Raw genomic sequence first — 110,785 nt, 5'->3', positions numbered from 1 at the left:
GCCGACCGCGGCGGCTCGCCGGCCAGCGCATCGATCACCCGCTGCCGGGCAGGCGTCAGGCGGACGCCGCGCGCGGCGGGATCGCCCTCGGCCAGGCGCAGGGCGGCGATCGGTCGGGGCGGCGTCAGCGCGGCCGGCACGCTCATCGCCATGCGCAGCACGGCCCCGGTGGGCGACAGGGTGTAGGCGGCGACCCATTCGACGAACCGGCGCAGAACCGCCGGCATCGGCGGCGCGTCGAGCCGGTCGATGACGTCTCGCAGGCGCGCCGCCTCGACCGCGCCTTCGCCCGGGCCCCAGACGACGCCGATGACCTCGCGCCGGCCGAGCGGCACGGTGACGAAGTCGCCGGGCTCCAGCGTCAGGCCATCGCCGGCGCGATAATCATAAGCCTCCGGCAGCGGCAGCGGAAGCAGGACCCGGACGAGGTCACGCCCGGCGGCCTCGGCCCCCACTTCGGGCGCCGTTTCGATTGCGCGGGAATTGGCATGGCGATCGGGCATGCGATACACTATCTTACGCACGCCGGTCAGGCCACGATAGGACGAGCCCCGGGGAAGAACCTAGGGGAGGACTGGGGGCTGTCGACGAGCGCCTCCGGGTGGACAGTGGCTGAGGCCAACGCATCCGCATCAGGCGCCGACCGTCTAACCGAAGAGCTCGGCACTTCCAAGGAAACGAAAGGCACATCGTAAAGCATCATGAAGTTCTTCCTCGATTCCGCCGATATCGGCGAGATCCGCGATCTGGCCGCGACGGGACTTGTCGACGGCGTGACGACCAACCCGTCCCTGATCGCCAAGTCCGGCGGGACATTCATCGACATGGTCAAGGAGATCTGCGCCATCGTCCCCGGGCCAGTCAGCGCCGAGGTCACCGCGCTCGATCACGAGACGATGCTGGCCGAAGGCCGGAAGCTCGCCCGGATCGCCGACAATGTCGCGGTCAAGGTGCCCCTGACGCCGGACGGGCTGAAGACCTGCAAGGCGCTGTCGAGCGAAGGCGTCCCGGTCAATGTGACGTTGTGCTTCTCGCCGGCCCAGGCGATTCTCGCCGCCAAGGCGGGCGCGAGCTATATCTCGCCCTTCGTCGGCCGCCTCGACGACATCGGCGCCGACGGGATGGCGCTGATCGCCGACATCGTGCAGATCTACAGCGCCTATGAGACGATCACGACGGAAGTGCTCGTCGCATCGATCCGACATCCCATGCATGTCGTCGAAGCGGCGAAGATGGGGGCCGATGTAGTGACCATGCCGCCGGCGATCCTGCGCCAGATGTTCAATCATCCGCTGACCGAAAAGGGACTGGCCGCGTTCCTCGCCGACTGGTCGAAGACCGGCCAGTCGATCCTTTAACGCCCAGTCCACTCGCGCTCAGGCAATTCATAGCGCAACAAAGGCCACGCCATGTCGCAAACGCCCGAGGACGCCGTCGGGATGACGAACCCGGATCATCCACAGGTCTCGGCCGCCCAGGTCATCGATTATCTGCGCCACCACCCTGACTTCCTGCAGCGCCATCCGGAACTGCTCGACGGTCAATTGCCGCCGGGGCGCTGCGACGGCGACCGGCTGATCGACCTTCAGCAGTTCATGGTGATGCGGCTCCGTCATGATCTCGCCCGGCTGCGCGCCGATCAGGACGACCTGCTCGCCAACAGCCGCGACAATCTCTCGACGCAGGATCGCGTGCACAGGGCGGCGCTGGCGCTTCTGTCGGCGCGGAGCTTCGAGCATCTGATCGAGACGGTGACGACGGACCTTGCCATCCTTCTCGATGTCGATGTGGTGACGCTCGGCATCGAGGCGACCGAGCAGTCGCCACATCGCGCCCGGATCGACGGCGTCCAGATCCTCGAGCCGGGCACGGTCGACTCGATCATCGGCCCGGACCGCGCCGTTCTGCTGCGCGACGACGTCCGCGGTGACGAGTTGATCTTCGCCGGCGCGGCCGGGCTGGTCCGCTCGGACGCGCTGCTGCGCCTTTCGGTCAGCCAGCGGACGCCGACCGGCGTCCTCGCCTTCGGCACGAGGCATCCGGGCTATTTCAATCCCGGTCAGGGCACCGAGCTGCTTGGTTTCCTGGCCCGCGTCCTCGAACATTGCATCCGGACGTGGCTCGATCTGCCGGAGTAATAGGGTTCGCCGCGGCGCCGGATCTCGCCGTCGGCGTCGAGCAATGGCAGCGCTGGCTGCGGCATGAGCGGCGCGCCTCGCCGCATACAATCGATGCTTATGTCCGCGATCTCGCCGGCTTCCTCGCCTTCCTGACCGGACATCTCGGCGGGCTGCCGTCACTCGCCGATCTCGCGGCCTTGCGCCGCGCCGATTTCCGCGCTTGGCTCAGCGCCCGCGCCGGCAACGGGCTCGAAAGCAGCTCGACCGCGCGGGCGCTGAGCGTGCTGCGCGGCTTCTTCACCTTCCTGGCGCGGCGCGGCCTTGTCGAGAACGCCGCGCTGTCCGGCATTCGCGCGCCGCGCCTGCCGCGATCGGTGCCGAAGGCGCTGACCGGCGCGGAGGCGTTCGACGCGCTCGACAGCGCCGCCGAGCTGTCCGACGAGTCCTGGATCGCCAAGCGCGATACCGCCGTCCTGACCCTGCTCTACGGCTGCGGCCTGCGGATCGGCGAAGCGCTGGCGCTCAATCGCGGCGATGCACCGCCCGCGACCGACCGGGTCACCGACCTCGTCATCACCGGCAAGGGCAACAAGCAGCGGACCGTGCCGGTCCTGCCGGTGGTCGCGGCGGCGGTCGCCGACTATCTCGCCGCCTGCCCGTTCGGCGGCGCGCCGGAGGATCCGCTCTTCTTCGGCGCGCGCGGGCGGCGGCTGGGTCCGCGCCAGGTGCAGCTTCAGATGGAGCGATTACGCTATCTGCTCGGCCTGCCCGAAACGGCGACGCCGCATGCGCTGCGCCACAGCTTCGCCACCCATCTTCTCGCCTCGGGGGGCGATCTGCGCGCGATCCAGGAACTGCTCGGCCACGCCTCGCTCTCGACGACGCAGCGCTATACCCATGTCGATACCGCCCGGCTGCTCTCGGTCTATGACGGCGCGCATCCGCGGGCGCGGCGGTGACGATGGATGCGTGCCGCGCCAGAGACGGCAGCCTCAAACGAGCTCATGTTGGAGAACCTGGCTCTTCTCCCGTTCGATCTGGCGCTTCAGATCTTCGGCCCGTGAGGCGTCGATCACCTTCTGGGCGGCGGGGAAGATCTTGTCCTCCTCGTCGCGGACGTGGTGCTGAATCACTCCCTTGAGCTCACCCAGCTTCCGCGCCCATTCCGGGCTGTCCTTGGAGCCCTTGCCGAGTTCTTCGAGTCTCGTCTTCACCTCGTCATGCTCCTTATGCGCATCGGCGAGGTACATTCGCGTTTCGTCGAAGTGCTTGAGCGCCGGATAGAAAACATCTTCCTCGACCTTGGTGTGCAGCATCAGTTCGCGCTTGAGCTGCAGGAACAGCTTGTCGCGGAGATCACCGCTGCTTTCTTGAAGGATCTGTCGGAAGATCTCGTCGACATTGTCGTGATCGTTCTTGATCAGCTGCCACAGGTCCATCGGACACCTTCCACGCCTCTTGCTGGGACAATGCCCTTTAGAACAGCAGGCCGCGGCGGTAGTTCCGAAGATTCTCCGGCCGTGCGCCCTCAGATATGTATCGGCCGGCCGTCGACGGCGAGGGCGGCTTCCTTCACCGCTTCGTTCAGGGTCGGATGGCCGTGGAAGGCGCGGGCGATATCCTCGGCCGAGCCGCCGAACTCCATCGCCATCACGCATTCATGGATCATCGTGCCGGCATCGGGGCCGATGATATGTACGCCCAGAACCCGGTCGGTCTTGGCGTCCGCCAGAATCTTGACGAAGCCGTCCGTGTCGGCGTTGGTGCGGGCGCGGCTGTTGGCCGTGAAAGGGAACTTGCCGGATTTATAGTCGACGCCGTCGACCTTGAGCTGCTCCTCGGTCCGGCCGACGCTCGCCACTTCGGGCCAGGTATAGACGATGCCCGGCACCGTCTCGTAATTCACATGCCCGGCTTGGCCGGCCAGCATCTCGACCAGCGCGACGCCCTCCTCCTCCGCCTTGTGGGCCAGCATCGGACCGGCGATCACGTCGCCGATGGCGTAGATGCCGGGCACGCTGCTTTCGAACCGCCCGTTAGTCTTGACGCGTCCCGCCTCGTCGCGCTCGACGCCGACTTCCTCGAGGCCGAGCCCATCGGTGAAGGGCCTGCGGCCGATCGCCACTAGGACTATGTCGGCGTCCAGCGTTTCCGACTCGCCGCCCTTCGCCGGCTCCAGCGTCAGCGTTACCGCCTTGTTCGTCTTCTTCGCGGCCGTCACCTTCGTGCCGAGCCGGAACTTGACGCCCTGCTTCGACAGGACCCGCTGGAACTGCTTGCCGATCTCGCCGTCCATGCCGGGCACGATGCGGTCGAGGAACTCGATCACCGTGACTTCGGCGCCGAGGCGACGCCAGACGGAACCCATCTCGAGGCCGATATAGCCGCCGCCGATCACGGCGAGATGGCCGGGCACCCGATCGAGCGACAGGGCACCGGTCGAGGAGACGATCCGCTGCTCGTCGATCTCGACGCCGCGCAAGGGCGCCACGTCCGAGCCGGTGGCGATCACGATGCGGTCGGTCGACAGCGTCTGGGTCCCACCATCGGCCAGATCGACCGCGATCTCGGTAGGCGAGGCGATGCGGGCGGCGCCCTTTATGAAGGCGACCTTGTTCTTCTTGAACAGCAGCTCGATGCCCTTGGTCAGCCCGTCGACGACCGTATCCTTGCGGCCCATCATCGTCTTCAGGTCGAGCCCGACCTTGCCGAGCTTGACGCCATGCGCGGCGAGCGTGTGATTCGCCTCCTCATACTTCTCCGAGGATTGCAGCAGCGCCTTGGATGGAATGCAGCCGACATTGAGGCAGGTGCCGCCGAGCCGGTCCCGCTTTTCGACGCAGGCGGTGCGAAAGCCGAGCTGCGCCGCGCGGATTGCGGCGACATAGCCGCCGGGCCCGCCGCCGATGATCACCAGATCGTACCGGTTGTTGTCCGTCATGATCGTGTCCTTGTCGCGAGGATGGGGTCGGATAAAGAAGGCTGAACCTATGGCGCCGGGCGCCGGCGCACCAGAACCGCGGCCCGCTCTCTGGCCTTGCCGTAGCGCGCCATGCCGTCGAAGTCCTTGCGCGGAACGCGCAGATTGGACATGTCGGCCGCGGTCTTGCCGCCCGCCACATCGACCCAAGGATCGTTGAGAGTGACCGCCTCGGCGTCGAGGCCGGTAACGACGACCCAATGCGGCACGTGATCGCCATGAATATAAAAGGTGCTGACCAGGACGATCGGCAGCCAGCCCTCGCGGGCCTTGCGCTCCAAATCGTCGGCGCCGAGACGGCCGTAGGCGACGGGAATGCCGCGCTCGCGCGCCTCGCGCAGATCGGTTTCCTGCACTAGCCGCATCACCTCGCGCTTCACGTCGCTGCGTGCCCGGTCGGCGAGCAGCACGCCTTTGTGATTCACGGTGACCTCGGCGTCGAAACCACGCCGATGGGCGGCGATGGCGAGGCCGAAGGCACCGCTGCCGCCATGGCCCGCCCCCATGAAGATGGTGGTCGCCTCACGCCAGAGCTGCATCTCAAGGGCGCGGCTCATCTCCACCGTCGGATCAAGCGCCTTCATCACCATCATCAGCGCGGACGGGCCGCAGGTGAAATCGAGGGTCTGCGCGTAATGCGGCACCGGCAGGAGGATCGGCGCGCCGACAGCCCCCTGTCCGGCGGCACAAGCGGCGCTCTGCGATGTTCTCTGATCAAGCGTGCTCACGCGGCGTCTCCCCTATCGGGCGGCCGGCGACGGATCGATTACATTTCCAGCAGGATCCGCTGCGGATCCTCCAGGCATTCCTTGACCCGGACCAGGAACGTCACCGCCTCGCGACCGTCGATGACCCGATGATCGTAGGACAGGGCGAGATACATCATCGGCCGGATCTCGACCTTACCGTCGACAGCGACAGGCCGCATCTGCGATTTGTGCATCCCCAGGATGCCGGACTGCGGGGGGTTGAGAATCGGCGTCGACATCAGCGAGCCATAGACGCCGCCGTTCGAAATGGTGAAGGTGCCGCCGGTCAGCTCGTCGATCGTCAGCTTGCCGTCGCGCGCCTTGCGGCCGAGCTCGGTGATCTCCGCCTCGATCTCGGCGAAGCTCATGCGGTCGGCGTCGCGTACCACCGGCACGACGAGCCCCTGCTCCGTCCCGACGGCGACGCCGATGTCGTAATGATTCTTGTAGACGATGTCGTCGCCGTCGATCTCGGCATTAACCGCCGGGATCTCCTTCAACGCGACGATGCAGGCCTTCACGAAGAAGGACATGAAGCCGAGCTTCACGCCATGCTTCTTCTCGAAGCTGTCCTTGAACTGGCTGCGGACCGCCATGATGTTGCTCATATCCACCTCGTTGAAGGTGGTCAGCATGGCGGCGGTGTTCTGCGCCTGCTTCAGCCGTTCGGCGATGCGCTTGCGAAGCCGCGTCATCCGGACGCGCTCTTCGCGCGCGCCGCCAGTGGGCGACGGTGGGGGCGACGGTGGGGGTGACGGCGCCGGCCGCGCTTCGGTCGGTGTTGCCGCCGGTTTGGGTTCGGCCGATCTAGCCTCGTCGGGCCGCCGCCGTTCGAGGAACGAGAGCACGTCGCCCTTAGTCAGCCGACCGTCCTTGCCGCTGGCGGGAATGGCACTCGGCTCCAGGCCGTTCTCCTCGACGAGCTTGCGCACCGCCGGCGCTAGGGACTCGGCAGCCGCAGGCTTCGGGGCCGGTTCCGGCGCTGCTGCCTTTTCTGGGGCCTTTTCCGGCGCCTTTTCCTGGGCGGGCGCCTCTGCCTTGGACGGCGACGGCTTCGCCTGGGCCGCCGCGCCGCCTTCGTTGATCAGGCCGAGCACGGCGCCGACCTCGACGGTCTCGCCCTGCTCGACGCGAATCTCGCCGAGGGTGCCAGCGGCGGAGGCGTAAACCTCCAGCGTCACCTTATCGGTCTCGAGCTCGACCAGCGGATCGTCGACTGCGATCGGATCGCCGACCGACTTCATCCATTGGGCGACGGTCGCTTCCGTCACCGATTCACCCAAGGCGGGCACTACGATTTCCGTCGCCATGACAATTCCGATCCAGCTTCGTTCCAGAGTCGCTAAGGCATCTTCAGATGGTCAACGCCGAGTCCACGAGCTGCGCCTGCTCCCGGTTGTGGCGCCGCAGCAGCCCCGTCGCCGGCGCCGCCGCTGCCGGGCGCCCGCAATAGATCAGCCGCCGCTGCTTCGAGCCGATCTCGGCCATCAGGGTCTCGACCTCCGGCGCGGCGAAGCTCCAGGCGCCCATGTTCTTCGGCTCCTCCTGGCACCAGACGATCTCGGCCTGGGGAAAGCGCCCAAGCTCCTGGGTCAGCGCCTTGCAGGGGAATGGGTAGAGCTGCTCCAGCCGCATCAGATAGATGTTCGACGAGCCGCGCCGTGCCCGCTCCTCGAAGAGGTCATAATAGACCTTGCCCGAGCAAAGCACGACCCGCTTCACGTCCTTATCCGCGTCCGGTTGCGCATCGTCCCACAGGACGCGGTGGAAGCTGGTGCCTTCCGCCATGTCGGCGAGTTTCGACACCGCGAGCTTGTGACGCAGCAGCGATTTGGGCGTCATCATCACCAGCGGCTTCCGGAAATTGCGATGCAACTGCCGGCGCAGGACGTGGAAATAGTTGGCCGGCGTCGTGCAGTTCACGACCTGCATGTTGTCCTCGGCGCAGAGCTGGAGATAGCGTTCCAGCCGGGCCGAGGAATGCTCCGGCCCCTGCCCCTCATAGCCGTGCGGCAGCAGCATGGTCAGGCCGGACATGCGCAGCCACTTGGCCTCGCCGGAGCTGATGAACTGGTCGATGATGACCTGCGCGCCGTTGGCGAAATCGCCGAACTGCGCCTCCCAGATCACCAGGGCCGTCGGGTCGGCCAGGCTGTATCCATACTCGAAACCGAGCACGCCCGCCTCCGAGAGCGGGCTGTCGATGATCTCGAACGGCGCCTGACCGTCGCCGACATGGTTCAGCGGCGTGTAGCGCTCCTCGCTCTCCTGATCGATGAGCGCGGCATGGCGCTGCGAGAAGGTGCCGCGCGAGCAGTCCTGTCCGGACATGCGGATCGGCGAACCCTCGATCAGCAGGGTTCCGAAGGCGAGCGCCTCGGCGGTCGCCCAGTCGACGCCCTCGCCGGTCTCGATCATCTGCCGCCGCGTTCCATAGAGGCGTGCAACCTTGCGGTTGGCGTGGAAGCCTTCCGGGATAGCGGTGATCGCGCGGCCGACATTCTTCAGGGTCTCGATCCCGACGGAGGTTTCGCCGCGCCGATCCTCGCCGGAGGCGATCTCGAGGCCCGACCAGGCGCCCTCGAGCCAGTCCGCCTTGTTCGGCCGGTAGCTGCCGGCGGCCTCGAACTCCGCATCGAGATTTTTGCGGAAGCGCTCGACCACATCGTCGGCTTGGTCGCGCGTCAGCGTGCCTTCGGCGACCAGCCGGTCGGCATAGATCTCGCGCACCGACGGATGGCCGGCGATCCTGCGGTACATCGCCGGCTGCGTGAAGGCCGGGTCGTCGATCTCGCTGTGTCCGAAGCGCCGATAGCAGAACATGTCGACGACGACGTCCTTCTTGAACTGCTGGCGGAACTCCATGGCGATGCGCGCGGCATGCACGACCGACTCCGGATCGTCGCCATTGACGTGGAGAATTGGTGCTTGGCAGATCTTTGCGACGTCCGAGCAATAGGGGCCGGAGCGCGCGTTCACCGGATTGGTGGTGAAGCCGATCTGGTTGTTGATGATGAAGTGGATCGTACCGCCCACGCGATAGCCCTTGAGCTCCGAGAGATCGAGCGTCTCGGCAACCAGGCCCTGCCCGGCGAAGGCGGCATCACCATGCAGCAGGAGCGCCATCGTATGCTCGCGGTTGACGTCGCCCTTCTGCTGCTGCTTGGCGCGGACCTTGCCGAGCACGACGGTGTTGACCGCCTCCAGATGCGAGGGGTTGGCGGTCAGCGACAGATGCACGGTCTTGCCGTCGAACTCGCGGTCGCCGGAGGTGCCGAGATGGTATTTCACGTCGCCCGAGCCCTGCACGTCCTCGGGATGCGCCGGATTGCCCTGGAACTCGGCGAAGATCGCGGCGAACGGCTTGCCCATGAAGTTGGCCAGCACGTTCAACCGGCCGCGATGGGCCATGCCGACGACGACCTCGCTCACCCCGAGCTGGATGCCGCGCTTCAGGATCTGCTCGAGCGCGGGGATGGTCGATTCACCGCCGTCGAGGCCGAACCGCTTGGTCCCGGTATATTTCCGGTCAAGGAACTGCTCGAACATCTCCGCCGCGGTCAGCCGGTCGAGGATCGCCCGCTTGCCCCGGTCGGTGAAGTCGGTCTGGTTGCGGATCCCCTCGATACGCTCCTGGATCCAAGCCTTCTGCTCGGGATCCGCGATATGCATGTACTCGACGCCGATATTGCCGCAATAGGTCTCGCGGAGAACCCGGACGATCTGGCGGACCGTGGCGGTTTCCAGGCCGAGAACATTGCCGATGAAGATCGGCCGGTCCATGTCGGCCTCGGTAAAGCCGTAGGTCCGGGGGTCCAGCTCGGGATGCGGCTCGTGCGGCCGAAGCTTCAGCGGATCGAGGTTGGCCTCGAGATGGCCACGGACCCGATAGGAGCGGATCAGCATCAGCGCGCAGATCGAATCCTTGGCCGCGGCGCGAACCTGATCGAAGCCCGCCGAGGTCGGAGCCAAAGCGCCATTGCCGCGGGCGCTCCGGGGCGTGGTCGGCGCCTCGACCTGCTGACCGTTTCCGGCCGACTCGTCCCCGATTATACCCGGGCGCTGTGGCGCCCAGCTGGCCCCGCGCAACTCCTGCAGGACCGAACGGGCATCATCCTGCAGGTCTGCGAAAAAGCTGCGCCAACTCGGGTCGACCGAGTCCGGGTCTTCTATATAGCGGGCGTAGAGTTCGACGATGAAGCTTGCGTTCGGACCGGAAAGGAAGGAGTTCTCGTAAGGTTGCATCTCTCTCGCTTACCTTCGTGCGACGGCTCCAATACTTGTCCCCAAGAATTGGAGCCCGAATCGCACGAGCCTCTTGAAAGTGCGCGGCCGGTAAGGCCCCGCCGCCTGACAATTCCGGCGACCGCACTTTATGGCGCGGTCAGCCTTTCATGACCCTTAACATAGTGCTCCCCAGGCTGGCAGGCGACTCGGCGACCGCAATGCCTGCACTGCGCATCGCCTCGATCTTGCCCGCTGCTCCTCCCTTGCCGCCGGAGATGATCGCCCCGGCATGTCCCATCCGGCGCCCTGGCGGCGCCGTGACGCCGGCGATGAAGCCGACGACGGGTTTCTTTTTCTTCTGGCTCTTCAGGAACGCCGCCGCGTCCTCCTCGGCCGTTCCGCCGATCTCGCCGATCATGATGATCCCGTCGGTCTCGTCGTCGGCCAGGAACAGGTCGAGGCAGTCGATGAAGTTCGTCCCGTTGACGGGATCGCCGCCAATCCCGATGCAGGTCGACTGGCCGAGCCCGGCCGTGGTGGTCTGTGCCACCGCTTCATAAGTAAGCGTGCCCGAGCGGGAAACAACACCGATCCGGCCACGGGAATGGATGTGACCCGGCATGATGCCGATCTTGCAGGCATCCGGCGTGATGATGCCGGGGCAATTGGGGCCGATCAGGCGGGTCCTGCTGCCGGCAAGCGCCCGCTTCACCCGCACCATGTCGAGCACCGGAATGCCCTCGGTGATGCAGACGACGAGTTCGACCCCGGCATCCTCCGCTTCCAGGATCGCATCGGCGGCGAAGGGCGGCGGCACATAGATGACCGAGGCGTTGGCGCCCGTCTGCCGCACCGCTTCGGCAACCGTGTCGAAGACCGGCAGGTCGAGATGGGTCGTGCCGCCTTTGCCCGGCGTCACGCCGCCGACCATCTTAGTGCCGTAGGCGATCGCCTGCTCGGAGTGGAAGGTGCCCTGCGCGCCGGTGAAGCCCTGGCAAATCACCTTGGTGTCGGAGTTGACGAGAACGGCCATCAGGCAACCTCACGCACAGCGTTGACGATCTTCTCCGCGGCATCGGCAAGATTGTCGGCCGACACGATCGGCAGTCCCGATTCCCGCAGGATCTTCTTTCCCAGCTCGACATTGGTCCCTTCGAGGCGGACCACCAGCGGCACATGCAGGCTGACCTCGCGCGCCGCCGCGACGACGCCCTCGGCTATCACGTCGCAGCGCATGATGCCGCCGAAGATATTGACCAGGATACCCTCGACGTTCGCATCCGAAAGAATGAGCTTGAAGGCCGTCGTCACCCGGTCCTTGGTCGCGCCGCCGCCGACATCGAGGAAGTTCGCAGGCTCGCCGCCATAGAGCTTGATGATGTCCATGGTCGCCATGGCGAGACCGGCGCCGTTGACCATGCAGCCGATATTGCCGTCGAGCTTGATGTAGTTGAGGTCGTGCCGCGCCGCCTCGAGTTCGGCCGGATCTTCCTCGTCCTCGTCGCGCAGCTCGGCAACGTCCTTGTGACGATAGAGCGCGTTGTCGTCGAAGTTCATCTTCGCGTCGAGGGCGATCACCTCGCCCGATCCGGTCACGACCAGCGGATTGATCTCGACGATGCTGGCGTCCAGCTCGGTGAAGGCCTTGTACATCGCGATGATGAACTTCGTGGCGGCGCCGACCTGTGGACCTTCGAGGCCGAGGCCGAAGGCGATCCGCCGCGCATGGTGCGGCATGATCCCGGTCGCCGGGTCGATATCCACCTTGAGGATCTTCTCCGGCGTCTTGGCCGCGACCTCCTCGATCTCGGTGCCGCCTTCGGTCGAGGCCATGCAAGTCACGCGCGAGGTCGCGCGGTCTATCAGCATGCCGAGATAAAGCTCGCGCTTGATGTCGCAGCCTTCCTCGATATAGACGCGCTTGACCTCTTTTCCCGCCGGGCCGGTCTGATGCGTGACCAGGGTCATCCCCAGCATCTTGGTCGCGGCGTCCCGGACGTCGGACATCGATTTCGCGACCTTGACGCCGCCCGCCTTGCCGCGGCCCCCGGCGTGGATCTGGGCCTTGACGACCCAAACCGACCCGCCTAGATCACGCGCTGCGGCTTCCGCTTCCTCGGCTGTATAGGCAACAGCGCCGCGCGGTACGGCGACGCCGAATTTCCTCATCAGGCCCTTGGCCTGGTATTCGTGGATATTCATCGGCCTGCTATCACGTTGCTATATTGGCGGCGGCGCCCAAGGTGCTCTGTTCGAGCGCGGCGCGTACTCTAGCACCTTCGGGGGGTGGTGCAAGCCTGAGCCCCGAAGAAGTTTGCGCTAACCGTCGGTGCGCCGCCGCCGCAGACCGTAAAAACTTGAGAAGCTGGCCTAATACCCCCGGGCTAGCTTGCCTTCTTCGCCTTCGGCCGCGCGGCCTTCTTGGCGGTCGTCTTCTTAGCCGCGGACTTTGCGGTCTTTTTAGCCGCAGTCTTCTTGGTCGCGGTCTTCTTGGTCGCGGTCTTCTTGGTCGCGGCTTTCTTAGCCGTGGATTTGACAGCCGCCTTCGCGGCCGCCTTCTTCTTCGGCGCGGCCTTCTTGGCCGTCGACTTGGCAGCCGCCTTCGCCGTCGCCTTCTTCTTCGGCGCAGCTTTCTTCACAGGCTTCTTCATCAAAGATCTCCTCTCTGAAGCTTCCTCACCACATCGATGAGGCCCCTAACGGCCGTGACCGATTTGTCGAACATCGCCTTCTCGGCCTTGTTCAGATCGATCTCGACCACCCTCTCCACGCCGCCGGCACCGAGCACCACTGGCACGCCGACATAGAGACCCTTCACTCCATACTGGCCGTTGAGGTAGGCAGCACAGGGCAGCACGCGCTTCTTATCCTTGAGATATGACTCGGCCATCGTAATGGCGGCGGCTGCCGGAGCATAGAATGCGGACCCCGTCTTCAAGAGGCCGACGATCTCGGCGCCGCCGTCGCGCGTGCGCTGAACGATCTCACCGAGCCTCTGCTTCGTGGTCCAACCCATCTTCACCAAATCGGGCAGCGGAATGCCCGCCACCGTCGAGTAGCGCACCAGCGGCACCATCGTGTCACCGTGGCCACCAAGGACGAATGCGGTCACGTCCTCGACCGAAACCTTGAACTCCTGCGCGAGGAAATAGCGGAAGCGCGCGCTGTCGAGAACGCCCGCCATGCCAACAACCTTGTTGTGCGGTAGGCCGCTCGCCTCGCGCATCACCCAGACCATGACGTCGAGCGGATTGGTGATGACGATCACGAACGCTTTCGGACAATGCCGCTTGATCGCGGCGCCGACCTTGTTCATGACCTTCGCGTTCACCTCGATCAGATCGTCGCGGCTCATGCCTGGCTTTCGCGGAATGCCGGCGGTGACGATCACCACGTCGGCGCCTTTGATCTGGCGAAAATCGGTCGAGCCGCGAAGGTCGGCGTCGAAGCCTTCGATCGATGAGGATTGTGCGAGGTCGAGTGACTTTCCCTGCGGGATGCCGTCGGCGACGTCGATGAGAACGACATCGCCCAACTCCTTGAGGCCGACTAACAGGGCCAATGTTCCGCCGATATTGCCCGCGCCGACCAGGGCGATTTTCTTGCGCGACATTTATTCTCCTAGCGAAGTCCGAGGTCGGCCTTTCAAGATCAGGACGACAGTTTCAACGGACGCGCATACATCACTAGTTATTGTGTTGCTACTCTCTTTCAACCCCAAGAGCAAGTAGAAGTGGTATGCGGTCATCATTTTTATGGTAGGTGCGCGCACGCCAAGTAATCGGCCGATTGCATTTCCATCAGACGAGAGGACGTCCGACGGAACTCGAGCGCACCTTCACCGGTTGCATAAAGCTGTTCCGGTGCATCGGCCGCGGCGCAGATGAAATTGACTTTGTGTTCGTAGAGCGCATCGACAAGCGTCACGAATCGACGCGCTTCATTCCTGTTCACCGCCGCCATCTTCGGCACGCCGGACAGAATCAAGGTGTGGAAATGGGTGGCGATCGCGAGATAGTCGGCGGCGCCGAGCGGCTGCTCGCAAAGGTCCGCGAACGCAAACCACGCGACGCCTTTCGCCGCCTTCGGCACCATGACGCGGCGTCCATGCACCGTCAGCGACGTGGACTCGCCTGACGCCTTATCCGTCAGCTGCGCGAAGGCATCCTTCAGGGCCTGCTCCGCGGCATCGCCGAGCGGCCAGTGATAGACGGTCATTCCCTTGACCCGCGCGCGCCGATAGTCCCGCTCACCGTCGAGTTCGAGAATGTCGAGGCGCTGCTTCAGCAGGTCGATGAAGGGCAAGAAGCGCTCGCGCTGCAAGCCGCCTTCATAGAGCGCATCCGGCGCGACGTTCGACGTCGCCACCATCACGACGCCGCGATCGAAGAGCGCGCCGAACAAGCGCCCGAGCAGCATCGCGTCGGCGATGTTGCCAACGTGGAATTCATCGAAGCACAACAGCCACGCCTCTTCGGCGATGTCGTCGGCCAGCGGCGGAATCGGATCGCCGTCGGCGGCCGTTCGATGCCGGGCTCGATGCAGGCGATCATGAACGTCGAGCATGAATTCGTGGAAGTGGACGCGACGCTTCGCGGCGACCGGCGCGGTCTCGTAGAACAGATCCATCAACATCGACTTGCCGCGCCCGACGCCCCCGAACATATACAGCCCCTGCGGCGGTTCTTCGCGCCGCCGCGTGAGCCCCAATCGCTCGCGCCACCGTCCCTTTCCCATTGCCGGCTGATAACGCTTCAGCGCGTTATGCAGGCTCTGCAACTTCTCCGCGGCAAGAACCTGCGCGGGATCCGGCTGCAGCTTGCCCGCATGTCGTCGGGCACGATAGGCAGTCAACGGTCCGTCGGTCGTCATCGAATAGGCCGGCGTCGCATCATTCATGACAACCAACAACAAGCGGGAAAATGACAGACGGAAAATGATTAAGGAAGCCTTGATGCGACATCGCCGCCATCTGAATTACTTCGGGCAAGGAACAATATAGGCATTGAAACGTCGGAAGCAGGGTGCGGGTTTGAAACCCGCCCCTCCGCATCGGGCGAACGGCGTGCTAAGCATCGCCCCACTGGCGTACCGCAGGTGTCGCCTTTATCCTCCCTCGATCGAATCGAAGGAGGATCAGATGAACGTCGATGTCTTCAATATGGATCTGCGCAAGTTTCTCAAGCGCGTGGGCGTTACGTCGCAACGCGAGATCGAGGCCGCGGTCAATGCCGCGATTGAATCGGGGAAGCTGACGGGAACAGAAAAGATCAAAGCGCGGATGACGCTGACGATCGAGACACTCGATGTCGATCACAAGATCGACGGCGAGATTTCACTGTCCTGAAATCGCGTCAGTTGGCCGGAGACGACAGCTGCGGCAGCAGAAAGCGGAAGTCCCGTCCGTTCACCAGCAACTCCCCGGCCGGCGACAGCGAGATCGCATAGCGATAGACCACCACGCCGTCGGCCGCGCTTGCCGGCGTGCCGAAGGCGCGCAGAATCTGCAGCGGCGCCGCCGCATCGATCCCGCCGGCCACGGGCGGCGCGGCAACGGCGAGAGCGATGAGCGCGTCCAGCCCGGCGATTTCGATATCCATGGCGGCGACGGCGTCGCGCGCCGCGGCCGGATCGGCCTGCACCGATCCGTCCAGCGAAAGGCGCACGGTCCCCGTGTCGATCACCGTATCGGAGAGGCGAAGCTTGCTGCCGGCCTCCACCAGCAGCCGCCGCGCGGCTGCGGCAGCCTCGTCCGCGTCTCCCGATGCGATGAACGCCTGGAAGGCACCGGCCAGTTCGCGTCCGGGCAGGTCCTCCAGCCCGGCTTGAAGCGTCATGTCGCGCGGCACGAGATGCGGCGCGAGCGGATGATCGCCGATCATCGCGGGTCGAAGGGCGAGGCCGCCATGCTGCAGCGATAAGTTCGCGCGCGCGGAGTCGCCGTCGAAGTCGGACGTCGTGAGATCGACCACGGCCTGCGCGAGCCGGAGCAGTTCGGTACCGGCTGCATCCAGCACGCGGAGATTGCCGACGGCGGCGTTTCCCGCGAGGAGCATCTGCAGCCGGTGTGACCATGAGCCGGTGAAGCTGAAGGATGGCAGCTCGATGATAGCTTCGGTCGCGCCGTCGACACCTCGATAGGGAAGCTCGGCCGGAAACCGGACGTCACTGATCGTGGAGAGGTCGGCATCCGCCGGGTCCGGCGTCAATCGGAAGCGGAGCGTGCCGACGTCGAGATAGCTCGATGTGTCCGGCATCAGGCGCAGGCCGTGGACCGCGACGTTGAAGGCGGGCCCGGCCGCATGCGCCTCGACATCGTTATAGGCCAGCATCGCATTCGCGCCGCCCGCGAGGGCTTCGAGCGCCGCGACGACGTCGCGCTCGACCTGCTGCGCGTCGACGGCCCCAGCCTCAATGGGAATCAACAAGCCAAGAAGCAAGATGAGGCGCAGCGCGATCGACCGCATCGGCCCTCCTGACGGCTTTGCAGCTTCGGTGCGATGAGCGATCTCGATCAGCGACGGACCACCATCAGCTTCTTGATTTCGGCAATCGCCTTTGCCGGGTTCAGGCCCTTCGGGCAGGTCCGGGTGCAGTTCAGGATGGTGTGGCAGCGATAGAGGCGGAACGGATCCTCGAGCGCGTCGAGGCGCTCGCCGGTATATTCGTCGCGACTGTCGGCGATCCAGCGATAGGCCTGCAGCAGAACCGCGGGGCCGAGATAGCGGTCGCCGTTCCACCAGTAGCTCGGGCAGGAGGTGGTGCAGCAGAAGCAGAGGATGCACTCCCACATCCCGTCGAGCCGCGCCCGCTCCTCCGGCGATTGCGGCCGCTCGCGCTCGGGCGGCGGGGATTGCGTCTTCAGCCACGGCTCGATCAAGGCATATTGCGCGAAGACGCCGCCGAGATCGGGCACGAGATCCTTGACCACCTTCATATGCGGCAGCGGATAGACCCGGGTGTCGCCCTTCACGTCGTCGATGAACTTGGTGCAGGCGAGCGTGTTGGCGCCGTCGATATTCATCGCGCAGCTGCCGCAGACGCCCTCGCGGCAGGAGCGGCGGAAGGCCAGGGTCGAATCGATCTCGTTCTTGATCTTGATGAGCGCGTCGAGAACCATCGGACCGCAGGCGTCGAGATCGATCTCAAACGCATCGACCTGCGGCGTCTGCCCGTCCTCCGGGTTCCAGCGATAAACCTTGAAGGTCTTCACCCGCTTGGCGCCCGGCGGCGCTTTGACCGTCTTGCCGGCCCGGATCTTGGAGTTGGCCGGGAGCGTGAGTTGAACCATCCGTCACATTCCTCGAATCACGCGTGAAATCCCGTCGGAGGTACCGGCATCCGTTAGTAGACGCGTGCCTTCGGCGGAAAGGACTGCACCTCGTTGGTCAACGGCTGCAGATGCACCGGACGGTAGTCTATCGTCGCCTGCCCGCGCTCGTCGCACCAGACCAGCGTATGCTTCAGCCAGTCGGTGTCGTCGCGGTCAGGATAATCCTCGCGCGCATGGGCGCCGCGGCTCTCCGTCCGGTTTGCCGCGGAGGCCATTGAGACGACCGCCTGATAGAGCAGATTGTCGAGCTCGAGCGTCTCGACCAGATCGCTGTTCCAGATCATCGAGCGGTCGGTGACCCGGATGTCGCCGCGCCGCGCCCAGGCCTCGCTCAGCTTCGCCACGCCCTCGGCGAGGACCTCGCCGGTGCGGAACACCGCACAGTTCTGCTGCATGATCTTCTGCATCTCGAGCCGCAGCGCTGCGGTCGGGGTGCTGCCGTTCGCATGGCGCGCCCTGTCGAGCCGGACCAGCGCCATCTCCCCGGCATCGGTCGGCAAGGGCCTGTGCGACTCGCCCGGCGTGATGATCTCGGCGCAGCGGTTCGCCGCCGCTCTGCCGAACACCACCAGGTCGAGCAGCGAGTTCGAGCCGAGACGGTTGGCGCCGTGCACCGAGACGCAAGCCGCCTCGCCGATGGCCATCAGGCCCGGCACGACGCCCTCGGCACCGCCGTTCCTAAGTGTCATCACCTCGCCATGATAGTTCGTCGGCACGCCGCCCATATTGTAGTGGCAGGTCGGAAGGACGGGGATCGGCTCGCGCGTCACGTCGACGCCGGCGAAGATCCGCGCGGTGTCGGAAATGCCGGGCAGCCGCTCGTGGAGCAACTGCGGATCGAGATGCTCGAGATGCAGGTGGATATGGTCCTTCTCCGGCCCGACGCCGCGGCCCTCGCGGATCTCGATCGTCATCGAGCGGCTGACGACGTCGCGCGATGCCAAGTCCTTCGCGGAGGGCGCATAGCGCTCCATGAACCGCTCGCCTTCGGAGTTCGTCAGATAGCCGCCTTCACCGCGCGCGCCCTCGGTGATCAGGCAGCCGGCGCCATAGATGCCGGTCGGGTGGAACTGGATGAACTCCATATCCTGCAACGGCAGGCCGGCCCGCAGCGCCATGGCGTTGCCGTCGCCGGTCGAGGTGTGGGCCGAAGTGCAGGAGAAGTAGGTCCGGCCATAACCGCCCGTCGCCAGCACGACCATATGGGCGCGGAAGCGATGCAGCGTGCCGTCGTCGAGGTTCCAAGCCATGATCCCGCGGCAGGACCCATCGTCGTCCATGATCAGGTCGATCACGAAATACTCGACGAAGAACTCGGCCGAAAACTTCAGCGCCTGCTGATAGAGCGCATGCAGGATCGCGTGACCGGTGCGATCCGCGGCGGCGCAGGTCCGTTGCGCGATGCCTTCGCCGAAGCGCGTGGTCATGCCGCCGAACGGACGCTGGTAGATCTTGCCGTCGAGAGTGCGGCTGAAGGGCACGCCGAAATGCTCCAGCTCGATCACGGCGGGAATCGCCTCGCGCACCATATATTCGATGGCGTCCTGATCGCCGAGCCAGTCCGATCCCTTGACCGTGTCGTACATGTGCCAGCGCCAGTCGTCCTCGCCCATATTGCCGAGGGCAGCGCTGATTCCGCCCTGCGCGGCGACAGTGTGGCTGCGGGTCGGGAACACCTTGCTGACGCAGGCCGTCTTCAGCCCCTTGGCGGCCATGCCGAGCGTGGCGCGCAGGCCGGCGCCGCCGCCGCCGACCACGACCACGTCATAGTCATGCTCAACGATCTCATACGCCTTCTTATGGACCATGGTGCCGCTGGGGAGCCTTGAATTGCCCCGCTTTACCCCCTGGTTCGCCCCCGGGCCGGCAACCTCTTGCGTTCCGTCAGTCATGGACAAGCTAATCTCCGAAGGCAATCACGAGGACGGCGATGATCGCCGCCAACGCGAGGACGATGCTGGCGAACGTCACCAGCACGATCGCGCCGATCTTCAGCCATTCGACATGGACATAGTCCTCGATCACGACCTTCAAGCCCGATTGGGTGTGATGGAACGTGACGACGATGAACAGGATCATGATGCCGGCGGCGACCGGCGAACCAAGCCAGGCGACCACGGCAGCATGGTCGGCGCCGACCAGGCCGACGATCGAGACGACGAACCATACGGTCAGCGGCACGAGCGCCGCCGAGGTCAGGCGCGTCATCCACCACTCCCGGGCTCCTTCCTTGGCGGAGCCGAGGCCGCGCACGCGGGCGAGGTCGGACCGATAGGAGCGGGTCGCGCGGTGCATCAGGCGCCCCCCCTGAACCAATATCCGGCGATCCAGGTGACGATCGTGAGTAGTGCGGTCGCGATCAATACGCCCCGGCCGGAGGCATAGACGGAGGGCAGGTCGAGCCACAGCCCGGTGTCCCAGACCAGATGCCGGATGCCGTTGGCGAGATGATAGAACAGCGCGATCGTCCAGCCGAACAGAAGCAGCCGGCCGATCCAGGACCCGACGAGCGCCTGCGCCGTCGCGAAGGCCTCGGGCCCCTGCGCGGCGGCGATCAGCCAATAGACGAGCAGCAATGTTCCGACGGCCAACGCGATCCCGGTGAGACGATGACTGATCGACATCGTCCACGTCAGTTGCGGCTGATAAATCTGCAGGTGTGGCGACAGCGGCCTGTCTTGCGTTGGCATGAGTCAATCCTTCAGCATCGTCCTGAACTGTGCTTGCATGAACTCGCGGAAATCAAGGCGGCGCGCGCCGATGATGCGATGTCGGACGATACATGCTGCCAGGCACTCTTAGGCCCCCGCGCCAACCAAGTCAACGTTCCGCGCTGCGCTGCAACCTTGGACGAAGCGCGCCGCGCCGGCTGCCGATCGCTGGTTTCCTGTGCGTTTTCGACGCGAGCGAGCGGCAGCAGCTCGAGATTATCCCAGCAATATCTGCAGCGCAAAATATCGGTTTCCGACGATCGGACAGGCCAATCACTGGCTGCTCCACCGCCCTTTCCCGGGGAAGTGTGGACAGAAATGTGGGTATCCTGTTGGGCCTTTGTGAGTCATCTGCGAATCCACTCACAGCTTTTTTCAAATTTTCTTAACTTCCGGATTGCGCCCTTTCGGAGCCTCCTTAACACTGTGCTTCATACGCGAAAGCGTGACACCGTCGGCTCCAGCGCGCTCTTGCACGAAGCCTGTCGGATCAGGACTTCGGGGCGACAGAGAGAACCGCGAAGGGGCGACGGGTCGTGGCGGCGCCGGGTCTTTGGGGCAGGTGCCGCCACGTGCCGGCCGCCGGGCCGGTGCAAGGCGACTTGCACGGCGTGACGGCCGGGGTGAAGGGTCAGGCGTCCCTCGCAAGGACCTGCCTTCCCGGTTCCGACCGGCCTCGTTTAGGGGAGAGACGGCGGATCAGAGGCGGCACTAGGCAGCCACCCGCGGTGTCGCCGCAAGCCTGCGCCGAGGTTCGTCTTCGGACCAATCCGAGACCCTCGAGCGCCGCCGGGAGGTAGTCGAGAGACGCTAGCCCATCGCCGGGCGGGCCGTCCTTCGGGGCGGCGAAAGGCCGTCAGAACGCTTCGGTCGGATCTGCACCATCCGACGGAGTCGTCCGGAGGGACGGCAAGAAGCCTCACCGCTTTCCCGTATGGGAGCCGAAAGGCTTCGGAGGCGTCAGGATGCGCCCGCCTCCAGGGCACGATGCGAGGACTCTCGGTCTGTCCGCGCCTGACGCCTCCATCTAATCATGCACCCCGCTGGAGATCAACGGGACTTCAGTGGCGCGGCATCAGCACCGTGTAATCGAGGTCCAGCACGACGGCGGAATCGGCCTGCCCGGCCTCCAGCCCCGGAAAGTCCCCACAAGGGCGATCCTTCGTCGCGACGGTCCGCAGGCGCAAGGCGCCCAGATCTGCGCGGCCGGGCAGATCGATCGTCTGCGTTACCATGGTCCAGGCATAGATCGTATCGCCGGCGAAGACCGGGGCGGCGTGCCGCCCGCCATTGATCGCGGCGATGCGGAAGCCGTTGGCAAGGCCGTTGAAGCTGAGCGCCCGCGCAAGGCTGATGACATGCCCGCCATAGACCAGCCGGCGACCGAACCGCCCATCCTTCTCGGCATGCTGGTTGAAATGCACGCGGGCGGTGTTCTGGTAGAGGCGAGTCGCCGTCATGTGGCAAGCCTCTTCCACCGTCATTCCGTCGATATGGTCGATGCGCTCGCCCGCCGCATAGTCCTCCCAGCGATGGGGCGACCCGGCGAGCACCGTGTCGTAGCGGGATAGATCGAGCCCGGCTGGAACGACCAGGTCCGCCGCCGGTACCGCCTCGGGCAGATCCGGTACCACCGGCGCAGGCGCCGCGGCAGCCGCGTCGCGTTTGCGGACCATCACCCAGCGGATGTAATCCAGCACCGTCTCATCCCACTGATTGACGCCCCGCGAGCGGACATAGACCACGCCGGTCTGCCGGTTGGAGTTCTCCTTCAGGCCGATCACCGTAGAGGTCGCAGAGAGGGTGTCGCCGGGATAGGCCGGCGCCCCGAACCGGCAGGCGGCATAGCCCAGATTGGCGACCGCGTTCAGCGAGATGTCCGGAACCGTCTTGCCGAAGACGACGTGAAAGAGCAGCAGGTCGTCGATCGGCGCGCGCGGGAGCCCGAGAGAGCGGGCGAATTCATCGGACGACGGCACCGCGAAGCGCGAGCCGGTCAGTCCGACATAGAGCGCCGCATCGCCCGCTGTGACGGTCCGCGGCGTAGCGTGGCGGATCTCCTGGCCGAAATGGAAATCCTCGAAGAAATTGCCCGGATTGGCTTTCATCATTCTGTGGGCATCATTCTCCGGCGACTGCGGGCGAAGCGCTCATGACGCCGCTGCGGCCCGTTCGAGCTCCGCGATGGACTCGGCCAAGTCGACGATGCGGCGCGCGTTCAGCACATGGAGGTTCTCGACCAGCTTGCCGTCAACTACGACGATGCCGCGGCCCTCGGCCATCGCGTCGGCATGGGCCTTGATGATTCGCCGCGACCAATCGACTTCCTCAGCCGAGGGGGCGAAGATCTGGTTGGCGACGGCAATCGTCTTCGGATGGATCAGCGTCTTGCCGTCGAAGCCGAGCTCGAGCCCCTGCTGACAGGACCGGGCGAAACCGTCCCTGTCATCGAGGTCGAGATGCACGCCGTCGAGGATCGCCAGCCCATAGGCCCGCGCCGCCAGCACGCACAGGCTGAGGCTCGTCAGCATCGGCAGGCGGTCCGGCGTATGCCGCGCCCGCAGATCGTTGGTCAGGTCGGACGTTCCCATGACCAGGCAAGTGACGCGCGGGCTGGCGCTGGCGATCGCCTCGGCATTGAGGATCGCCCGCGGCGTCTCGATCATGCACCAGAGATCGAGGTCCTGCGGCGCCCCGTTGGCGGCCATTACCGCCTCGGCCTGCCGCACCGATTCGACGTTCTCGGTCTTCGGCAGGAGGATGGCGTCGGCGCCCGAGCCGCTCGCCGCGACCAGATCGGCATAGCCCCAGGGCGTATTCAGGCCATTGACCCGGATGACGACCTCGCGCAGGCCGAAGCCGCCGGCCTGGACCTGCTTGCAGACCTGGGCTCGCGCATCTCGTTTCGCCTCCGGCGCGACGGCGTCCTCCAGATCGAGGATCAGCGCATCGGCCGCCAGAGTCCTCCCCTTCTCGAGCGCCCGGGCGTTCGACCCCGGCATGTACAAGACGCTACGGCGCGGCCGCGAACTGCGATCCATGTGGTCCGGCCCCCCATTTTACAGGTCAATCCCCGATTGATTTCCACGACTATAAAGAAAGGCCGGCCTGTGGCAAGCTTGCGGCCCGCAGACTCCTCCCCCAACAAACTCCTCCAAGGGCACGGAAACCTTGAACATCCTCTCGATCCAGTCCCGCGTCGCCTATGGCCATGTCGGCAATGCCGCCGCGGTGTTTCCCCTGCAGCGCCTGGGCTTTGATGTCTGGCCGATCGACACGGTCGGCTTCTCGAACCATCTCGGCTATGACACCTGGAGCGGGCGAGTGCACGAGCCGGCCGAACTCGCCGAGATCTTGGACGGGCTCGCCCGGCTGGGGGTGTTGGAGCGCTGCGACGCGGTGCTCAGCGGCTATCTCGGCGCGGCCGGGACCGGCGCGGTCGTGCTGGACGCCGTCGCCCGGGTTCGCGCCGCCAATCCGCGGGCGCTCTATTGCTGCGATCCGGTGATGGGTGACCGCGAGGGCGGACTGTTCGTCGGGCCGGACATCCCGCCGGTCTTCGACGGGCTGACGGCGGCGGCCGATATCGCGCTTCCCAATGCCTTCGAGCTGGAACAGCTGACCGGCGGCAGCACCGCGACGCTGGCGGCGGCGCTCGAGGCGGTCGATCGGCTGCGCCGATCCGGCCCCGATCTCGTGATCGTGACCAGCCTGCGGCGGCAGGACGGCCCGGCCGGTCGGATCGAGGTCCTCGGCGTTGATCAAGACGGCGCCTGGCTGGCGACGACGCCGTCGCTGAACTGTCCGACCTTTGGCGCCGGCGATACCTTCGCCGCGCTCTTCCTGGGCCACTATCTGCGCGACCGGAGCTTGGAAACGGCCCTCGCCCGCGCCGTGTCGGCGATCTACGCCGTCGTCGAGGCGAGTTCCGAAGCCGGCACCGAGGAGCTTCGGATCATCGCCGCGCAGGACGCGCTCGTCGCGGCCGAACCGCGATTCACGCCGGTGAAGGTCCGGTGAAGGGAATCGGGCGGCCGCCTCGATCCCAGCGGAGGCACCGCCATCGGCCATCCCTCCCGGGAACGGACGCTGTGACCAGCCACGAAAGGAAGCGCACGGCCCGCTCTACCACGCCTTCGGTAAACGGCTGCAAAAGACGATTAATCACAGTCCAGTGTGCGATTGAGTGCGGCGCAACGGTTGGAGCGCCCCTGTAATTTATCATTTTTTAGACCAGCAATTCGTCATCATCTAACGTTCTGCAACGGCAAGCTGGTTCCTGGGCACAGACGAGGTCGGCTCCATCGAAATGAGCGTGTACCCATGACGGATAGGCCCGACGAGGAAGCATGGACGGGTGCGGTCTTGAATAACAGCGCTCCCGCCGCGGGGAGCACATTGCGCCCGGACGATTTCCCCAATATCAGCCGAGCCTGGGCGTACTGGGACAGCCTCCGCACGGGCAGGCCGATGCCGGCGCGAGCCGATATCGACCCGGCCGCGATCAAGCCGCTACTGCCCTATCTTCTCCTGATCGACGTACTCCGCGATCCGCTGGACTTTCGCTTCCGCCTGGTCGGCACGGAAATTGATCGGATCGTGGCGGGGAACTACACCGGCATATGTTTCTCGGACCTGTCCCACATGCGGCGCGGGAACAAGGTTTGGGCTGAGTACGAGCGGGTCGTCGCAAGCGGTGCGCCCTTGTGCGCCGGAATCGACTATGTGGGTGCGGCCGATTACGTTCGGCGACTGGCCCATGCGCTGTTTCCGCTGGCGGACGACGGCCGGACGGTCAACGTGATCTGCACCGCCGTCGATCTGGAGCGGCGCTGGTGACGCAGTGACACAGCCCCGGGCAATTAGCACGCCGCGTGATTGCCATATGCTTGCCAGAAACCACACGGCAACCACGCGGCGACGCTAATAGACTGATTTGGTTTATCTAATTCCAGCCTACCGGCCGCCCGGCAGATAGTCCTTGATCAGATGCTCGGCGATCTGCACCGCGTTGAGCGCCGCGCCCTTGCGCAGATTGTCCGAGACGACCCAGAGGGAGAGGCCATCCGGAACGGTCGGGTCCTCGCGGAGGCGGCTGACGAAGACCGCGTCCTCGCCGACGCATTCGGCGGGGGTCACATAGCCCTCGTCGACGCGGTGATCGATGACGGTGACGCCCGGGGCCTCACGGAGCGCGGTGCGCGCCTCGTCGGCCGAGATCGGGCTCTCGAATTCGAGGTTCACCGCCTCGGCATGGCCGATGAAGACCGGGACCCGCACGCAAGTCGCGGAAACCGTGATGCTCGGATCGAGGATCTTCTTCGTCTCGACCACCATCTTCCATTCCTCCTTCGTCGAGCCGTCGTCCAGGAAGACGTCGATATGGGGAATGACGTTGAAGGCGATCTGCTTGGTGAACCGCTCGTTCTTGATCGGGTCGTTGACGTAGATCCCGCGCGTCTGGGTGAACAGTTCATCCATCGCTTCCTTGCCGGCGCCCGACACCGACTGATAGGTCGCGACGACGACCCGCTTGATCCGCGCCAGATCGTGCAGCGGCTTCAGCGCGACAACCATCTGGATGGTCGAGCAGTTCGGGTTGGCGATGATGTTGCGGCGGGTGTAGCCGGCGATGTCCTGAGGGTTCACCTCCGGCACGACCAGCGGAACCTCGGGATCCATGCGGAACTGCGAGGTGTTGTCGATGACGACGCAGCCGGCCGCGGCCGCGCGCGGCGCGTGGACCGCCGAGACCTTGGCGCCGGGCGAAAACAGCGCGATGTCGCACCCCTTGAAGTCGAACCCGTCCAGATCGCGCACCTTCAGAACGTCGTCCTCGCCATAGGAAACCTCGATGCCGGTCGAGCGCGAGGATGCGAGCGGCACCACCTCCGTAGCCGGAAATTCGCGCTCGGCGAGGGTGGACAGGATTTCGCGCCCGACATTTCCCGTCGCTCCGACAACTGCTACCTTGTAGCCCATGGCAAGTACCGTCCTTTGGTTGGGTCTGATGTCTATAACCTAGAAACCTCCGGCGTGCGTGACGTACGCCGCCGGGTATCCTCTTCAAGTCGCCGCCAATGCCGAAACCGATCCGCAGCTATGCCGAGTTCTGGCCTTTCTACCTCGCGGAGCACCGCCACCCGATGACGCGCGCCTTGCACCTGCTCGGAACCGGGATCGCCCTCGCGCTGATTGCGACGGCGATTCTCACGGCCGACTGGCGCTGGCTGATCGCCGCGGTAACCAGCGGCTACGCCTTCGCCTGGGCCGCGCATCTGTTCGTCGAGCACAACCGGCCCGCCACCTTCCGTCATCCCGTCTGGTCCCTCATCAGCGATCTCCGCATGCTGGCCCTGTGGCTGGCGGGCCGCCTCGACCGCGAACTCGTCAAGCACGGCATCGCCGCTCCGCACGCTTGAAAATACCCAATTAGAAAATATCCAACGAAAAAGGGCCGCTCGAAGCGGCCCTTTTGGTGTGCTTGTAGAGGAAACGATCAGCCGCCGGTTTTCGTCTCCGGAATCGGGGTCACCGGGGTTTTCCCGGTTCCGTCCACCGTGGTCACCGTCGTGGTTTCAGCCGTCACGTTATGGCCAGCGCAGGCAGCCGCGGCGATCCCCGGGATCGTCACGGCGGCGGCAAACAGGCCAGCCAAGGACAAAGCAGTTATTCTACCCATCGGCTCTACTCCTCTATTGGAGTTCCGGACCCGGACTGTAACCGGTCCCGACCGCGCTGTCGAGCGATTCCGCCGAATCGTTGGCGGCCGCCGCTTCCACCGTCGATGCCGGTTCAGCAGGCGTCGCCGTTTCGGCCGGCGGCGTTTGCGGCGACGGCTCTATCGCGCTGACTGTACCATGCTTCTTGATCATGGCTTCCTTCGGGCAGGAGCAAGCAGCCACTGCACCGCTCCACCCCGAGGCGGCAATCGCGAAAAGGGCCAGGACAGTCAGGCAGATAACGCGCATTTCCGGCACCTCGGCTCTGTCTAACTGACGAGGTTAGGCCTCGGCCACCCCACCGGTCAAGCTGGCCGGTCAAGCTGGGCCAGTATCACGCCGCCAGCTTGTCCAGCTCGCCGAGGATCGCGTCACCCATGCCGGAGGTCGAGACCTTGGTCGCACCCGGGGTCACGATATCGGCCGTGCGCAGGCCGCCCGCCAGCACCTTCTGCACGGCGCGCTCGATCAGGTCGGCATCGTCGCCGAGATTGAGCGAGTAGCGCAGCAGCATCGCGAAGCTGAGCAGCGTTGCGAGCGGGTTCGCCATGTCCTTGCCGGCGATATCCGGCGCGGTGCCGTGAACCGGTTCGTAGAGCGCGCGCCGACGCCCGGAAGCGTCCGCCGCGCCGAGCGAGGCCGACGGCAGCATGCCGAGCGAGCCGGTCAGCATCGCCGCGCAGTCGGACAGGAGGTCGCCGAACAGATTGTCGGTGACGATCACGTCGAACTGCTTGGGCTGGCGGACGAGCTGCATGGCGCAGTTGTCGGCATACATATGGCTGAGCTGGATATCAGCATAGTCGGCATCGTGCACCGCCTGCACCTCCTCGCGCCAGAGAATGCCGCTCTCCATCACGTTCGCCTTCTCGACCGAGCAGACCTGCTTGCGGCGCAGCCGGGCGAGGTCGAAGGCGACGCGAGCGACGCGTTGGATCTCCGGCGAGGTGTAGACCTGCGTGTTGATGCCGCGCCGGGTGCCGTCGGGCAGGGTTTCGATGCCGCGAGGGCTGCCGAAATAGACGCCGCCGGTCAGCTCGCGCACGATCATCATGTCCAGACCGCGGACGAGATCGGTCTTCAGGGAGGAAGCGTCGGCCAGCGCGTCGAAGACCAGGGCAGGCCGCAGATTCGCGAAGAGGTCCATCTCCTTGCGCAGCCGCAGGAGACCGCGCTCCGGCTTCCGCTCGAAGGGGAGGGCGTCCCATTTCGGGCCGCCGACGGCGCCGAGCAGAACCGCGTCGACCGCCATCGCCTGCGCCATTGTCTCGTCCGTCAGCGGCACGCCCTGCGCATCGATCGCGGCGCCGCCGACCAGCCCCTCGGAGAGATCGAAGGACACGGCGCGCCGCTGATCGAACCAGTCGATCACCCGCCGGACCTGACGCATCACCTCCGGCCCGATACCGTCGCCGGGGAGGATCAAAAGTTTCTTGTTGGATGTCATCTGTCTGTTCCGATTTAACAAATCATCAAAAATCAGCGGCCGCGAGGTGATCCATGCTTCGACAAGCTCAGCATGAGGAATTGCAAGGACCTCGTCCTGAGCCTGTCGAAGGACACACCGCTACGGCTTACGCCCAGAGCCAGGGCTGGCTGGCCCGGTTCCGTGCTTCGAAATCCTCGATCGCCGGCGCCTTCTGCAGCGTCAGGCCGATATCGTCCAGACCGTTCAGCAGGCAGTGCTTGCGGAACGGATCGATATCGAACTGGATGCGCCCGCCGTCGGGGCCGGTGATCTCCTGCTTTTCGAGATTGATGGCCAGGATCGCGTTGGCGCCGCGCTCGGCGTCGTCCATCAGCTTGTCGACCTGTTCCTGCGGCAGCGCGATCGGCAGAATGCCGTTCTTGAAGCAGTTATTGTAGAAGATGTCGGCGAAGCTGGGGGCGATGACGCACCGGATGCCGAAATCGAGCAGCGCCCAGGGCGCGTGCTCGCGGCTCGACCCGCAGCCGAAATTCTCGCCCGCGACCAGGATCACCGCCTTGCGGTAGGCCGGCCGGTTGAGCACGAAGTCTGGCTTCTCGGTCCCGTCCGGCTCATAGCGCATCTCGTCGAACAGATTGCGGCCAAGCCCGGTGCGCTTGATCGTCTTCAGGAACTGCTTGGGGATGATCATGTCGGTATCGACATTGATCATCGGCAGCGGCGCGGCGACGCCGGTGAGGGAGGTGAATTTCTGCATGTCTGGTCCGATGTCTTGAGGCCGCCCGACTTTAGCGGCCGGGCCGGGCCGTGTCACGCGGCGAGATCCTTCTCCATCACCACGCTATCGATCAGGATGCCGCCGCGCGTGGGATGCTTCCGGCGGTCCAGTTCGCGATAGCCGTGCCTTCGATAAAAGGGTTCACCGATCAAGGTTGCAGTCAGTCTCAACCGACGGCGCCCCCGGTCCCGCGCGATACTCTCGAGAGATTGCAGAAGGGCGCTCCCGACGCCGCGGCGAGCCATCTCCGGTGCAACATAGAGGGTGTTGATCTCTTCGCTCTTCAATCCGCCGAAGCCGACGATTCGGCTCTCCGCCTCCGCGACCAACAGGGTCTCGCCGGATGCCATCTCCTCGACATAGCCTTCAGCCCGCAGGCCCGCGGCCCAGCTCTCTACCTCCTCCGGTGCATAACCGGTCGGCCCGAGCTCCCGGATCGATTGCTCATGCACCCGAAGAATGGCGGTAGCGTCATCAGGGTGCACCGCGCGGACCTTGATGTCGAGCGGCGCCGGCATGGTCGAACTAGGCTCTCAGGTCAAATCCCGCACGTCGGTCAGCCGGCCGGTGACGGCGGCGGCAGCGGCCATGGCCGGGCTCATCAGGTGAGTGCGCCCGCCGCGGCCCTGGCGACCTTCGAAATTGCGGTTCGAGGTCGAGGCGCAGCGCTCGCCGGGCTCCAGCTTATCGGCGTTCATCGCCAGGCACATGGAGCAGCCGGGCTCGCGCCACTCGAAGCCGGCCTCGATGAAAACCCGGTCGAGCCCTTCCGATTCCGCCTGTTCCTTGACCAGGCCCGAACCGGGTACGACCATCGCCTGGACGGACGCGGCCACCTTGCGGCCCTGGACCAGTTGCGCGACGGCGCGCAGATCCTCGATCCGGCCGTTGGTGCAGGAGCCGATGAACACCCGGTCGACGGCAACGTCGCTGAGCGGGGTGCCGGGCGTCAGCCCCATGTAATCGAGCGCCCGCTGCATGGCACGGCGCCGGGTCTCGTCCTTGGCGCTTGCCGGGTCCGGTACCGATGCGGTGATCGGCAGCACATCCTCGGGGCTGGTGCCCCAGGTGACCTGCGGCGCGATCTCGGCCACGTCGAGCGTGACCTCCTTGTCATAGCGCGCGCCGGGATCGGACGGCAGGGTCCGCCAATGGGCGACCGCCTGCTCCCATGCCCCGGCCTTCGGGGCCATCGGCCGGCCTTTGAGATAGGCGAAAGTGGTCTCGTCCGGTGCGATGAGGCCGGCCCGCGCGCCGCCCTCGATCGACATGTTGCAGACCGTCATCCGCCCCTCCATCGAGAGGTCGCGGATCGCCTTGCCGGCATATTCGATGACGTGGCCGTTGCCGCCGGCGGTGCCGATCTTGCCGATGATCGCCAGGATCAGGTCCTTGGCGGTGAGGCCGACCGGCAGATCGCCTTCGACCGTGATCCGCATGTTCTTGGCCGGCTGCTGGATCAGCGTCTGAGTGGCGAGCACATGCTCGACCTCCGAGGTGCCGATGCCGAAGGCGAGCGCGCCGAAGGCGCCGTGGGTGGCGGTGTGGCTGTCGCCGCAGACGATGGTCATGCCCGGCTGCGTCAGCCCCTGCTCCGGCCCGATGATATGGACGATGCCCTGCCGGACGTCCTGCATGGAGAAGTAAGGCACGCCGAACTCGGCGCAGTTCTTCTCCAGCGTCTCGACCTGGATGCGTGATTCCGCTTCCTTGATGCCCGCGCTGCGATCCGTGGTCGGGACGTTATGGTCGGCCACCGCCAGCGTCGCTTGCGGCCGGCGGACCTGACGCCCGGCGGCCCGCAGCCCTTCGAAGGCCTGCGGGCTCGTCACCTCATGAACCAGATGGCGGTCGATATAGAGGCGGCAGACGCCGTCTTCCTGACGATCGACGACGTGACCATCCCAGATCTTGTCGAACAGGGTACGCGGATTCGCCATGCTCACTCTTCCCGATACGGCCCCTGGAAGGCGGTCCCGGGGCGCGGAACCTTACGAGGACGCTTCGGTATCGACGACGGTCTTGGCGCTCCGGTCGACATTCGCCTTGCCGGCGGCACCGGTCGTCTTCTCCGCGATCCGGGCCGACTTGCCGCGCCGGCCGCGCAGATAATACAGCTTCGCCCGCCGGACAGCGCCGCGCCGGACCAGTTCGATGCTGGCGATGCGCGGGCTGTAGAGCGGGAAAATACGCTCAACGCCTTCACCGTAGGAGATCTTGCGGATCGTGAAGGAGGATTGCAGCCCGGCGTTCCGGCGCGCGATGCAGACCCCCTCGAAGGCCTGAACGCGCTCACGCGAGCCTTCCACCACCTTGACGTTTACCCGCACGGTATCGCCAGGGGCGAAGTCCGGCGCCGCCCCGTTCGCGCTGAGCTTGGTAATCTGCTCTTGGTCGAGCTGCTGGATCATGTTCATCGCTTGCTTCCTTCTTCCTCGGCCGCCGCTTGGTCCAAATTTTTTAGGCCGGCGACGTAGCGGGTCCATAAATCCGGACGCCGGGCCCTGGTTGTCTCCTCGGCCTGGCGCCGCCGCCAAGCCCGTATCCGTTCATGGTGGCCGGACAGCAGAACTTCCGGCACCGCCCGCCCTTGCCATTCGGCCGGCCGGGTATAATGGGGGTATTCGAGCAACCCCCGCTCGAAACTCTCTTCCTCCAGCGTCGCCGGCGCGCCAAGCACGCCCGGCAACAGCCGCACGACCGCGTCGATCAGCGCGATCGCCGCCGGTTCCCCGCCCGACAGCACGAAATCGCCGAGGCTGATCTCGTCGACCTGCCGCGCTGCCAGCACCCGCTCGTCGACCCCTTCATAACGCCCGCAGAGCAGCGTCACCGACGGCCGCGCCGCAAGCTCTCGCACGATGGACTGCGTCAGCAGCCGTCCGCGCGGGCTGAGATAGATGGCGGGTGCCGCATCGGCGTCGCCCGTATCGGCATCGGCAGTCGCCGCGATCGCCGCATCGACCACGTCGGGCCGCATTACCATGCCCGGACCGCCGCCGAAGGGAGTGTCGTCGACGGAGCGGTGTTTATCGCGCGCAAACGCGCGCATGTCTACTGTTTCCAGCGCCCAGAGCCCCGATTCCAGGGCCTTACCGGCGAGCGACAGGCCGAGCGGACCCGGAAACATCTCCGGGAAGATCGTCAGGACCCGGGCGGTCCAGCAGGGTGCAGCTGCAGTCATTCCGCTTCCTCCGGCCGGCCGGCCGGCTCCAGCAACCCCGACGGCGGATCGAGCAGGATACGCCGCCCCGCAATGTCCACCAGCGGAACCACGGCCCGGGTGAAGGGCGCGACGATCGTCGTGCCGCCGGATGCCGGCTGGATCTCGAGCACGTCACCCGCTCCGTAGTTCTGCACCGCCACCACCCGGCCGAAGCGCGATCCGTCCGCCAGATCGACGGCAAGGCCGATCAGATCGGCATGGTAGAATGCCTCTTCCTCCGGCTCCGGCAATGCCGCGCGCGGGACATAGAGCCGCATCCCCTTCAACGCCTCCGCCGCATTGCGGTCACCGATTCCGTCGATGCGGGCGATCACCCCCCCCTTGGCCGGCCCGATGACCGCCAGCGTGAACCGGCGCGCCCCGCTCTCGTCGGACACCGGGCCATAGGCCGCGACATCCGCCGGCTCGGCCGTGAAGCTCTTGATCCGCACCTGGCCCCGGACCCCGTGCGCCCCGGCGATCGCCCCGACCAGGATTCGCGGTTCGGCGTTTCCGGCCATGGCGAGTCCGCCAAGCGCCTGCGCCTATTCCGCCGGCGCCTCGGCGGCCGCGGCCCGGGCCTCTTCCGCCGCCTTCAGCCGCTCCTGCGCCTTGGCCTTCGGCTGACTCTTCTTCGTCTGCTCCGTGCGCGGCCGCTCCGGCATCAGGCCGGCCTGGCTGAGGAACTTCGCGACGCGGTCCGTCGGCTGGGCGCCGACCTTCAGCCAATGCTCGAGCCGTTCGTTGTTCAACGTGACCCGCTCCGGATGATCCCGCGCGACCATCGGGTTGTAGGTGCCGACCTTCTCGATGAACCGGCCGTCGCGCGGGCTGCGCGAATCGGCGATCACGAGGCGGTAGAAGGGGCGCTTCTTCGCACCGGCGCGGGCGAGACGGATCTTCAACGACATGCTTTGCTTGCTCCTTGTGGACGCCTTATGGACGATTAAATGGGTTTGGTTGGCCTAGCGCGGCATCAGGCCGCCGAGGCCGTGGCGCATCAGGCCCTTCTTGCCGAGCTTGTTCATCTGCTTCATCATTCGGCCCATCTCCTGATGCTGCTTCAGGAGCTTGTTGACCTCCTGCACCGTGGTGCCGGATCCGGCGGCGATGCGCTGCTTGCGCGAGGCCTTGATCAGCTCAGGCTTGCGCCGCTCGATCTTGGTCATCGAGGAGATGATCGCCTGCTGGCGGCCGAGAAGCTTGTCGTCGAGCTTGGCGCCGGCGAGCTGCTTCTGCATCTTGCCGATACCGGGCAGCATGCCCATGACCCCGCCGAGGCCGCCCATCTTCTGAAGCTGCTTGAGCTGCTGGGCGAGGTCGTTCAGGTCGAACTGCCCCTTCTGCATCCTGGCGGCAAGCTTCTCCGCCTCTTCCTGCTCGATGGTCTCGGCCGCCTTCTCGACCAGGCTGACCACGTCGCCCATGCCGAGGATGCGGCCGGCGACCCGGTCCGGATGGAAGTCCTCCAGCGCGTCCAGCTTCTCGCCGACGCCGAGCAGCTTGATCGGGCAGCCGGTGACCGCGCGCATCGAGAGCGCCGCGCCGCCGCGGGCGTCGCCGTCGATGCGGGTCAGCATGATGCCGGTGAGGCCGACGCGCTCGTTAAAGCTCTTCGCCACGTTGACCGCGTCCTGACCGGTCATCGCGTCGGCGACGAGCAGCGATTCCACCGGTTTGACCGCGTCGCGCACCGCCGCGACCTCGCCCATCAGCTCGTCATCGACATGCAGCCGGCCGGCGGTGTCGAGCATCACCACGTCATAGCCTTCGAGCCGCGCCGTCTGCATCGCCCGGCGGGCGATCGCCACCGGCGGCTCGCCGGGCACGATCGGCAGAGTGGGGACATCCGCCTGGATGCCGAGGATGGCGAGCTGCTCCTGCGCGGCGGGCCGCCGCGTGTCGAGCGAGGCCATCAGCACCTTGCGCTTGTCGCGGGTCTTCAGCCGCAGCGCGATCTTGGCCGTGCTGGTCGTCTTGCCCGAGCCCTGCAGGCCCAGCATCAGCACGGGCACCGGCGCCGGGGCATTCAGATTGACGCCCTTGGACTCGGCGCCCAGCGTCTCGACCAAGTGATCATGGACGATCTTGACGACCATCTGGCCGGGGGTGACGCTCTTCACCACCTGCTCGCCGACGGCCTTCTCCTTCACCCCGGCGACGAAGTCCTTCACCACCGGCAGCGCCACGTCGGCCTCGAGCAGGGCCACGCGCACCTCGCGCAGCGCGGCGTCGACATCGGCCTCGGACAGCGCACCGCGCTTCCGCAGCCGGTCGAACACCTCGCCCAGTCGATTGCTTAGGTTTTCAAACATGCTTCGTCCAACCACCGTGAATCTGCGATCGAGAGTCGCCGTACCCCCAACGCAAAAGCGCATTAACGCCCGTGCGCGACACTCGCGGACGGGCGGAGCCCCTCGGGGCCGGAATTCCTTGCTGTAGCAGGCGAACCGGAACGTAGGCGCGCCGTTTGGCGGAGTCAAGGCGATTGCAGCAGCCTTAATCCCCCCCGACCACCTGTTCGCCTCAGCGTCCGGACAGACCGAATCAAGCCGTCAAGGAATTTTACAATTCATACCTCAGCAGGTCGACTGCTTTCGATAAGTAACTATAAGAAAACAACATAATAATTTGGCACAAATTTTGCAATACGTCCGTCGTTCTGAAATTTTTTAATAAGGGGGTGGCTAAAATGGTTAATATTAGGGGGCTTACGCGGTCGGTTATACTGGCAGCCGCGGTTTCCTTGGGTTCCTGGAACACAATCGGATCCACTGCTCATGCGGCCGTGATCACGAATGGTTTTACTTTCTCCGTGGCCAGCCACGGGGATACATCCTTCGGGACTCACTTTCACTCCAGCACCGGAGGAGAGTTCGGGAACCCGGCCGGAAAGGCTGAGGTCGGCCGGTACAACGACGTATCTAACAACGAAGAGGTCCGCGGACTTTCCGAATATAATCTGACGGGCCTTTCGAACACCGCCAGCGCTTTCGTGAGCTTCGAGGTCTTCGACGACGGAGGGTTATTCGAAGGAGAGAACGATTTCCCGTTCGACGGAAGCATCTCGATCTTCGCCTATTCCGGAAACAATACGGAGAACGTCGCCGACTATCACGCGGCGTCCATCGGTACCGTCGGCTCCTTTCTGACGAGCGGGCTTGTGATCGGCAACACGCTCAGCTTCGACATCACGTCGATTTTCAATGACCTTATCGATGCGGGCGCCACCTCCCTGGGTATTCGGCTCGCGGCATCGCCGCTTCCCGACCGTGGCGCCTGGACGTTCGACAATTTCCGCCTGACCACCGAAGATCTGACGACCACACCCGTTCCCGAACCGGCGACGCTCGCTCTCCTGGGCGTCGGCCTCGCCGGACTCGGTCTGATGCGGCGGCGTCGCCGCGCCTAAGGTCTTCCGCGAAGCGCCGGTCCCGCGCGGACCGGCGCATTTCCCTGTGCCTGCCATGGCCCGGCGCGGGTAGGAGCGCGGGAAATCCCATTAGACTCCGGCCCGATCTCGCGCCATATAGCAGGGCATCATGGGCGCGCTGAGTTTTACCAAGATGCATGGGCTGGGCAACGACTTCGTCGTTCTCGACGGGCGGGTGCGGCCGCTCGACCTTACGGCGGCGCAGGCGCGGGCGATCGCCGACCGGAAGACGGGGATCGGCTGCGACCAGTTGATCCTGCTGGAACCGGCGCGAAATGGCGCCGACTTGCGCATGCGCATCCGCAATGCCGATGGCGGCGAGGTTGAGGCCTGCGGCAACGCGACCCGCTGTGTCGCGGCGCTGCTGATGGCCGAGCGGCAGACCGACCGGGTGACGATCGAGACCGAGGCCGGGCTTTTGACGGCGGAGGCCGCCGGGGCAGACCGGATCGCCGTCGATATGGGGCCGGCGCGGCTCGACTGGCAGGAGGTTCCGCTGGCCGCGGCGGCCGACACGCTGCATCTCGACTTGGCCGAGGGGCCGCTGGCCGACCCGGTCGCGGTCAATATCGGCAACCCGCACGCCGTCTTCTTCGTCGAGAATGCCGAGGCGATCGACCTTGCCCGGATCGGGCCGGTGCTGGAGCGCCATCCGATGTTCCCGGCGCGCGCCAATATCGAGGTCGCCACGGTGCTGTCGCCGACCCGCATCCGGATGCGGGTGTGGGAGCGCGGCGCCGGCATCACCCGGGCCTGCGGCACCGGCGCCTGCGCGACCCTGGTGGCGGCGGTGCGACGCGGCCTGGCCGAGCGCAAGGCGGAGCTGCGGCTCGACGGCGGCGCGCTGGAGATCGAATGGCTGGAGAACGGCCATGTCCGGATGACCGGGCCGGCGGCGCGCAGCTTCGCGGGCAGGATCGACGAGTCGCTGCTGGCGGGAGGCGGTCATGAGTGAGCCACAGATCCTGACTTTCGGCTGCCGCCTGAACGCCTTCGAGTCCGAAGTGATGCGCGAGCACGCGAAGAGCGCCGGCCTCGCCGATACGATCATCGTCAACACCTGCGCCGTAACCGCCGAGGCGGAGCGGCAGGCCCGGCAGGCGATCCGCAAGGCACGGCGCGACCATCCGGAAGCGCGGATCATCGTTACCGGCTGCGCCGCACAGATCGACCCGCAGGGCTTCGCCGCGATGCCCGAGGTCGACCGGGTGCTGGGCAATGAAGAGAAGCTGAAGGCCGAGAGCTTCGGCGCAGCGGGTGAACATCGGCGCGTGGCGGTCAACGACATCATGAGCGTGCGCGAGACCGCCAGCCATCTGATTTCCGGTTTCGAGGGCCGGACGCGCGCCTTCGTCCAGGTCCAGCAGGGTTGCGACCATCGCTGCACCTTCTGCATCATCCCCTATGGCCGGGGGCCGAGCCGCAGCGTGCCGCTGGGCGAGATCGTCGCGCAGGTCCGCGCGCTGGTCGAGGCCGGCACCCGCGAGGTGGTGCTGACCGGCGTCGACATCACCGCCTATGGCGCCGACCTGCCCGGCCGGCCGACGCTGGGCCAGATCGCGCGGCGCCTGCTGGCACAGGTGCCGGAGTTGCCCCGGCTGCGGCTTTCCTCGCTCGATCCGGTGGAGGTCGACGCCGACCTGATCCGGCTGATCGAGGGCGAGCCGCGGCTGATGCCGCATCTGCATCTGAGCCTGCAGGCCGGCGACGACATGATCCTGAAGCGGATGAAGCGCCGCCACAGCCGGACGGACGCGATCGCGTTCTGCCGGCGGGCGCGTGATCTTCGGCCGGATATCGTGTTCGGCGCCGATCTCATCGCCGGCTTCCCGACCGAGACCGAGGCGATGTTCGAGAACAGCCTGGGGCTGGTCGAAGAGTGCGACCTCACCTATCTGCATGTCTTCCCCTATTCGGCGCGGCAGGGGACGCCGGCGGCGCGGATGCCGCAGGTCCCAGGTGCGGCGCGCAAGGAGCGGGCGGCGCGCCTGCGGGCGGCCGGCGATGCGGCGCGACATCGGTTTTTCGCAGCGCGCCGGGATCGGGACGCCGCCGTCCTGGTTGAAAAGACCGTGGACGGACGGTCCCACGGCCATAGCGAGCATTTCGCCCCGGTGCGGATCGACGGCGAAGCCGCACCCGGGGCGATCGTGACCGCCCGAATCACCGGCGTGACCGAGCAGGAACTGATTGGGCAGAGAATCGGATGAGCGAGACCGAGACCACACAAGAGGCGGCCGCCAAGCGCGGCTGGTTCGCGCGCATGCGCGAGGGCCTCAGCCGGTCCTCCAGCCGGCTGAGCGAGGGCATCACGGGCATCTTCACCAAGCGTCGGCTCGACGACGCGACGCTGGAGGAGCTGGAGGAGCTGCTGATCGCCGCCGACCTCGGCGTCACGACGGCGGCGGAACTGACGGCGACCCTGCGCCGGAACCGCTTCAACCAGGAGGTCACGCCGGAGGAGGTGCGCGCCGCGCTGGCCGAGGAGATCGCCAAGATCCTCGAACCGGTGGCCGAGCCCTTCGAACTCGATCCCGCGAAGAAGCCGCAGGTGATGCTGGTGGTCGGCGTCAACGGCAGCGGCAAGACCACGACCATCGGCAAGCTGGCCAAGGCGCTGCGCGAGGAAGGCAAGTCGGTGATGCTGGCGGCCGGCGACACTTTCCGCGCCGCCGCCGTCGAGCAGCTCAAGATCTGGGGAGACCGGACCGGTGCGCCAGTAATCGCGCGCGAGACCGGCGCCGACGCCGCGGGCCTCGCCTATGACGCGCTTGTCGAGGCACAGCGGGCGGGCGTGGACCTGCTGCTGATCGACACGGCCGGCCGGCTGCATAACAAGGCCGATCTGATGGCCGGGCTGTCCAAGATCATCCGCGTGCTGCGCAAGGTCGACGAGACGGCGCCGCATGACTGCCTGCTCGTGCTCGACGCAACGACGGGGCAGAACGCGCATCAGCAGGTCGAGGTGTTCCGTGAGATCACCAACGTGACCGGCCTGGTGGTAACGAAGCTGGACGGCACCGCCCGCGGCGGCGTCCTGGTTGCGCTCGCCGAGAAGTTCAAGCTGCCGGTCCATGCGATCGGTGTCGGCGAGGGCGCCGACGATCTGCGTCCCTTCGAGGCCCGCACCTTCGCCCGCTCGCTGATGGGGTTGGACTCTTAAGCCTTCGCGCGCTGAGAGGTCAGAGTGCCGCCTGCCCGGCGGCATAGGGCGACTCTTCCGCACCCGGATAGCGCGGCGGCCGGATATCCGCCGGCGGCTGCGTGTCGGTGTCGTACCAAGCCCGATTCCGCAGACGAATGTATTCCAGCGGGTCATGACTGCAAAAGACCTCCACCGGTTCCGGCTGCGCTCGCGCCAGCCCGCGCAGGCGATGCTGGTTATGCAGGCGCGCGCGTCGGTCGACCTCCATCATCCGTTGATAGGCACGCAAGCCGGGCGGGCAGGACGGGGCCGCCGGATTCATCTCCTCCACGTGAAAGTAGGCATCGCCGGCATGCAGCAGCCAGCGGTCCGGCAGCCGGATTACAACGCCGCTGTGGCCCCAGGTGTGCCCGATCAATGGGACCAGCAGAATTTCCGGCGGCAGGCCGTCGAGGTCGCGTACGCAGTCGAACCCGAACCAGGGCTCGCCGCCCGCCCCATAGTTCCGCCAGCGGACATGCTTGTCCCATTGCAGCGGCCGATAGCGCTGGCGGGCGATGAAGCCGCGGCGCCCTTGGCTTGCCGCCTGCAGTTCTGCACCGAGGAGATGGACCACAGCCTCCGGAAAGTCCTCGATCCCGCCGGCATGGTCGAAGTCCAGATGGGTAAGGACGATGTGGCGAACATCGGTTGCCCGGAAGCCAAGCTGCTCGATCTGGTGCAGCGCGGTCTGCTCATCCTGCAGCCGGATGCCGTTCAGCAACAGGAAGAACCAGCCGAGCCGCGGCCTCGGCTTCCGCACGTCGCGCAAACCGATACCGGTATCGACCAGAACCAGCCCGTGGCGGTCCGTCTCGATCAACAGGCAATGGCAGACGAGCCGGCGCAGGCTGGGATCGCGGCGCCAGCCATACATCAGGGCTCCACCCCAGGGACACATGGTCCCGCAGCTCAAATGATGAATGCGCATGATCTGGCTCCCGCCGATGGCGAATAGAACAGCGGAGCCGGGGTGCAGTTCCCGAAATTACGCGACCAGGGGCTAACCCTGATCGCGGCGGAGGCCGGCAAGCAGCGCGAGCGCGGCGAAGCTGACGGCGAGCGTCAGCGGCAGGCCCTCGGGCCCGAGAAGCCGCATGGCGCCGCCGGCCACCGGCGGGCCGATGATGCCGCCGATGCCCCACATGAAGGCGAAGGCGGCGTTGCCGGCGAGCAGCAGGGCTCCGGTGAACCGATCGCCCAACTCCGCCAAAGCCACGGTGAAGACGCCGAAGGCGACGGCGCCCCACAGGATCAGCAGCGGCCAGAGTACGACCGGCACGGTGATGGAGAAGGGCAAGGCCAGGCTGCCGGCAACGGCGAGCACGGCGCAGCCGATCATGACAGCGCGGCGCGACAGGCGGTCGGAGAGCCAGCCGATCGGGTATTGCAGCAGCACATTGCCAATGGCCAGAACGCCGACGATCGCCGCGGCTGTGGCCTCGCCCAGCCCGTGGCGCAGGGCGTAGATCGGCAACAGCGACAGCACGGCCTGATCGAACAGCGCCAATATGGCGACGGCCGTGAGGAGGACGGGGGCAAGCGGCAGGAAGCGCAGCAGCGTCGGGCCCTGTTCGTTGGCGAAGGCGGGCAGCGATCTGCGGGCGAGGAACAGCAGCGGCAAGGAGGCGAAGGCGGTGCCCGCCCCGATCAGGAACGGCGCCCACCCGTCCGGTCCGGTGAGCGATAGCGTGAAGGGGCCGGCGGCGAAGCCGCCGGAGAGGACGGTCGCGTAAAGCCCCATGACCCGGCCGCGGACCTTGGCGGTCGAGAGCTGGTTGATCCAGGTTTCGCTGACCACATACAGGCCGTTGATTCCGATGCCGAGGAGGAAGCGCAGCAGGAACCATAGGGTGAGCGAGCGGGTGGCGCCGAGCGCCAGCAGTACCAGCCCGGTGAGAGCAATCGAGGCGACAACCACCTGCCACGCGCCGAAGCGCTGCGCCACCTTCGGGATGACCAGCGAGAAGGCCAGCAATCCCAACGGCGTCATGGCGGCGTTGAGGCCGATCAGGGCCGCGTCAACGCCCTGCGCCTCCAGCACCAGCGCGAGCAGTGGGTAAGTGAGACCCATCGTGACCGCGAAAATTCCGAGCGTCACGATGACGGCGGCAATGGCGAGCCAGGGGACCGGGCCGGCCTCCGCGACATCGCGACGGCCGACAGCGGCGGCCCGTTCGGACGATCGGTCGAAGGGCAATACGAACCTCTTCTGCTTTCCGGCGAGCCGGTTCATTCCGGCCAAGCGTGGAATGCCTGCTTGTTACCAACTTTCGTGGAAAGTTGGTACAGCAGTTGATCTTGCCTCAGGTTGAATTTCAGCTTGGGTTGGAGAGCGGGCATCGACCGGCAAGGCGCCTGAACATTTTCTAGTTCCGCATGTCGGATCGGGCGCCCCTCGGTCGTCCTCTGGTTGCCACACTACTGGGGGAGCGGTGATGACGTTCGGAGCGACACAAGGGCGGATCGGCATCGGCCCGCATGAGAGTCCGACCTGCAGCCGCCGGCTGCTGTTGGTCGGAGGCGCACTAATGGCCGCGGGTCTCGGCCGCAGCGATAGGGGGTTCGCGATGGAAAACAAGGAAATGACTGGAAACAGCGGCTATGCGACGGTCGACGGCCTGCGTGTCTATTACGAGCTGCACGGCGGAGCGCCGGACGCCGGAGAAACACCGGTCGTGCTGCTGCATGGCGGGATGATGTCGATCGATACGGCCTTCGCCGACGACCTGCTTCCCCGCCTCGCAGGCACGCGGCCGGTGATCGCCATCGAGCAACAGGGGCACGGGCATACCGCCGACCGCGAGGGTCCGGCGAAGGTCGACCGGATGGTCGACGACACGGCCGGCGTGCTGACGCATCTGGGGATCAGGCAGGCCCACTTCGTCGGCCACAGCCTGGGCGGAATGATCGCACTCGGCATGGCGGTCCGCCATCCGGACCTGGTCCGCAGCATCACCCCGATCAGCGCGACCTACACCCTTGAGGGGATGCTGCCCGAACTGGTTCAGATGCAGCGCAACCCGGCGCACCAGCCCTCGGCCGACCTGATCCCGCTTCTGCCGACCGAAGCCGACTTCATCGCCTGGCAGGCGAGCTACCAGCGCAACGCCCCCGATCCGGCTGTGTTCGACCGCGTGCTGGCCAAGCTGAACAAGATGCTGGCGGAATGGGAAGGCTGGAGCCAGGCCGAACTTCGCGCCGTGCGTGCGCCGGCCCTGCTCGTCATCGGTGACAACGATTTCGTGCGGATCGAGCATGCCGCGGAGATGGCGCGCCTAATTCCCGACGCCCAACTTGCCGTCCTGCCGGGCACGACGCATATGAACATCATCGACCGCGGTGCCTGGCTCATGCCGCTGATCGAGGCGCGGTTGGAGTCGAGCTAGGCGCAACCCAGCGGTTCGGGACCGCCGGACCGCTTCCCCGCCTGCCCGCGACGGCAGGCGGGGAAGCGGTCGAGCCCTAGAAGTTCCCTGCCTCCCCGACAGGATTGCCGCGGGCGTGGAACGCGGCGTGGCCGCGCGCCTCGTCGTAATGCGAGAGCGCCCAGCGCACCGATGGGAAGGCGATGTCGTCCCACGGGATCTCGTCCCAGCGGAACAGCCCGACCTCGGCGCTTTCCGGGCCGGCGGAAATGTCGGGCGAAATCAGGCGGGCGCGATAGATCACCTGGACCTGACTCAGCCGCGGGATGCTGTAGACGCCGAGCACACCCTCGAGCTCGATGCGCGCCCGCGCCTCCTCCCACGCTTCGCGGAGCGCGCCTTCGTCCGTCGTCTCCTGCAGTTCCAGATAGCCGGCCGGCAATGTCCAGAAGCCGGCGCGCGGGTGGATCGACCGTCGGCAGAGCAGGATCTTGTCCTCCCAGCCGCAGACCGAACCGACGACGACCTTCGGGTTCTCGTAATTGACGAAGCCGCAATCGGTGCAGACCAGCCGCGAACGATTGTCCCCTTCGGGAACGCGTCGGACGAAGCTACCCGGAAAAGTCCCGGGCGGTGTTCCAGCAGACTCGGACATGGGGCTAATGTGGCGCGCAGAGCCTGATCAAGCAAGCCGATCCGGGCGGGTCGAAGCCCTACGGCTTGATGATCGATCCATCATCGGTGCCGATGAAGCCGCCATCGACGGTATAGCTCTTGCCGTCGGTCACCGAGAAATTGCCGACCGTCGCGGTTATCGGATCCGGATTCGTGAACCTCACCAAGACGCCGTCGGCCGTGCCGTTGAGCGGTCCGTTCTGATCCATCTCGGTCAACGTGCCACTGAACATGCCGACGAGCCGATGGTGGGTGCCGGACTCGCTGACCGTGCCGCCGAAGGCGCGGCCGTCGAAGTCGGTGATCGACAGATCTCCCGTGCGGCTCGCGAAGTCGGCCGTCAGCGAGAAGTCGCCATCCGCAACGCGGAGCGTGCCGCCATCCTCCACTGTTCCGATGGCGAAGCCCGTGAGCGTTGCCGTTCCTGCCGCCGGAAGCGGCAACGGGTCGAGGTTCGCAAGACCGAACTGAGCGCCGATCGCATCGAAATCGACCGACACGCCGCCGCTACCGCCGCCGATGGCGTCGATATCGGTGAGGTCGAAGGATTGGCTTGCCTCAGTCGCTTGGACGGCATCATCGGTGGCGGCCGGATCGGCGATCTCCGCCGTGGCGGGATCGGCCAGCCGTTCAGTCACCGCAAGGCTGCGCCGCGACGGGTCGTCGATCGTACCGGGCTGGACGCCGGAGCCGATCGTGACGATGGCCGTCCGCGCGACCCGCGCGTCGGTCGGCGTTTCGCCGGCACCGCCGGACTCGCCCTCGGTGCCTTCGAGGCCGTCCAGAATGGCGGCAATCTCCTCCGGCGAAGCCGGCTCGATCGCAGTCAGGGCGCCGTCCGGCCGCACCGTCACCTTATAGCCGGGGCGCTGCAGCCGCGCATCGCCGCCTGCGGCCGAGGCGACCAGAAGCTCTTCTCCATAAATGAAGATCGCAGTGGTGGTTCCGGCTCCGTCGACCCGGAACAGGGCGACGCCGCCGCGGATGCTGAGGACCGCAGTCGGCGTGCGCAACTCGACCGGATTGGTCTTGCTGATCCGTCCTCCGACATAACGGAACACACCCTTCGCCAGGCTGCCGGCGAGCTCCCCCGAGCCGGCTTCGGGATCGAACAGGAAAGCGTCGATGACGAGGTCGGAATTAGGGCCCACGGTCAGCGACGATTCGTCGATGAACAGGATCTGCGCCTGCCCCCGATCGGTCGTGGTGATCCGCTCGCCGAAGACGATGTCATAGCCGATCACCAGGGTCCGCTGGCCGAAGGTCTGGGAGAATCCTTTCGTCGTCGGATTGACCGCGGCGGTCACGCCGACCTCGACCTCCTGCGCCGAGGCATCCTGTGCCAGCGCCGCGCCGGCAAGAAGCAGACCGAGACTACCCAATCGTCGACGCATCGATATCCTTCCTTCTGCTAGAAGCTCCAGGCCGCGCCGACGGTCGCCGACCAGTTGTCATACTCATAATTCGGCAGGTTGCTATCGACGACGAACCGCTGGAGATTGACGATCAGCGACCAATCCTCGGCAAGGCCGATATCCGTCGCCACACCCAGTCGCCACTCCCGATCGGACCGCTTGACGGTCGGATCGACCAGAGGATCGGATGCGTCGTAATCGGTCCAGATGCGCCCCGCGGAAAGGGTCGTCACCCACGGCAGGCCGGTCAGCCCGAACGGCGCCTGGTACTGTTTGGTGTAGCCGACGAACAGGCGATATTCGCGGTTCGAGGCGAAGGCGGCATGCAGCGATTCGTCGCTTAGCCCGACCGTCGCGGAGAAGAGGCTGGTCGGAGTCAGCGCATAGGCACCGCCGAGGTCGAACACCCATTCGTGGCCGTCGCGATCATGCGCATTCGGCCGCTTTCGGGTATCGTTGTAGTCGCGGTCGAGATAGGCGCCGCCGCCGGTCAGGCGCAGCCGGTCCCAAGGCAGGTAGTCCGCCTCGAGGCCGGCGCCCAGCGTCCGGAAATAGGACTCGTCGTCCAGCCATACGTAATTGGCGATGCTATAGGGCCGGATGGTGGCGCCGTCGAGAAAATCGGGAAGCAGCGCGAAGCGCGGGCCGCTTGCCAGCTCGAGGAGCCCGGCATCGAGCTGCTCCTCGTCCTCGTGACGCGAGAAATAGCCGGTCGCCGTCGTCTCGAACCGCTCGTCCGGCCACTGCGTGCCGAGGTCGTAACTGTGGGTCGCGCGCGCCGAGAGGAACATATTGGCGTCGCTCTGCTCAGTGAAGGCATCGTCCAGCCGGCCGGTGCCGCCGAAGACCCTTACCTCGGGCGAGGCGGGGCCGGCATTCGCGTTACTCTGCCAACGGCCACCGAAAAGGACCGCGCCGTCGATGCGGTGGCGGGCCGTGCGCTCGTCGATCTCGTCGAGATAGGTCCGCGCCCGGTGGCGCACCGGCTCCGGCACCGCTTCGCTTTCGAGCGCCCGGACCAAATAGCTGCGCGCGAGATCATAGGAACCGAGGCGGTAATAGAGGGCGCCGAGCTCCAGCCGCACCCGCGGCAGATCGGGGTTGAACAGCAGCAGCCGCTCGAGCGCCGCGATCGCGGCCTCGTAATTCTCGAGCCGGATCGCCAGCTCCGCATAACGGAAGACGAGATCGAGATCGGCCGGGCGGCGGAGCATCTCCTGAAACGCCGACTCATAGGCGCGCTGGAGAACGGCCTGATCTGTGGAGGGCCGAGCGGCTGCCGCGTCAGCCCCCTGATCCGCGGCCATACCGCAGATTGCAACGAGGAGAAGACATGGAAAAAGAATGGCACGCCGAGCGCGCCGACCCGGAAAGCTGCGCATAAGATGACGCCCGATCTTGTTTTTTGTCGGAAGGCGGCCGACCGATATCGCCGCCATCCTTCGTTTTGGTCAGTCAAAAACTATGGGTGAGGAGCCGAAACGGCGCGGGACCGAGCAGCAGCGCCGCTCGCGACGCCGCGTGCTGAATCTCCCGCCTGCCTTAAGTGACGGCGCCCCGTGGCGACGATACTGCATGCAGCAATATTTCCTCGCCAGCGCCATTACATAGCATGGAAGAAAGGGATAAGAAAATTGAATCTCAATTACTTGCGGTTTTCGATGCGTCGGATCACTCCCATCCGGCGGCATCGGCCCGGTCGGTGCCCCGCCGCGAACCTGCCGACGGCGGAGCAGGCGCACCCGAAATATAGGACGGAACGCTCAAGTTTAGCGGTAATGGTTTCTTAAAATGCCTATGTAATGCTGCCTAAATACAAAGGCCCTCATGTGCGTCTTTGACATGTCGGCCGATGCGTGCCGCCGCCGGATCATGCGGCCTTGCAGCCCTTGGCGCTCCACCGTCGGAGCGATCGACGCACGAAGGGCTTCGAGCGAAGCCCGATGGACCGGTTTTCGGCGAAGCCAGGTCCGGGAACCAGGCCGCAGGACGTTACCGGTCGGGCAATGATGGCTGCATGAGGACAACAGTGATCCAATGGCACCGACGATGGCAGACGCAAACCATCTGCTTGGCCTAGCGCGCGACAAGTCCGTCGAGGGGCGCAAACGCCTTGTGGCTATCGTCGCCGACCTGCTCTCGGAGCGGGAGACGGTCGTCACGGCGCAGGAACGCGTCTTAATGACCGATATCCTGAAGAAGCTGATCCACGACGTCGCTTTGCCGGTGCGGCGCGCACTCAGCGAGCGACTGGCGACGGCCGGCAATGTTCCGCACGAGATCGTCGTCACTCTGGCCAATGATGAGATCGACGTCGCCGCGCCGATCCTGCTGAAGAGCGATGCGCTGCTGGACATCGAGCTCATCGAGATCGTCCGCCACCGGTCGCTCGACCACCAGCTGACTGTCGCAATGCGGCGGACGGTGACCGAGCCCGTGTCCGACGCACTGGTCGAGACCAACAATGTCGACGTCATCAAGACGCTTCTCGAAAATCCGAACGCACGGATCTCTGAGGCGACGATGGCCTACCTCGTCGACCGGTCGAAGACCGTCGACAGTTTCCAGGAGCCGATCCTGCGGCGGCGCGACCTCAGCCCGAGCTTGGCGAAGAAGATGTATTTCTGGGTCTCGGCGGCCCTGCGCCAGCATATCGTGGAGAGCTTCGACATCGATGTGACGGCGCTGGACAATGCGATCGAGGCGGTCACGGCAGAGGCGCTGAAGAAGGTCGCGGAGGACGCCGACCCGGCCGACTCCGGCGCGGCCATGGTGCTGGCCCGACGGATCGCCGAAGCGAACGAGATCACGCCGCAACTGCTGATCCAGACGCTGCGGCAAGGCGAAATCCCCCTGTTCGAGGCGCTACTCGCCCAATTGAGCAAGCTTAGGCTGACCTTAATTCGGCGCTTTCTCTTCGAGCCCGGCGGAGAAGGCCTTGCCATCGTCTGCCGAGCAATAGATATTGATAAGTCATTATTTGCCTCGATCTTTCTGCTGAGCCGTAGGGCGCGGCCCAGTGACAGGGTTACGGATCCACGGGAATTGTCGCGGATATTGGCACTGTACGATCGAATCACGCCGGAGGCGGCCAAGACCGTCCTTGCACGCTGGCGTCGCGACCGAAGGCTGCTCTACGCCATCAAGCAGGTTGAGGAGACCCGGAGTGACGACGCGGCGACCTGATGTCACCGAGGTCGCGGCGCCTCAGGTTGCTCCCGGGGCCTCCTCCCAGACGTCTTTACGGGCGGCCGATAATATTCTTTGGGCCGAGTCGCTGGAGGAACAGGCACCCCCGCCGGGTATCCTGCGCGAGATCTTCAAGAAGGAGCTTCTCGACCACGGACCGGCGATCTATGTCGGCGACCTCAACGGAACGATCATCTGGGCGAATCTGGGGTTCCGCCGCCTGGTCGCGGCGGCCATGGGCGAGCCGAAGAACGGTGACACCCTCCTGCCCACGGACAAAATCGCCGCGGAAGTCCTGCTCCTGGAAAGCATGGTCTTCCGGGAAGACACCGTGGCCATCGGGCAAACGGTCCAGCATCTACGCTCGCGACACCTGCCGCTGCATGACGAGGCCGGCCGGATCGTCGCAATCGCCGGCATTGTCCAGACGGCGCCGGAAGATTCACAGCAGATCGAGACCCTGGCGCGAACGCGGGAGCGCCTCGACGACATCACGCGGCTCGTCTCAGATTGGATCTGGGAGACGGACACCAAGCTCACCCTCACCAGCGTCTCGCATCGGGTCATTGAGGTTCTCGGCTTCCATCCGCGTGAGCTGATCGGCCGCAATTTCCTCTCGCTCAGCGGCAGCGGCACGAACCATTCGACGATCGAGCAGCGCTTTGCGCAGCAATCGCCGTTTCGCGACCTGCCCTTCGAGGCCCTTACCAGAAACGGCGAGAGCAAGCTCTTCCTGCTGAACGCGGTGCCGGTCTTCTGCAACAAGAGCGGCGCCCTGATCGGCTTTCGCGGCACGGCGTCGGACATCACCGAACTGCACAAGCGCGAGTTGGGACTGCGAACCGCCAAGGACATGGCGGAGATGGCGAGCCGGGCGAAAACCGAGTTCCTGGCAAATATGAGCCACGAGCTGCGGACGCCGCTCAATGCCATCATCGGCTTCTCCGAGATCATGCAGATGGAGTTGCTCGGTCCGGTCGGCACCCGGCAATATCAAGAATATGTCGGCGACATCCATGACAGCGCCCGACATCTTCTCGAAGTCATCAACGATATCCTGGACGTTTCGAAGATCGAGGCGGGGAAGGCCAATCTGATCGAGCAGGAGGTGGATGTCCTGCGCATCTTCGAGGCCGTGCTCCGGCTGATCCGCGAGCGAGCGACGAGAGCGGAGGTAGCGCTGGTGAGCGCGGTCGCACCCGATGTGCCGTTGCTCCGCGCCGACGACCGCAAGCTCAAGCAGGTGCTGATTAACCTGCTTTCCAACGCCGTCAAGTTCACACCGGCCGGCGGGCGGATCGAGCTTTCGGCAAGGCTCGACGAGAACGGCGACCTGCTGATGGCGGTGGCGGACACGGGTATCGGCATCGGCCCCGGGGATCTGGAACGGGTCATGGAACCGTTCGGCCAGGTCGACAGCCGGCTTAACCGCAAATATGACGGCACCGGGTTGGGCCTGCCGCTGACCCAGGGTCTGGTGAGCCTGCATGGCGGCAGCATCGATCTGAAGAGCGAACTCGGCGCCGGCACAACGGTGACGGTCCGGCTTCCGGCGGAGCGCCTGATTCCGGCCTGACGTTTCTGGCCTGACGTTCGACGGCATTGCGCGGCAACCGCCGCGCCTGCTAATTCCTCCGCCCATGCCTCTCCTCTTCGCGCAGATTTCGGGCCGGGCGCCCTGATGGCGGAATCGGCCTATCGGTCGCCGCGTGCCGCCGCTCTCGGCGGAATGCGGGCCTCGCTCGGCATGCCGGCAGTGATCCTGGGCGCCAGCTATCTCGGCTTCGGCTCGCTCTGTCGAGAGGCCGGCTTTTCGCTGTGGCTCGGGTTCGCCTCGACCGCCACCGGCTGGGCGCTGCCGGGTCAGATCGCACTGGTCGAGCTTTACGCCGTCGGCGCCTCGCTACTCGCCATCGGTTCCGCCGTCGCCCTGACCAATGCCCGGCTGCTGCCGATGACGGTCGCGCTGATGCCGCTGTTGCGGCATCCCGGCACGCCGCGCTGGCGCTATTATTTTTTCGCCCATTTCATCGCGATCACCGGCTGGACGATCGCGATGCAGCGCTGCCCCGACCTGCCCACCGACCAGCGCCTGCCCTATTTCGCGGGCTTTGCGATGACGTTGTGGTCGGTGACCTTGGCCGCGACCGGCTTCGGGTTCGTCCTCGCCAGCCTGGTCCCGGATTACATCACGCTCGGCCTCGTCTTCCTTAATCCGATCTATTTCATGCTGGTCTTCGCCGCGGACTTCCGGCATCGGATCCGGGCGCTCGCCCTCGGCCTGGGTGCCGTGACCGGACCGTTTCTGCATCTGGTCGATCCGGATTGGGGCTTGCTGGCGACCGGGCTGCTTGCGGGCAGCGCGGCATTTCTCGTGGATCGAGCGCTCGACGCTCGCGCAGGTCGCCCCCATGCCTGAGGCTTGGTCTGAAGCTTGGCCCGGTATCTGGCCCTGGATCGTGGTGCTGACCGGCGCCGTGGCGACCTATGTCTGGCGCGGTATGGGCGTGGCGCTCTCCGACCGGATCAATCCGGAGGGGCAGTTGTTCCAATGGATCGGCGCGGTTACCTACGCCTTTCTCGCCGGCCTGATCGCGCGGCTGATCGTGCTGCCGGTCGGCCCGCTCGAAGCGACGGCCTTGACCGATCGGCTCGCCGCATCGGTCGTTGCGCTCGCGATCTTTCTCGCGACCCGGCGCAACCTGCTGCTCGGCGTCGGCGCCGGCGTGAGCGTGCTGGTACTGCTGACTGTCGGCCGCGTGACCTGGCTATGACCCCCTGGCTTGTGTGACCCGACGGGCGCCGTCATCTCGGTCGAGAGGAGACCGGGGCAGATCTCCTCTCGATGCACATAGATTTAGAGGGGATTGACTCGGCCAGTAGCCATGTCGACCTGCAGTTTCGCCTGCTGGTCGCCCTGCTTGGCCTCGACCTCGTAATAGGCGCCGCAGCTGACGACGCTGCTGATATCGCTGTATCCCTCCTGCTCCAACATGGCCACGATTCGCTCTTCGTCGGCGCCTTCAATCTCCGGCGAATCCATTACGGCTTGTGTCTCGCCCGACGAGGTCGTCGCGCCGCCGGCTCCCGCCGTGGTCGCCCCGCTCTCCTCCGGCGTGCCGCCGCTTTGTGCCGTGGCCGCGCCTTCTTTGTCCGTCGTGACTCCGCCTTGATCGGGCTGGATATCGGACTCCGCCGTTGTCGTTCCGCTCTGCCCGGTGGTGGCGTTGGCCGCCGCCCCGGCCGACTCCTGGGTCTTTGCCATGTCCTGGATCATCGAACCGCCGGTCCCGGCCTCGCATTGGGCGTAAGCCGCCGGCGCGGCACCGATCAAGAGAGCCGCGGCAAAAAGGGAAACCGGTAAGCTGCGGGACGTTGGCATGATGGTCATGGTGAGGTCCTCCTCCGTTTCAGCCGCAGATAAAGGCTAGCTGGACCACGCGGGGCAAAACCACGCCACCCCGCGCAAAAATGCCCAAGATGGAAGCGAAACACGCTGGGAGCCCGCGAGTTCCGGAGAATCGGAACTTGCGGCGAACCAATGGCCCGAACAGCGATCTCAGGAGAACCCGGGTGTAAAAGCCTGTGTCAGGCTGCGCCGATGCGGCGATAGACGAAGGCGGGCGGCGCGACGCTCGATTCGGCCTCGGCGACGCGTACCAGTTCTTCGTGATGGGGCGACAAGGCACAGGCCGGGTCGGTCGCCGCGACCTCGCCGGTCAGCGCGAAGGCCTGGCAGCGGCAACCGCCCCAGTCGATCTCGCGCCGATTGCAGGAGCGGCAGGGCTCCGGCATCCAATCGGTACCGCGAAACTTGTTGAAGGCGTCCGAATTCGCCCAGATGTCCTGAAGGCTGCGCTCGCGCACCGTATCGAAGGTCAGGCTGGTGATCGATTCGGCGGCATGGCAGGGCAGCACCCGGCCCGACGGCGAGATGTTGAGGAACTGGCGCGCCCAGCCACCCATGCAGGCCTTCGGCCGCCGCGCGTAATAATCGGGCACCACATAGTCGATGACGAGCACGCCCTTGAGCCGCTCGCGGGCCGCTTCGACCGTGGCAGTCGCGCGTTCGAGCTGTGCCCGGGTCGGCATCAGCGCCCGCCGGTTCTTCAGGGCCCAGCCGTAATACTGCACATGCGCGATCTCGACGCGCTGGGCATCCATCTCCACCGCCATGGCAAGCAGGTCATCGAGATGGTCGAGATTCTGGCGATGCACGACCAGATTGAGCGTGAGGGGCAGGCCGGCCGCCCGCACCAGCCTGGCCACCCCGACCTTCTTCTCATGGCCGCCCTGCAAGCCGCCGATGCGATCGCCGGACTGCGCCTCGCTGTCCTGGAAGCTGAGCTGCACATGCTCGAGCCCGACATCGGCAAGGGCCTTCAGGCGTGCCGCGTCGAGCAGCACGCCGGAGGTGATGAGGTTGCTGTAGAGCCCGGCCTCCGAAGCGCGTTTGACCAGCACCGCAAGGTCGCGCCGAACGGTGGGCTCGCCGCCGGAAAAATGGATCTGCAGCATGCCCATCTCGGCCGCTTCGTCGATGACGCGGCCCCACTCCTCGGTCGTCAGCTCGTTGCTCGCGCGCTCGAGTTCCAGCGGATTCGAGCAGTAGGGGCACTGCAGCGGACAGCGATGCGTGAGTTCCGCGAGCATCGCGAAGGGCGCGGCCAGACCTGTCATTCGGTCATCACCCCCTTGTCGGTCAGATCCTGCAGGAGCGCGATGACATCGCCCAGGATCACCTCGCGCGGCGCATTGAACTTCTCGGCAAGGCCGTCGACAATTGTCGCGACGGTCGCCACCCCATCGCAACGCTGGAGAATTTCGAGTGCGATCGGGTCAGGAACGAACAGGCGCTCGGGGGCCAGCACGATCCATTGATCGCGCTGCTTGTCGAACCGCAGCCGCGCGTGCGGCACGAGCCGCGGCACGGAGGTTTCGGCGATGACGACACGTTCCTTCACTGTCGGTCCTTCGGGACGAATGCACCCGGCGGGATGAAACCCGGCTCGACATAGGCGAAATGCAGCGCATCGAGTTGCGCCCATAACACATCGGTCTTGAAGCGCAGTGCCGCAAGGGCCGCTTCCTGCTGCTCGCGGGTCCGCGCCTCGCGCTGCACATAGGCGAGCCCGAACGCCACATCCTTCGGCGCCTGCGTCAGGCGCGTCCGGAAATAGGCCAGGGTCGCGTCCGTGGCGAAATCGTAGTTCTCGAGCAAGGCGGCGATACGGGTCTTGTGAAGGTCGGGGGCGAACAACTCGGTGAGCGACGAGGCAACGGCCTCGAGCAGGCTTTTTTCGCGCACGAATCGCACATAGGCATCGACGGCAAACCGCGTAGCCGGCAGCACGCTCTGCGTCGACCGCACCAGGTCGCGATCAAGGCCGACGCCTTCCGCCAGAACGAGCCAGCGCTCGATCCCGCCTTCCTCCCCGCCGGAACCGTCATGATCGAGAATCCGGCTGATCCATTCCCGCCGGAGCGCCGGATCCTCGACGCGGGAAATCAGCGCCGCGTCCTTCATCGGAATACGGCTTTGATAATAGAAGCGGTTGAGGACCCAGGCCTGCAGCTGGCCCTGGTTCAGCTTGCCGTCGTGCAGCAGCTTATGGAACGGATGCCGGCTGTGATAGCGCTCCTCGCCGATCCGCCGAAGCTGCCGTTCGAACTCGGCCGGACTGAGGGCTTCGCTCATAGCGTCAGTTCCATTCCATCGAAGGCGATCTCCCAGCCTGCCTTTTCGGCGATCGCGCGTTCGGCGGAATCGGCCAGCAGAATTGGATTGCTGTTGTTCATATGGACGAAGACCTTGCGCTTGACGCCGAGCGGTTCGAAGGCGGCAATGCTGCCGTCGGGCCCGGAAACGCTGATATGTCCCATGCGCTTGCCGGTCTTGCTGCCGACGCCGGCAACGATCATCTCGTCGTCGCGCCACAGCGTGCCGTCGAACAGGACAAGTGCCGCGCCGCGCAGGCGCTCGCCCAGATCCTCCGACATCCGCGCGCAGCCCGGGATATAAAACAGCGACGAGCCGCCGGACGAGATCTTCAGGCCGATCGTGTCTTCGGGCTGCGTGCCGAAATCCGGCCCGGCCGCGACGTCCTCGCGATAGAGGGCGACCTTGCCGGGCACCGCGAAGGCCTCGACGAACAGGCCGGTTCCGTCCCCGTCGCGCGTCGACACCTCGAACTCCGTATCGAGCGGCAGTTTCCGGCGCTCCACGAAATTCGGGTTCAACACGTTGAAGATGCTGTTCTCGCGCAAGACCTGCAGCACCCGGTCGGTCGCATAGAGCGCCAGAGGGTGGCTTTCGCGCAGCGTCAGCAGCCCGGCGACATGGTCGACGTCGCCATTGGTCAGAACGACGCTGGTCAGCGGGCTGTGCCGCTTGCCGTCCTGCGGATGGAGTTGCGGGTTCGCGTTGATCTGCTGTCGGAGGTCGGGCGATGCGTTGAACAGTGTCCAGCGCCGTCCATCCGCGCTGACCGCGATGGAGGATTGGCTGCGCGGCAGGGCGTTCGGATCACCCGAACGGGCACGACGAGATCCTTCGTCGTTGCTGTTCCACTGAGGGAAGCCGCCCCCCGCGGCCGATCCTACGATAAGGAGCCGTAACACCATCCGAGCTTAGTATGAAAACGCCCCGGGTCGGTCCAGTGACCTGACCTCGGGGCGTCGAAAACGGCGCTTAGAGCTCAGCGCAAGCGTAGCAGTTGATTTCGAGACCGACAGAAATCTCGACGATCTTCGGGGAAGTCCAAGCCATGTCGCATTCCTCCCGTTGTTTGGGGACTCAGGCGTAATCCCAACTCGCCCGACTCGCCTCTGATAAGTCGAACGATTCTAAATTTAGTTCCGCCTACGAGGGGACGCAAGGACGAATCCGGGGGACGAATGCCGCCCGGACAGCGGTTCCTTGGGACGGTCGGGGCGAATACCGACGGTTCCGAACTCGGTATCGACAGCCGGCAAAACAAGAAACTAGGATGGTCCGCATGCCGGCCAACGGAGAGGGATTCAAGCATGCTCGACCATCAGGCTGCTCGTCGGGTCCGCAGCGGCGTAGCCGCAGCGCTCCTGCTCGTCGCCGCGCCGGCCTTTGCCGACGGGACGGCAGCCCAAGCGGTTCCCGAGCCCGAAGGCTACAGGCTGGACCTGTACAGGGCACCGACACCGGACACCATTGCCGGCGGGACAGTCGTTTCGACGGAGAAGCTGCAAGCACTCCTCGCGGATGACGGCGTCATCCTCATCGACGTCCTGCCGGAACAGCGGAAACCGGACAATCTGCCAGCTTCGACTCTGTGGTTCCCGAAGCCGCGCAACAACATCCCGGGAAGTGTCTGGCTGCCCGACGTCGGGCGCGGCGAACTGTCGCAAGCGCTCGAGTCCTACTTTCGAAGCAATCTCGAAAGGCTGGCCGGCGGCGACAAGGAGCGCAAGCTCGTCTTCTATTGCCTTTCGGACTGCTGGATGTCGTGGAATGCGGCGAAGCGGGCGATCGACTACGGCTACGCCAGCGTCTACTGGTATCCTGAGGGGACCGATGGCTGGGCGGCGGCAGGGCTGCCGCTCGAGGAGAGCCGGCCCGTACCGTTACCAGATGCCGCCACGCCACCCGCCTGAGGCGGTCGCGCCGACGCTCAATCGAGATATTTCATGATCTCCCGCCCGAGGGCGAACGCGCGCTGCTCCAGAAGAACGGGCTGCTCGCAGACATAGGTCAAAGCGTGTTCGCGCTCTTCGAAGATCCTGATGTCCCAGTTCTGAACTTCCAGCAGATCGTCGCGTTCGCTGGTCACCCCAGGGGGCGTCTCTTCAACGGGGAGTGCGGCGAGTTGGGCCGACTGGCGCTCTATCTTGTCCGCGAGCGCGCGCTGCCGGGTCGCATAGCGTTGGATACCGCTCATGATCGACGCGCGATCGTGATTGATTATGCCGAGAGCCCCGGCGAATAGCATGGTCAGCTTTTTATCCTCGTCCGCGCCGGCCGCTTCGGCGAGCTCCTTGATCGCGGCGTTGGCCTCTTCGATCGGAGTCCTTCGGGAAGCGATTTTCATCGCGAGTGCGGCGATCTCGGGATCGTCCCGCCAGGATGCGGCGGCGGCGTCCAAGGGTGGCCCAGCCCAGACCATGCCGGGCGAAATCTCGGGCACCTTGCGCTGAATGCAAGGCCAATCCGGATCTTCCACGGGTTGCGATTGCGCGGTCTGGCCCGCGGCGGACAGCAGAATCGCCGCGATCAGCCCGGCCCGGGCCGTGGCCGCCCGCGCGCCTTTGCGGGAAATTGGCTTGCGGCAGTTCCAAAACATTGCGGCTCCTCCAATAAATGCCCTCCTCATCGGTCGAAACCGTCATCCGGGCGCGCCGCGGCGGGCGATCAACCCGCGCGCAGGATCATAGCCATATATCGCTAGGCCAAGAAACAGGACCAAGCAGCCCAGGACCCAAAGCGAGGCCGTTGGGTTGACCTGCCCATACAGCGCGAAGCGGATCAACTCGACCGCATGGGTGAAGGGATTCACCGCGCAGATCTGATAGAGCAGCGGACTCGATTCGTTGATGCGCCACAGCGGATAGAGCGCCGAGGATGCGAAGAACATCGGGAAGATCACGAAGTTCATCACCCCGGCGAAGTTCTCGAGCTGCTTGATCGCCGACGACAGCAGCAACCCCAAAGCGCCCAGCATCAGGCCCGACAGGATCAAGGCGGGAAGCACCGCGACATAGCCATAGGCCGGCGCCTCGATACCCCAGAACCAGGCGATCGCGAGAAAGACATAGACCTGGAGAATCGAGACCGCCACACCGGCGAACAGCTTGCAGACGAGCAGATACCAGCGCGGCAGCGGACTGACGAGCAGGGTCTTCATGCTGCCCATCTCGCGATCGTAGACCATGGATAGCGAACTCTGCATACCGTTGAACAGCTGGATCATCGCGACCAGACCAGGGGTTATATAGACCTCGTAGAGCACATAGGTCTCGTAGGGCGGGATGATCGAGACGCCCAGCACCGCGCGGAAGCCCGCGGCGAAGATGAACAGCCAGACCAGCGGCCGCACCAGCGCGGCGATGAACCGGCCCCGCTGATGCAGGAAACGGAGCGCCTCGCGCGCGACGATCCCGTTCAGGCAGCGGAGATAGTGGACAGCGGTCACGATGCACCTGCGCCGGTGAGTTTGGTGAAGGCGTCGCGGATCGTCGCGGCACCGGCCGCGCGCGCCACATCCTCCACCGTTCCATCGGCAACGACGCGTCCCTTGTGCAGCATGACGACGCGGTCGCCGGGAATGACCTCGTCGATGAGATGGGTGGCCCAGAGCAGGCCGATTCCATCTTCACGACACAGGCGGCGCACATGGTCGAGAATGCCTTGGCGGCTGCCGATATCGAGGCCGACCGTCGGCTCGTCGAGCAGCATCAAGCGCGGCCGGTGGAGCAGCGCCGCGGCGATCTCGATCCGCCGGATCTGGCCGCCGCTCAGCTGGCGCACCTTGTCGCCCGCCCGGTCGGATAGCGCCAGCCGGGCAAGCTCCGCCTCGATCCGCCGGCGCGCCTCGCCGCCGCTCATGCCGTGGAGGGCGGCGTGATAGCGAAGGTTCTGCGCGACCGTGAGGTCGAGATCGAGGGTGCGCTGCTGGAATACGACGCCGATTCGCGCAAGCGCCTCGGACGGGCGGCGCGCCACGTCGGAGCCATAGACGCGGATTGTGCCGCTGCGATTGTTGTACAGCCGCGTGACCAGCGAGAAGAGAGTCGTCTTGCCCGCGCCGTTCTGGCCGAGCAGCACCGTGAAGGCGCCTGGCGGGATTGTGAAGGATACCCCGTCGAGCGCCTTGCGCTCGCCGAAACTGTGGCTCAGCCCCTCGACCGCCAGCGCCGGAACCGCCGACGCAGTGTCGCCGGTCAGCAGCTCTTCGGCAGGAACATCAATTTCGCTACGGCTTGACAACGACGCCCCACGGGGCCTGACCGACGGTGATCGACTTGACGACCTCGCGATCGGCGACGTCGATCACCGAGATGTCGTTGCTGTTGCCGTTGGTGGTGTAGAGCCGGCTCTGGTCGGCGTTGAAGCCGAGCTGCCACACTCGCTGCCCGACGAGCAGATATTCGAGCACCTCGAAGGACTGCTGATCGATCACCGCGACCCGGTTCGATGGCCCGAGCGCGACGAAGGCGTATTTTCCATCGTCGGTCAGCGCGACGCCGACCGGCTGGATCGCCTCCGGCTGGACGCCGGGGATCTCGAAGCCGATCTTCGTGATGATCTCCTTCGTCCCGGTATCGATCACGCTGACCGTGCCGCCGATCTCGGCGGAGACCCAGACTTGCTTGCCGTCCCCGCTGAACTCCGCGAAGCGCGGCCGATTGTCGACCAGCACGTTGGCGGTGATCTGGTGCGTCGCGGTGTCGATGAAGTGCGCCATGTTGGTCGTCTCCGAGGTGTTGACCAGCACCGCCCCGTCCGGGCTGATCCCCATCCCCTCGGGCTCGACGCCGACCGGGACCTCGGCCAGCACCGTGCCCTTCTCGACGTCGACCACGGTGACCATGTTGTCGTCCTCGTTGGCGATGTAGAGCGGGTTGCCGTCGGGATGCAGCACGAACAATTCCGGGTCCGGTCCCGACGGCATCGTGCCGACGATCTCAAGTGCTTCAAGGTCGAGCACCTCGACCGTGTCGTCGTCGCTGGCGCAGATATAGAGGAACTTGTGGTCGTGGCTCAGCGTGATGCCGCGCGGCCGCTGGCCGACCGCGACCGTGGCGGTGACTTCGAGGGTTTCGCCGTCGATCACCGTGATGTCGTTGCTCTTCTCGTTCGAGACGTAGATCGTCTCCGCCGCCGCCGGCATGACCAGCGCCAGCAGCGCCGCCCCGGCCAGACTCAGTTGGGTCTTCATGTGCATCTCCTGCCTGACAATGGCGCCGGCCCTCAGTCGAGCCGGCAGGTCGATTCCGGCCGGTCGAAGCCGAGCGTGTCGAGCTCGCTGTGCTGGTGCAGGAAGCCCTCCTGCGGCGAGACCGAGACCAGCGCCCGCGGCGCCGCCAGCAGCACCGGCTGGCGCAGCTGCCCGTTCCAGGCGCGATAGGTCAGCGCCAGGCCCTTGAACCCGGCGAGCGCGAACTCGTCGCCGCGGATGTAGGCCTCGATCGTCGCGGCGTCGGTGCTGTCGGTCCGGGTCGCCGCCTCGCCGATGCTGCGCACCGCCAGCCAGGCGGTGTAGTCGCGCTCGCTCATCCCGCGCCCGGCCGCCGCGTGGAAGCGGTTCTGCATCTGGGTCGCGCCCCATTGCTCGAAGCTGCGGTGCCAGGATGTCGGCACCAGCCCTTGCGTGCCGACCACCGGGCGCGGCAGCCAGGTCCGGTAGGGCAGATACTCGCCGAACAGATCGCTCTCGTCGGCGACCACGACGACGTCGTAGCCCTCGCCCTGGGTCAACACCGGCATCTGCTTCTGGATCTGCGCGTGGCCGGTATCGGTGCGGCGCGCCGTGGAGCCGGCGTCGTAATCGCGCGCGCCGACGATCTCGGCGCCGAACTTGGTGGCGGCGCGGCGGATCGCCTCGGCATAGCGCCGGTCGCCGTCGCCCGCCCCCACGATCAGGAACCAGTCGCGCCACTTCTTCCAGACGAGATACTGGGCCAGCGCGTCGGCCCGCATCGCCCGGCTCGGGATGACGTGCAGGACGTTTGCCCGGCACGCATCGTTGCGCAGGGCGTCGTCCGGCGCCCGGGTGTTGAAGATCAGGACGTCCCGCGCCGCCGGCAAATCGGCGATCGCCAGCAGGTCGTCAGCTTGCAGATCGGCGACGATCAGCCTGTGGCCGGCGGCCAGCAGCGCCTCGAACGCCGCGCCCACGTCGCCGCCCTCCGGCACCACCGCCTCGTCGAGCACGAACTTCTGCCCCAGGAAGCGCCCGGTCGTGTTGTTGTCGGCGATGCCCAGCCGGGCGCCCTGCACCCCCGCATCGGTCAGGATCGGCTCAACGAGGGAGAGCGGCACATGCGCGATCCGTTCGGTGATGTAGGCGATCGGAACGGTGGCGACATCGGCCTGTTTATCCTGGGCAAATGCCCCGGTGAAAGCCGCCAGCATCCCGACAACAACCCCGATGGGAGAGGTTCGTAAAAAGCGCAATACCTTGCCTCCGATCAGCTTCGCACCGTTGAATGCGCCGAACCGTGCTAAGCTGAATTAATTTTTGTTCTCACGATAACGTCAACGCCCACCGCATACAACCGCACGCGGATCTGCCGGCGCTTTGGCGATCAGGGAGAAGGCGATGCCAGGAGACATGACGCGTCGAACGGGAGTCGGGCTGCTTCTTTTCGTGTTGGCGGCGTTCGCCTCCGCTTCGCGAAGTGATGCGGCGCAACAGCCGATCGAGGCCGCGGTCTTTGATTTCGAGCTCATCGACACGAGCCTGCAGGGCGCAATGGAAGACGTCAGGCCCGACGAGCAGAAGCGGCTTGCCCTCATCAGCGAGCAATTGCGCCGGGAGCTTGCCGCTTCGGGTCGATATGCCGTGATCGACTTGGCGCCGGCCCGGGACCGGATTCAGGCGGCGGGCTATCTCCATGGCTGCAACGGATGCGCCGCGCGGATCGGCCGCTCTCTGGGCGCCGAAGTGGCGATTACAGGCACGGTCCAGAAGGTGAGCAACTTGATCCTCAACATCAATCTTCAGCTATGGGACACGGCGACGGGCAAGCCGCTTCGAGCCATGAGCGCCGACCTCCGCGGCAACACCGACGAATCATGGTCGCGCGGCGTGTCCTATCTACTTCGTCACCGGCTTCTGAAGCCATCCGAACCCGAGTGATGGATACGGGACATTCATCGAGCGGCCTGCCGGGTTGCGAAGCGGCGGAACCGCGATCTAGCATGCCGCCTAGAGCCTGATCCGATCACATCGAATCGATGTGATCGGTGAATCAGTCTCTAGTTATTCGAAATAGAGGGCGATTGACCGATCAGGTTGATCCAACCTGATCGGATCGCGCTCTAGCCACCATGTGCCGTGAGCCGACGCTTCGACCGGCAATGAGGGAGGCGAGAAAAGAGCTTCCATGACTCCGCAGCACCGCGCAAGACACCTGTTGATCGCCATCGCTTTGTCCTGCCTCGCCCTGGCCGCCACTCCCGCGGCGGCCGAGACGGTGCGGGTCGGCATTCTGAAGTTCGGCACCGTCTCCTGGGAGCTCGACGTCATCAAGACGCATGGCTTGGACAAGGCGGAAGGCATCGACGTCGAGGTGGTCGAACTCGCGGGAAAGGATGCGACCGCGGTGGCCCTGCAGGCGGGAAAGGTCGATGTGATCGTCACCGACTGGATTTGGGTGTCGCGACAGCGCGCGGCCGGCGCCGACTTCACCTTCGTTCCCTATTCCACCGCCGTCGGGGCGTTGATGGTCCCGGCCGAATCGCCGATCCGGACACTATCCGATCTGAAGGGCAAGCGCCTGGGCATCGCCGGCGGGCCCGCCGACAAGAGCTGGCTGCTGATACGCGCCCTGGCCAGGGAGCGGCATGGCATGGACCTGGCCGGAGAGGTCGACGCGGTGTTTGGCGCGCCGCCGCTGCTCAACGAGCAGATCCGGCTCGGCCGGATCGACGCCATCATCAACTACTGGAATTACCTGGCGCCGCTCGAAGCCAAAGGCTTCCGAACCGTGATCAGCGTAGAGGCGGCGGCGCGCGAGCTCGGCATCGGCTCGGACCTGCCGCTGCTCGGCTATGTGTTCGACGAAAGCTGGGGCGAGGCGCATCGCGACGCCGTCTCCGCCCTGGTCCGCGCAAGCCGCAAGGCAAAACGGATTCTCGAGCAATCTGAAGCCGAGTGGGAGCGCCTCCGCCCGATGATGGGGGCGTCGGACGAGGCGACCTTTCGGGCGCTTCGGGACAGCTTTCGCCAGGGCATCCCGGAAAGCTGGGGCAACGCCGAACGAGCGGACGCGGCACGCGCCTTCGCGCTGATGGCGGAGCTCGGCGGCGAAGAGCTTGTCGGCAAGAGCCGTGAGCTCCAGGCAGGGACCTTTTGGCAACACGTCACCTACTGAACGCACCGACACCCTGGTCCGCCGTCTGGTGGCACGCCGCGTCGGCCGCGGCGCTTCTGCTGATCTGGCATGTAGCATCGGCGCTCACGGATGCCCGCCTGTTGCCGCCACCGGCCGTGGTGTTTTCCGTGCTGGTGGCCGGAATTCGCGATGGCGAGCTGCTCTGGCATGTCGGGATCACGCTGGCCCGTGTGGCCGCCAGCTTCACCTTGGCAATGCTCGTCGGTGTCCCCATCGGTATCGCCATGGGCCGATCGAGGTCGCTCGACCGCTTCTTCGATTCCTGGCTGGTTCTCTTCCTCAACATCCCGGCCCTCGTCACGATCGTGCTTTGCTATGTCTGGTTCGGGCTGATCGAGGCCGCGGCGATCGCGGCGGTGGCGGTCAACAAGATTCCAAACGTCATCGTCACCTTGCGCGAGGGCGCAAGAACGCTGAACAAGGACCATCTGGAGATGGCCCAGGTCTTTCGGCTCGGACGCGCCAAGACGCTGCGCCATGTGATCCTGCCCGAACTCTTGCCCTTCATCGTCGCTGCGTCGCGCTCCGGGCTGGCCCTCATCTGGAAGATCGTGCTCGTGGTCGAACTGCTGGGGCGCAGCAACGGCGTAGGTTTCCAGATCCACCTGTTCTTCCAGTTCTTCGATGTCGCGAGCATCCTCGCCTACACGATCGCGTTCGTAGGCGTGATCCAGTTCATCGAGCTCGCGATTCTCCAGCCTCTCGAACGGCGTGCCAACCGATGGCGGCGATGAGCGGCCTGGAGATCGACGTCCGCCTGAAGCGCTATCCCGCGGTGGGCCGGGCTGCCCCGCATATCGCGCTGAAGGATCTGCGATTCACCGCGCGCCGAGGCGAGTTCGTCTGCCTGCTCGGACCCTCCGGTTGCGGCAAGACGACCCTGCTCAACATTATCGCCGGGCTCGATCGCGACTTCGACGGACAAGTCTCCCTGCCGACCGCACCAGGCAAGGAAGAGCCGGTGATCGGTTACGTGTTCCAGAACCCCCGGCTGCTTCCATGGCGCACGGTCATCGAGAACATCAAGCTTGTGCTGACCCCGGAACAGGCCGCCTCCGGCATCGTCGAGGACCTTCTGGCCGCCACGGAGCTACAGGAATTTCCGCACGCCTATCCCGAGCGGCTGTCGGTCGGCATGAGTCGCCGGGTGGCACTCGTCCGGGCTTTTGCCGTTCAGCCCGACCTGCTCCTTATGGACGAGCCCTTCGTTTCGCTGGACGAACCGACCGCCGATCGGCTGCGGCTCCTGCTCCTGGAGATTTGGCGGGCGCATCCGACCACGGTGCTGTTCGTCACCCACGACACCCGCGAAGCGGCGGTTCTGGCGGACCGCATCATTCTGCTGTCCTCCGCCCCGGGCTCAATCGTCATGGATCTGCCGATCGACATTCCCCGTTGCGAGCGGAACGACCCGGCGATCATCGAGTCGATTCGACAGCGGTTGAACGGCGGGGATGAATTCAGGGTTTGATCGGCTTGCCCATCTCGTCGAGGAGCGGCACGCCATAGTCGAGGAGAATCCGGTTGATCTCGGGCTGCGTCTTGCGGATCAGCCGGTTGATCTCGCGCTTCCACTCCGGTTCATTGGGACGGACGCCCATCGTGATTCGATAATCGAGATGCGGGCCGCCGGCCTCGGAATGCAGCGGCACGATGGTCAATGGCGTGTCTTCCTGCTTCGCGTAGTAGCCGGCGATCGGCCCCCACACGATCCCGACATCAATCTCGCCGATCGCCACGTCGTGGACGACGTCATACCCCGGATCATAGTGACGGGTATCGACCAGCAGCTGATAGGGCCGCAATTGCGTCAGCAGGCCGTTCTGCACCAACAGGTCTATCGGCGGGGTTGCGGCGATAGCACCGATCTTAAGCCTCTTCAGGACCGGATCGTTGATCGAACTGATGGAGAGGTCCGAATCCTCCCGATATACGAGGCTGTAGGCCGAGCGGTAATAGGGATTGGTGTTCTGCAGCAGCTCATTTGCGGTGGTGGTGCCCATCACCAGATCGCATTTCCGGGCCCGCAAGGTGTTGCGGATGAACCCCATGGTATCGGGGTACCAGGTATACCGGACGGGAACGCCCAGTTCCTTGGCGAGGAGTTCCGCGATCTTGTTCTCGAACCCGTCGCCCGCCTCCGTCGAGAAGGGCGGATTGCTAGGATCCGCGCACACCCGCAGGGTCGAGCGGTCCACCGCCTCGGCGGTGGCCGCCCGCCCCGTCTCGGGCACATGGCCGGCGACGCCGACCGCGAGGATGAGAGCGGCGGCGAGTCCCGCCCGCCGAGAGTTCTTCGAGGTCATGAGCAAACTCCGTCATCCTTGAACGCCGAGCCGGGGACGCCCGCGGAAGATTCAGAAACCGAGACAGGCGTTGTCCCGTTCCCTTGCCTCATCCGGCTTCGGTCCGTGCTCTGGCCGTCCCCGCCCCAGGGCGCCATCGGACCGGGCCTTCAGATAGGCATAGATGTCGTCGACGAAGCACATCACATTCGGGTTCATCCCGAAAGCCGGCATCGCCCGGTGGCTCGCCTGCGAGACATTCTGCCTGCCGTTGACGACGACCTCGAGGTACTCATCGTAGCTCAGCGTCTTCAGGCTGTTCACGAGGCTTGGTCCGAAGGAGCTGCCGAGACCGTCAGGTCCGTGACAGACATGACATTCACCATGATAGCGACGATAGCCGCTATAGGTATACCAGTCGACCTTTCCGTCGGTGATGCTATAGGGCTTCTCCTCCTCCTGCGCTGTCGCCGGAGCGGCATCGAAGCAAACGAAGCCGGCGGCGGCGAACAGGCAGAGCCAAAGCGCTCTTCCAAGCAAGTAGGTCCGCATCATAAGCGGTGGTCCTTTCATTTTGTTCCGAGGTTCGCCGAAGGCTCGCAAAAATGCATCGACGCCGTCGACGCATTCAAAGCCTCGCCCTCGAGGATTTCATCGATATCGCAGTTCGCGGTCATCACCGCTTGAGCCGAAGACCCAACCCGCCGATCAGAGAAAAAGGCCCGGCCTCCAGAAAAGCGGAGGCCGGGCCCAGAGCTTGATCGGTCAGACGACGATCATTCCGGCAGCGCGAACACCGTCAGGGTGCCGCCGAGCTGGGTGTAGTTCGACAGTGACTGGTAGGCGCCCACGGCCCCCAGACCCGCCGTGCTCTCGGTCAAGCCAGCCGCCAGACCGATTCCGGCCCAACCGCCGACGCCCGACAGAACGGCGATGTACTGCTTGCCGTCGTGGGTATAGGTGTTGACGTTTCCGATGATGCCCGACGGCGTGCGGAAGCTGTACAGCTCCTCACCCGTCTTGGCGTCGACCGCCTTCAGATAGCCTTCCAGCGTGCCATAGAAGACGATGTCGCCGGCCGTCGCGAGCGCACCGCTCCAGACCGAGAACGGCTCGGGATTGGACCAGACGATCTCGCCCTTCGCCGCATCCCAGGCAATGAAATTGCCGAGATGGTCGCCGCCCGGGGCCGGATACATGCTGAGCGTGGCGCCGACATAGGGCTGACCTGCGGTGTAGGCCACCCGGTACGGCTCGTAGTCCATGCAGACATGGTTGGTCGGCACGTAGAACAGTCCGGTCTTCGGCGAATAGGTCGAAGGCTGCTGGTCCTTGGTGCCGAGTGCGGCCGGGCAGATGCCCTGGACGTTCGTGTCCTCGCCCTGCTCGTCGGTAGAGTATTCGGCCACGACCTGCGGCCGGCCCGTCTCCATGTCGACCTCGGTAGCCCAGTTGACGGCCGGATCGTACTTTTCGGCCACCAGCAGTTCACCGGTCTCACGGTCCATCGTATAGGCAAAGCCGTTACGGTCGAAATGGACGAGCACGTTGTGCATTTCGCCGTTCACCTCAAGATCGTCGACGAGGAGGCTTTCATTGACGCCGTCATAATCCCACTCGTCGTGCGGCGTCATCTGGTAGACCCACTTCGCCATGCCGTCGTCCGGATCGCGGGCGAACAGGGTCATCGACCAGCGATTGTCGCCTGGACGCTGCGACGGGTTCCAGGTGCTCGGGTTGCCGGTCCCGTAATAGATCAGGTCCAGCTCCGGATCATAGGTGATCCAGCCCCAGGTCGTGCCGCCGCCGATCTTCCACTGATCGCCTTCCCAGGTCTTCAGGCTCGAATCCTCGCCGATCGGCTCGCCGAGATGCGTCGTCTCCTGCGGGTTGACGAGCAGTTCCTCGTCCGGCCCGGTCGAATAGGCACGCCAGGCCATTTCACCGGTGTTGATGTCATAGGCCGTCATATGACCGCGAACGCCAAACTCGGCGCCGCTGTTTCCGACGATGACCTTGTCCTTCACGACCAAGGGCGACATGGTCGCGGTCTCGCCCTTCGTCGGATCGCCGTTCACCGCGGTCCATTTGACCTCACCGGTCTTGGCGTCGAGCGCCACCAGTGTGGTGTCGGCCTGGTTCAGGAAGATCATCCCGTTGCCATAGGCGACCCCACGGTTGACCGTGTCGCAGCACATCACGGGGATGACGTCCGGATCCTGTCTCGGCTCGTACTTCCAGATCACCTTGCCAGGCTCGTTCAGATCGAGCGCATAGACGATGTTCGGGAACGGCGTGTGAATATACATCACATCGCCGATTACCAGCGGCCCGCCTTCATGTCCGCGCAGCACGCCGGTCGAGAAGCTCCATGCGACCTGAAGGTCGCCCACGTTTTCGCTGTTGATTTGGTCGAGTCCGCTGTACCGGGTGCCCGAATAGTTACCGAGCTGCGTGACCCACTGATTGGGGTCACCTTCCATCTTCAACAACTCTTCGTTCGCCAGTGCCACCGTCGGTAGCGCGAGTGTTGCGGCAACGACTATAGCGGCACTTTTCAGAAGGGATGGTCGCATTATTTTATCCTCCCAAAATTAGACGGCAGATCCGCCTGTCTGTTCCCAAGCAGACGAAGATTGAACAAGCTCTGCTTGGGCCTGTTCTAGCCGTCCGGCCGTTGATCGGGTGGCCAAACCGTTATCGCGACGCCCCACCCACCTGCTAACCGGCAACAACCGCGACACCATGCATGATGCCGCCCCAGCCAAGCCCGCTGATCGTCGCCAAGGCTTCAGCGTCTTAACCAGTTCTTAATGTTAGCCCGACTCCGTCGAGTCAAGTCAAGCCGTCTCATGGCCAGCGAGTTGCGTTTCCCGGCAAAACTTCCCGAAAAGGCCTTTTCCTCTCCTCTCATTAGCGTATGGAGCGTATTGCGCGCCCGGACTTTCCCGAATGTGATGGAGCCCGGCGTGAGGCTATGGCAGAGTCACGATCGACACGGCGTCCCGATGCGCGAGAGCGCTCGGCCGGGCCGCTTGTTCTTGGCTGATCGCCAGGGCTGGTCCTCGAGCATCGAAGCCGCACACGGATGCCGCACACGGATCGAGGAGCAGCGAGGGCCCATAGAATGGTGATAGGTCCGCTGACCAGCGCGCTTGCCATTGTTTGTTCCCGCGCCTTGCGACAGGCTGCAACGCGGGGTCTCGTGCTGGTCCTGCTATGCGCCACCGCACCGTCCGTTGCGGCGGATCTGACGGCTGGCGAGGTGCGGGCGTTGGTGGCGCGCGAGGCCGGCACGACCCCCGTTGATCTGTCGGGGCGAAATCTTGCGGGCCTCGATCTCACGGGCGTGGATTTCAAGGGCGCCAACCTTCACGGCGCGGTCCTGAAGGGGGCTATTCTCGCCGCCGCCGACCTGTCCGACACGGTTCTCGATGTCGCCGTTCTTCGCGGCGCCGATCTGCGCAACGCCGACCTCAGGCGAACCAGCGCATTCGCCACCGTCTTCGCCGAGGCCGACCTGCGCGGCGCGGACTTGTCCGGCGCCCGGCTCGTCAGCAATTTCGAAGACGCGAACCTCGAAGGCGCCAACCTCGAAGGCGTGATGATGGGCGCGGATATGCGCAACCAGCCGATGGGCCTGATGCGGGTATCGATGAGGAACGCCAATCTCCGCGAGGCAAACCTGGAAGGGGCGGACCTGTCGCGCGGCATGCTCGAATTCGCCGATCTGCGAGGCGCGAGCCTCGCCGGCGCGGATTTGACGCGCGCCGAAATGGCCGGCGCGGATTTCTCCGGCGCCGACCTTACAGGCGCCGACGTCACCAAGGCGGATCTGCGGAACGCGCGGCTGCTGAAGGTGAGGGGGCTCGACAGCGTAATCGGCCTCGACACCGCCAACCGCCAATCGGCACAGTTCGATTAGGCTTGACCTTGTCTCTTCCGAAACCGGGGTTTCTTCCGAAACGAGGTGCTTTCCGACGATCGGTAGCGGCGGCCCTCATCCTCATCTTTGGCGATGTCGCGCTTGCGGCCGAGGACGACGTCATGCCGCTGGCGATGAAGCAGGTGGCGCCTGGCATCTTCGTGCACCAGGGAGTCCACGGAGAGGTCACGGCCGAAAACCATGGCGGCATCGCCAATATCGGATTCATCGTCGGGGCCGAGGCCGTCGCGGTGATCGACAGCGGCGGCAGCGCGATAGAAGGACAACGTCTGCGCGCGGCGGTCCGGGCGATCACCGACCTGCCTATACGCTACGTCATCAACACGCATGTTCATCCGGACCATATCTTCGGCAACGCGGCGTTCGTTGACGACGCTCCCGCCTTTGTCGGCCATGCGAAGCTCGCCGGGGCACTGACGGCCCGGGGGCCCTTCTACCTCGAGAACCTGATTGAACGATTGGGCGATGCGGCCGCCGGAACGCGGATCATCCTCCCGGCGCAGGGCGTCGGCGAGCGGCGGGAGATCGATCTCGGCGGCCGGGTGCTGCGGCTGGCTGCCCACCCGACCGCGCATACCGACAACGATCTGTCCGTTTTCGATGTCCGGACTTCGACCTTGTGGCTGTCGGATCTTCTGTTCATGGACCGCATCCCCGCCATCGACGGAAGCCTGAAAGGCTGGCTGGAGGTGATCGCGGCCTTGCGGCAGGTGAACGCGGCCCGGGTGATTCCCGGACATGGGCCGGTCAGCGCCGACTGGCCCGGCGCGCTCGATGCGCAGGAGCGCTATCTGCGGACGCTGCTCGACGAAATCCGCACGCTGCTGGCCGAAGGCGGCACCATGGAGCAGGCAGTGGAGACGGTCGGCCGGTCGGAACGCGGCAAGTGGCTGCTGTTCGACGATTACCACGCGCGAAATATCGTTACGGCATTCACGGAGCTGGAATGGGAGTAGACCGCTCGGAAATCTCGTTTGCCGGAGGGCTCATGCCCCGGCTGTTGACCCCGCTCCTGACCCGCATCACATTAGATCCGGGACTGCGGTCCGAGCGAAGGAGAGCGCCGATGATGCAGGTACGAAGCATTCTCTTCCTGGCCATCCTCGCGATCGCGCCGGGTTTCGGCGGAGGAGAAGCCAGGGCGGCGAGCGACAACCTGGCGATCTGGCCCGACATCAAGGCGGCCTTGTTCGAGGGGCGGGAGATTCATGACGGTGCCGGGCTTCTCCAGCTCGAAGCGCCGGTCCGCGCATATGATGCGGCGATCGTCCCGATCACCGTCGTCGCCGAGATCCCGCAGACCGCCGAGCGCTATATCCGGTCCGTCCATCTGATCATCGACGAGAATCCGGCACCGGTCGCCGGCGTCTTCCATTTCACGCCAGACAGCGGCAGCGCCAGCTTCTCGACCCGGGTCCGGGTGAACGCCTATACCAATATTCGGGCGATTGCGGAGACCAGCGACGGCGAGCTCTATATGGCGACGCGGTTCGTCAAGGCGGCCGGCGGCTGTTCGGCGCCGGCGCTCAAGGACGCGGAAAGCGCCATGGCGAACATCGGCAAGATGAAGCTGAAGCAGACCGACGACGTCGTGCTGCAGGAGGTGAACCAGGCCCAGATCCTGATCAGCCATCCGAACTATTCCGGAATGCAGTTCGACCAGATCACCCGAACCTACATTCCCGCGCATTTCGTGCAGAAGATCCGCGTGAGCTATGGCGATCGGACGATCATGACCGTCGATGCGGATATTTCGCTGAGCGAGAACCCCAGCGTTCACTTCCACTACCTGCCGGAAGCCGCGGGCGCGATCACGGTCGAGGTCAAGGACTCCGAGGGGATGACCTATGACCGAAGCTGGCCCATGACCCCGGCGCCAGCGTCCTGACGTTCTCGGGGTCTTGAGTTCTCGGGTGCCGCACCGCATCAGAAGCAGCGGATCTCGGCCTCCGCCTGCGCCTGCCGCAACTCCTTCACCACTTCCTTGGTCCAGGGGACGTCACGGAAAACCGCGGTCTTCTCGCCGGGCACCTGAATCATGCTGAGAACCGTCTCCGCCTCGATATAATCCTCGTAGGGGACGATCGAGGCGATCACGTCGATGCTGCAGGAGCAATCGTCCAATGCGGCGCGCGACTGGCCGTTGGCTGCCATGCAGGCAAAGACGTAATCCGCGAGTGCGGCGGTGGGATAATCGGGCGGCGCTGCGACGCTTGGCCTGATCGCGCCGGCCATGAGCAGGATCAAAGCCAGTCTTTTCATGTCTTACTGTCCAGCTTCTCTATCGTCAAAACCTCGGGCCTTTCGAATCCGGGCTCAGCTCTCGGGAACGGTGTCGCGAAATAGCACGGTTTCCTCGATCGGCTCGGCACCGCCGCCGCCCGGCGTGACGGACCGGATCCGATAGACCCCACCGGGAATTTCCGGAGACAACAGAAACTCATAGCTCTTCTGCTCGAGCCCCGGAAAGTGGATCAGATGCGGATCCTTTATGAAGGGGCTGACGACCACCCGCGTGCCGGAAAGGCTGCGGCCGTCGAATTCGAAACTGACGCTCTCGGCTTCCGCGCTCACGAGAAAGGCATTGCGAATGCGATTGCGGAAATAGAGCGCCGATCCGCCTGTCGCCGCGCTCATCTCCTGAACGTCATACTCGAGGAACAGCATGATCAAGGGATTGCCGCGGAAGTTCTCGATCGGCGGAAAATTGCGGTGGCGCGGGCCGCTCAGGAAATCGAACTCCAGGTTCCTGCGGCCATCCGCCATGACCTCGGTGACGATGACATCGACTTGATCCTTAGTCACATCGTCGCCCGTGCCGTCTCGGCTGAAGTCATATTGGATCGTCAGCGGCTGCGCGATGTTCGCAAGATGGGGCGTGTCGAACAGCGCGATCTGGGCTGGAGAATAATCAGCCTGCGCGACATTTCCGGCCAAGCCGCCGCTCAGCAACAGCATCGCGGCGAGGACAAAAGGCTGCATGGAAATCCGTTTCATCGAGTCCGATGCCTCGTCCCTGAAGTCGCCTGCGCCCGGTCCAGCTGCCGGATTCCGAAGAAAGCAGCTGCCGCCGGATCGTTCGCTCTCTATATGTAACGGGGTCGATGGATAATGAAAAGGTTGCGGCCACCGCTCGCCATCCTGTGAGGCGGTCCTGTTCCTGCCCTTCGCGATTGAGGTCATGACGGCGTCGCGTTCCGTCCGAGGTGATCTTGCCGAACAGCAATCTGCTTCAAGAGCTGATCGTGGAATTGCTCGTCGCGATCAGCGGATTATCGACCTACCCTGTTCCGGACCGGCCGCCCGAGGTCGTGCTGATCTCGCATCAGGAGCTGGAAGGCATGGCCTGTGACCGCCCCTGCGAGGTATATGGCTGGTTTCCCGGCGGCCGGACAATCTTCCTGGATGATCGCCTGAACCCCGTCGAGGAGACGCCCGCTGCCGGCATCCTGGTCCATGAACTCGTCCATTTCCTGCAGCAGGAGAACGGTAGGTTCAGCAATCGACGAAGCTGCGAAGACTGGGTGAAGCGCGAGCAGGAGGCCTATCAGATCCAGATTCGCTGGCTGAGGCGGCAGTCGGCCGCCGGGGAGCCGTCGATCGGCATCGGCCCGCCGCCTTGGCGGCTGATCGGCTGCGACGACGGGACGGCCGGTGACAAGGAGTGAACGGACGCGCACGCCGTCGCCAGGTTCGGCAAGTCAGTCAAGCCGTCGCCGGCCCCTCGATTCACGAATTTCACTCACCCCGCTCCGATAGCCTCGCCTTCAAACGGGGCGCGGCGAAATCAAGAAAGGCGCGCAGCTTTAGCGGCAGAAGTCCCTGGCCGGTATAGACGAAACTGACGGGCCACGGTGCTGGTTCGAAGTCTTCGAGAGCGACGACGAGCGTCCCTGCCGCGACCGCATTGGCGACTTGATAGGACAGAACGCGCGTGATCCCGATCCCGGCAATCGCCGCGTCGATGGCCGCCTCCGCCGTGTTGACGATGAGCCGCGAATGAACTGCGACTGAGACATCGGATCTGCCCTTCGTGAAGCTCCAGCTGCTTGGTGACATCAGGCCCTGGAAGCTGATGCAGCTGTGGGAGCCGAGTTCCTCGAGGCTCTTCGGTATGCCGCGTTCGGCAAAATAGGTCGGGCTCCCGCACAGGACGCGCCGGATCGTGCCGACGCGCGTCGCCACGAGGCTGCTGTCGGGTAACGCGCCGATCCGAACGGCGAGATCGACACGGTCTTCCAGGAGGTTGATGACACGGTCGGCTAGCACGAGCCGGATGTCGATATCCGGATATGCCTTCAGGAACTCCACGGCGACGGGAATAACATGCAGGCGACCGAAGACGATCGGGGCAGTAATCACGAGGTCGCCCTTCGGCGCGCTGTATTCGCCCGACGCGATGCGCTCGGCCTCGCCGACGTCTTCGAGGATGCGCCTGCAGGCGGTCACGTAGGATTGCCCGGCGTCGGTCAATGTCAGCTTTCGGCTCGACCGGTTGAGAAGCCGCGTCTTGAGATGCGCCTCCAGCTCCGAGACTTTGCGGCTCACCGTTGCGAGCGGCATTCCGAGCCGACGGGATGCCGCCGACAGGCTGCCCGCTTCGACCACCGTCAGCAGGATCGACATGGACTCGAGGCGATCCATGAGCCTTCCGAAATTTGGGAGGAATATTCCCGATTATGCGGAATACACGCGATTCATGGAAGAGGTTAACTTTCGGGTACGGGGCCACACCGGCCGACCTCGGACAGGAGCCTTCCCATGAGCCGCCCACCGCTTCCGCCCTTCACCGCCGAAACCGCCGCCGAAAAGGTGCGTCTGGCCGAAGATGCCTGGAACACTCGCGATCCGGCACGCGTCGCGCTCGCCTATACGGCCGAGAGTCGCTGGCGCAATCGCGCGGAATTCCTGCAGGGTCGCGAGGCCATCGAAGCCTTCTTGACGCGCAAATGGAATCGCGAGCTCGACTATCGCCTCATCAAGGAGCTCTGGGCTTTCCATGAGAACCGCATCGCCGTGCGCTTCGCCTATGAGTGGCACGATGACAGCGGCCAGTGGTTCCGCAGCTACGGCAACGAGAATTGGGAGTTCAGTGGCGACGGGCTGATGCGCCGGCGCATCGCCAGCATCAACGATGTTCCGATCAAGGAGAGCGAGCGCAAATACCATTGGCCGCTCGGCCGCCGGCCTGACGATCACCCATCCTTGAGCGAACTCGGCTTCTGAGCAGGCGATAATGGACAGCATTCCGGTCTACCCCAGCGACGTCGCCTTCACGGCGTCGGTCAAAGCGGTGCAGGCTCGCAAGGGCTCGCGCCGCTCCTATGCGCGCATGGAAGAAGGGGGATCCTGGCGGACCCGCATCACACCCGATCTCGCGCAGTTCATCGAGGCCCAGACGAGCATCTTCCTCGCCACGGCAAATCTGGAAGGCCAACCTTATATCCAGCACCGCGGCGGCCCTCCGGGCTTTCTGCGGGTGCTCGACGACAGAACCATCGGCTTCGCCGATTTCGCCGGTAACCGGCAATACATCACCATCGGCAATCTTGCGGACAATCCCAAAGCCCATCTCTTCCTGATCGATTATGTGCACCGGCAGCGCGTCAAGATCTGGGGTGAGGCGCGCGTCGTCGAAGGCGATGCCGCGCTCGTCGCAAAGCTGATGCCGGAGGGGTACAAGGCGCGCCCGGAGCAGGCGGTCCTCTTTACCCTGTCGGCCTGGGACGCGAACTGCCCGCAGCATATCCCGCAGCGCTTCGAGGCCTCGGATTTCGCCGCCGCCCTCGCCGAACGCGACGAGCGGATCAAGGCGCTGGAGGCGGAGATCGAAAAGCTGCGAGCGGATTCGGCCTGAAACGCCATTTGCGGGTGAGATCCGTTGTTGCGTCCGGCCCGTTCTGACACTATCTGCTGTCGCACTTGCCGAAAGAGCGATAGGCGACTTCGTTGAAAGACCATGCCGTGTCGATAAACCGCGTGCTGGCGGACCGGATGACGGTCCCCGACGACCTGGAAACCGCGAAGCGAAAGATCTTCGTCAAGGATCTGGTGCTGTCCTGCAGCATCGGCGTCTACCCGCAGGAGCGTCTGGCGCCGCAACGGGTGCGGATCAATGTCGCGATGCATGTTGGCGAGCCGGACGCGCCGCTGAACGACGAGATCGACAATGTCGTCTCCTACGACACAGTCGTCACCGCGATCAAGGCGCTTATCGGACGCGGCCATATCAATCTCGTCGAGACGCTCGCCGACGAGATCGCCGCGATCTGCCTTGCCGATAGGCGCGTGATGGAGGTCAAGGTCACGGTGGAGAAGCTCGATATCGAGCCGGATGCCGCCGCTGTCGGCGTCGAGATCGAACGTCGCCGCAAGGTCGCCCCGCCGATGGCAAGCATCCACCCGCTTCTCGCCGCAGCTGGATCGTCGGCCGCGCGCCGGCGCGACGGCAGGGATTGACGACGGCCGACCCGACGCGTTTAAGCGAAGCCTGGGTGGTGAAGCTGGGCGGCAGCCTGGCCGAGTCCGCCGACTTGCGGACGTGGCTGGATATCCTGGCCGGGGGCGCCGGCGGCGTCGTGCTCGTGCCGGGCGGCGGCCCCTTTGCCGATCAGGTCCGCAAGACGCAACAGCACTGGGCGTTCGACGACGGCACCGCTCACCGGCTCGCACTGCTCGCTATGGAGCAATATGGCCTGATGCTGGCGGCGCTGCATCCGGCCTTGCGGCCGGCGGGCAGCCGGATGGAGATCGCCCGCATCCGCCGCGCCTCCCGGATCCCGGTCTGGATGCCGACGCGCATGGCGCTCGGGCGGCCGGAGATTCCGGAAAGCTGGAATGTCACCTCGGACAGCCTCGCCGCATGGCTGGCCGGGAGGCTGAGAGCGAGGCGCGTGGTCCTGATCAAGTCCGTCGAACCGCCCCAAAGCGCGACGGCGGCGGATCTCGCCAGGCGCGGGATCGTCGACCCGCTGCTTCCGGACTTTCTCGCCCGCAGCGGCGCGGATCTCTGGTGTATCGGCCCCGCCGGCAAGAGACGACTGCACGACGCGCTGCGCGGGATGTCCGCTCGCACCCCTGAGTGCACCGCCGGCACCGATTGAACCGCTTCGTCGCCGTGGTAGATTGAAATCCGACCTTGAAGCGGATTGCAGGTGCCTTTGGAAACCGCCTTTCTCGCCATGTCCGGGCTGATCCGGGCATTCGGAAGCGAAAATATTGGACCCGAGTCCCAGTTCGAGTCCTGGGCCGAAGCCCGACATGGCTGAGCATATCCTGTTTCTGACCGGACGGCTGGCGCGGCCCCGGCTGGAGAAGGTCCTGCAGGCCATACAGCCGGCCGACTTCACCTATGCGACACAGGAGATCGGAAAGGTCGCCGGGCTGATGACCGCCGATCTGATCCGGCGACGCCTGTCATCGATCGAGGCCGATCGGGTCATCGTGCCCGGCCGCTGCCGCGGCGATCTCGACGCCTTATCGGCTCAGTTCGGCACACCGTTCATGCGCGGGCCGGACGATTTGAAGGATCTGCCGGAGTTCTTCGGACGCAAGGGCGGGCCGCCCGATCTGTCGCGCCATGACGTGCAGATCTTCGCCGAGATCGTCGAGGCGCCGACCCTCGACATTCCGGGCATTCTGCGGCGCGCCGGGGAGTATAGAGCGGAGGGGGCCGACGTCATCGACCTGGGATGCCTGCCGGAAACGCCATTTCCCCACCTCGAAGAGGCGGTGGCCGCGCTTCGCGAGAACGGCTTCAGGGTCAGCGTCGATTCCGCCGATGTCGAGGAGCTGCGCCGTGGCGGGCGGGCCGGCGCGGATTATCTCCTCAGCCTTACGGAAGAGACGCTCTGGTTGGCCGACGAGGTAGGGTCGGTGCCGGTGCTGATTCCGGCGCAGCATGGCGACCTCGACTCCCTAGTCCGGGCGATGGACGCGCTGGACGGCCGCGGGCGGCCTTATTTGGCCGACCCAATCCTCGATCCCATCCATTTTGGCTTCATGGAGTCGCTCGGCCGCTATGCGGCGCTGCGGCGGCGCCGTCCGGAAGCCCCGATATTGATGGGTACCGGCAACCTGACCGAACTCACCGATGCCGACAGCACCGGCGTCAACGCCGTGCTGATGGGCATCGTCTCGGAACTGCACATCACCAGCGTCCTCGTCGTCCAGGTGAGTCCGCATTGTCGCCGGGCGGTGAAGGAAACGGACGTCGCCCGCCGGATCATGTTCGCCGCGCGCGAGGAGGGCAGCCTGCCGCAGCGGATCGACCCGGCGCTGCTCTGCCTGCGGGACCGGAAGCCCTTTCCCAACACGCCGGAGGAGATCGCCGAGATGGCAGCGGCCGTGCCGGACGACAGCTTCCGGATCGAGGCCGGCGCGGACGGCGTTCATATCTACAACCGGCGCGGCCATCATGTGGCGGGCGATCCGTTCGACCTGTTTCCGCATCTCGGCGTGGAGCAGGACGGCAGCCACGCCTTCTATCTCGGGGTCGAGACGGCGAAGGCGCAGGTCGCCTGGCAGCTCGGCAAGCGCTATGTTCAGGACCAGCCGCTCGGCTGGGGCTGCGCGGTGGACCGGCCTGCGGAGGATCTGACGCACCACCAGCCGGCCGGAACCACCTTGCAGGCGAAGCAGAAGCAGCAGCGTGAGCCATGATTCGCGAGACCATCGTCATCACGCAGGGCCATAACGGCGTCCATATCGCGCCCATCGGGCTGATCGAGGAGGAGGGCGGCTTCGTCATCGCGCCCTTTCATCCTTCGCAGACGCTCGACAATCTGCGGGAGAACCCCTATGCGGTCGCGAACTACACCGACGATGTGCGGGTGTTCGCCGGCTGCCTGACCGGCCGGCGCGACTGGCCGACCCGGCCGGCGGCGAAAATACGCGGCGCGGTCCTGGAGCAGACGCTCGCCCATGCCGAGCTTGCGGTCACCGCCGTCACCGAAGACGCCGTCCGGCCGCGATTCCGGTGCAAAATCGTCCATGAGGAGACGCACCGGCCCTTCCGCGGGTTCAACCGGGCGCAGGCCGCAGTGGTCGAGGCGGCAATCCTGGTGAGCCGCCTGCATATGCTGCCGCCGGAAAAGATCGAACGCGAGATCGCCTATCTGGAGATCGCGATCGACAAGACCGCCGGACCGCGGGAGCGAGAGGCCTGGGATTGGTTGATGGACCGAGTTATCGCATATAGGGCGGACGCACCGGAGGAACCGCAAGCATGACCGGACTGCTCGCCAGCGTGACCTCGGCGGAGGAGGCGGAGATGGCCCTTGCCGCCGGTGCCGACATCATCGATCTCAAGGACCCACAGGCCGGCGCCCTCGGCGCGCTGCCCGCGCCCGTCATATGCGAGGCCGTCGAACAGGTTGCCGGCCGGCGGATCGTCAGTGCCACGGCGGGCGACCTGCCGATGGAGCCGGAAATCGTGGGTCAGGCGGTCGCTCGGATCGCGGCGCTCGGCGTCGATATCGTCAAGATCGGGATGTTCCCCGGCCGCAGCCCCGAGGCTTGCCTGGACGCGCTGGCGGCACAAACGGCCCGCGGCACGCGCCTCGTCGCCGTCCTGTTCGCCGACCAATCGCCGGATCTCGGCATGATCAAGGGTCTGGCGGATCGCGGCTTCACGGGCGTGATGCTCGATACCATGGACAAGAGCGGCGGTGGGTTGCGCTGTCACCTCGATGACGCCCTGCTCGGGCGATTCGTCGAGCGGTCGGCAGAACTCGGGCTGTTGAACGGGCTCGCCGGCTCGCTCGCCATCGCGGATATCGAGCCGCTTCTGCTGCTCGGGGCCGACTATCTCGGATTCCGCGGCGCCCTTTGCGCGAACGGACGAAGCTCGGTTCTGGAACCGTCCCGCATGCGGGCGGTTCGAGCGGCGATCGAGCCGCAGGCGGCGATCACCAGCCCTGCGCGGCGAGCGCTGCAACCGCGGTCGCCGGCGCACAGCGCGCCGCCCACTCCCTGACTGTCGAATCTCCCGTCAGAAGATCGGCGAAGTCCGTATAGGGCCGCGCCAACCGCCGGGCCAATTCCGGCAGGAGAAAGCGACCGACGCCGGCGCCGATGACCGGCGCGTCGTCGGCGATGATCCCACGGGACAGGATCCGATCGACGGCGGCCTGCAGCATGACGTGCTGACGATCCGCCAGATGCCGGGCCAGGCGCCGCCATGCCGTCCGATCTGCCGTTTCCAGGTCGCGCCCCAGCATGCGGGCGAGGCGGCGGGCGCTGTCCTCGGTGCTCTTGCCTCGGCCGTCCGCCGTCGGAAGCTGGTCGGCATCCTCGGGCAACGCGCCGGTCAGCCGGTGAATGTCGGCTGTCGTCGCGAAATACTCGGCCATCAGCCGCTGGCGCTCGCCCGCGAACGGAACGGAATCGGCAAGGGCCATGACCGGCGTCCGCGTCACGCCGGTATAGACCAGTTCCTCGGTTATCAGTCGCTCGGCATCCGTGTAGCCGGCATTCCGGACAGCCCCGTCGGCGAACGGCAGGATGTCGGTCGTCGTGCTTCCCACATCGACGAACAGGCCCTCGCGGCAGCACGCGGCGACGAACTGGACGCTGGCGTGCCAGTTCGCCGAGGCGATCTCCTGCGCCCGGTCGGCCGCGCCCTCGAGCGGCACGAATCCAGCCTCGCCGGCATAAAGACGCAGATCAGTGCCGGGGAGCGCCTCGGCGACGGCGGCGGCGAGGCGCCGGACGCCTTCGGCACGGCTGTCGAACAGATCGACCAGCTCGCCGGTCATCGTGACGCCTTGGCGGCGCGTCGGCGACAGGCTCCGCCGCGCCTCCTCCACCGCCCGGATGAGATGGTCGATGCCGAGCCACAGGGTGCAGGGGACCTGGACCGCCGCCACGAGGCGACCCGTCGAATCGACCTGCGCGGCCTTCAGATGCGCACCGCCCAGGTCCCATCCCGTCGACAGGTTATCGGACATCCTCGCCTCCGACCGCGAATTCGCGAGGCTCGCTTTTCAGGGGTCCGTGATCCATACCGACCCGGTGCTCCAGCAGATCGAGAACGAGCGCGGCCGGGTTCGCCCCGATCGCCGATCGCAGCCCGACATAGGACGTGGTCAGGCGGGGATTCACTTCGAGCAGCAGCGGTCCGCCGGCACTCTCGACAAGGTCGACGCCGACATGCCCCCAAAGTCCCGGAATCGTCTCGGCCACCGCTTGGGCGATCCGCTCATAGACCGGCCGTCGATACTCCATCCCGCCGACGACACCGCCGCGATAGGAGAACCGGCCGTCCGCGATACGCACATGCTGCCGATTGCAGCTGAGCAGCCGGGCCTGCCCGTCGCGACATAGCATCGAGAGGCTGGCCGCCTCGCCGGGGATATAGGGCTGAAGGATGAAAGCCCTGGGATCGGAAACGCCATCGATCCAGGCCTCGAACTCCTCCCGCCGGAGGAACAAACGCGTCTCCTCGGTTCCCGCGCCGTCGTCGGGCTTCACGACCCAGCCATCCGCTCCAGGAGGAAGATCGATGGACCGCGCGGCCGACAGAGCATGACTCGGCACCACAGGCAGTCCGAACTTCGAGAGGTGCGCCGTCGTCGCGCTCTTGCTGGCGGTCAGGCGCACGGCATCGGGGCGGCTGCCGATCAGCTTGCAGCCGGCATCGAGTATGAGATTGCTCAGCCGCTCGAGCATGCCGTCGGTCTCGGGCGCGATCGGCCACGCCGCGTCGGCCTCCTCGGCGATCCGCCGCCAGATCGGCCAAGGATCATCCCCATCCCCGAGCCACCGGATGTCGACCAGACCATCGGGAGCAGCGAGCCGCGTGTCCCGGGTCAGCACAAGCTCCACCCCCGGCAGACCCCGGAGGTCCTTGACAAGGGCGCCCAGCATCATGTCGCCTTCGCGGCACAGACTCGCCGGTAAAGGCTGCCCAGCGGATTGGCCGGCCAGCCCCCCGCCCGTGACATACTCGCAAACGAACAGGCGCAAGCCCATGCAGATCATTCCCGTGATCGACCTCAAGAACGGCCAGGCGGTGCATGCGCGCCTCGGGCAGCGCGACAACTACCGGCCGGTGCGATCTCGCTTGTGCCAGAGCGCCGACCCGTCGGCGGTGATCGGCGCATTTCGCGGAATCCATCGCTTCGAGACGATTTATGTCGCCGATCTCGACGCGATACAAGGCACCGGCGACAACGGCGCCGTCCTCGAGAGGGTGCGCGACGCATTTCCCGATCTCAACCTCTGGGTCGATAGCGGCCTCGCCGACCCGACCGCCTGCTGGGCATGGCTAAAACGCGGGCTGGGCGATCTGGTCCTCGGCAGCGAGACATTGAGGGATATGGCGCCGCTCGACGAGCTGGAGGACGTCGCGAACGGGGGACGACTGATCCTGTCGCTCGATTTCCGAGAAGATCGCTTTCTCGGGCCGCCCTCGCTGCTCGAAAATCCTGCAAGCTGGCCCGAGCGAGTTGTCGTCATGACCCTGGCGCGCGTCGGCAGCGGTCGCGGGCCGGAGCTGGATCTTCTGGCGCGGCTGCAGGCCCAGGCACCGGCGGCCCGGCTGTTTGCGGCGGGCGGTGTGAGACATTGCGAGGATTTGGCGCAGCTTGCCGAACGGAGAGTCGGCGGAGTGCTGGTCGCCAGCGCGCTGCATGATGGCCGGATCGACGGTCCGACCATCATGCGATTTCACGCTAGCGCGCGTTGTCCGTAAATTTGGACCCGTCCGCGGATCGTATCAGGCTACGAGCGGCGAAACCGGTCTAACAGCTTCCCAAGCCAGCCGCCGGCTGACGCCGGAGGGTGTTCCGGCCGGGAGCTGTCTTCCCTTCAAGAAGCGGCAGCGAACGGATGCTTGACCGTATCCTTTTTGCTGACGACCTCCGACGCCTTCGGTGTGCCGGCGATCGCGCGCTGGATCGATTCCTTCGTGGCCTGATAGTTGTACTGCTGAATCTTCGCGTCGTCCGCGGCTTCCCAGTGGATGAAGACACCGACGCAGATGAACAGGTCGTCGGCCTCGTCCTGCGGGATGGTCCCGTCGGCGACGCAGTCGGCCACGGCCATGGCAACACCGTGCTGCGCCGGCCCGAACATCTGGACCGCCTGCTTGGCGCCCTTGATGGTGACCTTGTTGAACATCACCGTGTTCGGCTTCGCTGGCAGATTCGGAGCGACAACGGCGAGAAGCGACGTGAACCCGTCCTTGTTGTTCGTCAACGCGTGGCAGAACGCGCTCTCTGCGGCGCTGCCGCGCGGCCCGATGATCAAGTCGATGTGGGCGACCTCGTTTCCTTCGCCGACCAGCGACTCACCAACCATCACTTTGTTGACCTTGGCCATAATCGTCCTCCCCAATGTCAGATGTTGGAGTTCTCTCGAACAAAACCGAATGACCAACCGACGACATCGGTTGGTCCATCACGCCTCCCAACCCGACGGAGGCTGCGCGACTTCGCTGTCGTACCCGGCCGGAGTTCGGGGAAGACGGCCTTGATCGCAGCCTCTACGGCCGAAGACACTGCGCAAGATGCTAACGGGAGCATCCGATTGCGGCAAGTGCCAGTTTTACGACGCGGCTTTACGACGCAGCGTCCCAATCACATCGCGAGGACTAGATCATCAAGGCTGCGCATTCTCGGATCCGCCATGCAGCAGAGTGGCGGCGAACCGTGCATCGGCGATCGACGTGCAGAGTTCGCTCCACTCGCAGCCGACGCAGGCGGCGCGGATTTCTCCTGTTTCGAAGGCACTCCGCATCCGTCTTGCCGTCTCCGGCCCGAGCGTCAGGCGCTCGCCTGCCGCAAGCGCCCGGCTCAGAATCGCAGAAACCGCTTCGAGCGCCCGCTTGTCGCGGTCCAGAACGCGGTCGAGGTTGCAATGCGGCCGCTCCTCGCCCACCGAACCCGGGGCGAGGAGCGGCGCGCAGACATCGTCCGGGCCATCGACGAGCAGCACATCCTCTCCCGCCGTCAGCCTCGCCGCGATCCGGTCGAGGTTCGCGACGAAGGCCGGGCTGTAGCCCTCTCCCTTGTAGGTGAGGATGCAGAGCAGATGATGGCCGCGCAGGCGGACCGTCACCGGCCGGCGTCGCTCCCGGCCGGACGCCGCCGCAGCATCAGGTGAATAGTGGCCACGGCAAGCGCCGACTTCAGGACCGTTCCAACGAGAAACGGCATCAGACCGAACGCGACCGCGTCCTGCCAGCCGATCAGGGCCGCGAGCCACGCGACGCCGAGGCCGAGTATGACGGCATGGCCGAGCAGCATTGCCGCGGAGGAGCGTAAAAGGTCGCGCGTCCAGCCTTTCTCCGCAAGCCACCCGACAAGCATCGCCGCGAGCGGAAAGCCGATCAGGTAGCCTGCCGTCGGTCCGACGAAATGGATGGGGCCGCTCGCGCCGCCGGACAGCACCGGAAGCCCAATGACGGCTTCGCCAAGATAGGCGAGGACGACCGCACCCGCGAGGCGCCAACCGCAGAGCGCGCCGATAAGGACGACCGCGTAGGTCTGCATCGTCATCGGCACGGGCACCATCGGCACTTCAATCCACGACGCCGCCGCGAGCACGAGCGTGCCGAGGGCGACGAACAAAGCCTTCTTTCCGAGCGAGGCGCCGTCGAGCCTCAGGGGAACCCGGGCGCCGCGCTGCAGGGCGGCGGTCGAGGTGGAAACGGACATTCATCTCTCCAAGCTGGTCAATCAGGCAGATCGATATAGCAGAGACTGCTCTCATGCGGCAGCCCGATACGTCAATCGGTCGAAGCGGCATTCTCCAGCCGCAAGGCAAAGAGGCTGGCAACCGTGAGATCCGCGCTTGTTCCCGGATTGAGGCCTGCCGCCTTCAGCTTCGTATCGAGCGCGGTCAGATCGGCCGACAAAGTCGCCGGGTCGGCGCACGCAGCGAGCCGCTGGTCGAGATGCGCGGCGGTGCGGCGGACGTCGCCCGCGACCATCGCTCCGAACTTGCGCGCGATATGGCTATCGGGAAAGCGCGCGAGGAAGCCCATATAGGCGCCGGTCGTGGCCCAGCTTTCCTCCACCCAGCGCGCAAGACCCGCGCGCAGTCGTGGCAGGCCGAAGGTGAAGACATCTTCGAATGCGGTGACGTACTGATCGGCGATGCGATCCCGGTGGCGCGCCTCCGCCATCGCCGCGCGCAAGGTGACAGTCGCCGGCGCTGCGACATCATGTCGCGGGCTCGTGCCGAGGCCGCCGGGCTGGGCAAGACGGATCGCGCGGAAGGTTAGCTCTGCATCGGCCACGTCGAGCGCGTCGAGCACCTGCCGGAGTTCCTGACGCAGATCGCCGGTTCGCGCGCCAAGAGCCGCCTGGGCCAGCGGCGCGCAGAGCAGCAGGATGCCGAGATTGGTGTTGCAGCCGGTCACCGCGCGGGTTTGCCGGACCGCCTCGTAGATCCGCTCGCCGACGGAGAGACCCGGCTGTCCCACGACCGCGGCGCTGACCTCCGCGCTCGTCTCGAAGTCGGCCACCGTCATGTCATGCCCGGCCGCATACACATGCACGTTGCCCGGCTTCAACGCCTGCAGCTCCGCAAGGCAGGCGTCGCGATAAGCCGCGGCGACGCGCCCGCCCGACAGCCTCATCTTATCCTCCGGCGACGACGGACGCGGGCCGCGCAGCAGTCCGAAGAGGCGTGACCTCCGGCAACTGCGCCAGGAGGTCCTCGGCCAGCGCCCTGGCGATATCGACGGCACTGACCTTCTGCAGGGCCTTCCATGCCGGCATGCTGTTCACTTCCAGCACCAGATGGCGACCGCGTGCGTCGCGGATCACATCGACTCCAGCATAGCCGGCGCCCACGGCGTGGGCCGCCGCCACCGCGAGGGCGGCGAGCTCGCCGGTCGGTGTCACGCCCTCGCAGCGCGCACCGCGGCAGGCATTCGTCCGCCAGCTCGTGCCGTGACGGATCATCGCGGCGACGGCGCGCCCGCCGACAACGAACACCCGCCAGTCGCGCCAGCCTTCCGTCAGGCCAGTGACGAAATGCTGAAGATAATAGACGCCTTCGACTTCCTCAGGCGGCGGCAGCGCGGCCTCGTCCTCCACCAGCCGCAGTCCGCGGCCCTGGGACCCGAACAGGGGCTTCAGCACCAGGGGACGGCCCGGCCGGGCCTCGGACCGAACCACCGCACGCGCGCCCTCCGCCGTCTCGGCCGTCCAGGTCGGCGGCGTCGGCACGCCCGCGCGGTCGAGCAGGAAGCTGGTCATGGATTTGTCGACGCAGCGCTCGACGGCACGCGCGTCGTTGTAAACGGCAACGCCCGTCGCCGTCAGCGCGTGCAGCAGCCCGAGGCGAAGCGTCACCTGCTCGAAGCTGCCGCCGGGAATCGTCCGGATAAAGGCACCCGACGGCAGTCCGTCCTCGAATCCGGGAAGGAAAAGACCACCGGCGCCGGTGCCGATCTCGAATCGGCAGTCCGCCAGCGAGAGGCACAGGGGATCGGCGCCCAGCGCCGCGAACGCCCGCCGCAGCCGCCCCGCATGCCAGTCCCCGCCGTCCGTGAAGATCGCGATTCTAGTCCGTTGCGCCATCGTCGAAGGATTTTCCTAGAAGCGTCTCGTCGAAGCGCCCGGCATGGAAGCTCTTCCCGCTGTCGAGCGCCGTCACCGTCACGCGCGCCGGGCTGAACAGCATCGGATCCATGGCATAGAAATCGCCCTTGTAGGCGCGGAAGATGTCACCGAACGGCCGACCGTAATCACGCGAACCGACACTCGGCAGCTCATCCGCCAGCTTCCGCGCCTCCGCATCCGCGCCGGTGACGAACAGATGCACCGATCCGCCATAGATGATCGCGTCATTCGTCCGCCCCATCGCATCGACGAAGGAGGCCGCGGGCGGCGGGATCGGCGCGGCCCCCATTCCGTCGACGACCTTGTCGAGCGGGAATCCTAGCTGGTGGAGCTTGTGCAGCGCAACCTCGAGCACCCGGCCGACGATCTGCACCGTCCCGGCGAGGCTCCGGGTCGGCGTCAGGATGAAGGTAAGGCGATCCGGACCGATGCCGCAGGCTTGGCTCACCTTCTCGATCAAGGCCGCAGGCGGGCGCTCGTCGACCTCGAGCACGAGGCAGGCGCTGTCCGCGGCATCGCGGTATCGAAGCTCGTCGAAGAGCGTCTCCTTCACGGCCAGCGCCCGTCCGGGGCCGGAGCCCAGGGCGTTGTACGCGCCCTTGCCCTCGCCGACGGACAGGTGCCAGCCGGCGAGCTGACTGCCCAGACAGGAGAGCACCGGCTGGGTCGCGTGGACATTCACCATCCAGGCCCAGCGGTCGAACGGGCTTCCCGCCGAAAGCGCCACGCGCCCCAGGCCGCCCATGCAGATCTCGGCGATCCGCCGGCCCGCCTCGACGCCGCCCGGGCAGGCGATGCCGGCATCGACGATGACGGCGCCCTCCGCCGTTCGCTCGACCAAGAGACGCAGCGTGTCGGCATCGTCGATCAGCCGCTGGACGAGCGGCGCCGTCAGCTGGTTGAGGCTCAGTCCCGCCGAATCCTGTACCATGACTCCTCCATTACTCCCGGCACCGACGTTCTCGGAAAGCCGGTGCATCAGCTTGATTCCAAGCACTTGCGTCACGTGCCCGTCCGAAGTACTGGCGCGCCCCGGAATTTGGACGATCCGACCTCGTCAGCCCGCCTGCGCCGCTACCACGGGTTCCGCATGCAGCGCCGAAAGCACCGCGGCGCCTTGCGCCGCCGCGCGGGCGCGCGCCGCTTCCGGCCCATCCGCCCGGCTCAGGACCGTGCAGACCGGTTCGTCGCGTTCGATTATCGTGCCGGCTTCGGGCCGGTCGACCGTCCCCTCCGGCCAGGAAAAATCCGCCGGAACGGTCAGACGCCGATCGGCATAGACGATCGCCGTCGCTTTGGCTTCAGGCGGACTGCGGTGTGGGGCTCCCCATTGCCGCGGCAGTTTTCCTTCGCAGGCCGCCAGATGGAGTGTGAACAAGGCGGTCTCCGGGTCTGTTCCATCGAAGATGTCGAGCGTTGCTCCGGGACGCGGATTGACTTCCAGGATCGCGAAACCATCGTCGCTCGCGATGACATCGAGGCTGTTGAGGCCCACCAGCCCGATCTCACGCACGAGCCCGTCGACGGCAGCGGCGAGATCGCGCGCCAGCGTCGGACCCACCCGCGCCGGGCGAACCGCGCCGCCGAAGCGGTAGGGCTCCGCCTCGCCCGGCGAGACCCATTGCTCGCTGAAGCCAAGTAGGCGCGCCGCCCGCCCGTCGGCTAGGAACAGCGCCGACAGGGTCTGGCCGTCGATCCGGCGCTGATAGTAGCGATCGCCCGGCTCGCCATTGTTCAAGATGGCCGCGCGAACATGGCCGCCGCCCGAAGCGCCGACCCGTTTGCACAACCAGTCGGCCGCGTCGTCCGGTCGCTCGAGGCTTATCTCGGGATAGGGCAGTCCGAGCCGGTCGAGGAGTCCGAAGAACGCAGCCGGATCCTTGACGCGGGCGAGTGTTTCCGGCGGGTTGCCGAATAGGCGCCGTCCGCGGCCTAGATCAGCGAGCAGGGCCGGCTGCGCCTCGAAGCCCGCGCCGTAGACGAGGCCCTGCTCGACGCCCCGCCCGACCGGCGCCAGTCGCTCGGCTGCCTCCAGCAGCGCCGCCGGATCGAACCCACGGGCCACGCTGCCGCGCACCATCAGGCTGGCCGTCGCATGAGCGCGGGTATCGACATCGCCGAACAGGTCGAGGACGAGGGCGCCGCGTTCCGCCCGTCGGGCGGCCGCGGCAAGCGCCCGTCCGGAAAGGGCGGCAACCAGAAACAGAGGCGGGTTACCCAACGATGGTCTGCGCGAGCCGAAACGCGTCCTGAAAGTCCAGATAGAGCGGCTCGTCCGTTTCCGTCATTCGGCGGAACAGCTGCGCTTCGACACGGTATTTCACGTTGCCGATCGCCAGGGCGCCGATTCCCACAGCCTGCGTGCCAGCCAGCGGCGCGCCGTCGTCTTGCGCGCCGATACCCTCGATGCCGGCCGGCGGAACCGCATTGACATCCGCCGCGACCTTGAGGGATGCGGCTTGCGCCACCTGTCCGCTATCGAGTACCTGCACGCCGGCCTTGCCGGCGGAGACGATGACCTCCGCATCCTTCAGCGCCGCCACCTTCAGCGGATCGGTACTGCCGTCGACGCCGTCGAGGTCGACGTCGAAGCGCGCCTTCGCCGTTTCCGCCAGCTTCGTTACACGCTCCGCGCCGTCATAGCCGACCAAGCTGACTTTGCCGCCTTGACCGGCGGCGATCACGCCGGACGCGAAGCCGACGACGCCGGTCGCACCGAAAACCACGACGCGGCGGCCGGACAGGTCCGCACCTTTGTCCTTCAGTTTCTTCTCGACGCAGGCGACGAGGGCCGCCGCCGTGGTGAAGGAGCCGGCCGGATCGGCGAACACCGACGCCTCAAACGGCGGCACCATCGCCTTACGCGCCGCATCGAGCATGTCGAGCGCGAGGATCGCATTCTTCCCGCCGATGAAGATGCCGGTGCGCTTCACGCCCGTCGGTCCGCGGGAAAAGATCGCGTCCTGGACCAAGCCCGCGACCTCCCCGATCTCGACATTGGTATAAGGGACAACCGCGTCATATCCGGCATCCAGCGCCATGTTCACGTCGAACGGACTGACATGCCGGAGCGGGCTCAACATATGAAGAATGTTCTTGTGGCTCACCTTACCCTCCGACCCGAATGTTCTTGGAATCTTACGACGGTCTCGAGAGTTGCGCCGCGCCGCATTTTGCCGCAGCGTGATCGGCTAATCCGTCGACGGTACAAGTTCGATCTCGCCCCCGCGGTTCCGGCCGCGGCTGATCTGGAAGGCGAGGTTCGATTCGTCCGGCCAGCGCCGGCGCGCCGCTGCGAGCAAGGTTTCGGCATCGGCCTCGGACGGGATGATGGCGAAGCCGGTCGGGCCCCAGGAACTCTGTCCGACGCCGCAAATTCCCTGCGCTTCCAGCCAGGCGAGGACGTCGGCTACGGCCGGGCTCATGAACCGGGCGCCCTGCACAGGGGCGAAATGGTCGCCGACCGTTCGCTGCAGCTCGGCCACCGCGCCGCCGAATCGGTCCAGGTCCTCCTCAGCGAGCGCCGGCAGGGCGATCATAAGCACCATGCGGCAGAGGCGCGCCGCATCCTCCGCCGGAAAGGGCGGCAAGCGGTGAAAGGCCTCGATCTCGGCCGGCCCATGGACACCGTGACTTGCTTGATCGAAGATCAGCAGAATTCGCCACTGCTCCGGAAAGGCGAACCGGCTGAGCACAGGGGGCGGCTCGTCCGTGTCGCCACGGCCGCCGTCGAGAATGACGCCGCCCTGCTCGAAGGCCGCGATGCCGATGCTCGAGCGCGCTCCCCGGTCGAGCAGATGGGCAATGGCCCGCGTCTTCACATCCAGACCATGAAGCCGCGCAACGGCGACGCCGGTCGCCAGGGCGAGCTGCGTACCGGAGCCGAGGCCGATATGACTCGGGATCGCCCTCTCGACCGTGAGTCGGAGTTTGTCGGCGACGCCGAAATGCCGCGTCACCTTTTCGAGATGCGCAAGCGCACGGCCCGCATCCGGCCCTTCGGCCGCGAGCGCATCGCTCCAGCCGACGGTGAGACGCGTCTGCGGCGAATCGAGCGTGATCCCGAAGCTGCCGAACCGGCGGCCGAGACCGCCATTGAGATCGAGGAAGCCGAGATGGAGTCGCGCCGGCACGGTGACGGCCACGCGCTCGACCGGTCGACGGATCGCTTTCGCACCGGCCGCGTTTGTGGTCATGTTGCCTGCATAGGGCGGTGCCGCTATCATTTCATCGTGAATGGACACTCGATTTCGCGATGTCAAGCAGGTTGTCGGCGAGAAGCGAGTCAGGGAGACAGGCGCCATGGCCGAAAAAGAGACGGTCTACAGCGACGAGGAAATCGAGAGCCGACTAAAGGCCGAGTTGCCGCACTGGCATCTCGAGAAGGGCTGGATCCGGCGAAAGTACAGGACGAATAGCTGGAAAGGCACCTTGATGGTCATCAACACGGTCGGGCATCTGGCCGAGGCCGCCTGGCACCATCCGGACCTCACCGCCTCCTATGCCTGGGTTGAGGTCAGGCTGATGAATCACGCGGCGAAGGGAATCACGGACAAGGACTTCCAGCTCGCGAAGAAGATCGAGGACGTCATCCAGTGGCAACCCGGCAAGGAGGGTGGCGCACTCGAAGGCACGCCTCCGTCCGATCCGCGCTTCGCCTACGTCAAATACGATTCCTAAGCGGCACGACGATGGCTGCCGAACGGACGCTTTGGCGCGACGTCGTATGCCCGTTCTGCGGCTTGGCCTGCGACGATCTTGCGATCGAGCGCGAGGGTGATCGGCTGAGCGTTCGCGAGGCCGGCTGCGCGCGAAGCCGCGCGCAGTTCGAGCGGCCGCAGCGCGAGGCCGAGCCGCAGATCGACGGGAATGCCACCGATCTTGCGTCGGCGGTCGCGCGCGCCGCCGACCTGCTGCAGGACAGCCGCCTGCCGCTGTTCGCGGGCCTTGCAACGGATGTCGACGGGATGCGCGCGGTGATGCAGTTGGCCGACCGGATCGGCGGCGTCGTCGACCATGCCGGCTCCGACGCGCTCTTCCGAAATCTTCGTATCCTTCAGGATTCGGGTTGGATCACGACGACGCTGAGCGAGGTCCGCAACCGCATGGACCTTCTGCTCATCGTCGGGCACTGGCCGGAGGAAGCCTTCCCGCGGTTCATCGAACGCTGCGTCGAGCCGGAACAGACCTTGAGTTCCGATGCGCCGCTGGTACGGCAAATCGTTCGGGTCGGCCCGCCGGCGCCGGATGGGAGTGCGGCGAAGTCCGGCCCGCCGGTCCTGGAGCTACCCTGCGCGATCGAACGGCTGCCCGAGGCGGTGGCGGCGTTGCGCTGTCTGGTGAACGAACAACAGCTCGCCGCCTCCGAGGTCGCCGGGATACCCGTCGCCGGTCTGCGCGAGCTGGCCGAGCGCCTGCGCTCCGCGCGCTACGGCGTCATCGCTTGGGCAGCCGCGGACTTGACCTTTGCGGGCGCCGAACTGACGGTGCAGGCGCTGAGCGCCCTGGTGCAGGACCTCAACCGGACGACGCGTTGCGCGCTGCTGCCGCTGACCGGCACCGACAACCTGATCGGCGTGAACCAGGTCTGCACCTGGCAGAGCGGATACCCGCTGCGGACCGGGTTCGGCCGCGGCATCCCGGAGCATGATCTCCATCTCTTCTCGGCGCAGCGCCTGCTCGATACCGGGGAGGCGGATGCGTTGGTCTGGATCTCCGCCTTCCGCGAAGCGTCGCTGCCGGTTGCGAGCGGCGTTCCGACCGTAGTCATCGCGACGCCCGGCACGACATGGACGAACCCGCCCGCGGTGTTCATTCCCGTCGGCACGCCGGGCATGGACCATAAGGGATCCCTTTTCCGAATGGACAGCGTCGTCATGCTGCGGCTCGCCGCGCTCCGCGACAGCCCCCTGCCGAGCGTCGCCACGGCGATATCGCAGATCGACGCGGCCCTCGCCGCGCGGAAGGAGGCGTGATGACGCTCGTCAAGCTCGCCGGCGGCCGGATCGTCGATCCGGCGAACGGACGCAATGGCGACGCCGCGGATCTCTATTTGCGGGACGGCGTGATCGTTCCGGATCCGGGGCCCGGGGCGGCGATCGATGAGACCGTCGATATCACCGGCAAGATCGTCATGGCCGGCGCGATCGATATCCACAGCCATATCGGCGGCGGGAAGATCAACATCGCCCGCATGATGATGATCGAGGACCATCGGAAGCACGCCGATGCCGGGGATGGACTCCGGCGCTCGGGCGGCGGTCTCTATACGCCGACGACCTTCGTCACCGGCTATCGATACGCTGCGATGGGATATACCGCCGCCTTCGAGCCGGCGATGGTTCCCGCCAACGCCCGCCACGCGCATGCCGAGCTGGCCGACACGCCAATGATCGATAAGGGCTGCTACGCCATGCTCGGCAGCGACGACTTCCTGCTGCGGATGCTAGCGAACGGGGCCGAGCAGCAGGCAATAAACGACTATGTCGGCTGGATGCTGCAGGCCACGCAGTCCGTCGCGCTGAAGGTCGTCAATCCCGGCGGCATCAACGCCTTCAAGTTCAACGCGCGCAACCTCGGCCTCGACACGCCCAGCCCGCATTACGGCGTGACGCCCCGCAGAATCGTCGCCGCGCTGGCGCGGGCCGTGAACGAACTCGGCATCTGCCATCCGGTGCACCTCCACTGCAACGATCTGGGCGTTCCGGGAAACTGGGAAACGACGGTGGGGACGATCGACGCCGCCGAGGGACTGCCGCTGCATCTGACGCATCTTCAGTTCCACAGTTATGGGACGGAGGGCGACCGCAAGTTCTCCTCGGCGGCGGCGCAGCTTGCGGAGGTCATCAATCGAACACCATCAGTCAGCGTCGACATCGGCCAGATAATCTTCGGCCAGACGGTGACGGCCTCCGGCGACACGATGATCCAGTATCGCAACCACCGGCACGCCCATCCCAAGAAGTGGATGTGCATGGATATCGAATGCGATGCCGGCTGCGGCGTGGTGCCGTTTCGCTATCGCGACGAAAATTTCGTCAACGCCCTGCAGTGGGCCATCGGGCTGGAGCTTCTGCTGTTGGTCGAGGATCCCTGGCGGGTGTTCCTCACCACCGATCATCCGAACGGGGCGCCGTTCACGGTCTATCCGCATCTGATCCGGCTTTTGATGGACCGCGGCTTCCGAAGGGACATGCTGAAGACGATCAACAAGCATGCGGCGGCCGCAAGCACGCTCGGCGGCATCGAACGGGAATACAGCCTCTACGAGATCGCGATTCTCACACGCGCCGCTCCCGCCCGCAGCCTGGGCCTCCTCGACCGCGGGCATTTGGGGGTGGGCGCGGTCGCCGACATCACCGTCTATACGGAACGGGAGAATCGCGAGGCGATGTTCGCGCGCCCCGACTATGTCTTCAAGGATGGCCGGCTGATCGCACGCAACGGCGAGGTCACCGACATCGTCTGGGGCGCCACACATGTGGTTCGTCCGGAGTTCGACCAGGGGATCGAAGGGCCGTTGGAGGACTATTTCAACCGGTTCCAGACGGTGCGCCTCGGCAACTTCCGAGTCACCGATGACGAGATGGAGGACGAGGGGCGCTCGCGCCTGGTCCGTCACCCCTGCCGCCGGACGACGCCATGATCATCAACGGCGTCGCCATCGAAGACACCTTCGCCGAGGCCTTCGGGATGAAGGCAACACGGCTGGTGATCACCGCGGACACGGCCGAGTGGGCCTGGAACGCCGGCAACAGCATGACTGGCTTCGCCACCTCCGTCATCGCCTGCGGCTGCGAGGCGAGCATCGAGCGCCGGCTGCTACCCGAGGAAACGCCGGACGGACGTCCGGGCGTCTCGGTCATGATCTTCAGCATGTCGACGAAGGACCTGCAGAAGCAGGTCGGCGACCGGGTCGGCCAGTGCGTTCTCACCGCGGCCGGCTCGGCCTGCTTCTCGGGCATGGACGGGGGCGACCCGCTGAAGCTCGGCGCGCTGCTGCGCTATTTCGGCGACGGCTTCCAGATCGCCAAGAAGTTCGGCGACCGGCGCTATTGGCGGATTCCGGTAATGGACGGCGAGTTCGTCTGCGAACACACGGTCGGCACCGCCAAGGGAATCGGCGGCGGCAACTTCCTGATCCTGGCGGCGTCGCGCGCGGCGGCGCTCGCCGCGACCGAGAAAGCCGTGACGGCGATCCGGACGGTTCCGAACGTCATCCTGCCCTTTCCCGGCGGCATGGTCCGCTCCGGCTCGAAGATCGGCGCGAAGTACAAGGGGCTTATTGCCTCGACCAACAATGCCTATTGCCCAACCCTGAAGGGTCAGACGGAGACCGCCTTGCCGCCCGAGGTCGAGTCCGTGCTCGAAGTGGTGATCGACGGCTTGACGGCCGAGGATATCGCCGCGGCGATGCGCGCCGGCATCACGGCGGCCTGCGAACTGGGCGCGGCCAACGGCGTGCTTCGGATCACCGCCGGCAATTACGGCGGCAAGCTGGGCAAGTTCCTGTTCCATCTGCGGGAGCTGATGGCATGAGCGGCCTTGCCTTGACCTTGCGCGACCCGCCGCGGCAACGGCTCGATCTGTCGCCGCTTACCCCCGACCGGCTCGCGGGCCTGGATGAGGCGGCGATCGCGGCGATCGAGCTGATCAGCGGCAATCAGCGGCTGCGGGTCGGTGACCTCTTCGCCATCGCGATCGGCGATCCGGCCGATCTTTCCATCCGCAACGCATGCGACAAGCTGGATTTCATCGGCCGGGCCATGACGGATGGAACGATCACCGTCGAAGGCGATGCCGGAGCCTATGTCGGCCTCGGCCTGCGCGGCGGCCGCATCCATGTCCGCGGCGGCGTCGGTCCCTGGGCAGGGGCGGAGATGCATCGCGGCGTCATCGAGATCGACGGCGATGCCGGCGACTTCACCGCGGGCGCCGTTCCCGGCGAGACGAAGGGGATGCGCGGCGGTCTGGTGATCGTCCGCGGCAACGCCGGGCATCGGGCGGGCGACCGGATGCGGCGCGGCATCCTGGTGATCGAGGGCAGCGTCGGCAGCCATGCCGGCTCGCGCATGATCGCCGGCACCGTGGCGGTGCTGGGCGCGGCCGTCGGTCCCTATCCCGGCTTCGGGATGAAGCGGGGCAGTCTGATCCTGTCGAGCGCGCCCGAGCGCCCGTCGCCGACCTTCGCCGATTGCGGCGCGCACGATCTCGGCTTCCTCAAGCTGCTGCCGCAGGCAGTCGGCGACCGCTCCAGCCGCCTCGCCGAGCTCTGGGCCATGCCGCCGCGGGTCCGCCGCTTCGCCGGAGACTTGGCGGCCGGCGGCATGGGCGAGATCCTGATCCGCAGGATCTGAAGACTTTCAGGAACGACGCTCCTCGCGATACGATCGTCTGTGCTGGCGGACTCGAGAAGCCGCCATGGGAAGCGATTCAACCCGGAGAGGAAACAAGATGGCAAAGCTTTCGATGTCTGTGGAGGTTGGCGCGTCGGCCGACGAAGTGTGGCCCGTCGTCGGTGATTTTGCGGCGTTCGACCGATGGCATCCGGCCGTCGAGCGGTGCGACGCGAATAGCGGGACGGCAGGGTCGACGCGCGATCTGCATCTCGCAGGCGGCGGGCTGATCCGCGAACGGCTGGAGAGCGTCGACGAGAAGGGGCAATCGCTGACCTACGTCATTCTCGAGAGTCCGCTTCCTGTGCGGGACTACGTCTCGACGCTCCGGGTCACCGGCGATGGCGGACGTTGCAGGGTCGAATGGAGCAGCGAATTCAAGCCGGCGGGGCTGCCCGAACCCGAAGCGGTGAGGACGATGGAGGGAGTCTACAAAGCCGGCCTCGACAATCTGAAGACGATGTTCGGCGCGTGAGCGGCGGCTCCGCATCTTTGGCGGAGTGGCTTCCGCAGGATCTTCCCGCCTCGGCACGGCTCTATCTGCGACCGATCGGGCTCGTCAGCGGACCGGCGGCGGCATCGCTGATCGCCGCCGGCACCGGCCGGTCCGTCGCCGGCGGGCCGCTGGCCTTCACCGGCTGCGAGGTCTGTATCCGGGCTCCGGGGCGGACGAGCCGGATCGGCGCGACGCTGGCCGATCTGGAGCGGTGGGCGGCGCGATGCGGCGGCGCGGCGGAGGCGCGGATCGCCTCCTTGTTGACCCGGATCACCGAGCCGCGGGCCGCACCGGACGGGTGGGACCCTTCCCGGCCGCGCCTGATGGGCATCCTCAACGTTACGCCGGACAGTTTCTCCGACGGCGGCGACTTTACGACTCCGGCGGCAGCGGTGGCGCAAGGCATATGCCTGGCGGAAGCGGGCGCCGATATTCTCGATATCGGCGGCGAGTCCACGCGACCGGGCGCCGAACCGGTCGCGCCGCAGGAAGAAATCGCGCGCGTGCTGCCGGTGATCAAGGGATTGGCGGCCAAGCGCGACGCGCTTCACGGCGCGAGAATTTCCATCGACACGCGCCGCGCCGCGGTCATGCGCGCCGCGCTGGCCGCCGGCGCCGATATCATCAACGACGTCACCGCCCTGACCGGCGACCCGGAGAGCATGGCTGTCGCCGCGGACAGCCGCGCGATGATCATGCTGATGCATATGCAGGGCGAGCCGCGCACCATGAATATCGCCCCGTCCTATGATGACGTGGTCCTGGACGTGTTCGACGCGCTGGAGACGCGGCTGGAGGCCTGCGTCGCCGCCGGCATCGACCGGCGCCGCTTGGTTGCCGATCCCGGCCTCGGCTTCGGCAAGCGCGGTCGCGAGAACGTCGCGGTCCTGCGGGGGCTGGCTCTCTATCACGGCCTGGGCGTGCCGCTGCTCCTGGGCGCGTCACGTAAGGGGCTCGGCGACGCCGTCAGCGGGCGCGTGACGCCGAAGCAGCGCCTCCCGTCGTCGCTCGGCGCGGCGATGCACGGTCTCGATCAGGGCGTGCAGATCCTGCGCGTCCACGACGTGGCGGAAACGCATCAGGTCCTCAGGCTTTGGGAACGGCTGCACGGGTTTGAAGAATGACGGTCACCGCGGAGAGTCCGCCATTCGATTCACGCATGCTCGCCGTCGACGGAGATCACAGGCTGTATGTCGAGCAGGCCGGCAATCCGGACGGCATTCCGGTACTGTTCCTGCATGGCGGGCCGGGCAGCGGCTGTCAGCCCGCGCATCGCCGGTTGTTCGATCCGGCGTGGTTTCGAATCATCCTCTTCGACCAGCGCGGCGCCGGCCGCAGCACGCCGAAGCGCAGTCTCGCCGGCAACACGACGCAGCATCTCGTCGCGGACATGGAGCGGATCCGCCGGGAGTTCAGCATCGAGCGCTGGATGCTGGTCGGCGGCTCCTGGGGCGCGCTACTGGCGACGGCCTATGCCGAAGCTTTTCCGGAGCGGGTTACGGCGGTAGCGCTGCGCGCCGTGTTTCTAGGCAGCGCCGAGGAGGCCGACTGGGCGTTCGTCCGCGGCCCGCAAACCTTCTACCCGGACTTCTGGCGCCACTTCGTCGACTTGCTGCCGATCTCGGAGCGTGGCGATCCGCTGCGGGCCTATGGCGCCCGGCTGATGCATCCGGATCCGGCCGTTCACCGCCCGGCCGCCTTCGTCTGGCATGATTACGAGCGCGCGCTGTCCATGCTGAATCCGGGCTCGGTCGCATTGCCGCAATCCCTCGACAAGCCGGCCGGAACTCGCGACACGCCGAACACGCCGTTCCTCGAATGGCACTATATCAGCCACGACTGCTTTCTGCGGCCGGGAGAGCTGCTGGCCGGCGCCGACCGGCTCCGCGGTATTCCCGGCATCATCGTTCAGGGCCGCTATGACCTGCTCTGCCCGCCCGTCACCGCCGATGCGCTGGCGCGCCGCTGGGAAACCTGCGACCTGCGCCTGATCACGGCAGCCGGTCATTCGATGGCCGAACCCGAGATTCACCGGAACCTCACGGCGGCCATCGACGAACTCGGTCAACGGTTGGCCCGGGGGTTGGCCTGATGGCGCGCCGTCAATTCGCTCGACAGGCCAGGCAGGCTTTATAGAATGACATCCTGAACTGGCCTGTCGACCGCGGCGCAGGCGCGCGCTGATCTCAGGCAATTGTCGGAGTCTGGCGACGTTCCCCGGGAACCTGGGACCGGTCCGCCGCATTTATATCCGGTCACGAAACGGTCTTCGGGAGGTGCAGTCAATGACGATATCGAAACTGCTTGCCGGCGGGGCGATGGCTTTGCTGGCGCTGTCGAGCGGTCCGGCGCTGGCGCAGGGCGACGCCGCGAAAGGCGAAAAGTTGTTCGCCCGCTGCCAAGCCTGCCACTCCGTCGAGCCGGGCCAGAACAAGATCGGCCCCACCCTAGCCGGTCTGTTCGGGCGCAAGGCAGGGAGCGTCGAGGGCTTCAACTATTCCGATGCGATGAAGAGTGCCGATGTCGTCTGGGACGAGCAAACCGTGAGCGAATATCTTGCCGACCCGAAAGGATATATTCCCGGCAACAGGATGCTGTTTGCCGGCCTCCGGAACGAGCAAGACCGCGCGGACATCATCGCCTATCTGAAGGAAGCGACGCAGTAGGCGGCGCGGCGCTGATCGCTCGGCAGGAGTAGGCCCGTGATGTAAAGGGCCACCCCAAGACCGCTCTTGGATCGGCTCAATCGCTCATGCTGGACATCGTGTCACCTCTCTGACCATACTCCGCCGAAGGGCGCGTTTCAGGACTGATGAGCTGAGTTCATCGGGAAACTTTCTGTGACGCATTGGAAGCCGGCCGAGCTGAAGACAAGTGAACTGCGAGCGCTGGCCGACATGCGGGGCTGGCAATTTCTCGACTGTTGCCCGCTCTGCAGCGATAAGAGCTTTAATCCCTTCTTCCTCGGACGCGACCGCTGCGTTCTCTGCAGATGCGCTGACTGCGGTATCGTCTTCCTGAACCCGCGTCCCGCCAGCTCGAGATATGAACCCGGCTGGCTACAGAAGCGCTATCTGCCAAAATCCATTGAACGGGGATTCTTTTCGCCGGATCTAAAACCCGATCTTCCCAGGATTTACGAGAAGTATCGCAAGATCGCCGATATGGCGGCGATGCTGAAACCGAAGGAGCCGGTTGTCGATATCGGGTGTGGGATCGGATTGTCCATGCTCGCCCTCAAGCACAAGGGGATTCGCTCGATAGGAGTCGAGGTCGATCACGAATTTCTGACCTTTGCCCGCGACACCCTGGGCCTGCAGGTTCGCTACCATGACGTGACAGCCGAACCGCTGGAGCAGCGAACCGACGTGGCCACCATGAACTCCGTTCTGGAACATGTCGAGGATCCGGTCGGCTTTCTATCGGCGATCCGTCGCAACATTCTTGCAAAACCCCGCTTTGGGCGAAGTGGCGCTCTGGCTCTAACCGTACCGAATCTGATGTCTCTGGAATTCCTGCGAGACGGACGGGAATGGCGCGTGATCACCGGTGATCATCTTTGGTATTTCACCGAAGACAGCCTGGCAATGGTCGCGAAACGGGCGGGATTTGAGGTCGAACATATCCAGCGTGAAAGCCGCGCGCCGCAAGGGTTGGAGATATTTCACACCTATGTTCACGATATCCTGGGCGTTGATAGGAACACGCGTGGCGGCATTGGGATGATTCTCCGCTAGCTGCCCCGGACTTTTCGGCGCACGCCAGTGTACGCGCCAACCATTCGGGCCACCCTTATAGCAAGTTGAGGTCAGTTCGCGTGGGAATGGTCGACAAGGTAATCCAAAGCCCTCCTGTTCCGGACGTCAAACCGGCGGATGAAACCGGGGCGAAGATAAAGGATGAGTCAGTTCAGCCGTCAGCTAGTCGGCTTGCCGCACGGGACCTGATTGAAGGTTGTCTTATGTGGCGGCTGTGGGGGACATTGGGCCTACAGGACATTCGGCAGCGCTACCGGCGGTCCATCCTGGGCCCATTCTGGCTGACGCTCTCCCTGGCGATCCTCGTCTGCACCCTCGGCCTTCTCTATGGCCAGCTGATGGGGAAGTCGTACCGAGAATACGTGCCGCATCTCACTTTAGGTTTTATCAGCTGGCAGCTTATCAACGGCCTTGTTTCCGATGGCTGCAAGGTGTTCATCTCGGCAGAAGCGTGGATCAAGAGCGTCCGGTCGCCACTTTCCTTATTTGTATGGCAGCTTACTTGGCGGCATCTCGTAATCGCTGCACATAACATGCTCGTCTATGTCGGCGTCGCCCTATTGCTCGGAATATGGTGCGGTCTTGAAGGCCTGTTGGTTGTGCCGGGCCTTCTTCTGGTTCTGGCGAACGCCGTCTGGGTCATGCTCCTGGTTGGCATTCTCTGCGCTCGGTTCCGGGACATCCCCCCAATCGTGAGCAGCCTGATGCGGCTCGCATTCTTTGTGACGCCTATCCTCTGGATGCCGGATCAACTCGGAACACGCTCGCATCTGGCCCTGTTTAATCCATTCACTTATTTCGTCGAAGTTCTACGCGGGCCGCTGCTTGGCTATGTGCCGAGCGCTGCGACATGGATGCTCGCCCTCGCCGTCACGATCGTCGGGTGGAGCGTAACCTGGCCCATGTTCGTGCGGTTTCGAGGTCGTGTCCCTTATTGGCTCTGAGAGTGCTGATGGTTTCCCTCCACCTAAAGAAGGTCAGCGTCGATTTTCCCCTCTATGGCCTGCGGGGGCGGTCGCTGAAGCAGAGCTTGCTCCGGATCGGCAGCGGAAATCGAATTGGCCGAGACTCCAAAGATCGTATCGTCATCAGAGCGCTGCATCGGATTTCTCTGCAGTTCGAGAAGGGTGACCGCGTGGGCCTCATCGGCTCGAATGGAGCTGGCAAGACAACCTTGCTTCGGGTATTGGCCGGGATTTACGAGCCGACCTCCGGGACGTTGCGAGTTGATGGCCATGTCACTTCGATGCTCAACATCCGGTTAGGCATCGACCAGGAGGCAACGGGTTACGAGAACATTTATCTACGCGGACTGGCCATGGGAATGACGCCTGAGGAAATCCGGCAGCGGACAGCTGAGATCGCGGCGTTCACGGAGCTCGGCAATCATCTGAATCTGCCGCTGCATACCTATTCGACGGGCATGCGCATGCGTTTGGCCTTCGCTGTGGCAACTGCTGTCGAACCGGACATTCTTCTGATGGATGAGTGGATCGGTGCCGGCGATGCCAGCTTTACGGAGAAGGCATCGAAGCGGATGAACGAATTGGTGGAGCGATCCGGTATCTTAGTCCTGGCATCGCATAATGCATCGCTGATCGAGCGGACTTGCAACAAAGTGGTGTTGCTTGATCAAGGCAAGGTCGCGGCATTCGGTCCCGTCAGCGAGATAATGCCCGCTTATCGAAAGGCTTCCTAAGTTGTTTCGCCCGGATTCAACATGCGCTTCCCGAACACCTCTACGGCCAATCGCGTTGTGATGAACTGACATTTTCAACTTCCGCCGGAGCACCTCGACTGTAGGCACTTCAAGGAGCGGATCCAATTGAGCAGGTCGAGTTCCCGTAAAACCGCACTTCTCGTATTGGGCATGCATAGGAGCGGAACCTCTGGGTTGACGCGCCTCCTGAATTTGCTTGGCGCCGATCTGCCGCGAACTCTCATCCCTCCGAGTTCCAACAATGAACGGGGGTATTGGGAATCGGAGCGGCTGAGGGAAGCCCACGATAACTTCCTCAAGTCGGTGGGTTCGCGCTGGGATGACACCAGGAGCTTGGATGAGGGGCTCTATAGCAGTGCGGCGGCCAGCCGGCTCAAGGGTGAAATACGAGAGGAACTCACCGAGAATTTTGCGGAGTCGGGTCTATTCGTTATCAAAGACCCTCGGATCTGCCGTTTCACTCCCTTGTGGCTTAGCGCCCTCAGAGACTTTGGCGCCGAGCCGCGAGCCATCATGCCGATACGCGATCCGCGAGAGGTTGCCGCATCGCTCAACGAGCGGAATGGGTTTACGCTTACAAAATCCCTCCACCTCTGGCTACGACACACACTCGATGCAGAGCGCGGGACCCGCAACATCCCTCGTGTGTTTCTGACCTATGATGAACTTCTGTCGGATTGGCGCAGCGCAGTCGCGCGCATTGGCACTGCATTAAGTGTAGCGTGGCCCCGGTCGCCCCATGAGGCATCTCCGGACATCGATGGTTTCATTACATCGGACCTTCGCCACCACGAAAGCAATTCGGCGAACCTATGCACAGATCCGGAGGTTCCAGACTTAGTCAAAGCGTCGCAATCAGTGTTTCTATCGATGACGCGAGGGGAGGACACGCCGGATCTCCGACGCCGTCTTGACGCCGTTACAGCGGCTCTGGGGTCGAGCGAAGGTGCATTTCTAAGGATGGTGGCTAAACAAGAAGAGCAAGAAAGCCACCTGAAGCATATGGTTGCCGAGACCAGGCATCTAATGATTGCTGAGCTAAGGCAGACAAATTCTCAGATCGGTAAACAAGAAGAATATCTTAAGGACAAGATACACGGTCTCGAAGAAACAGTTCGCCAGCTCGAAGGAACAGCTCGCAAACTTGAGAAAACGGTTCACAGCTTATCCGAATCCGCCAGTTCCCTTAATGAGCAGGAAAGAGCGCTGCGCGATCGCATAGATATTTTGTCCGATAGAATGTCCAAGCAGGATCAGAAAATCACGAGTCAGAAGAAGCAGATAGAGAGCATACTAAAATCGCCGGCCTGGACCGCGATCAAGTTTTTGGGAAAGACAAAAAGCACCATCGCGACAGTGAGCCGGCCATCCAAATTGGCCCGCTTGCCATCGAGGGGCAACTTCCGGCTCTTACGCGAATTCATCATCATCCGCCGGTCCGGCCTGTTCGATGCAGAGTGGTATCTTCGGCAGTATCGCGACGTTGCGAAGGCCGGAGCAAATCCGCTCATGCACTACATTCGTCACGGCTGGAGCGAAGGTCGCGATCCCGGCCCGAATTTCAGCACTTCTTGGTACCTGAAGAAAAATCCTGATGTTGCCAGAGCCGGAATCAACCCTTGCGCACACTACATCAGGACTGGGCGAGAAGAGGGTCGCGCATCCACTCCCAGCATATCCGGCACCAATCTTGAGGCTGTGAAGACGAAGAAGGGTAGGTCGGCCACTCAGGTGAGGGTAGCAATCCCTCAAGATGTGCCGGCACTGCAAGGGACCAGGGAGTCCTTTGAGCGTTGCGGACGATATAGATCCCTGGTGTTCCTGAACGCGCTGAAGGAAAGCCTTCCTTCTCTACCGGCGGCGGAACAAGAGTTCCTGACTTCCAAAATCAATGACGAGATTGAGCGTATCCGAAGCGCCGCCTGGCGTGATTTCCACGAGAAGTCGAGCAAGGGCGGCATCGTCGTCTATACCTGCCTCTTCGGAGATTACGACCGTTTGAAGGAACCGGCGTTTATCGATCCGGAGGTGGAATATATCTGCTTTACCGACTCAGCCGAGTTGCGCTCGGACGGGTGGCGCATAGTCCGGCTCGAGACCGATGAGCCAAATCCGCGGCGCGCATCGAGGTCGACCAAGATCCTTCCGCACAAACATCTGCCGGAGCATGGTTTTAGCGTCTATGTCGACGCGACTATTTGCATAACGGCTGAGTCGATCAAGAACTTGGTGGTCGAAGCGCTTGGGGAGCATGACATCGGCCTCTACTCCCACCCCAAGCGGAACTGCATATACGAGGAAGGTCGGTACTGTATTCTTATCGGAAAAGAGACAACGCAAAATGTCGCGCCGCAGTTTCTACGGTACTTTGAGGAAGGTTTCCCGCCTAATTACGGCCTGTTCGAAAATGCATTCATCGTCCGACGCAACACCGAACGAATTCGTGAGCTGAATGAATTATGGTGGGAAGAGTACAACAAAGGGAGTCAACGAGATCAGCTATCGCTAATGTACTGCCTCTGGAAGCTGGACATACAAGCGAATGCAATACCGTTCGGCCGAGATTTCCGCACTAACCGGTACGCGGCTTTTGAAGACCATGAGTATATCCCCTATCTCGCTGGACGGGCCGAACGCAAAATCCCTGCCGCGGCGTCCATTCATGCGCAGAATGCGCCCAGCCTATTCTCCTTTGTTGCCGCGAGCTACGACAAGGAAGACGCTGTAGGCGCCTACCTGCAGGGGATCGAGAGACAGGACTATGGCGGGCCCATTGAAGTTGTCCTCGTCGACGATTGCTCAAGCGACAAGACCGTCGAAATCGCGGAACAATTTGCCGAACGGTGGCGACGACACTCACAGCTGACGCTGAAAATCATCCAGAACGGGCAGAATGTCGGCAATTGCGGCTCGCGCAATATCGGAGTCGCCGCGGCATCGGGTGAGGTTGTCTGCATAACAGATGCCGACTGCGTTCCGAACAGAATGTTCGCCCGCAATCATTCGCTCAGCCTTCGCAACGGCGCCAACGTCTCAATCGGTCCCATGGGCATTGAGAAGGGGACCGAGCCGCTGGACTCACTGTTCGAGGCGCTTGATGGTGACCCGGACCTACGAATAGCGAGAATGAAGCTGCAATGGCCTAAGGAGCGGACGGCCTTTATCAACTGTGTGACACGCAACTTCTGCATCTCGAGAATTCTTCTAGACAGCTTGGATGAAGAGCTTTTCGACGAAGATTTTGCATACCGGAATAGCCCGGATACAGGGTTTGGATGGGAAGACGTGGATATGGGTGCCCGGCTGTTCTCACGTGGTAACCGCATCCATTTCAATGTTAACGCCTATACCATCCACATGACTCACTCTTCCAATATCAGCCAAGACGTCAAGGCCCGTGGATCGATCCGGAATTTTTGCCGATTACTCTCTCGAAACCCACATATCATAGAACTCTTCCCATCATGGACGAATACAACGCTCGGGAAGATCGAAAAGTGGCTCGTTGATTGCGAAGATCGGGAAAACCGAGATCTTGCCGCAGCTAGAAAGCTTTACGAGACAAATTTACGAGAATTCTGGTCTCGCTACTGAGGCATGACTATTGGATGCTGAATAGTCAACACGCCCTCGATGATCAGAAAAGCCTTTTCATGTCACCATCTGACCCGTCGAAATGAATGACAGCTAGACTTTGAAACTGCGTTACCCAGTTCCCACAATTCGGTGCCCTAGGATCGTCCGGATGATTCCAAGCCCCTACTACGAGACAGAAGCGATTGAGCAGCGCGTGCGTGAGGGTCGGCACCGCGACGCCATTGGGGGCATGTGGGAAGAAATCGGCCAGCTACAGGTGGACTTCCTGTGTCGCAACGGGTTGCGCCCCGGCCATCGCCTTCTCGATATCGGATGCGGTTCGTTGCGCGCTGGTGTCAGGCTTGTGGCCTACCTAGAGCCCGACCATTACTGGGGAACGGACCTCAACTCATCGCTGCTCGACGCGGGCTACAATATCGAAATTCAGGCGCTCGGGCTGACAAACAGGCTTAGTCGGTCACATTTGGTCTGTGATACAGACTTCAGCTTTCCGGATATTCGGGGGCCATTTGATTACGTTCTAGCCCAGTCTGTGTTCACGCATCTGCCGTTCAATCACTTCCGACGCTGCCTTGCCCGTCTACGGCCCATTACGATTTCCGAGGGCCGACTCTTCGCGACATTCTTTATCTGTCCGAACGACCAGCCGATTGATCAGCCCTTTACTCATCAGCCAGGCGCTCGACAAACGACCGATATCGCTGATCCCTTCCACTACCGTGCCGCAGATCTGGCCTACGGCGCCAGCGAAACAGGATGGAATTTGGTGTCGTTGGGCGATTGGAATCATCCTCGCGGACAGAAGATCGCCATCTTCTCGCCCGCGTAATGACTTATCGAAGGAGCCTGTGATCGTGTCAGCGTTCCTCTACGGTCCAATTGTTGATAACGTCTAATTCTGGCTGTTGTCTCACGACGTGAACTGCAGCATTTCTACAATTCGAAGACTTTTTTGTCATGGATGTTGGCGAGCTCCCATACGCAAAAATTCACCCGCTGATCAAAGCCCTGGCGGAGGAGAAGAGGGCGAAGTTTCGCTCATGCCTGGATATCGGCTCAGGGCTCAGAATCCAGGACTCATGGTTTCAACGGTTTGCATATACGAGTGAACCGCGCAGATTTGTCGCTGCTGAAGTCGACCCTGAAATTCTGGCGCAGCTACGCGAGCGGGGAGTGGAAACCCTGAATCCGCTCGAGCAGGATACGCGCGAAATGTTCGATCTCTCAATGGCGCTCGAGACGATAGAACATCTCAGACCGGAAGAGACGGTCGGGTTTCTCAACTTCTGCGCACGCATGACGGAAAAACTTTTTGTTCTAACAACGCCGAATTTTGAATATTGGCGAAACATGAAAGCCACCGAAGACTACAAGGAATGTCGGTGGCATCCGGACCACTTCAGATACTTCAAGCCAAACAGCGATGATCCACACGACCATAAGCAGGAGATGACGCCGCGCATCCTCGAGTCTTACATCAGACAGTCCGAGTTCTCATCCGGCTGGGACGTGCGTATCTTCCGGGCATGGCCTTGGCGGCTTGTGGACGAGGCACGAGAAGTAAATTTTCGGATGCACTTCAAGCTATTCCTGTCAGCCTACAGGACATAGCAAGACTATAATCCCTTTAATATGGGGAACGCGGCTGAAACAACCGCCCCTACTTCTCCCCTGGCGGCTTGCCGATATGGCGCGAGGACGCAAAGGCGGGCGGGTCGCTGGCCGGGAAGGACTCCTCCGATGCCTCCTCGACCAGATCCTCGTCCGACAGGTGACGCCACTCGGCCAGCACCCGCTCGACCGCCTCGCTGACCTCGGCGACGCCGCCATAGATCCTGTCGCCGAGCCGATCAACGACGCGCTGCACCTTCTCGGGAGCGCGAACCTCGCGAGCGCAGCGCAGGAGGGCGTCCTTGTCGGCAGGATACTTTACTTGGCGCAGATGCGTGGTCACGTCGGCCACAGAGGGTGCTTCCATATTGCTCGGCATCGTTCGTTCGGCTCCCATTCGAGAGACCCGCCCACATGGGTCGCGGGCATCATGGGTCCTCGGAAGAAGAACGTCCCCCCAACGTCGAAGTTCCGATCCCGGCTGGACAGGAGCCATGGGCCATACCAGATCGGATGCACGGAACCGCGAGAGTAAATCGCCCCTATGACATGGCCGAGCGACGGCGACCGGAGCGGTGCAGCATGACGATGCAATTGGACTGCCTGATCATCGGCGGCGGGCCGGCGGGGCTCTCGGCCGCCATCTATCTTGCCCGCTATCGACGTCGCCTGCTCTTGGTCGACGAAGACAAGAGCCGGTGTTCCTGGATTCCCCAGTCGCACAACCACCCCGGCTTCCCCGACGGCATCACCGGAACGGCACTCCTCGCGCGCATGCGCGCCCAGGCCGAGCGTTACGGCACCCGGACCGAGGCAACGCGCATCGACAAGCTCGTCCGTGAGGAGGAGGGATTCCGGGCCGTAACTGCGGCCGGCCAGGCTCTGCGCGCCGCAACGGTCATCCTCGCGACCGGCGTCATCGACGCAGAGCCGGAACTGCCCGATCTTTATGGGGCGGTGCAGCGTGGTCTGATCCGGCATTGCCCGATCTGCGACGGCTTTGAGGTGATCGACCACAAGGTTGCGGTAATCGGCCACGGCACGGACGCGCTTGGCGAGGCGATGTTCCTGCGCACCTATACGCGCGACGTGACCCTCCTGACTCTCGGTCAGCCGATGACGCTGAGGATGGAGGATCGCCGCCGCATGGCGGAGGCCGGTATCGGGGCGATCGAGGAGCCCGTGGTCAACGTCACGGTCGAGGGCGATCGGATCACGCGGCTCAGCCTGGCAAGCGGGGCCAGCCATGCCTTCGATACGCTCTATTCCGCGCTGGGCACGGAGCCGCGCTCGAGCCTGGCCGCGCAGATCGGCGCCCGGATGAACGAGGCCGGCTGTCTGCTGGTCGGCGATCATCAGCGCTGCTCCGTGCCCGACCTATACGCCGCCGGCGACATCGTAGCCGGCCTCAACCAGATCGCTGTCGCGATGGGCCAAGCCGCCATCGCCGCAACCGCCATTCACGACACGCTTCGACACCGCGACAGCCATGGATGAGAAGGACCGGCTCCCGCCACAAAACTTCGCGCAGGCACGCCTCCCGCTGTTCCGGCGTCGGCCGGCGAATATTCTGCGCATCCATGCCCTGGACGTCGAGGCCTGCCATTTCGGCCGAAGCGGCAAGGCCCGCTTCGACGACCCGGAGCGGGAGTTCGGCGTATTCTATGGCGGCATCGGCCTCGCCTGCTGCGTCGCCGAGACAATTTTGGGCGAGATCTGCGCTGGCCGGCTTGCGCCCGCCGGGCTCGGCGCACAGGATCTCGCGGATCGGCTGGCCTGCCATCTGGAGCTCCCTCCCGGGGCGACCCTGACCCTCGTCGACCTGACCGGTGCCGGGCTGTTGCGGCTTGGCGCCGACGCCCGGCTCGAGGCGGAAGCCGACTACCGCGTCAGCCAAATCTGGTCGCGGGCCCTGTGGGCGCACCCGGATCAGCCGGACGGCATCCTCTATCGATCCCGCTACGACACGTCGCGCCGCTGCATCGCCCTGTTCGACCGCGCCCAGCGGCATGGGTTGACGTTTCGAGCAGAGGGGGCATTGCGGGATCACCCGGACCTGATCGCAGCGCTGCGGCGCTACGAAATGGGTCTTCACGCGGCCGCGGCACATAGCATCTGAACAACATCTGGAACCGCGCCTCTTCGGCCAACGTTGATGTTGCCCGGGCCGTCGCCCTCCGCGGTCCGAGAGGCGGGAGCGACCGGCTCCCGGAACGGAAGCAGCCTTGGACGGTTTGACCGCGGATCATGACCCTCGACCAAGCATTCGCCTTCGCGATCGTGATTGGCCTGATCGCTCTGCTGATCTGGGATCGCATCCGCTATGACCTCGTCGCCCTGGCGGCACTGCTCGCCGCGATCACCGCGGGCATCGTCGAGCCGGACCAAGCCTTCCGGGGCTTCAGCGACGACATCGTCATCATAATCGGCTCCGCCCTCGTCGTCAGCGCCGCCGTCGGGCGGTCCGGCATTGCCGAGACGCTGATCCGTCCGCTGGCGCCGTATATGACGAGCAGCGAGATGCAGATCCTCGTGCTCGCCACCACCGTCGCCGTGCTCTCGGCGTTCATGAAGAACATCGGCGCTCTGGCGATCTTCATCCCAATCGCGTTCCAGACGGCCCGACGCAGCGGCAAGCCGGTGTCGCGATTGCTGATGCCGCTCTCGTTCGCCGCGTTATTGGGCGGGGTGACGACCCTGATCGGCACCTCGCCGAATATCATCGTCTCGGGCATGCGGGCCGAGATCCTGGGCGAGCCATTCCGGATGTTCGACTTCGCACCGGTCGGCATCTGCCTGACTGTCGCTGGCATCGCCTTCCTGGCGTTCGGCTGGCGGCTGCTGCCGCGGAGCCGGAACGCCGCGGCGACGCCGGAGACCCTGTTCTCTGTCGGGGACTACCAGACAGAGGTTCTGCTGCCGGCCAATACGCCTTTTGTCGACAGGACCGTCGACGAACTCGAGAAGCTGGGGGAGGGCGATGTGACGGTCGCGGCGATCATCCGGGAGAACTACCGGCGCTATATCCCGGCGGGGCATTGGGTACTGTTCGCCGATGACGTTCTCGTATTGCAGTGCGACGCTCATGCGCTGAATCGAATCATCGCCGAGGCGGAGCTGGAGCTGCTTCATGACAAGGAACTGGAAAGCGGCGAGGTCCGGGAAGACGATCTCGCGATCGTCGAGGCGGTGATCAAACCGGGGTCGGTTATGATCGGCCAAACGGTCGAGCAACTCTCCCTGCGCGAGCGCTATGGCGTGAACCTGCTGGCACTCAGCCGCCAAGGGCGTCGGATCGCACAGCGCCTCCGGCGGGTACGCTTCCAAGCAGGCGACCTTGTGGTGCTGCGAGTCCGCGCCGAGGATATCGGCGACCGGCTGGGCGCGCTCGGCTGCCTGCCGCTCGCCGAGCGCAAGCTGCAACTCGGCCGCGCGGCGCATCCTTATCTCGCGCCGGGCATCCTGGCGGCCGCGATGGTGCTGGCGGCAACGGGCACAGTATCAGTGGCGGTCGCCTTCTTCGGCGCCGCAGTGACGGTTCTGCTGCTCAAGACGCTAACGCCGCGGGAGGCCTACGATGCCGTGCAATGGCCGATTCTCGTGCTGCTTGGTGCGCTCATCCCCGTCAGCGAAGCGCTGCGAACGACCGGCGGCACCGACCTGATCGCCGGCTGGTTGTCCGTCGCGGCGCAGACCCTGCCGCCGATGGGAGCGCTCGCGCTCGTCCTGGTCGCGGCCATGGCGGTGACCCCCTTCCTGAACAACGCCGCCACAGTGCTGATGATGGCGCCGATCGGCGCGAGCCTGGCGGCCCGGCTGGACCTCAATCCGGATTCCTTTCTGATGGCGGTGGCGATCGGCGCGGCCTGCGACTTCCTGACGCCGATAGGACATCAGTGCAACACACTGGTCATGGGTCCGGGCGGCTACCGGTTCGGCGACTATGCGCGCCTCGGGTTTCCCTTGTCGGTGATCGTCGTCGTCCTCGGCACCCTGCTGATCCAGTTCTTCTGGCCGCTAGCCTGACCTGTGGCCGCCGTTCCAAACCTTGCAAAACCCTCCCTAGTGAGCGAAGAATGCCGCTGGCGCCTCTAGCCGGGCATGGCATGGCGGCTCGGCCCGGCGACAATCTCCATAAATCTGGGATCTCGACAGAATGGTTTTTGCCGACGGTTGTTCACAGCCTTTCCTTGTTCCCGATCCTATCGGGCCTGCGCGCAGAATCCTGGGATGCCCGGCGTGATGAAATCCGAGGAAGGGCCGGACACCGATCCGATTCCCGGCGCGGGCGGACCGGTCAGCATCCTGATTGTCGAGGATGAAGGGCTGGTCGCCCTCAGCATTTCACAGATTCTGTCGACCGCCGGTTATGAAATTATCGGGATCGCCGGATCGGCGGATGCCGCGATCCGGACCGCGGAAGACCACAGGCCGGATCTGGTTCTCATGGACATCGCGCTCCGCGGCCGCATCGACGGAATCGAGGCCGCGCGAGCGCTGAAGGACCGGCATGATCCGCACGTTTTGTTCCTCACGGCGCATGGCGACGCCGAGACCAGATTGCGCGCCGAGGCGGTCGGGCCGGCAGGCTTTCTGATCAAGCCCTATGACGGCAAGGAATTGCTGAACGCCGTCAAGCAAGCCTTGGCAATAGGCGACTGACGCGTTCATCGGCCGAGCGAAAGAGCCGGCACAGAATCGGGAACCAAATCCGGTCAGATGCGTTCTTGCTTGGGACTTACCTGTTGAACTTTCCAAAAGGAGTCCAAGCATGTCGGCGTTTCACTTTTTACTGCGCCCAGTTCTTTTCCTTTTCATGCTTGCCGCCACTGCCGGCGCCCTTAGCGCCTGCAATACAATGGAAGGGTTGGGCGAGGACACCCAGTCGGCCGGCGAAGCGCTTGAGGAAGAGGCGGAGTAGACCAATCTTCCGCTGATCGGTCTGCCGTTCTCGACGGTTCGACACCTGCGCTACACACTACCCGGCATCTGGGCCGCAACGGGCTTTCCGGGCCGGGCTTTCCGGGAATGTCATGACGCCGATCGTGACACTAACGATGAACCCGGCGCTCGATCTGACGACCGCCGTCGAGGTGTTGGTCCATGAAAAGAAGCTGCGCTGCGAGGTGCCGCGTCTCGACCCGGGCGGCGGCGGGATTAACGTCGCCCGGGTGATCAAGCGCCTAGGCGGTGAGGCTCTGGCCCTCTACACCGCCGGCGGCGTTGCCGGGCAGACATTGGGCGATCTGCTCGAGAAGGAGGGCGTGGCGGGGCGCGGCCTCCCGATCACGGGCCAGACGCGCCAGAATGTCATGGTCCACGAAGCCTCGACGCAGCATCGGTTCCGCTTCGTTATGCCGGGACCGACCCTCGACGAGGCGGCGTGGCGGCATTGCCTGCACCTGCTCGACGATGAAGCCGGCGACGCCACCTATGTCGTCGCCAGCGGGAGTCTGCCGCCCGGTGTGCCGATGGACTTCTATGCCCAATTGGCACGGCAGGCGAAGCGCCGCGGCTTTCGCCTCGTCGTCGACAGTTCCGGGCCGGCGCTGCGCCAAGCCCTCGCGGAGGGTGTCTATCTAGTGAAACCCAACAAGGACGAGATTCGTGAGCTGGCGGGCCGCGATCTTCAATGGCCCGGTGACCATGAGGCCTTCGCGGCCGATCTCATCGGACAAGGCGCGAGCGAGATCGTGGTGGTGTCGCACGGCGCGGAGGGCGCTCTCATCGTTTCGAAGGCCGATCGGTGTCACGTACCGGCCCCCGATGTGACGGTCGTCAGCGCCGTCGG

118 protein-coding genes (1 of these 118 only partly in view) are annotated in these 110,785 nt (G+C 64.9%); 54 read left to right on the top strand and 64 right to left on the bottom strand.

All coding sequences use genetic code 11. The features are described 5' to 3' along the window. On the bottom strand, positions 1-503 hold a 503-nt coding region (locus tag DT069_RS18095), incomplete at its 3' end, for a primosomal protein N' family DNA-binding protein (RefSeq protein WP_483887792.1). A gap of 198 nt (positions 504-701) precedes the next feature. Here DT069_RS18095 and fsa point away from each other — a divergent pair. Genes fsa through DT069_RS18080 form a run of 3 tightly spaced genes read left to right on the top strand, consistent with a single transcriptional unit; the run spans position 702 to position 3,079 of the window. Then, positions 702-1,358, top strand: coding sequence for a fructose-6-phosphate aldolase (gene fsa / locus DT069_RS18090; protein WP_119461710.1), 657 nt, complete (start codon positions 702-704; stop codon positions 1,356-1,358). 51 nt (positions 1,359-1,409) lie between these two features. After that, positions 1,410-2,138 carry a DUF484 family protein gene (locus DT069_RS18085; protein ID WP_425450353.1) on the top strand — a complete coding sequence of 243 codons (729 nt, stop codon included), beginning with the start codon at positions 1,410-1,412 and terminating at the stop codon, positions 2,136-2,138. After that, positions 2,117-3,079 carry a tyrosine recombinase XerC gene (locus DT069_RS18080; RefSeq protein WP_119461709.1) on the top strand — a complete coding sequence of 321 codons (963 nt, stop codon included), beginning with the start codon at positions 2,117-2,119 and terminating at the stop codon, positions 3,077-3,079. The genes DT069_RS18085 and DT069_RS18080 overlap by 22 nt, the downstream gene beginning before the upstream one ends. A 33-nt stretch (positions 3,080-3,112) precedes the next feature. On the opposite strand, the gene DT069_RS18075 is transcribed toward DT069_RS18080, so the two are convergent. From DT069_RS18075 to zapE, 10 genes are all read right to left on the bottom strand, one after another. Next, positions 3,113-3,559 carry a hemerythrin domain-containing protein gene (locus tag DT069_RS18075; RefSeq protein ID WP_119461708.1) on the bottom strand — a complete coding sequence of 149 codons (447 nt, stop codon included), beginning with the start codon at positions 3,557-3,559 and terminating at the stop codon, positions 3,113-3,115. Between the two features lie 89 nt (positions 3,560-3,648). Then, positions 3,649-5,061, bottom strand: a complete 1,413-nt coding sequence (lpdA, locus tag DT069_RS18070; protein ID WP_119461707.1) for a dihydrolipoyl dehydrogenase — start codon at positions 5,059-5,061, stop codon at positions 3,649-3,651. A gap of 47 nt (positions 5,062-5,108) precedes the next feature. Then, positions 5,109-5,828, bottom strand: a complete 720-nt coding sequence (locus DT069_RS18065) for a peptidase C39 family protein (RefSeq protein ID WP_119461706.1) — start codon at positions 5,826-5,828, stop codon at positions 5,109-5,111. Positions 5,829-5,866: 38 nt separating this feature from the next. Continuing rightward, the gene (odhB, locus tag DT069_RS18060) at positions 5,867-7,159 is read right to left on the bottom strand and encodes a 2-oxoglutarate dehydrogenase complex dihydrolipoyllysine-residue succinyltransferase (RefSeq protein ID WP_119461705.1); all 1,293 of its coding nucleotides are present in this window, start codon (positions 7,157-7,159) and stop codon (positions 5,867-5,869) included. A gap of 43 nt (positions 7,160-7,202) precedes the next feature. Next, positions 7,203-10,094 carry a 2-oxoglutarate dehydrogenase E1 component gene (locus DT069_RS18055; RefSeq protein ID WP_119461704.1) on the bottom strand — a complete coding sequence of 964 codons (2,892 nt, stop codon included), beginning with the start codon at positions 10,092-10,094 and terminating at the stop codon, positions 7,203-7,205. 139 nt (positions 10,095-10,233) lie between these two features. After that, positions 10,234-11,109: a succinate--CoA ligase subunit alpha gene (gene sucD, locus DT069_RS18050; protein WP_119461703.1), complete on the bottom strand. Its 876-nt coding sequence runs from the start codon at positions 11,107-11,109 to the stop codon at positions 10,234-10,236. Then, positions 11,109-12,278 (bottom strand): ADP-forming succinate--CoA ligase subunit beta, encoded by a 1,170-nt coding sequence (gene sucC / locus DT069_RS18045; RefSeq protein WP_119461702.1) that lies wholly within the window; start codon positions 12,276-12,278, stop codon positions 11,109-11,111. Before sucC ends, sucD begins: the two co-directional genes overlap by 1 nt. A gap of 182 nt (positions 12,279-12,460) precedes the next feature. Further along, the gene (locus DT069_RS18040; protein WP_119461701.1) at positions 12,461-12,727 is read right to left on the bottom strand and encodes a hypothetical protein; all 267 of its coding nucleotides are present in this window, start codon (positions 12,725-12,727) and stop codon (positions 12,461-12,463) included. After that, positions 12,727-13,689: a malate dehydrogenase gene (gene mdh, locus DT069_RS18035; protein WP_119461700.1), complete on the bottom strand. Its 963-nt coding sequence runs from the start codon at positions 13,687-13,689 to the stop codon at positions 12,727-12,729. The genes DT069_RS18040 and mdh overlap by 1 nt, the downstream gene beginning before the upstream one ends. A gap of 140 nt (positions 13,690-13,829) precedes the next feature. Further along, a complete protein-coding gene (gene zapE, locus DT069_RS18030; protein WP_425450352.1) occupies positions 13,830-14,975 on the bottom strand; it encodes a cell division protein ZapE in 1,146 nt (381 codons plus the stop codon). 241 nt (positions 14,976-15,216) lie between these two features. Between zapE and DT069_RS18025 the strand changes: the two genes are divergently transcribed. Beyond that, positions 15,217-15,423 (top strand): DUF6494 family protein, encoded by a 207-nt coding sequence (locus tag DT069_RS18025; protein WP_119461699.1) that lies wholly within the window; start codon positions 15,217-15,219, stop codon positions 15,421-15,423. 7 nt (positions 15,424-15,430) lie between these two features. Here DT069_RS18025 and DT069_RS18020 read toward each other — a convergent pair whose 3' ends face one another. From DT069_RS18020 to DT069_RS17990, 7 genes are all read right to left on the bottom strand, one after another. After that, the gene (locus tag DT069_RS18020) at positions 15,431-16,543 is read right to left on the bottom strand and encodes a hypothetical protein (RefSeq protein WP_119461698.1); all 1,113 of its coding nucleotides are present in this window, start codon (positions 16,541-16,543) and stop codon (positions 15,431-15,433) included. 47 nt (positions 16,544-16,590) lie between these two features. Further along, positions 16,591-17,367, bottom strand: a complete 777-nt coding sequence (locus tag DT069_RS18015) for a succinate dehydrogenase iron-sulfur subunit (RefSeq protein WP_119461697.1) — start codon at positions 17,365-17,367, stop codon at positions 16,591-16,593. A gap of 53 nt (positions 17,368-17,420) precedes the next feature. After that, positions 17,421-19,217, bottom strand: coding sequence for a succinate dehydrogenase flavoprotein subunit (gene sdhA, locus DT069_RS18010; RefSeq protein ID WP_119461696.1), 1,797 nt, complete (start codon positions 19,215-19,217; stop codon positions 17,421-17,423). Between the two features lie 91 nt (positions 19,218-19,308). After that, entirely contained in the window at positions 19,309-19,704 is a 396-nt protein-coding gene (sdhD, locus tag DT069_RS18005) for a succinate dehydrogenase, hydrophobic membrane anchor protein (RefSeq protein WP_119461695.1), read from the bottom strand. Next, entirely contained in the window at positions 19,704-20,099 is a 396-nt protein-coding gene (gene sdhC, locus DT069_RS18000; RefSeq protein WP_119461694.1) for a succinate dehydrogenase, cytochrome b556 subunit, read from the bottom strand. Before sdhC ends, sdhD begins: the two co-directional genes overlap by 1 nt. 1,082 nt (positions 20,100-21,181) lie before the next feature. Beyond that, complete coding sequence (locus DT069_RS17995; RefSeq protein ID WP_119461693.1) at positions 21,182-22,231, bottom strand: MaoC family dehydratase; 1,050 nt, start codon at positions 22,229-22,231, stop codon at positions 21,182-21,184. A 39-nt stretch (positions 22,232-22,270) separates the two neighbouring features. After that, the gene (locus DT069_RS17990; RefSeq protein WP_119461692.1) at positions 22,271-23,161 is read right to left on the bottom strand and encodes an HpcH/HpaI aldolase/citrate lyase family protein; all 891 of its coding nucleotides are present in this window, start codon (positions 23,159-23,161) and stop codon (positions 22,271-22,273) included. Positions 23,162-23,291: 130 nt separating this feature from the next. Between DT069_RS17990 and pdxY the strand changes: the two genes are divergently transcribed. Together pdxY and DT069_RS17980 are read left to right on the top strand one after the other, a co-directional pair. Next, positions 23,292-24,140 (top strand): pyridoxal kinase PdxY, encoded by an 849-nt coding sequence (pdxY, locus tag DT069_RS17985; RefSeq protein WP_119461691.1) that lies wholly within the window; start codon positions 23,292-23,294, stop codon positions 24,138-24,140. Positions 24,141-24,443: 303 nt separating this feature from the next. Continuing rightward, positions 24,444-24,959, top strand: coding sequence for a PAS domain-containing protein (locus DT069_RS17980; protein ID WP_119461690.1), 516 nt, complete (start codon positions 24,444-24,446; stop codon positions 24,957-24,959). 117 nt (positions 24,960-25,076) lie between these two features. Here DT069_RS17980 and DT069_RS17975 read toward each other — a convergent pair whose 3' ends face one another. Continuing rightward, positions 25,077-26,102, bottom strand: coding sequence for an aspartate-semialdehyde dehydrogenase (locus tag DT069_RS17975; protein ID WP_119461689.1), 1,026 nt, complete (start codon positions 26,100-26,102; stop codon positions 25,077-25,079). 98 nt (positions 26,103-26,200) lie between these two features. Here DT069_RS17975 and DT069_RS17970 point away from each other — a divergent pair, with 98 nt between their 5' ends. Further along, positions 26,201-26,542 carry an Mpo1-like protein gene (locus DT069_RS17970; RefSeq protein ID WP_119461688.1) on the top strand — a complete coding sequence of 114 codons (342 nt, stop codon included), beginning with the start codon at positions 26,201-26,203 and terminating at the stop codon, positions 26,540-26,542. Positions 26,543-26,619: 77 nt separating this feature from the next. Here the strand turns inward: DT069_RS17970 and DT069_RS24690 are convergent, their stop codons facing one another. From DT069_RS24690 to ffh, 11 genes are all read right to left on the bottom strand, one after another. Next, entirely contained in the window at positions 26,620-26,802 is a 183-nt protein-coding gene (locus DT069_RS24690; protein WP_162913269.1) for a hypothetical protein, read from the bottom strand. Between the two features lie 13 nt (positions 26,803-26,815). Continuing rightward, a complete protein-coding gene (locus DT069_RS25030; RefSeq protein ID WP_119461687.1) occupies positions 26,816-26,995 on the bottom strand; it encodes a hypothetical protein in 180 nt (59 codons plus the stop codon). Between the two features lie 181 nt (positions 26,996-27,176). Beyond that, entirely contained in the window at positions 27,177-28,289 is a 1,113-nt protein-coding gene (gene leuB / locus DT069_RS17960) for a 3-isopropylmalate dehydrogenase (protein ID WP_119461686.1), read from the bottom strand. Between the two features lie 127 nt (positions 28,290-28,416). Further along, entirely contained in the window at positions 28,417-29,028 is a 612-nt protein-coding gene (gene leuD, locus DT069_RS17955) for a 3-isopropylmalate dehydratase small subunit (protein WP_119461685.1), read from the bottom strand. Positions 29,029-29,081: 53 nt separating this feature from the next. Continuing rightward, positions 29,082-29,567 carry a GNAT family N-acetyltransferase gene (locus DT069_RS17950; RefSeq protein WP_119461684.1) on the bottom strand — a complete coding sequence of 162 codons (486 nt, stop codon included), beginning with the start codon at positions 29,565-29,567 and terminating at the stop codon, positions 29,082-29,084. A 15-nt stretch (positions 29,568-29,582) separates the two neighbouring features. Beyond that, on the bottom strand, positions 29,583-30,989 hold the full coding sequence (leuC, locus tag DT069_RS17945; RefSeq protein ID WP_119461683.1) for a 3-isopropylmalate dehydratase large subunit: 1,407 nt from the start codon (positions 30,987-30,989) through the stop codon (positions 29,583-29,585). Between the two features lie 51 nt (positions 30,990-31,040). Next, positions 31,041-31,466, bottom strand: a complete 426-nt coding sequence (gene rplS, locus DT069_RS17940) for a 50S ribosomal protein L19 (protein ID WP_119461682.1) — start codon at positions 31,464-31,466, stop codon at positions 31,041-31,043. Further along, positions 31,463-32,233 (bottom strand): tRNA (guanosine(37)-N1)-methyltransferase TrmD, encoded by a 771-nt coding sequence (gene trmD / locus DT069_RS17935; RefSeq protein WP_119461681.1) that lies wholly within the window; start codon positions 32,231-32,233, stop codon positions 31,463-31,465. Before trmD ends, rplS begins: the two co-directional genes overlap by 4 nt. Beyond that, positions 32,230-32,775: a ribosome maturation factor RimM gene (gene rimM, locus DT069_RS17930; RefSeq protein ID WP_119461680.1), complete on the bottom strand. Its 546-nt coding sequence runs from the start codon at positions 32,773-32,775 to the stop codon at positions 32,230-32,232. The genes trmD and rimM overlap by 4 nt, the downstream gene beginning before the upstream one ends. A 24-nt stretch (positions 32,776-32,799) precedes the next feature. Next, on the bottom strand, positions 32,800-33,165 hold the full coding sequence (rpsP, locus tag DT069_RS17925) for a 30S ribosomal protein S16 (protein WP_119461679.1): 366 nt from the start codon (positions 33,163-33,165) through the stop codon (positions 32,800-32,802). Between the two features lie 54 nt (positions 33,166-33,219). Further along, the gene (ffh, locus tag DT069_RS17920) at positions 33,220-34,569 is read right to left on the bottom strand and encodes a signal recognition particle protein (RefSeq protein WP_119461678.1); all 1,350 of its coding nucleotides are present in this window, start codon (positions 34,567-34,569) and stop codon (positions 33,220-33,222) included. 680 nt (positions 34,570-35,249) lie between these two features. Between ffh and DT069_RS25025 the strand changes: the two genes are divergently transcribed. The 4 genes from DT069_RS25025 (at position 35,250) to ftsY (ending at position 38,850) form a co-directional block, all read left to right on the top strand. Further along, positions 35,250-35,666 (top strand): PEP-CTERM sorting domain-containing protein, encoded by a 417-nt coding sequence (locus DT069_RS25025; protein WP_425450351.1) that lies wholly within the window; start codon positions 35,250-35,252, stop codon positions 35,664-35,666. Positions 35,667-35,796: 130 nt separating this feature from the next. Continuing rightward, positions 35,797-36,642, top strand: a complete 846-nt coding sequence (dapF, locus tag DT069_RS17910; protein ID WP_119461676.1) for a diaminopimelate epimerase — start codon at positions 35,797-35,799, stop codon at positions 36,640-36,642. After that, positions 36,635-37,897, top strand: a complete 1,263-nt coding sequence (mtaB, locus tag DT069_RS17905; protein ID WP_119461675.1) for a tRNA (N(6)-L-threonylcarbamoyladenosine(37)-C(2))-methylthiotransferase MtaB — start codon at positions 36,635-36,637, stop codon at positions 37,895-37,897. The genes dapF and mtaB overlap by 8 nt, the downstream gene beginning before the upstream one ends. Continuing rightward, positions 37,894-38,850: a signal recognition particle-docking protein FtsY gene (gene ftsY / locus DT069_RS17900; protein ID WP_425450350.1), complete on the top strand. Its 957-nt coding sequence runs from the start codon at positions 37,894-37,896 to the stop codon at positions 38,848-38,850. Before mtaB ends, ftsY begins: the two co-directional genes overlap by 4 nt. Before the next feature lie 19 nt (positions 38,851-38,869). Here ftsY and DT069_RS17895 read toward each other — a convergent pair whose 3' ends face one another. Together DT069_RS17895 and DT069_RS17890 are read right to left on the bottom strand one after the other, a co-directional pair. After that, a complete protein-coding gene (locus DT069_RS17895) occupies positions 38,870-39,802 on the bottom strand; it encodes an MBL fold metallo-hydrolase (RefSeq protein WP_119461674.1) in 933 nt (310 codons plus the stop codon). A gap of 72 nt (positions 39,803-39,874) precedes the next feature. Further along, entirely contained in the window at positions 39,875-41,107 is a 1,233-nt protein-coding gene (locus DT069_RS17890) for an MFS transporter (protein ID WP_119461673.1), read from the bottom strand. A gap of 202 nt (positions 41,108-41,309) precedes the next feature. Here DT069_RS17890 and DT069_RS17885 point away from each other — a divergent pair, with 202 nt between their 5' ends. Beyond that, positions 41,310-42,260: an alpha/beta fold hydrolase gene (locus tag DT069_RS17885; RefSeq protein WP_119461672.1), complete on the top strand. Its 951-nt coding sequence runs from the start codon at positions 41,310-41,312 to the stop codon at positions 42,258-42,260. Positions 42,261-42,336: 76 nt separating this feature from the next. Here the strand turns inward: DT069_RS17885 and DT069_RS17880 are convergent, their stop codons facing one another. Genes DT069_RS17880 through DT069_RS17870 form a run of 3 tightly spaced genes read right to left on the bottom strand, consistent with a single transcriptional unit; the run spans position 42,337 to position 45,543 of the window. Beyond that, positions 42,337-42,894: an NUDIX hydrolase gene (locus DT069_RS17880; protein ID WP_119461671.1), complete on the bottom strand. Its 558-nt coding sequence runs from the start codon at positions 42,892-42,894 to the stop codon at positions 42,337-42,339. 58 nt (positions 42,895-42,952) lie between these two features. Further along, positions 42,953-44,308 carry a FecR family protein gene (locus DT069_RS17875; RefSeq protein WP_119461670.1) on the bottom strand — a complete coding sequence of 452 codons (1,356 nt, stop codon included), beginning with the start codon at positions 44,306-44,308 and terminating at the stop codon, positions 42,953-42,955. Between the two features lie 17 nt (positions 44,309-44,325). Then, on the bottom strand, positions 44,326-45,543 hold the full coding sequence (locus tag DT069_RS17870; RefSeq protein ID WP_162913266.1) for a tetratricopeptide repeat protein: 1,218 nt from the start codon (positions 45,541-45,543) through the stop codon (positions 44,326-44,328). An 835-nt stretch (positions 45,544-46,378) separates the two neighbouring features. Between DT069_RS17870 and DT069_RS17865 the strand changes: the two genes are divergently transcribed. The 4 genes from DT069_RS17865 (at position 46,379) to DT069_RS17850 (ending at position 50,292) form a co-directional block, all read left to right on the top strand. Then, positions 46,379-47,515, top strand: coding sequence for a DUF2336 domain-containing protein (locus tag DT069_RS17865; RefSeq protein ID WP_162913265.1), 1,137 nt, complete (start codon positions 46,379-46,381; stop codon positions 47,513-47,515). After that, positions 47,496-49,094 carry a PAS domain-containing sensor histidine kinase gene (locus tag DT069_RS17860; protein WP_119461667.1) on the top strand — a complete coding sequence of 533 codons (1,599 nt, stop codon included), beginning with the start codon at positions 47,496-47,498 and terminating at the stop codon, positions 49,092-49,094. The genes DT069_RS17865 and DT069_RS17860 overlap by 20 nt, the downstream gene beginning before the upstream one ends. Before the next feature lie 105 nt (positions 49,095-49,199). Next, positions 49,200-49,937 (top strand): AzlC family ABC transporter permease, encoded by a 738-nt coding sequence (locus DT069_RS17855; protein WP_119461666.1) that lies wholly within the window; start codon positions 49,200-49,202, stop codon positions 49,935-49,937. Then, positions 49,930-50,292 carry an AzlD domain-containing protein gene (locus tag DT069_RS17850; protein ID WP_119461665.1) on the top strand — a complete coding sequence of 121 codons (363 nt, stop codon included), beginning with the start codon at positions 49,930-49,932 and terminating at the stop codon, positions 50,290-50,292. Before DT069_RS17855 ends, DT069_RS17850 begins: the two co-directional genes overlap by 8 nt. 83 nt (positions 50,293-50,375) lie before the next feature. Here DT069_RS17850 and DT069_RS17845 read toward each other — a convergent pair whose 3' ends face one another. The 6 genes from DT069_RS17845 to pqqA form a co-directional block, all read right to left on the bottom strand. Beyond that, positions 50,376-50,909, bottom strand: coding sequence for a PepSY domain-containing protein (locus tag DT069_RS17845; RefSeq protein WP_119461664.1), 534 nt, complete (start codon positions 50,907-50,909; stop codon positions 50,376-50,378). A gap of 197 nt (positions 50,910-51,106) precedes the next feature. After that, positions 51,107-52,198: a pyrroloquinoline quinone biosynthesis protein PqqE gene (pqqE, locus tag DT069_RS17840; RefSeq protein WP_119461663.1), complete on the bottom strand. Its 1,092-nt coding sequence runs from the start codon at positions 52,196-52,198 to the stop codon at positions 51,107-51,109. Further along, positions 52,195-52,482, bottom strand: a complete 288-nt coding sequence (gene pqqD / locus DT069_RS17835) for a pyrroloquinoline quinone biosynthesis peptide chaperone PqqD (protein WP_425450349.1) — start codon at positions 52,480-52,482, stop codon at positions 52,195-52,197. The genes pqqE and pqqD overlap by 4 nt, the downstream gene beginning before the upstream one ends. Beyond that, positions 52,479-53,216: a pyrroloquinoline-quinone synthase PqqC gene (gene pqqC, locus DT069_RS17830; RefSeq protein WP_119461661.1), complete on the bottom strand. Its 738-nt coding sequence runs from the start codon at positions 53,214-53,216 to the stop codon at positions 52,479-52,481. Before pqqC ends, pqqD begins: the two co-directional genes overlap by 4 nt. Then, positions 53,213-54,142: a pyrroloquinoline quinone biosynthesis protein PqqB gene (gene pqqB / locus DT069_RS17825; protein ID WP_425450348.1), complete on the bottom strand. Its 930-nt coding sequence runs from the start codon at positions 54,140-54,142 to the stop codon at positions 53,213-53,215. Before pqqB ends, pqqC begins: the two co-directional genes overlap by 4 nt. A gap of 67 nt (positions 54,143-54,209) precedes the next feature. After that, complete coding sequence (gene pqqA / locus DT069_RS17820; RefSeq protein WP_119461736.1) at positions 54,210-54,287, bottom strand: pyrroloquinoline quinone precursor peptide PqqA; 78 nt, start codon at positions 54,285-54,287, stop codon at positions 54,210-54,212. Positions 54,288-54,544: 257 nt separating this feature from the next. Here pqqA and DT069_RS17815 point away from each other — a divergent pair, with 257 nt between their 5' ends. Next, positions 54,545-55,147, top strand: a complete 603-nt coding sequence (locus DT069_RS17815) for a PQQ-dependent catabolism-associated CXXCW motif protein (protein ID WP_119461660.1) — start codon at positions 54,545-54,547, stop codon at positions 55,145-55,147. Between the two features lie 17 nt (positions 55,148-55,164). Here DT069_RS17815 and DT069_RS17810 read toward each other — a convergent pair whose 3' ends face one another. Genes DT069_RS17810 through DT069_RS17790 form a run of 5 tightly spaced genes read right to left on the bottom strand, consistent with a single transcriptional unit; the run spans position 55,165 to position 59,666 of the window. After that, on the bottom strand, positions 55,165-55,833 hold the full coding sequence (locus tag DT069_RS17810) for a hypothetical protein (protein WP_119461659.1): 669 nt from the start codon (positions 55,831-55,833) through the stop codon (positions 55,165-55,167). A 42-nt stretch (positions 55,834-55,875) separates the two neighbouring features. Beyond that, the gene (locus tag DT069_RS17805) at positions 55,876-56,682 is read right to left on the bottom strand and encodes an ABC transporter permease (protein ID WP_119461658.1); all 807 of its coding nucleotides are present in this window, start codon (positions 56,680-56,682) and stop codon (positions 55,876-55,878) included. Continuing rightward, a complete protein-coding gene (locus tag DT069_RS17800; RefSeq protein WP_425450347.1) occupies positions 56,679-57,476 on the bottom strand; it encodes an ABC transporter ATP-binding protein in 798 nt (265 codons plus the stop codon). Before DT069_RS17800 ends, DT069_RS17805 begins: the two co-directional genes overlap by 4 nt. Further along, on the bottom strand, positions 57,463-58,428 hold the full coding sequence (locus tag DT069_RS17795; RefSeq protein ID WP_119461657.1) for a YVTN family beta-propeller repeat protein: 966 nt from the start codon (positions 58,426-58,428) through the stop codon (positions 57,463-57,465). Before DT069_RS17795 ends, DT069_RS17800 begins: the two co-directional genes overlap by 14 nt. Before the next feature lie 32 nt (positions 58,429-58,460). Next, the gene (locus tag DT069_RS17790; RefSeq protein ID WP_425450346.1) at positions 58,461-59,666 is read right to left on the bottom strand and encodes an ABC transporter substrate-binding protein; all 1,206 of its coding nucleotides are present in this window, start codon (positions 59,664-59,666) and stop codon (positions 58,461-58,463) included. 157 nt (positions 59,667-59,823) lie between these two features. Between DT069_RS17790 and DT069_RS17785 the strand changes: the two genes are divergently transcribed. The 4 genes from DT069_RS17785 (at position 59,824) to DT069_RS17770 (ending at position 63,080) form a co-directional block, all read left to right on the top strand. Continuing rightward, positions 59,824-60,351 carry a DUF3280 domain-containing protein gene (locus DT069_RS17785; protein ID WP_119461655.1) on the top strand — a complete coding sequence of 176 codons (528 nt, stop codon included), beginning with the start codon at positions 59,824-59,826 and terminating at the stop codon, positions 60,349-60,351. A gap of 247 nt (positions 60,352-60,598) precedes the next feature. Beyond that, the gene (locus tag DT069_RS17780; protein WP_119461654.1) at positions 60,599-61,588 is read left to right on the top strand and encodes an ABC transporter substrate-binding protein; all 990 of its coding nucleotides are present in this window, start codon (positions 60,599-60,601) and stop codon (positions 61,586-61,588) included. Beyond that, positions 61,567-62,343 (top strand): ABC transporter permease, encoded by a 777-nt coding sequence (locus DT069_RS17775; RefSeq protein WP_425450345.1) that lies wholly within the window; start codon positions 61,567-61,569, stop codon positions 62,341-62,343. Before DT069_RS17780 ends, DT069_RS17775 begins: the two co-directional genes overlap by 22 nt. Then, positions 62,340-63,080, top strand: coding sequence for an ABC transporter ATP-binding protein (locus DT069_RS17770; protein WP_119461734.1), 741 nt, complete (start codon positions 62,340-62,342; stop codon positions 63,078-63,080). The genes DT069_RS17775 and DT069_RS17770 overlap by 4 nt, the downstream gene beginning before the upstream one ends. On the opposite strand, the gene DT069_RS17765 is transcribed toward DT069_RS17770, so the two are convergent. The 3 genes from DT069_RS17765 to DT069_RS17755 all read right to left on the bottom strand — a co-directional run bounded on the left by DT069_RS17765 (position 63,070) and on the right by DT069_RS17755 (position 66,470). Continuing rightward, positions 63,070-63,915 carry a substrate-binding domain-containing protein gene (locus DT069_RS17765; RefSeq protein WP_119461653.1) on the bottom strand — a complete coding sequence of 282 codons (846 nt, stop codon included), beginning with the start codon at positions 63,913-63,915 and terminating at the stop codon, positions 63,070-63,072. The two genes, DT069_RS17770 and DT069_RS17765, sit on opposite strands and share 11 nt — an antisense overlap. Positions 63,916-63,966: 51 nt before the next feature. After that, positions 63,967-64,449 (bottom strand): c-type cytochrome, methanol metabolism-related, encoded by a 483-nt coding sequence (locus DT069_RS17760; protein WP_425450344.1) that lies wholly within the window; start codon positions 64,447-64,449, stop codon positions 63,967-63,969. A 221-nt stretch (positions 64,450-64,670) separates the two neighbouring features. Further along, positions 64,671-66,470 (bottom strand): methanol/ethanol family PQQ-dependent dehydrogenase, encoded by a 1,800-nt coding sequence (locus tag DT069_RS17755; protein WP_119461651.1) that lies wholly within the window; start codon positions 66,468-66,470, stop codon positions 64,671-64,673. Positions 66,471-67,021: 551 nt separating this feature from the next. Between DT069_RS17755 and DT069_RS17750 the strand changes: the two genes are divergently transcribed. From DT069_RS17750 to DT069_RS17740, 3 genes are all read left to right on the top strand, one after another. Continuing rightward, positions 67,022-67,819, top strand: a complete 798-nt coding sequence (locus DT069_RS17750; protein ID WP_162913264.1) for a pentapeptide repeat-containing protein — start codon at positions 67,022-67,024, stop codon at positions 67,817-67,819. Positions 67,820-67,821: 2 nt separating this feature from the next. Next, positions 67,822-68,796 (top strand): quinoprotein relay system zinc metallohydrolase 2, encoded by a 975-nt coding sequence (locus DT069_RS17745; protein ID WP_425450343.1) that lies wholly within the window; start codon positions 67,822-67,824, stop codon positions 68,794-68,796. A 110-nt stretch (positions 68,797-68,906) separates the two neighbouring features. Next, a complete protein-coding gene (locus tag DT069_RS17740) occupies positions 68,907-69,728 on the top strand; it encodes a quinoprotein dehydrogenase-associated SoxYZ-like carrier (RefSeq protein ID WP_162913263.1) in 822 nt (273 codons plus the stop codon). A 38-nt stretch (positions 69,729-69,766) separates the two neighbouring features. Here DT069_RS17740 and DT069_RS17735 read toward each other — a convergent pair whose 3' ends face one another. After that, positions 69,767-70,102, bottom strand: a complete 336-nt coding sequence (locus DT069_RS17735; RefSeq protein WP_119461648.1) for a hypothetical protein — start codon at positions 70,100-70,102, stop codon at positions 69,767-69,769. Between the two features lie 54 nt (positions 70,103-70,156). After that, positions 70,157-70,837: a hypothetical protein gene (locus tag DT069_RS17730; RefSeq protein WP_162913262.1), complete on the bottom strand. Its 681-nt coding sequence runs from the start codon at positions 70,835-70,837 to the stop codon at positions 70,157-70,159. 215 nt (positions 70,838-71,052) lie between these two features. Between DT069_RS17730 and DT069_RS17725 the strand changes: the two genes are divergently transcribed. Continuing rightward, a complete protein-coding gene (locus tag DT069_RS17725; protein ID WP_119461646.1) occupies positions 71,053-71,508 on the top strand; it encodes a hypothetical protein in 456 nt (151 codons plus the stop codon). A gap of 70 nt (positions 71,509-71,578) precedes the next feature. Here DT069_RS17725 and DT069_RS17720 read toward each other — a convergent pair whose 3' ends face one another. Then, complete coding sequence (locus DT069_RS17720) at positions 71,579-72,484, bottom strand: LysR family transcriptional regulator (protein ID WP_119461645.1); 906 nt, start codon at positions 72,482-72,484, stop codon at positions 71,579-71,581. Between the two features lie 117 nt (positions 72,485-72,601). Between DT069_RS17720 and DT069_RS17715 the strand changes: the two genes are divergently transcribed. The 7 genes from DT069_RS17715 to DT069_RS17685 all read left to right on the top strand — a co-directional run bounded on the left by DT069_RS17715 (position 72,602) and on the right by DT069_RS17685 (position 77,816). Next, complete coding sequence (locus DT069_RS17715; RefSeq protein ID WP_119461644.1) at positions 72,602-73,066, top strand: nuclear transport factor 2 family protein; 465 nt, start codon at positions 72,602-72,604, stop codon at positions 73,064-73,066. Positions 73,067-73,076: 10 nt separating this feature from the next. Then, a complete protein-coding gene (locus tag DT069_RS17710) occupies positions 73,077-73,697 on the top strand; it encodes a pyridoxamine 5'-phosphate oxidase family protein (RefSeq protein ID WP_119461643.1) in 621 nt (206 codons plus the stop codon). A 92-nt stretch (positions 73,698-73,789) separates the two neighbouring features. Next, positions 73,790-74,299 (top strand): dihydroneopterin aldolase, encoded by a 510-nt coding sequence (gene folB / locus DT069_RS17705; protein ID WP_425450342.1) that lies wholly within the window; start codon positions 73,790-73,792, stop codon positions 74,297-74,299. Further along, positions 74,296-74,943, top strand: a complete 648-nt coding sequence (locus tag DT069_RS17700; RefSeq protein ID WP_162913261.1) for an amino acid kinase family protein — start codon at positions 74,296-74,298, stop codon at positions 74,941-74,943. The genes folB and DT069_RS17700 overlap by 4 nt, the downstream gene beginning before the upstream one ends. Before the next feature lie 157 nt (positions 74,944-75,100). Then, positions 75,101-76,501: a DUF6513 domain-containing protein gene (locus DT069_RS17695; RefSeq protein WP_119461641.1), complete on the top strand. Its 1,401-nt coding sequence runs from the start codon at positions 75,101-75,103 to the stop codon at positions 76,499-76,501. Then, on the top strand, positions 76,498-77,070 hold the full coding sequence (locus DT069_RS17690; protein ID WP_119461640.1) for a DUF447 domain-containing protein: 573 nt from the start codon (positions 76,498-76,500) through the stop codon (positions 77,068-77,070). Before DT069_RS17695 ends, DT069_RS17690 begins: the two co-directional genes overlap by 4 nt. Next, positions 77,067-77,816, top strand: a complete 750-nt coding sequence (locus tag DT069_RS17685) for a (5-formylfuran-3-yl)methyl phosphate synthase (protein ID WP_119461639.1) — start codon at positions 77,067-77,069, stop codon at positions 77,814-77,816. The genes DT069_RS17690 and DT069_RS17685 overlap by 4 nt, the downstream gene beginning before the upstream one ends. On the opposite strand, the gene DT069_RS17680 is transcribed toward DT069_RS17685, so the two are convergent. Both DT069_RS17680 and DT069_RS17675 read right to left on the bottom strand, forming a co-directional pair. Then, positions 77,749-78,789 carry a hydantoinase/oxoprolinase family protein gene (locus DT069_RS17680; protein WP_119461638.1) on the bottom strand — a complete coding sequence of 347 codons (1,041 nt, stop codon included), beginning with the start codon at positions 78,787-78,789 and terminating at the stop codon, positions 77,749-77,751. The genes DT069_RS17685 and DT069_RS17680 overlap by 68 nt on opposite strands. Continuing rightward, positions 78,779-79,813, bottom strand: coding sequence for an ATP-grasp domain-containing protein (locus DT069_RS17675; protein WP_162913260.1), 1,035 nt, complete (start codon positions 79,811-79,813; stop codon positions 78,779-78,781). Before DT069_RS17675 ends, DT069_RS17680 begins: the two co-directional genes overlap by 11 nt. On the opposite strand from DT069_RS17675, the gene DT069_RS17670 reads away from it, so the two are divergent. After that, positions 79,812-80,534 (top strand): HisA/HisF-related TIM barrel protein, encoded by a 723-nt coding sequence (locus DT069_RS17670; protein ID WP_119461636.1) that lies wholly within the window; start codon positions 79,812-79,814, stop codon positions 80,532-80,534. The two genes, DT069_RS17675 and DT069_RS17670, sit on opposite strands and share 2 nt — an antisense overlap. Before the next feature lie 116 nt (positions 80,535-80,650). Here the strand turns inward: DT069_RS17670 and fae are convergent, their stop codons facing one another. The 9 genes from fae to DT069_RS17625 all read right to left on the bottom strand — a co-directional run bounded on the left by fae (position 80,651) and on the right by DT069_RS17625 (position 88,613). Continuing rightward, entirely contained in the window at positions 80,651-81,163 is a 513-nt protein-coding gene (gene fae / locus DT069_RS17665; protein ID WP_119461635.1) for a formaldehyde-activating enzyme, read from the bottom strand. Between the two features lie 279 nt (positions 81,164-81,442). Further along, entirely contained in the window at positions 81,443-81,901 is a 459-nt protein-coding gene (locus DT069_RS17660) for a DUF1284 domain-containing protein (protein ID WP_119461634.1), read from the bottom strand. Continuing rightward, a complete protein-coding gene (locus tag DT069_RS17655; RefSeq protein ID WP_119461633.1) occupies positions 81,898-82,500 on the bottom strand; it encodes a biotin transporter BioY in 603 nt (200 codons plus the stop codon). Before DT069_RS17655 ends, DT069_RS17660 begins: the two co-directional genes overlap by 4 nt. Positions 82,501-82,571: 71 nt before the next feature. Beyond that, complete coding sequence (locus DT069_RS17650) at positions 82,572-83,426, bottom strand: triphosphoribosyl-dephospho-CoA synthase (protein ID WP_425450341.1); 855 nt, start codon at positions 83,424-83,426, stop codon at positions 82,572-82,574. 1 nt (position 83,427) lies between these two features. Next, entirely contained in the window at positions 83,428-84,375 is a 948-nt protein-coding gene (locus tag DT069_RS17645) for an ATP-grasp domain-containing protein (protein WP_119461632.1), read from the bottom strand. Further along, positions 84,359-85,348, bottom strand: coding sequence for a methenyltetrahydromethanopterin cyclohydrolase (mch, locus tag DT069_RS17640; protein ID WP_119461631.1), 990 nt, complete (start codon positions 85,346-85,348; stop codon positions 84,359-84,361). The genes DT069_RS17645 and mch overlap by 17 nt, the downstream gene beginning before the upstream one ends. Before the next feature lie 126 nt (positions 85,349-85,474). Next, positions 85,475-86,638, bottom strand: coding sequence for an ATP-grasp domain-containing protein (locus DT069_RS17635; RefSeq protein ID WP_119461630.1), 1,164 nt, complete (start codon positions 86,636-86,638; stop codon positions 85,475-85,477). Continuing rightward, on the bottom strand, positions 86,631-87,524 hold the full coding sequence (locus DT069_RS17630) for an NAD(P)-dependent methylenetetrahydromethanopterin dehydrogenase (RefSeq protein WP_425450340.1): 894 nt from the start codon (positions 87,522-87,524) through the stop codon (positions 86,631-86,633). The genes DT069_RS17635 and DT069_RS17630 overlap by 8 nt, the downstream gene beginning before the upstream one ends. Positions 87,525-87,608: 84 nt before the next feature. After that, complete coding sequence (locus tag DT069_RS17625) at positions 87,609-88,613, bottom strand: beta-ribofuranosylaminobenzene 5'-phosphate synthase family protein (protein ID WP_119461728.1); 1,005 nt, start codon at positions 88,611-88,613, stop codon at positions 87,609-87,611. A 106-nt stretch (positions 88,614-88,719) separates the two neighbouring features. Here DT069_RS17625 and DT069_RS17620 point away from each other — a divergent pair, with 106 nt between their 5' ends. The 15 genes from DT069_RS17620 to DT069_RS17550 all read left to right on the top strand — a co-directional run bounded on the left by DT069_RS17620 (position 88,720) and on the right by DT069_RS17550 (position 104,994). After that, positions 88,720-89,097, top strand: a complete 378-nt coding sequence (locus DT069_RS17620) for a 4a-hydroxytetrahydrobiopterin dehydratase (protein ID WP_119461629.1) — start codon at positions 88,720-88,722, stop codon at positions 89,095-89,097. A gap of 11 nt (positions 89,098-89,108) precedes the next feature. Further along, the gene (locus DT069_RS17615; protein WP_119461628.1) at positions 89,109-90,392 is read left to right on the top strand and encodes a formylmethanofuran dehydrogenase subunit B; all 1,284 of its coding nucleotides are present in this window, start codon (positions 89,109-89,111) and stop codon (positions 90,390-90,392) included. Then, entirely contained in the window at positions 90,392-92,062 is a 1,671-nt protein-coding gene (locus DT069_RS17610; protein ID WP_119461627.1) for a formylmethanofuran dehydrogenase subunit A, read from the top strand. The genes DT069_RS17615 and DT069_RS17610 overlap by 1 nt, the downstream gene beginning before the upstream one ends. Continuing rightward, positions 92,059-92,955 (top strand): formylmethanofuran--tetrahydromethanopterin N-formyltransferase, encoded by an 897-nt coding sequence (gene fhcD / locus DT069_RS17605; RefSeq protein WP_119461626.1) that lies wholly within the window; start codon positions 92,059-92,061, stop codon positions 92,953-92,955. The genes DT069_RS17610 and fhcD overlap by 4 nt, the downstream gene beginning before the upstream one ends. After that, entirely contained in the window at positions 92,952-93,773 is an 822-nt protein-coding gene (locus DT069_RS17600; protein ID WP_119461625.1) for a formylmethanofuran dehydrogenase subunit C, read from the top strand. The genes fhcD and DT069_RS17600 overlap by 4 nt, the downstream gene beginning before the upstream one ends. Positions 93,774-93,870: 97 nt before the next feature. Beyond that, a complete protein-coding gene (locus tag DT069_RS17595) occupies positions 93,871-94,287 on the top strand; it encodes an SRPBCC family protein (RefSeq protein ID WP_162913259.1) in 417 nt (138 codons plus the stop codon). Further along, the gene (gene folP / locus DT069_RS17590; protein WP_425450339.1) at positions 94,284-95,432 is read left to right on the top strand and encodes a dihydropteroate synthase; all 1,149 of its coding nucleotides are present in this window, start codon (positions 94,284-94,286) and stop codon (positions 95,430-95,432) included. The genes DT069_RS17595 and folP overlap by 4 nt, the downstream gene beginning before the upstream one ends. After that, on the top strand, positions 95,429-96,400 hold the full coding sequence (gene pip / locus DT069_RS17585) for a prolyl aminopeptidase (RefSeq protein ID WP_119461622.1): 972 nt from the start codon (positions 95,429-95,431) through the stop codon (positions 96,398-96,400). The genes folP and pip overlap by 4 nt, the downstream gene beginning before the upstream one ends. A 193-nt stretch (positions 96,401-96,593) precedes the next feature. After that, on the top strand, positions 96,594-96,974 hold the full coding sequence (locus tag DT069_RS17580) for a c-type cytochrome (RefSeq protein ID WP_119461621.1): 381 nt from the start codon (positions 96,594-96,596) through the stop codon (positions 96,972-96,974). Positions 96,975-97,148: 174 nt separating this feature from the next. Further along, a complete protein-coding gene (locus DT069_RS17575) occupies positions 97,149-98,045 on the top strand; it encodes a class I SAM-dependent methyltransferase (RefSeq protein ID WP_119461620.1) in 897 nt (298 codons plus the stop codon). Between the two features lie 86 nt (positions 98,046-98,131). Next, positions 98,132-99,010, top strand: coding sequence for an ABC transporter permease (locus DT069_RS17570; RefSeq protein ID WP_119461619.1), 879 nt, complete (start codon positions 98,132-98,134; stop codon positions 99,008-99,010). Positions 99,011-99,018: 8 nt separating this feature from the next. Beyond that, positions 99,019-99,765, top strand: coding sequence for an ABC transporter ATP-binding protein (locus DT069_RS17565; protein WP_119461618.1), 747 nt, complete (start codon positions 99,019-99,021; stop codon positions 99,763-99,765). A 195-nt stretch (positions 99,766-99,960) separates the two neighbouring features. Continuing rightward, entirely contained in the window at positions 99,961-103,380 is a 3,420-nt protein-coding gene (locus tag DT069_RS17560) for a glycosyltransferase (protein ID WP_162913257.1), read from the top strand. Between the two features lie 151 nt (positions 103,381-103,531). Continuing rightward, the gene (locus DT069_RS17555; protein ID WP_119461616.1) at positions 103,532-104,212 is read left to right on the top strand and encodes an SAM-dependent methyltransferase; all 681 of its coding nucleotides are present in this window, start codon (positions 103,532-103,534) and stop codon (positions 104,210-104,212) included. A 128-nt stretch (positions 104,213-104,340) separates the two neighbouring features. Further along, the gene (locus DT069_RS17550; RefSeq protein ID WP_119461615.1) at positions 104,341-104,994 is read left to right on the top strand and encodes a class I SAM-dependent methyltransferase; all 654 of its coding nucleotides are present in this window, start codon (positions 104,341-104,343) and stop codon (positions 104,992-104,994) included. A gap of 49 nt (positions 104,995-105,043) precedes the next feature. On the opposite strand, the gene DT069_RS17545 is transcribed toward DT069_RS17550, so the two are convergent. Beyond that, complete coding sequence (locus tag DT069_RS17545) at positions 105,044-105,361, bottom strand: DUF2795 domain-containing protein (protein ID WP_162913256.1); 318 nt, start codon at positions 105,359-105,361, stop codon at positions 105,044-105,046. Positions 105,362-105,576: 215 nt separating this feature from the next. Here DT069_RS17545 and DT069_RS17540 point away from each other — a divergent pair, with 215 nt between their 5' ends. The 6 genes from DT069_RS17540 to DT069_RS17515 all read left to right on the top strand — a co-directional run. Further along, positions 105,577-106,491, top strand: a complete 915-nt coding sequence (locus DT069_RS17540; protein WP_119461613.1) for an NAD(P)/FAD-dependent oxidoreductase — start codon at positions 105,577-105,579, stop codon at positions 106,489-106,491. Further along, positions 106,484-107,113, top strand: coding sequence for an RES family NAD+ phosphorylase (locus DT069_RS17535; protein WP_119461612.1), 630 nt, complete (start codon positions 106,484-106,486; stop codon positions 107,111-107,113). Before DT069_RS17540 ends, DT069_RS17535 begins: the two co-directional genes overlap by 8 nt. A 128-nt stretch (positions 107,114-107,241) precedes the next feature. Next, positions 107,242-109,020, top strand: coding sequence for an SLC13 family permease (locus DT069_RS17530; protein ID WP_119461611.1), 1,779 nt, complete (start codon positions 107,242-107,244; stop codon positions 109,018-109,020). Positions 109,021-109,236: 216 nt separating this feature from the next. After that, on the top strand, positions 109,237-109,656 hold the full coding sequence (locus DT069_RS17525) for a response regulator (RefSeq protein WP_425450354.1): 420 nt from the start codon (positions 109,237-109,239) through the stop codon (positions 109,654-109,656). A gap of 109 nt (positions 109,657-109,765) precedes the next feature. Then, entirely contained in the window at positions 109,766-109,915 is a 150-nt protein-coding gene (locus DT069_RS17520) for an entericidin A/B family lipoprotein (RefSeq protein WP_119461609.1), read from the top strand. A 112-nt stretch (positions 109,916-110,027) separates the two neighbouring features. Next, on the top strand, positions 110,028-110,785 hold the 5' portion of the coding sequence (locus DT069_RS17515; protein ID WP_119461608.1) for a 1-phosphofructokinase family hexose kinase. It continues 181 nt past the right edge of the window; the window shows 758 of its 939 coding nt (coding positions 1-758); the start codon lies at positions 110,028-110,030; its stop codon lies beyond the right edge, outside the window.

The sequence above is a fragment of the Virgifigura deserti genome (genome assembly GCA_003576685.1).
GTDB lineage: Bacteria > Pseudomonadota > Alphaproteobacteria > Dongiales > Dongiaceae > Virgifigura > Virgifigura deserti.
Note: the sequence above shows the minus strand (reverse complement) of the source record. Positions and strands in the feature narration are given on the sequence as shown.

Coding starts and splice junctions, on each gene's coding strand:
- ffh (WP_119461678.1), bottom strand. CDS start 34,569: ATGTTTGAAAACCTAAGCAATCGACTGGGCGAGGTGTTCGACCGGCTG.
- sdhC (WP_119461694.1), bottom strand. CDS start 20,099: ATGCCAACGCAAGACAGGCCGCTGTCGCCACACCTGCAGATTTATCAG.
- odhB (WP_119461705.1), bottom strand. CDS start 7,159: ATGGCGACGGAAATCGTAGTGCCCGCCTTGGGTGAATCGGTGACGGAA.
- DT069_RS17850 (WP_119461665.1), top strand. CDS start 49,930: ATGCCTGAGGCTTGGTCTGAAGCTTGGCCCGGTATCTGGCCCTGGATC.
- DT069_RS17750 (WP_162913264.1), top strand. CDS start 67,022: ATGGTGATAGGTCCGCTGACCAGCGCGCTTGCCATTGTTTGTTCCCGC.
- rimM (WP_119461680.1), bottom strand. CDS start 32,775: ATGGCCGGAAACGCCGAACCGCGAATCCTGGTCGGGGCGATCGCCGGG.
- rplS (WP_119461682.1), bottom strand. CDS start 31,466: ATGAACATGATCCAGCAGCTCGACCAAGAGCAGATTACCAAGCTCAGC.
- DT069_RS17810 (WP_119461659.1), bottom strand. CDS start 55,833: ATGTTTTGGAACTGCCGCAAGCCAATTTCCCGCAAAGGCGCGCGGGCG.
- DT069_RS18075 (WP_119461708.1), bottom strand. CDS start 3,559: ATGGACCTGTGGCAGCTGATCAAGAACGATCACGACAATGTCGACGAG.
- DT069_RS17755 (WP_119461651.1), bottom strand. CDS start 66,470: ATGCGACCATCCCTTCTGAAAAGTGCCGCTATAGTCGTTGCCGCAACA.
- DT069_RS17675 (WP_162913260.1), bottom strand. CDS start 79,813: ATGGGCTTGCGCCTGTTCGTTTGCGAGTATGTCACGGGCGGGGGGCTG.
- DT069_RS17720 (WP_119461645.1), bottom strand. CDS start 72,484: ATGGATCGCCTCGAGTCCATGTCGATCCTGCTGACGGTGGTCGAAGCG.
- DT069_RS17670 (WP_119461636.1), top strand. CDS start 79,812: ATGCAGATCATTCCCGTGATCGACCTCAAGAACGGCCAGGCGGTGCAT.
- DT069_RS17550 (WP_119461615.1), top strand. CDS start 104,341: ATGGATGTTGGCGAGCTCCCATACGCAAAAATTCACCCGCTGATCAAA.
- DT069_RS17645 (WP_119461632.1), bottom strand. CDS start 84,375: ATGGCGCAACGGACTAGAATCGCGATCTTCACGGACGGCGGGGACTGG.
- DT069_RS17975 (WP_119461689.1), bottom strand. CDS start 26,102: ATGGGCTACAAGGTAGCAGTTGTCGGAGCGACGGGAAATGTCGGGCGC.
- sdhD (WP_119461695.1), bottom strand. CDS start 19,704: ATGCACCGCGCGACCCGCTCCTATCGGTCCGACCTCGCCCGCGTGCGC.
- DT069_RS17895 (WP_119461674.1), bottom strand. CDS start 39,802: ATGCGCATTCATCATTTGAGCTGCGGGACCATGTGTCCCTGGGGTGGA.
- mtaB (WP_119461675.1), top strand. CDS start 36,635: ATGAGTGAGCCACAGATCCTGACTTTCGGCTGCCGCCTGAACGCCTTC.
- fsa (WP_119461710.1), top strand. CDS start 702: ATGAAGTTCTTCCTCGATTCCGCCGATATCGGCGAGATCCGCGATCTG.
- DT069_RS17535 (WP_119461612.1), top strand. CDS start 106,484: ATGGATGAGAAGGACCGGCTCCCGCCACAAAACTTCGCGCAGGCACGC.
- DT069_RS17570 (WP_119461619.1), top strand. CDS start 98,132: ATGGTCGACAAGGTAATCCAAAGCCCTCCTGTTCCGGACGTCAAACCG.
- DT069_RS17855 (WP_119461666.1), top strand. CDS start 49,200: ATGGCGGAATCGGCCTATCGGTCGCCGCGTGCCGCCGCTCTCGGCGGA.
- pqqB (WP_425450348.1), bottom strand. CDS start 54,142: ATGGTGTTACGGCTCCTTATCGTAGGATCGGCCGCGGGGGGCGGCTTC.
- DT069_RS17815 (WP_119461660.1), top strand. CDS start 54,545: ATGCTCGACCATCAGGCTGCTCGTCGGGTCCGCAGCGGCGTAGCCGCA.
- DT069_RS17880 (WP_119461671.1), bottom strand. CDS start 42,894: ATGTCCGAGTCTGCTGGAACACCGCCCGGGACTTTTCCGGGTAGCTTC.
- sdhA (WP_119461696.1), bottom strand. CDS start 19,217: ATGGTCCATAAGAAGGCGTATGAGATCGTTGAGCATGACTATGACGTG.
- DT069_RS18020 (WP_119461698.1), bottom strand. CDS start 16,543: ATGCGGTCGATCGCGCTGCGCCTCATCTTGCTTCTTGGCTTGTTGATT.
- DT069_RS17565 (WP_119461618.1), top strand. CDS start 99,019: ATGGTTTCCCTCCACCTAAAGAAGGTCAGCGTCGATTTTCCCCTCTAT.
- DT069_RS17615 (WP_119461628.1), top strand. CDS start 89,109: ATGGCTGCCGAACGGACGCTTTGGCGCGACGTCGTATGCCCGTTCTGC.
- leuC (WP_119461683.1), bottom strand. CDS start 30,989: ATGGCGAATCCGCGTACCCTGTTCGACAAGATCTGGGATGGTCACGTC.
- DT069_RS17890 (WP_119461673.1), bottom strand. CDS start 41,107: ATGAACCGGCTCGCCGGAAAGCAGAAGAGGTTCGTATTGCCCTTCGAC.
- DT069_RS17715 (WP_119461644.1), top strand. CDS start 72,602: ATGAGCCGCCCACCGCTTCCGCCCTTCACCGCCGAAACCGCCGCCGAA.
- DT069_RS17865 (WP_162913265.1), top strand. CDS start 46,379: ATGGCAGACGCAAACCATCTGCTTGGCCTAGCGCGCGACAAGTCCGTC.
- DT069_RS17870 (WP_162913266.1), bottom strand. CDS start 45,543: ATGCTCCGCCGCCCGGCCGATCTCGATCTCGTCTTCCGTTATGCGGAG.
- DT069_RS17620 (WP_119461629.1), top strand. CDS start 88,720: ATGGCCGAAAAAGAGACGGTCTACAGCGACGAGGAAATCGAGAGCCGA.
- DT069_RS17685 (WP_119461639.1), top strand. CDS start 77,067: ATGACCGGACTGCTCGCCAGCGTGACCTCGGCGGAGGAGGCGGAGATG.
- DT069_RS17680 (WP_119461638.1), bottom strand. CDS start 78,789: ATGTCCGATAACCTGTCGACGGGATGGGACCTGGGCGGTGCGCATCTG.
- DT069_RS17625 (WP_119461728.1), bottom strand. CDS start 88,613: ATGACCACAAACGCGGCCGGTGCGAAAGCGATCCGTCGACCGGTCGAG.
- zapE (WP_425450352.1), bottom strand. CDS start 14,975: ATGAATGATGCGACGCCGGCCTATTCGATGACGACCGACGGACCGTTG.
- leuB (WP_119461686.1), bottom strand. CDS start 28,289: ATGACATCCAACAAGAAACTTTTGATCCTCCCCGGCGACGGTATCGGG.
- DT069_RS17765 (WP_119461653.1), bottom strand. CDS start 63,915: ATGACCTCGAAGAACTCTCGGCGGGCGGGACTCGCCGCCGCTCTCATC.
- sucD (WP_119461703.1), bottom strand. CDS start 11,109: ATGGCCGTTCTCGTCAACTCCGACACCAAGGTGATTTGCCAGGGCTTC.
- DT069_RS17545 (WP_162913256.1), bottom strand. CDS start 105,361: ATGGAAGCACCCTCTGTGGCCGACGTGACCACGCATCTGCGCCAAGTA.
- DT069_RS18085 (WP_425450353.1), top strand. CDS start 1,410: ATGTCGCAAACGCCCGAGGACGCCGTCGGGATGACGAACCCGGATCAT.
- DT069_RS17710 (WP_119461643.1), top strand. CDS start 73,077: ATGGACAGCATTCCGGTCTACCCCAGCGACGTCGCCTTCACGGCGTCG.
- ftsY (WP_425450350.1), top strand. CDS start 37,894: ATGAGCGAGACCGAGACCACACAAGAGGCGGCCGCCAAGCGCGGCTGG.
- leuD (WP_119461685.1), bottom strand. CDS start 29,028: ATGCAGAAATTCACCTCCCTCACCGGCGTCGCCGCGCCGCTGCCGATG.
- DT069_RS17760 (WP_425450344.1), bottom strand. CDS start 64,449: ATGATGCGGACCTACTTGCTTGGAAGAGCGCTTTGGCTCTGCCTGTTC.
- DT069_RS17950 (WP_119461684.1), bottom strand. CDS start 29,567: ATGCCGGCGCCGCTCGACATCAAGGTCCGCGCGGTGCACCCTGATGAC.
- DT069_RS17580 (WP_119461621.1), top strand. CDS start 96,594: ATGACGATATCGAAACTGCTTGCCGGCGGGGCGATGGCTTTGCTGGCG.
- DT069_RS17600 (WP_119461625.1), top strand. CDS start 92,952: ATGAGCGGCCTTGCCTTGACCTTGCGCGACCCGCCGCGGCAACGGCTC.
- DT069_RS18055 (WP_119461704.1), bottom strand. CDS start 10,094: ATGCAACCTTACGAGAACTCCTTCCTTTCCGGTCCGAACGCAAGCTTC.
- DT069_RS17780 (WP_119461654.1), top strand. CDS start 60,599: ATGACTCCGCAGCACCGCGCAAGACACCTGTTGATCGCCATCGCTTTG.
- DT069_RS17730 (WP_162913262.1), bottom strand. CDS start 70,837: ATGAAACGGATTTCCATGCAGCCTTTTGTCCTCGCCGCGATGCTGTTG.
- rpsP (WP_119461679.1), bottom strand. CDS start 33,165: ATGTCGTTGAAGATCCGTCTCGCCCGCGCCGGTGCGAAGAAGCGCCCC.
- DT069_RS25030 (WP_119461687.1), bottom strand. CDS start 26,995: ATGATCAAGAAGCATGGTACAGTCAGCGCGATAGAGCCGTCGCCGCAA.
- lpdA (WP_119461707.1), bottom strand. CDS start 5,061: ATGACGGACAACAACCGGTACGATCTGGTGATCATCGGCGGCGGGCCC.
- DT069_RS17695 (WP_119461641.1), top strand. CDS start 75,101: ATGGCTGAGCATATCCTGTTTCTGACCGGACGGCTGGCGCGGCCCCGG.
- DT069_RS17795 (WP_119461657.1), bottom strand. CDS start 58,428: ATGAAGACCCAACTGAGTCTGGCCGGGGCGGCGCTGCTGGCGCTGGTC.
- DT069_RS17610 (WP_119461627.1), top strand. CDS start 90,392: ATGACGCTCGTCAAGCTCGCCGGCGGCCGGATCGTCGATCCGGCGAAC.
- DT069_RS17875 (WP_119461670.1), bottom strand. CDS start 44,308: ATGCGTCGACGATTGGGTAGTCTCGGTCTGCTTCTTGCCGGCGCGGCG.
- pqqA (WP_119461736.1), bottom strand. CDS start 54,287: ATGGCTTGGACTTCCCCGAAGATCGTCGAGATTTCTGTCGGTCTCGAA.
- DT069_RS18040 (WP_119461701.1), bottom strand. CDS start 12,727: ATGAAGAAGCCTGTGAAGAAAGCTGCGCCGAAGAAGAAGGCGACGGCG.
- pqqC (WP_119461661.1), bottom strand. CDS start 53,216: ATGAGCGAAGCCCTCAGTCCGGCCGAGTTCGAACGGCAGCTTCGGCGG.
- fhcD (WP_119461626.1), top strand. CDS start 92,059: ATGATCATCAACGGCGTCGCCATCGAAGACACCTTCGCCGAGGCCTTC.
- DT069_RS17650 (WP_425450341.1), bottom strand. CDS start 83,426: ATGAGGCTGTCGGGCGGGCGCGTCGCCGCGGCTTATCGCGACGCCTGC.
- DT069_RS17845 (WP_119461664.1), bottom strand. CDS start 50,909: ATGACCATCATGCCAACGTCCCGCAGCTTACCGGTTTCCCTTTTTGCC.
- DT069_RS17785 (WP_119461655.1), top strand. CDS start 59,824: ATGACGCGTCGAACGGGAGTCGGGCTGCTTCTTTTCGTGTTGGCGGCG.
- DT069_RS17595 (WP_162913259.1), top strand. CDS start 93,871: ATGGCAAAGCTTTCGATGTCTGTGGAGGTTGGCGCGTCGGCCGACGAA.
- DT069_RS17740 (WP_162913263.1), top strand. CDS start 68,907: ATGATGCAGGTACGAAGCATTCTCTTCCTGGCCATCCTCGCGATCGCG.
- pqqE (WP_119461663.1), bottom strand. CDS start 52,198: ATGACAGGTCTGGCCGCGCCCTTCGCGATGCTCGCGGAACTCACGCAT.
- DT069_RS17990 (WP_119461692.1), bottom strand. CDS start 23,161: ATGGATCGCAGTTCGCGGCCGCGCCGTAGCGTCTTGTACATGCCGGGG.
- DT069_RS17980 (WP_119461690.1), top strand. CDS start 24,444: ATGACGGATAGGCCCGACGAGGAAGCATGGACGGGTGCGGTCTTGAAT.
- DT069_RS17540 (WP_119461613.1), top strand. CDS start 105,577: ATGACGATGCAATTGGACTGCCTGATCATCGGCGGCGGGCCGGCGGGG.
- DT069_RS17970 (WP_119461688.1), top strand. CDS start 26,201: ATGCCGAAACCGATCCGCAGCTATGCCGAGTTCTGGCCTTTCTACCTC.
- DT069_RS17690 (WP_119461640.1), top strand. CDS start 76,498: ATGATTCGCGAGACCATCGTCATCACGCAGGGCCATAACGGCGTCCAT.
- pip (WP_119461622.1), top strand. CDS start 95,429: ATGACGGTCACCGCGGAGAGTCCGCCATTCGATTCACGCATGCTCGCC.
- dapF (WP_119461676.1), top strand. CDS start 35,797: ATGGGCGCGCTGAGTTTTACCAAGATGCATGGGCTGGGCAACGACTTC.
- DT069_RS17995 (WP_119461693.1), bottom strand. CDS start 22,231: ATGATGAAAGCCAATCCGGGCAATTTCTTCGAGGATTTCCATTTCGGC.
- DT069_RS17770 (WP_119461734.1), top strand. CDS start 62,340: ATGAGCGGCCTGGAGATCGACGTCCGCCTGAAGCGCTATCCCGCGGTG.
- DT069_RS17520 (WP_119461609.1), top strand. CDS start 109,766: ATGTCGGCGTTTCACTTTTTACTGCGCCCAGTTCTTTTCCTTTTCATG.
- sucC (WP_119461702.1), bottom strand. CDS start 12,278: ATGAATATCCACGAATACCAGGCCAAGGGCCTGATGAGGAAATTCGGC.
- mch (WP_119461631.1), bottom strand. CDS start 85,348: ATGGTACAGGATTCGGCGGGACTGAGCCTCAACCAGCTGACGGCGCCG.
- DT069_RS17525 (WP_425450354.1), top strand. CDS start 109,237: ATGAAATCCGAGGAAGGGCCGGACACCGATCCGATTCCCGGCGCGGGC.
- DT069_RS24690 (WP_162913269.1), bottom strand. CDS start 26,802: ATGGGTAGAATAACTGCTTTGTCCTTGGCTGGCCTGTTTGCCGCCGCC.
- trmD (WP_119461681.1), bottom strand. CDS start 32,233: ATGACTGCAGCTGCACCCTGCTGGACCGCCCGGGTCCTGACGATCTTC.
- DT069_RS17885 (WP_119461672.1), top strand. CDS start 41,310: ATGACGTTCGGAGCGACACAAGGGCGGATCGGCATCGGCCCGCATGAG.
- DT069_RS17530 (WP_119461611.1), top strand. CDS start 107,242: ATGACCCTCGACCAAGCATTCGCCTTCGCGATCGTGATTGGCCTGATC.
- mdh (WP_119461700.1), bottom strand. CDS start 13,689: ATGTCGCGCAAGAAAATCGCCCTGGTCGGCGCGGGCAATATCGGCGGA.
- DT069_RS17555 (WP_119461616.1), top strand. CDS start 103,532: ATGATTCCAAGCCCCTACTACGAGACAGAAGCGATTGAGCAGCGCGTG.
- DT069_RS17655 (WP_119461633.1), bottom strand. CDS start 82,500: ATGTCCGTTTCCACCTCGACCGCCGCCCTGCAGCGCGGCGCCCGGGTT.
- DT069_RS18025 (WP_119461699.1), top strand. CDS start 15,217: ATGAACGTCGATGTCTTCAATATGGATCTGCGCAAGTTTCTCAAGCGC.
- DT069_RS17735 (WP_119461648.1), bottom strand. CDS start 70,102: ATGAAAAGACTGGCTTTGATCCTGCTCATGGCCGGCGCGATCAGGCCA.
- fae (WP_119461635.1), bottom strand. CDS start 81,163: ATGGCCAAGGTCAACAAAGTGATGGTTGGTGAGTCGCTGGTCGGCGAA.
- DT069_RS18015 (WP_119461697.1), bottom strand. CDS start 17,367: ATGGTTCAACTCACGCTCCCGGCCAACTCCAAGATCCGGGCCGGCAAG.